At 72.7% G+C, this 115,343-nt stretch carries 81 protein-coding genes and 1 other RNA gene (1 of these 82 running past the window's edge); 31 read left to right on the forward strand and 51 right to left on the reverse strand.

What is annotated here, in order from left to right:
• Window positions 1-91: 91 nt before the first annotated feature.
• From H181DRAFT_RS05480 to H181DRAFT_RS05490, 3 genes are all read right to left on the reverse strand, one after another.
• On the reverse strand, window positions 92-613 hold the full coding sequence (locus tag H181DRAFT_RS05480) for a DinB family protein (protein ID WP_045863129.1): 522 nt from the start codon (window positions 611-613) through the stop codon (window positions 92-94).
• Window positions 614-657: 44 nt separating this feature from the next.
• The gene (locus H181DRAFT_RS05485) at window positions 658-1,104 is read right to left on the reverse strand and encodes a GNAT family N-acetyltransferase (protein ID WP_078895520.1); all 447 of its coding nucleotides are present in this window, start codon (window positions 1,102-1,104) and stop codon (window positions 658-660) included.
• A gap of 61 nt (window positions 1,105-1,165) precedes the next feature.
• Complete coding sequence (locus H181DRAFT_RS05490) at window positions 1,166-2,395, reverse strand: sensor histidine kinase (RefSeq protein ID WP_078895565.1); 1,230 nt, start codon at window positions 2,393-2,395, stop codon at window positions 1,166-1,168.
• 388 nt (window positions 2,396-2,783) lie between these two features.
• Between H181DRAFT_RS05490 and H181DRAFT_RS05495 the strand changes: the two genes are divergently transcribed.
• From H181DRAFT_RS05495 to H181DRAFT_RS05515, 5 genes are all read left to right on the forward strand, one after another.
• Complete coding sequence (locus H181DRAFT_RS05495; RefSeq protein WP_074467729.1) at window positions 2,784-5,162, forward strand: MMPL family transporter; 2,379 nt, start codon at window positions 2,784-2,786, stop codon at window positions 5,160-5,162.
• 231 nt (window positions 5,163-5,393) lie between these two features.
• Window positions 5,394-5,765 carry a 5-carboxymethyl-2-hydroxymuconate Delta-isomerase gene (locus tag H181DRAFT_RS05500; protein WP_045863130.1) on the forward strand — a complete coding sequence of 124 codons (372 nt, stop codon included), beginning with the start codon at window positions 5,394-5,396 and terminating at the stop codon, window positions 5,763-5,765.
• Window positions 5,762-6,646, forward strand: coding sequence for a Gfo/Idh/MocA family protein (locus H181DRAFT_RS05505; protein ID WP_045863131.1), 885 nt, complete (start codon window positions 5,762-5,764; stop codon window positions 6,644-6,646). The genes H181DRAFT_RS05500 and H181DRAFT_RS05505 overlap by 4 nt, the downstream gene beginning before the upstream one ends.
• A 148-nt stretch (window positions 6,647-6,794) precedes the next feature.
• Window positions 6,795-7,451, forward strand: a complete 657-nt coding sequence (locus H181DRAFT_RS05510; RefSeq protein ID WP_045863132.1) for a LuxR C-terminal-related transcriptional regulator — start codon at window positions 6,795-6,797, stop codon at window positions 7,449-7,451.
• A 107-nt stretch (window positions 7,452-7,558) separates the two neighbouring features.
• Complete coding sequence (locus H181DRAFT_RS05515; RefSeq protein WP_045863447.1) at window positions 7,559-10,666, forward strand: alpha-N-acetylglucosaminidase; 3,108 nt, start codon at window positions 7,559-7,561, stop codon at window positions 10,664-10,666.
• A gap of 79 nt (window positions 10,667-10,745) precedes the next feature.
• On the opposite strand, the gene H181DRAFT_RS05520 is transcribed toward H181DRAFT_RS05515, so the two are convergent.
• The gene (locus H181DRAFT_RS05520) at window positions 10,746-11,108 is read right to left on the reverse strand and encodes an ester cyclase (RefSeq protein WP_045863133.1); all 363 of its coding nucleotides are present in this window, start codon (window positions 11,106-11,108) and stop codon (window positions 10,746-10,748) included.
• A gap of 133 nt (window positions 11,109-11,241) precedes the next feature.
• Here H181DRAFT_RS05520 and H181DRAFT_RS05525 point away from each other — a divergent pair, with 133 nt between their 5' ends.
• Window positions 11,242-13,275, forward strand: a complete 2,034-nt coding sequence (locus tag H181DRAFT_RS05525; RefSeq protein ID WP_045863134.1) for a hypothetical protein — start codon at window positions 11,242-11,244, stop codon at window positions 13,273-13,275.
• 183 nt (window positions 13,276-13,458) lie between these two features.
• Here H181DRAFT_RS05525 and H181DRAFT_RS05530 read toward each other — a convergent pair whose 3' ends face one another.
• From H181DRAFT_RS05530 to H181DRAFT_RS05550, 5 genes are all read right to left on the reverse strand, one after another.
• Window positions 13,459-14,517 (reverse strand): LacI family DNA-binding transcriptional regulator, encoded by a 1,059-nt coding sequence (locus H181DRAFT_RS05530; protein WP_045863135.1) that lies wholly within the window; start codon window positions 14,515-14,517, stop codon window positions 13,459-13,461.
• Entirely contained in the window at window positions 14,514-16,199 is a 1,686-nt protein-coding gene (locus H181DRAFT_RS05535) for a glycoside hydrolase family 13 protein (RefSeq protein ID WP_045863136.1), read from the reverse strand. Before H181DRAFT_RS05535 ends, H181DRAFT_RS05530 begins: the two co-directional genes overlap by 4 nt.
• 75 nt (window positions 16,200-16,274) lie before the next feature.
• Window positions 16,275-17,120 (reverse strand): sugar ABC transporter permease, encoded by an 846-nt coding sequence (locus tag H181DRAFT_RS05540; RefSeq protein ID WP_045863137.1) that lies wholly within the window; start codon window positions 17,118-17,120, stop codon window positions 16,275-16,277.
• Between the two features lie 2 nt (window positions 17,121-17,122).
• Entirely contained in the window at window positions 17,123-18,157 is a 1,035-nt protein-coding gene (locus tag H181DRAFT_RS05545) for a carbohydrate ABC transporter permease (RefSeq protein WP_045863138.1), read from the reverse strand.
• 20 nt (window positions 18,158-18,177) lie between these two features.
• The gene (locus tag H181DRAFT_RS05550; protein ID WP_045863448.1) at window positions 18,178-19,452 is read right to left on the reverse strand and encodes an extracellular solute-binding protein; all 1,275 of its coding nucleotides are present in this window, start codon (window positions 19,450-19,452) and stop codon (window positions 18,178-18,180) included.
• A 200-nt stretch (window positions 19,453-19,652) separates the two neighbouring features.
• On the opposite strand from H181DRAFT_RS05550, the gene H181DRAFT_RS05555 reads away from it, so the two are divergent.
• Window positions 19,653-20,684, forward strand: coding sequence for a LacI family DNA-binding transcriptional regulator (locus H181DRAFT_RS05555; RefSeq protein WP_045863449.1), 1,032 nt, complete (start codon window positions 19,653-19,655; stop codon window positions 20,682-20,684).
• A 237-nt stretch (window positions 20,685-20,921) separates the two neighbouring features.
• Window positions 20,922-21,722 (forward strand): phosphatase PAP2 family protein, encoded by an 801-nt coding sequence (locus tag H181DRAFT_RS05560; protein WP_254666743.1) that lies wholly within the window; start codon window positions 20,922-20,924, stop codon window positions 21,720-21,722.
• On the opposite strand, the gene H181DRAFT_RS05565 is transcribed toward H181DRAFT_RS05560, so the two are convergent.
• The 3 genes from H181DRAFT_RS05565 to H181DRAFT_RS05575 form a co-directional block, all read right to left on the reverse strand.
• A complete protein-coding gene (locus H181DRAFT_RS05565) occupies window positions 21,704-24,688 on the reverse strand; it encodes a bifunctional [glutamine synthetase] adenylyltransferase/[glutamine synthetase]-adenylyl-L-tyrosine phosphorylase (protein WP_045863140.1) in 2,985 nt (994 codons plus the stop codon). The genes H181DRAFT_RS05560 and H181DRAFT_RS05565 overlap by 19 nt on opposite strands.
• A gap of 79 nt (window positions 24,689-24,767) precedes the next feature.
• Complete coding sequence (locus tag H181DRAFT_RS05570) at window positions 24,768-26,129, reverse strand: glutamine synthetase family protein (protein ID WP_045863141.1); 1,362 nt, start codon at window positions 26,127-26,129, stop codon at window positions 24,768-24,770.
• 671 nt (window positions 26,130-26,800) lie between these two features.
• On the reverse strand, window positions 26,801-27,958 hold the full coding sequence (locus H181DRAFT_RS05575; RefSeq protein ID WP_107068688.1) for a helix-turn-helix transcriptional regulator: 1,158 nt from the start codon (window positions 27,956-27,958) through the stop codon (window positions 26,801-26,803).
• A 328-nt stretch (window positions 27,959-28,286) separates the two neighbouring features.
• On the opposite strand from H181DRAFT_RS05575, the gene H181DRAFT_RS05580 reads away from it, so the two are divergent.
• Window positions 28,287-30,062: an NAD+ synthase gene (locus H181DRAFT_RS05580; RefSeq protein WP_045863451.1), complete on the forward strand. Its 1,776-nt coding sequence runs from the start codon at window positions 28,287-28,289 to the stop codon at window positions 30,060-30,062.
• A gap of 78 nt (window positions 30,063-30,140) precedes the next feature.
• On the opposite strand, the gene H181DRAFT_RS05585 is transcribed toward H181DRAFT_RS05580, so the two are convergent.
• From H181DRAFT_RS05585 to H181DRAFT_RS05600, 4 genes are all read right to left on the reverse strand, one after another.
• The gene (locus H181DRAFT_RS05585; RefSeq protein WP_045863142.1) at window positions 30,141-31,052 is read right to left on the reverse strand and encodes an LLM class F420-dependent oxidoreductase; all 912 of its coding nucleotides are present in this window, start codon (window positions 31,050-31,052) and stop codon (window positions 30,141-30,143) included.
• A gap of 577 nt (window positions 31,053-31,629) precedes the next feature.
• On the reverse strand, window positions 31,630-32,112 hold the full coding sequence (locus H181DRAFT_RS05590) for a PaaI family thioesterase (RefSeq protein ID WP_078895521.1): 483 nt from the start codon (window positions 32,110-32,112) through the stop codon (window positions 31,630-31,632).
• 178 nt (window positions 32,113-32,290) lie between these two features.
• Window positions 32,291-33,514, reverse strand: coding sequence for an MFS transporter (locus H181DRAFT_RS05595; RefSeq protein WP_045863143.1), 1,224 nt, complete (start codon window positions 33,512-33,514; stop codon window positions 32,291-32,293).
• 451 nt (window positions 33,515-33,965) lie between these two features.
• Window positions 33,966-35,024 carry an endonuclease/exonuclease/phosphatase family protein gene (locus tag H181DRAFT_RS05600; RefSeq protein ID WP_045863144.1) on the reverse strand — a complete coding sequence of 353 codons (1,059 nt, stop codon included), beginning with the start codon at window positions 35,022-35,024 and terminating at the stop codon, window positions 33,966-33,968.
• A gap of 465 nt (window positions 35,025-35,489) precedes the next feature.
• Here H181DRAFT_RS05600 and panB point away from each other — a divergent pair, with 465 nt between their 5' ends.
• Entirely contained in the window at window positions 35,490-36,356 is an 867-nt protein-coding gene (gene panB / locus H181DRAFT_RS05605; RefSeq protein ID WP_045863145.1) for a 3-methyl-2-oxobutanoate hydroxymethyltransferase, read from the forward strand.
• A gap of 169 nt (window positions 36,357-36,525) precedes the next feature.
• Window positions 36,526-37,329, forward strand: coding sequence for a site-2 protease family protein (locus H181DRAFT_RS05610; RefSeq protein WP_045863146.1), 804 nt, complete (start codon window positions 36,526-36,528; stop codon window positions 37,327-37,329).
• On the opposite strand, the gene H181DRAFT_RS05615 is transcribed toward H181DRAFT_RS05610, so the two are convergent.
• Window positions 37,313-37,600, reverse strand: coding sequence for a hypothetical protein (locus H181DRAFT_RS05615; protein ID WP_045863147.1), 288 nt, complete (start codon window positions 37,598-37,600; stop codon window positions 37,313-37,315). The genes H181DRAFT_RS05610 and H181DRAFT_RS05615 overlap by 17 nt on opposite strands.
• Before the next feature lie 160 nt (window positions 37,601-37,760).
• Entirely contained in the window at window positions 37,761-38,483 is a 723-nt protein-coding gene (npdG, locus tag H181DRAFT_RS05620) for an NADPH-dependent F420 reductase (RefSeq protein ID WP_045863148.1), read from the reverse strand.
• Between the two features lie 422 nt (window positions 38,484-38,905).
• On the opposite strand from npdG, the gene H181DRAFT_RS05625 reads away from it, so the two are divergent.
• The 3 genes from H181DRAFT_RS05625 (at window position 38,906) to H181DRAFT_RS05635 (ending at window position 42,768) form a co-directional block, all read left to right on the forward strand.
• Window positions 38,906-39,541, forward strand: a complete 636-nt coding sequence (locus tag H181DRAFT_RS05625) for a hypothetical protein (protein WP_045863149.1) — start codon at window positions 38,906-38,908, stop codon at window positions 39,539-39,541.
• A 252-nt stretch (window positions 39,542-39,793) separates the two neighbouring features.
• Window positions 39,794-40,774 (forward strand): hydroxyacid dehydrogenase, encoded by a 981-nt coding sequence (locus tag H181DRAFT_RS05630; RefSeq protein ID WP_045863453.1) that lies wholly within the window; start codon window positions 39,794-39,796, stop codon window positions 40,772-40,774.
• Window positions 40,771-42,768 carry a DUF2264 domain-containing protein gene (locus H181DRAFT_RS05635; RefSeq protein WP_045863150.1) on the forward strand — a complete coding sequence of 666 codons (1,998 nt, stop codon included), beginning with the start codon at window positions 40,771-40,773 and terminating at the stop codon, window positions 42,766-42,768. Before H181DRAFT_RS05630 ends, H181DRAFT_RS05635 begins: the two co-directional genes overlap by 4 nt.
• A gap of 42 nt (window positions 42,769-42,810) precedes the next feature.
• Here H181DRAFT_RS05635 and H181DRAFT_RS05640 read toward each other — a convergent pair whose 3' ends face one another.
• Window positions 42,811-43,044: a hypothetical protein gene (locus tag H181DRAFT_RS05640; RefSeq protein ID WP_045863151.1), complete on the reverse strand. Its 234-nt coding sequence runs from the start codon at window positions 43,042-43,044 to the stop codon at window positions 42,811-42,813.
• Window positions 43,045-43,096: 52 nt separating this feature from the next.
• On the opposite strand from H181DRAFT_RS05640, the gene map reads away from it, so the two are divergent.
• Together map and H181DRAFT_RS05650 are read left to right on the forward strand one after the other, a co-directional pair.
• Window positions 43,097-43,954: a type I methionyl aminopeptidase gene (map, locus tag H181DRAFT_RS05645; protein WP_045863152.1), complete on the forward strand. Its 858-nt coding sequence runs from the start codon at window positions 43,097-43,099 to the stop codon at window positions 43,952-43,954.
• Window positions 43,955-44,064: 110 nt separating this feature from the next.
• Complete coding sequence (locus H181DRAFT_RS05650) at window positions 44,065-44,736, forward strand: biliverdin-producing heme oxygenase (RefSeq protein WP_045863153.1); 672 nt, start codon at window positions 44,065-44,067, stop codon at window positions 44,734-44,736.
• Window positions 44,737-44,782: 46 nt separating this feature from the next.
• On the opposite strand, the gene H181DRAFT_RS05655 is transcribed toward H181DRAFT_RS05650, so the two are convergent.
• Entirely contained in the window at window positions 44,783-45,184 is a 402-nt protein-coding gene (locus H181DRAFT_RS05655; protein WP_045863154.1) for an SH3 domain-containing protein, read from the reverse strand.
• Between the two features lie 545 nt (window positions 45,185-45,729).
• Between H181DRAFT_RS05655 and H181DRAFT_RS05660 the strand changes: the two genes are divergently transcribed.
• A complete protein-coding gene (locus H181DRAFT_RS05660) occupies window positions 45,730-46,731 on the forward strand; it encodes an SCO2278 family lipoprotein (RefSeq protein ID WP_254666719.1) in 1,002 nt (333 codons plus the stop codon).
• Window positions 46,732-46,880: 149 nt separating this feature from the next.
• Here the strand turns inward: H181DRAFT_RS05660 and H181DRAFT_RS05665 are convergent, their stop codons facing one another.
• A complete protein-coding gene (locus H181DRAFT_RS05665; protein WP_045863155.1) occupies window positions 46,881-47,630 on the reverse strand; it encodes a bifunctional DNA primase/polymerase in 750 nt (249 codons plus the stop codon).
• A gap of 342 nt (window positions 47,631-47,972) precedes the next feature.
• Here H181DRAFT_RS05665 and H181DRAFT_RS05670 point away from each other — a divergent pair, with 342 nt between their 5' ends.
• Both H181DRAFT_RS05670 and H181DRAFT_RS05675 read left to right on the forward strand, forming a co-directional pair.
• On the forward strand, window positions 47,973-48,872 hold the full coding sequence (locus H181DRAFT_RS05670) for a glycerophosphodiester phosphodiesterase (RefSeq protein ID WP_052708463.1): 900 nt from the start codon (window positions 47,973-47,975) through the stop codon (window positions 48,870-48,872).
• A gap of 137 nt (window positions 48,873-49,009) precedes the next feature.
• On the forward strand, window positions 49,010-49,402 hold the full coding sequence (locus H181DRAFT_RS05675; RefSeq protein ID WP_045863156.1) for a VOC family protein: 393 nt from the start codon (window positions 49,010-49,012) through the stop codon (window positions 49,400-49,402).
• A gap of 112 nt (window positions 49,403-49,514) precedes the next feature.
• Here H181DRAFT_RS05675 and H181DRAFT_RS05680 read toward each other — a convergent pair whose 3' ends face one another.
• Complete coding sequence (locus tag H181DRAFT_RS05680; protein ID WP_045863157.1) at window positions 49,515-50,153, reverse strand: TetR/AcrR family transcriptional regulator; 639 nt, start codon at window positions 50,151-50,153, stop codon at window positions 49,515-49,517.
• A 332-nt stretch (window positions 50,154-50,485) separates the two neighbouring features.
• On the opposite strand from H181DRAFT_RS05680, the gene ddaH reads away from it, so the two are divergent.
• Entirely contained in the window at window positions 50,486-51,304 is an 819-nt protein-coding gene (gene ddaH, locus H181DRAFT_RS05685) for a dimethylargininase (protein WP_368073253.1), read from the forward strand.
• Between the two features lie 159 nt (window positions 51,305-51,463).
• On the opposite strand, the gene H181DRAFT_RS05690 is transcribed toward ddaH, so the two are convergent.
• From H181DRAFT_RS05690 to H181DRAFT_RS05700, 3 genes are all read right to left on the reverse strand, one after another.
• Window positions 51,464-52,516, reverse strand: coding sequence for a small ribosomal subunit Rsm22 family protein (locus tag H181DRAFT_RS05690; RefSeq protein ID WP_045863457.1), 1,053 nt, complete (start codon window positions 52,514-52,516; stop codon window positions 51,464-51,466).
• A 121-nt stretch (window positions 52,517-52,637) separates the two neighbouring features.
• Window positions 52,638-54,080 (reverse strand): multidrug effflux MFS transporter, encoded by a 1,443-nt coding sequence (locus tag H181DRAFT_RS05695; RefSeq protein ID WP_074467730.1) that lies wholly within the window; start codon window positions 54,078-54,080, stop codon window positions 52,638-52,640.
• Between the two features lie 110 nt (window positions 54,081-54,190).
• On the reverse strand, window positions 54,191-55,819 hold the full coding sequence (locus H181DRAFT_RS05700) for an alkaline phosphatase D family protein (protein WP_045863160.1): 1,629 nt from the start codon (window positions 55,817-55,819) through the stop codon (window positions 54,191-54,193).
• A gap of 120 nt (window positions 55,820-55,939) precedes the next feature.
• Between H181DRAFT_RS05700 and H181DRAFT_RS05705 the strand changes: the two genes are divergently transcribed.
• On the forward strand, window positions 55,940-56,797 hold the full coding sequence (locus H181DRAFT_RS05705) for an SDR family oxidoreductase (RefSeq protein WP_074467759.1): 858 nt from the start codon (window positions 55,940-55,942) through the stop codon (window positions 56,795-56,797).
• Window positions 56,798-56,954: 157 nt separating this feature from the next.
• Window positions 56,955-58,247, forward strand: coding sequence for a lactate 2-monooxygenase (locus tag H181DRAFT_RS05710; protein WP_078895523.1), 1,293 nt, complete (start codon window positions 56,955-56,957; stop codon window positions 58,245-58,247).
• 163 nt (window positions 58,248-58,410) lie between these two features.
• Here the strand turns inward: H181DRAFT_RS05710 and H181DRAFT_RS05715 are convergent, their stop codons facing one another.
• Window positions 58,411-58,875, reverse strand: a complete 465-nt coding sequence (locus H181DRAFT_RS05715) for an SRPBCC family protein (RefSeq protein ID WP_045863161.1) — start codon at window positions 58,873-58,875, stop codon at window positions 58,411-58,413.
• Between the two features lie 114 nt (window positions 58,876-58,989).
• Window positions 58,990-60,105, reverse strand: coding sequence for an L-talarate/galactarate dehydratase (locus H181DRAFT_RS05720; protein WP_254666744.1), 1,116 nt, complete (start codon window positions 60,103-60,105; stop codon window positions 58,990-58,992).
• Window positions 60,106-60,680: 575 nt separating this feature from the next.
• Here H181DRAFT_RS05720 and H181DRAFT_RS05725 point away from each other — a divergent pair.
• The 4 genes from H181DRAFT_RS05725 to H181DRAFT_RS05740 all read left to right on the forward strand — a co-directional run bounded on the left by H181DRAFT_RS05725 (window position 60,681) and on the right by H181DRAFT_RS05740 (window position 64,448).
• On the forward strand, window positions 60,681-62,018 hold the full coding sequence (locus tag H181DRAFT_RS05725; RefSeq protein WP_045863163.1) for a gluconate:H+ symporter: 1,338 nt from the start codon (window positions 60,681-60,683) through the stop codon (window positions 62,016-62,018).
• Between the two features lie 97 nt (window positions 62,019-62,115).
• Window positions 62,116-63,444: an enolase C-terminal domain-like protein gene (locus tag H181DRAFT_RS05730; protein WP_045863164.1), complete on the forward strand. Its 1,329-nt coding sequence runs from the start codon at window positions 62,116-62,118 to the stop codon at window positions 63,442-63,444.
• 79 nt (window positions 63,445-63,523) lie between these two features.
• Window positions 63,524-63,922, forward strand: an RNA gene (gene rnpB / locus H181DRAFT_RS05735) — RNase P RNA component class A.
• A gap of 232 nt (window positions 63,923-64,154) precedes the next feature.
• Window positions 64,155-64,448: a hypothetical protein gene (locus H181DRAFT_RS05740; protein WP_045863165.1), complete on the forward strand. Its 294-nt coding sequence runs from the start codon at window positions 64,155-64,157 to the stop codon at window positions 64,446-64,448.
• A gap of 79 nt (window positions 64,449-64,527) precedes the next feature.
• Here the strand turns inward: H181DRAFT_RS05740 and H181DRAFT_RS05745 are convergent, their stop codons facing one another.
• Both H181DRAFT_RS05745 and H181DRAFT_RS05750 read right to left on the reverse strand, forming a co-directional pair.
• Window positions 64,528-65,199 (reverse strand): SUKH-4 family immunity protein, encoded by a 672-nt coding sequence (locus tag H181DRAFT_RS05745; RefSeq protein WP_254666720.1) that lies wholly within the window; start codon window positions 65,197-65,199, stop codon window positions 64,528-64,530.
• Window positions 65,200-65,511: 312 nt separating this feature from the next.
• A complete protein-coding gene (locus H181DRAFT_RS05750) occupies window positions 65,512-66,600 on the reverse strand; it encodes a LacI family DNA-binding transcriptional regulator (RefSeq protein ID WP_074467731.1) in 1,089 nt (362 codons plus the stop codon).
• 286 nt (window positions 66,601-66,886) lie between these two features.
• On the opposite strand from H181DRAFT_RS05750, the gene H181DRAFT_RS05755 reads away from it, so the two are divergent.
• Window positions 66,887-68,170: an ABC transporter substrate-binding protein gene (locus H181DRAFT_RS05755; protein WP_254666721.1), complete on the forward strand. Its 1,284-nt coding sequence runs from the start codon at window positions 66,887-66,889 to the stop codon at window positions 68,168-68,170.
• 312 nt (window positions 68,171-68,482) lie between these two features.
• Here the strand turns inward: H181DRAFT_RS05755 and H181DRAFT_RS05760 are convergent, their stop codons facing one another.
• From H181DRAFT_RS05760 to H181DRAFT_RS05810, 11 genes are all read right to left on the reverse strand, one after another.
• Window positions 68,483-69,454 (reverse strand): lysylphosphatidylglycerol synthase domain-containing protein, encoded by a 972-nt coding sequence (locus H181DRAFT_RS05760; RefSeq protein WP_139131671.1) that lies wholly within the window; start codon window positions 69,452-69,454, stop codon window positions 68,483-68,485.
• A complete protein-coding gene (locus tag H181DRAFT_RS05765; RefSeq protein WP_158715413.1) occupies window positions 69,447-70,730 on the reverse strand; it encodes a glycosyltransferase family 4 protein in 1,284 nt (427 codons plus the stop codon). The genes H181DRAFT_RS05760 and H181DRAFT_RS05765 overlap by 8 nt, the downstream gene beginning before the upstream one ends.
• Before the next feature lie 131 nt (window positions 70,731-70,861).
• Entirely contained in the window at window positions 70,862-71,911 is a 1,050-nt protein-coding gene (locus tag H181DRAFT_RS05770) for a UbiA prenyltransferase family protein (RefSeq protein WP_078895525.1), read from the reverse strand.
• Complete coding sequence (locus H181DRAFT_RS05775; RefSeq protein WP_254666722.1) at window positions 71,908-73,044, reverse strand: glycosyltransferase; 1,137 nt, start codon at window positions 73,042-73,044, stop codon at window positions 71,908-71,910. The genes H181DRAFT_RS05770 and H181DRAFT_RS05775 overlap by 4 nt, the downstream gene beginning before the upstream one ends.
• Before the next feature lie 64 nt (window positions 73,045-73,108).
• Window positions 73,109-74,446, reverse strand: a complete 1,338-nt coding sequence (locus tag H181DRAFT_RS05780) for an endonuclease/exonuclease/phosphatase family protein (RefSeq protein WP_045863167.1) — start codon at window positions 74,444-74,446, stop codon at window positions 73,109-73,111.
• The gene (locus H181DRAFT_RS05785) at window positions 74,446-75,534 is read right to left on the reverse strand and encodes an NAD-dependent epimerase/dehydratase family protein (RefSeq protein WP_045863466.1); all 1,089 of its coding nucleotides are present in this window, start codon (window positions 75,532-75,534) and stop codon (window positions 74,446-74,448) included. The genes H181DRAFT_RS05780 and H181DRAFT_RS05785 overlap by 1 nt, the downstream gene beginning before the upstream one ends.
• A 26-nt stretch (window positions 75,535-75,560) precedes the next feature.
• Window positions 75,561-76,988 carry an aspartate aminotransferase family protein gene (locus H181DRAFT_RS05790; RefSeq protein WP_045863168.1) on the reverse strand — a complete coding sequence of 476 codons (1,428 nt, stop codon included), beginning with the start codon at window positions 76,986-76,988 and terminating at the stop codon, window positions 75,561-75,563.
• Window positions 76,989-77,973: 985 nt separating this feature from the next.
• Window positions 77,974-80,292, reverse strand: a complete 2,319-nt coding sequence (locus H181DRAFT_RS05795) for an AfsR/SARP family transcriptional regulator (RefSeq protein ID WP_078895526.1) — start codon at window positions 80,290-80,292, stop codon at window positions 77,974-77,976.
• A 135-nt stretch (window positions 80,293-80,427) separates the two neighbouring features.
• Window positions 80,428-81,261: a PIG-L family deacetylase gene (locus H181DRAFT_RS05800; RefSeq protein ID WP_045863169.1), complete on the reverse strand. Its 834-nt coding sequence runs from the start codon at window positions 81,259-81,261 to the stop codon at window positions 80,428-80,430.
• Window positions 81,262-81,460: 199 nt separating this feature from the next.
• Entirely contained in the window at window positions 81,461-82,288 is an 828-nt protein-coding gene (locus H181DRAFT_RS05805; protein ID WP_045863170.1) for a phosphoenolpyruvate hydrolase family protein, read from the reverse strand.
• 77 nt (window positions 82,289-82,365) lie between these two features.
• The gene (locus H181DRAFT_RS05810) at window positions 82,366-83,604 is read right to left on the reverse strand and encodes a Tm-1-like ATP-binding domain-containing protein (protein WP_045863171.1); all 1,239 of its coding nucleotides are present in this window, start codon (window positions 83,602-83,604) and stop codon (window positions 82,366-82,368) included.
• 334 nt (window positions 83,605-83,938) lie between these two features.
• On the opposite strand from H181DRAFT_RS05810, the gene H181DRAFT_RS05815 reads away from it, so the two are divergent.
• Together H181DRAFT_RS05815 and H181DRAFT_RS05820 are read left to right on the forward strand one after the other, a co-directional pair.
• Entirely contained in the window at window positions 83,939-86,272 is a 2,334-nt protein-coding gene (locus H181DRAFT_RS05815) for a molybdopterin oxidoreductase family protein (protein ID WP_045863172.1), read from the forward strand.
• Window positions 86,273-86,481: 209 nt separating this feature from the next.
• The gene (locus tag H181DRAFT_RS05820) at window positions 86,482-86,670 is read left to right on the forward strand and encodes a hypothetical protein (protein ID WP_045863173.1); all 189 of its coding nucleotides are present in this window, start codon (window positions 86,482-86,484) and stop codon (window positions 86,668-86,670) included.
• A 194-nt stretch (window positions 86,671-86,864) separates the two neighbouring features.
• Here H181DRAFT_RS05820 and H181DRAFT_RS29315 read toward each other — a convergent pair whose 3' ends face one another.
• From H181DRAFT_RS29315 to H181DRAFT_RS05855, 7 genes are all read right to left on the reverse strand, one after another.
• Window positions 86,865-87,467 (reverse strand): hypothetical protein, encoded by a 603-nt coding sequence (locus H181DRAFT_RS29315; RefSeq protein ID WP_045863174.1) that lies wholly within the window; start codon window positions 87,465-87,467, stop codon window positions 86,865-86,867.
• Between the two features lie 20 nt (window positions 87,468-87,487).
• A complete protein-coding gene (locus tag H181DRAFT_RS05830) occupies window positions 87,488-90,025 on the reverse strand; it encodes a type 1 periplasmic-binding domain-containing protein (RefSeq protein ID WP_045863175.1) in 2,538 nt (845 codons plus the stop codon).
• Between the two features lie 207 nt (window positions 90,026-90,232).
• Window positions 90,233-91,972, reverse strand: coding sequence for an ATP-binding protein (locus tag H181DRAFT_RS05835; RefSeq protein WP_052708466.1), 1,740 nt, complete (start codon window positions 91,970-91,972; stop codon window positions 90,233-90,235).
• A 305-nt stretch (window positions 91,973-92,277) separates the two neighbouring features.
• On the reverse strand, window positions 92,278-92,661 hold the full coding sequence (locus tag H181DRAFT_RS05840) for a hypothetical protein (RefSeq protein ID WP_045863176.1): 384 nt from the start codon (window positions 92,659-92,661) through the stop codon (window positions 92,278-92,280).
• Between the two features lie 453 nt (window positions 92,662-93,114).
• On the reverse strand, window positions 93,115-93,813 hold the full coding sequence (locus tag H181DRAFT_RS05845) for a zinc metalloprotease (RefSeq protein ID WP_052708467.1): 699 nt from the start codon (window positions 93,811-93,813) through the stop codon (window positions 93,115-93,117).
• 185 nt (window positions 93,814-93,998) lie between these two features.
• Entirely contained in the window at window positions 93,999-94,262 is a 264-nt protein-coding gene (locus H181DRAFT_RS05850; protein ID WP_045863177.1) for a hypothetical protein, read from the reverse strand.
• Complete coding sequence (locus tag H181DRAFT_RS05855) at window positions 94,252-94,485, reverse strand: hypothetical protein (protein ID WP_045863178.1); 234 nt, start codon at window positions 94,483-94,485, stop codon at window positions 94,252-94,254. Before H181DRAFT_RS05855 ends, H181DRAFT_RS05850 begins: the two co-directional genes overlap by 11 nt.
• A gap of 115 nt (window positions 94,486-94,600) precedes the next feature.
• Here H181DRAFT_RS05855 and H181DRAFT_RS05860 point away from each other — a divergent pair, with 115 nt between their 5' ends.
• Window positions 94,601-95,455 carry a helix-turn-helix domain-containing protein gene (locus tag H181DRAFT_RS05860; RefSeq protein WP_045863179.1) on the forward strand — a complete coding sequence of 285 codons (855 nt, stop codon included), beginning with the start codon at window positions 94,601-94,603 and terminating at the stop codon, window positions 95,453-95,455.
• Window positions 95,431-95,664, forward strand: coding sequence for a DUF397 domain-containing protein (locus tag H181DRAFT_RS05865; RefSeq protein ID WP_045863180.1), 234 nt, complete (start codon window positions 95,431-95,433; stop codon window positions 95,662-95,664). The genes H181DRAFT_RS05860 and H181DRAFT_RS05865 overlap by 25 nt, the downstream gene beginning before the upstream one ends.
• Here H181DRAFT_RS05865 and H181DRAFT_RS05870 read toward each other — a convergent pair.
• From H181DRAFT_RS05870 to H181DRAFT_RS05885, 4 genes are all read right to left on the reverse strand, one after another.
• Window positions 95,655-105,416, reverse strand: coding sequence for a non-ribosomal peptide synthetase (locus H181DRAFT_RS05870; RefSeq protein WP_052708468.1), 9,762 nt, complete (start codon window positions 105,414-105,416; stop codon window positions 95,655-95,657). The two genes, H181DRAFT_RS05865 and H181DRAFT_RS05870, sit on opposite strands and share 10 nt — an antisense overlap.
• 143 nt (window positions 105,417-105,559) lie before the next feature.
• Complete coding sequence (locus H181DRAFT_RS05875; protein WP_052708469.1) at window positions 105,560-112,915, reverse strand: non-ribosomal peptide synthetase; 7,356 nt, start codon at window positions 112,913-112,915, stop codon at window positions 105,560-105,562.
• The gene (locus tag H181DRAFT_RS05880; RefSeq protein ID WP_254666723.1) at window positions 112,908-113,828 is read right to left on the reverse strand and encodes a 3-hydroxyacyl-CoA dehydrogenase family protein; all 921 of its coding nucleotides are present in this window, start codon (window positions 113,826-113,828) and stop codon (window positions 112,908-112,910) included. Before H181DRAFT_RS05880 ends, H181DRAFT_RS05875 begins: the two co-directional genes overlap by 8 nt.
• Window positions 113,829-113,857: 29 nt before the next feature.
• Window positions 113,858-115,343, reverse strand: partial view of a condensation domain-containing protein gene (locus H181DRAFT_RS05885; RefSeq protein ID WP_052708470.1) — the 3' end only. The gene runs 4,454 nt beyond the window's last position; 1,486 of the gene's 5,940 nt are visible here — the last part of the coding sequence; the start codon falls outside the window, past its right edge; its stop codon occupies window positions 113,858-113,860.

Raw genomic sequence — 115,343 nt, forward strand, 5'->3', positions numbered from 1 at the left:
GAGGAGAGCGCAGCGGGCTGCGCCGACGACCGACAACGCAGCCAGCGTGCGTGCCAGGCACCGCGGCCCAGACGGGACTTTGAGACACGCCCTAGTCGCCGGTGCGGCCGTCGACGTGCTCCCGTACGAGGTCGGCGTGGCCGTTGTGACGGGCGTACTCCTCGATCATGTAGAGGAACAGCCAGCGCAGGTCGGCGAGTTCACCGCCGGGCCGGTGGAAGGTGTCGTCCGGGGAGCGTCCTTCGGTGACGGCGCGGGCCGCCTCCATCTCGCGGTGGAGGACGGCGAAATCGCCCTCGGCGCTCTCCGGGGTGCCATCGTCGAAGTCGCCCTCCAGGTTGTCCTCGGTGAAGAAGACCCACGGGACGTCCTTCTCGCCGCCGAAGTGGTTGCGGAACCACCAGCGTTCGACGTCCGCGAGGTGCCGGGCCAGGCCCAGCAGGGAGAGCGTGGAGCGGCCCACGGGCCGCGTCGCGAGCTGTTCCCCGGTCAGGCCGCCGCACTTGTAGAGGAAGGTGGCCCGCTGGAAGTCGAGCGAGGCGGCCAGCGCCGCGCTCTCTCCGGCCACGGACACCCGCTCGGGGCGCTGCACTTCGGGAGTCGTCCACGTCATGGGCACACGCTATGCGCCGCCACCGACAGGCGCGCCCCGCCCCGTCAACCGGGCCCCGGCCCGGGCCCGGTCAGCCGCATCAGCCCGGCCGGTGCGGGCCGGAAGCCGCAGCGGGCGTAGAAGCGCGACAGGTGCGGCTCGAAGTCGACGTGCAGCCACTCGGCGCCTCGCCGCCGCGCCTCGTCCGCGGCGCGCCGCACCAGCTTCGCCCCCAGCCCCCGCCCGCGCTCGTCGGGACGGACGGTGGGATCGAGCAGGAAGGCGTGCACGCCGCCGTCCCCGACGACCTTGACGTAGCCGTCCAGCCGGCCGTCGCGCACCGCCGCGACCCACAGCATGCTGTGCCTCAACTGCCGCTGGAAAGCGGTGCTTCGGTGGTCCGGCCAGGAGGCGCTGAACAGGGCGTTCAGCTCTTCGTCGCCCAGCGGCGGGCAGACCAGCAGCGTGTGGCGCGGTGCGGCGCCGCCGTCCGTCTCGTGTGGATGTGTCATGCGGCCAGTCTCGCCGCGCGCCGGGGCGCGATACGCCCGCAGCCGCGCGACGGCGCCCTCGCTACGGCCGCGGCCCCGGCCTCCCGGGCCCGGACACGGGGGCGCAGGGGATCTCCATCGTCACCATGGTCGGTCCGCCCGGGGGGCTGCTCACGGCGAGGATGCCGTCGAACTGGCGGAGACGGCGTTCGATGCCCTCCATCCCCGTGCCCTTGGTGATGTCGGCGCCGCCCCGCCCGTCGTCGGTGACGGCGATGCGCAGCATTCCGCCCGCGTCCTCGCTGTAGTGGATGTCGAGCCAGACGCGCTTCGCCCGCGCGTGCTTGGCGGCGTTGGTGAGGATCTCGCTGACGGCGAAGTACGCGGCCGACTCGACGGGTTCGGCGAACCGGCCGTCCAGTTCGACGTCTGTCTCGACGGGCACGGGCATGCGCAGCGCCAGTGCCCGCGCCGCGTCGCCGAGTCCGCGTTCGGCGAGCACGGGCGGGTGGATCCCCCGTACGAGGTCCCGCAGTTCCGTCAGGGCGTCCGCCGAGTTCTGGCGTGCCTGCGCGATGAGCTTCTTCGCCTGCGCCGGGTCCTTCTCGACGAGCGCCTCGATGGTGCCCAGGCTCATCCCCATGGAGACGAGGCGGGCCTGCGCGCCGTCGTGCAGGTCCCGTTCGATGCGGCGCAGTTCGGCTGCCGAGGAGTCGACGGCGTCGTGCCGCGTCTCGTACAGGTGCTCCACCCGCTGCTTCAGCTGCGCGCCGCGGCTGGGCGAGATCATCGCCTTGACGATGACGAAGTGCCCCTGCACGAACGAGGGGTTCACGTAGAGCGAGATCGTGATCAGGACGGCGCCGAGGCAGGCGCACAGCGTGGCCGTGCCGAACCCCTCGACGGGGATGAAGGCGTACCAGTACCCGTGCTGGACGGCCTTCCACAGCCCGGCCATGATCACGAAGCCCTCGACGCCGTAGGCGATGAGGGCGGGCGGGAAGAGCGCCCAGACGAACCCCAGCACGGAGTCCGTCAGCAGCCAGGCCAGATCCCGCCAGGTGGCGGGGTCCCGCATCAGGCGGCTCCAGCGGTCGACGACGCTGCCCATGCCGGCGACGGGCGGCAGCGGGCGGTAGGGCCGCGGAACGTCGAAGCCCGCCCACGCCCGCGCGAGGCGGCGCCGCTGGTCGGCGTGGACGCGTACGAGATGCGTCACCGCGGGGGTGGTGAAAAGGCCGACCCCCACCACGCTCAGGGCGATCGACACGACGCTGAGGATGAACAGGGCGAGCGAGAAGCCCAGGGACATCACGCACAGCACGAGCCCGCGCACCGCGGCCAGCAGCGCGCCGCCGGCCCGTCCGCGCAGCTTCGCACCGTCTCCGGGCCTTGCGCCTGTCCCGCGCTGGTCCACGGCTCGCTCCCTCTCCCCGTACGTCCCCGCACGTCCCCGCACTCCGGGCCGCCCTCCGGCGGCCCGTCTCCGCCACCAGTCTGCGCCGTCCCCGTCCCGGCGACACGGGGACCCGCACCCCGGCGGGGGTGTACCTGGCCACACCCCTGCCTTCCCGCTGGCCCCTGCTGCTCAAGGGGGCTCGGCGGTGCCGGAAGAGGGGGTCCGGGCGGCTGGGGCGGCGCGCGCCGCGTTCCTAGCGTCGTGACCTCGACCATTCGGCTCCGACGAGGGGAAATCAGCGATGCGACGCGACAGTTCGAGCCCGCCCGGGCCCGCGGGGAGCCCGGCGAGCGGCCCGCCGCCGCGGCAGGCCGCTCGCCGGCGGGGCCTGGCCGCCCGGCTCGGAAGCTGGAGTACGAGGCACCGTGGGACGGCCATCGCCGGCTGGCTGCTCTTCGTGGTGCTGGCCGCGGCCGTCGGCGGCATGGCCGGCGTGGCGGAGGTCAGCCAGTCGGAGAGCGAGACGGGCGACTCGGCCCGCGCGACCCGCATCCTGGAGGACGCCGGGATCGAGGAGCCCGCCGGCGAGATGGTGATGGTCGCCGGCGGGACGCGGGACGGCTGGCGGCCGGTCGCCCGGGAGGTCGCCGAGGCCGTGGAGGCCACGGGCGAGGTGCGGGGGATGCGTCCCGCGGTGCCCTCGGAGGACGGCACCGCGGGTCTGCTGAACTTCCGGATGAAGGGCGACCCGGAGACCGCCGGGGACCGGGTGCAGCCGGTCGTGGACGCGGTGGAGAAGGTGCGTGCCGCGCACCGCGGCGAGGGCGTCGAGCTCCACCAGTACGGGCAGGCCAGCGCCGACAGGTGGCTCGGGGAGATGCTGAGCGACGACTTCGCCAAGGCCGAGTGGACAGCGGTTCCGCTCGCCCTGGGCATCCTGCTGGTGGCCTTCGGGGCGCTGGTCGCCGCGCTGCTGCCGGTCGCGCTGGCCGTCACGGCGTTCGTCGCCGCCAACGGCCTTCTGGCGCTGGCCAGTCACCAGCTGCACATCTTCGACACCACCAGCTCCGTGATGCTGCTGATGGGTCTCGCGGTGGGCATCGACTACTGCCTGTTCTACCTGCGCCGGGAACGCGACGAACGCGCCGCGGGCCGGGACGCGGAGACCGCCCTGCGCGTCGCCGCCGCCACCAGCGGGCGTGCCGTCCTGGTGTCCGGGCTGACGGTGATGGTGGCCATGGCCGGGCTCTTCCTGTCCGGGCTCCTGATGTTCGAGGGCTTCGCCGTCGCCGTCATCCTCGTCGTCCTCATCGCCATGCTCGGCTCCGTGACGATCCTCCCGGCCCTTCTCTCCTGGCTCGGGGACCGGGTGGAGCGGGGTCGGCTGCCGTGGCGGCGCCGCACGGGCGAGGCCGCGCGGCACAGCCGCAAGGGGGCGTCCGTACGGGAGAGCGGACGGGTCTCGGCCGCGGTACTGCGTCCCGTGCTGGCCGCGCCGGGTGTCTTCGCCGTCCTGGCGACGGTGGCCATGCTGGCGCTGGCGGCGCCCGCGCTCGGCATCAGGACCGAACAGCTCGCCCTCGACAAGCAGATGCCCTCCGAGTCGCCGCTGCGGATCAGTTCGGAAGCCATCAGCGAGACCTTTCCCGGCGGCCCCGCACCGGCGCGCGTGGTGGTCAAGACCCGCGACGCGGAGGCGCCGGCGGTGCGGCAGGCGCTGGCGGACTTCACCCGGCAGGCCCGCGCGGACAAGTCCTTCGGCCAGGACGTGAAGACGGCCGTGCACCGCGGCCCGGACGTCGTCCAGGTGCTGGTCCCCCTGTCCGGCGACGGCAGCGACGCCGCTTCGAAGGCGGCCGTGGACAAGCTGCGCGACAGCCTCGTGCCCCGCACGCTGGAGCCGGTGGCCGAGGACTCGAAGGCCTACGTGGGCGGCGAGACGGCGAGTTCGATGGACTTCAACGACCAGCTGGGCCGCGGGATCGTGCCCGTGCTGCTCTTCATCACCGCGGTGACCTTCCTGCTGATGCTCGTCTGCTTCCGCTCGCTGCCCGTGGCCGCGGCGTCCGTCGTGCTGAACCTGCTGTCGGTGGGGGCGGCGTACGGCGTGATGACGGCCGTCTTCCAGCACGGCTGGGGTGCGGAGCTGCTGGGCACGGAGGCGGTGGGCGCGATCGAGTCGTGGATGCCGCTGTTCGTGCTGGTGGTCCTGTTCGGGCTGTCGATGGACTACCACGTCTTCGTGGTCTCCCGTATCCGCGAGGCCCACGACCGGGGCGCGGAGACGAAGGACGCGATCCGCGAGGGCGTACGCGCCACGGCGGGGGCCGTGACCGGCGCCGCAGTGATCATGGTCGCGGTCTTCGCGGTCTTCGGGACGCTGTCGATGCAGGACATGCAGCAGATGGGCGTCGGCCTCGCGGTGGCGGTGCTGCTGGACGCGACAGTCGTACGGATGGTGCTCCTGCCCGCCGTGATGACGCTCCTCGGAGAGCGCAACTGGTACCTGCCGCGCTGGCTCCGCCGGCTCCCCGACCTCGAGGGCGGCGGGCCGCTCCCGTCCGCCGGGAGCGAGGCCGGCGGCCTGGCCGCGCACGGCGCCGCCGGTCCGGTCCCGCACGCCGGCGGGCGCCCCGGCGAGGGGTCCGGACGTCCCCCGGTCCCCGCCGGACGCCGCTGAGCCCGGCACGGCGCGGGACGCGCCTCTGCCGCCGTGGTCCGCACCGCGGCGGCAGAGGCGCTTCGCGCCCACGGCGGGGAACACGGCCGACCAGCCCCCAACCCGCGTGCAGACCACGGTTCTTGCAGTTCAGGCGTCTCCCGCCGCCCGTGCCGCCCCGTCGCCCGACGCGCGTTCCGGGCCCGGCGAGCTTCTCTCCTGGCGCCCCGCGGCACCCCGTACCCTGCCCCCATGCCGCACATCACCGTCGACTATTCCGATGTCCTCGCCGAGACCTTCGACCGCCGCGGCTTCGGCCTCGCCCTGCACCCGCTGCTGGCCCGCACCGTCGAGGGCTCCGTCGCAGGCTGCAAGACCCGCTTCCGGCAGATCGAGGAGTACGTGATCGCGGACGGCGGGCACGAGGCGGCCATGCTCCACGTCGAGGTGGCGCTGCTGTCCGGGCGTACCCCCGAGGCGAAGGCGGAGCTCTCCCGCGCGGTGCTCGGGCTCGCCCGCGACCACGTCAAGCCCATGCCCGGCATCACCCTGCACACCTCCGTCGACGTGTGCGACCTGGCCCGCGGCAGCTACGCCAGCCACACCGGAGAGGGACTCGCATGAAGTTCGGCCTGCTCGGCACCGGCCCCTGGGCCGCACGCACCCACGGCCCGGCCCTCGCGACCCACAAGGACGCGCGGCTCACCGGCGTGTGGGGCCGCCGCCCCGAGGCGGCCCGCGCGCTCGCCGACGAGCTGGGGACCCGCCCGTACGACGACGTGGACGCGCTGTTCAGCGACTGCGACGCGGTAGCCGTGGCGCTCCCCCCGGACGTGCAGGCCCCGCTGGCGGTCCGGGCGGCGGAAGCGGGCTGCCACCTGCTGCTGGACAAGCCCGTCGCCACGGCGCCCGAGGCAGCCCGGCAGGTGACCGGCGCCGTGCGGGCGTCGGGCGTCGCGTCCGTCGTGTTCTTCACGCTCCGCTTCGACGAGCCCACGGCCGCGTGGATCGAGGAACAGGCGCGTGCCGGAGGCTGGTTGACGGGCCGGGCCGACTGGCTCTCCCCCGTCTTCGGCGGCGGCGACTCCCCGTACACCGCGTCGCCCTGGCGGCGCGAGAGGGGCGCGCTGTGGGACGTCGGTCCGCATGCGCTGTCCGTGCTGCTTCCCGTGCTGGGAGATGTCGACGACCTGGACGCGGTGCGCGCCGTACGCGGCGCCGGCGACACCGTCCACGCCGTTCTGCGCCACGAACGGGGCGCGTCGAGCACGTGCACCGTCAGCCACTCCATGCCGCCGGCCGCCTCCGGCGTCTCGGCCGAGCTGAGGGGGCCGGCGGGGACGGCACGGCTGCCCGAACGGAACGGGGCGCCGGCGGACGCCTTCGCCCGCGCCGTCGACGCCCTGGAGGAGTCCGCCCGCACGGGCCGGGCGCACCCCTGCGACGTGCGGTTCGCGCAGCGCGTGACGGAGATCCTCGCGCAGGTGGAGTCGGTCCTGGACTGACGGGACGTCAGCCGACTCGTCCGGAACACACACGTCCGGGCGGCCGCTGCCCGGACGTCCTGCCGGCTCGTCGTGAACGCGAACCGGTCGCCGAGCCAGGCCGGTAGATTCGGGGCACATCACAGCTTCCCGGCCTCGTGGAGACCCAGTGCGCGTTGTCATCGCCGAAGACCTGTTCCTGCTGCGCGACGGCCTCGTCCGGATGCTGGAGGCGTTCGGCTTCGAGATCGCCGCGGCGGTGGACAACGGGCCCGGGCTGAGCAGGGCGCTGGACGAACTCGAACCGGACGTGGCCGTCGTCGACGTCCGCCTGCCGCCGTCCTTCAGCGACGAGGGCCTGCAGTGCGCCCTCGAAGCACGCCGCAAGCGCCCCGGCCTGCCCGTGCTCGTCCTCTCCCAGCACGTGGAGCAGCTGTACGCCCGCGAGCTGCTGGCCGACGGCGCCGGCGGCGTCGGCTACCTGCTCAAGGACAGGGTCTTCGACGCGGAGCAGTTCGTCGACGGGGTGCGGCGGGTCGCCGCGGGCGGCACGGCGATGGACCCGCAGGTCATCCAGCAGCTGCTCTCCCGCCGCTCGCAGGACGTCCCTATGGCGAAACTCACAGCCCGCGAGAAGGAAGTCATGGAGCTGATGGCCCAGGGACGCTCCAACGCGGCCATCGCCGGCCAACTCTTCGTCACGGAGAGGGCCGTGGCCAAGCACACGTCCAACATCTTCGGAAAGCTGGATCTTCCGCCCTCGGACGACGACAACCGCCGCGTGCTCGCAGTCCTCGCATATCTGGACGGAGCCGACAGGGGGTGACGTGCCGAGGCGTGCCGCGCCTCTCGTGCCGAAAGACGGCGCTCCATTAGCGTGCCCACCACATGTGACAGCTGTGAGCAGCAACGACGTGAGAAGTGGAGCTCGACGTGGAGGACATCAACAGACGCACACTTCTGGGCACGGCCGGGGCACTCGGAGCCGGCGCGGCGCTCGGAGGCAGCGCCAATCCGGCCGCCGCCGAGGTCGCCCGCCGCGCGGAGACCGACATGGGGCCGGCCCTGGCAGCGGTGCGGCGGTTGCTGCCCGACCACGCCGGCCAGGTCACCTTCAAGGCGCTGACGAGCGGCGAGGAACGCTTCCGGGTGTCCGGGAGCGAGGGCGCCGTCGAGATCGCGGGCAGCTCCCCCGCGGTGGCCCTGACCGGCCTGCACTGGTACCTCAAATACACCTGCCATGCGCACATCTCCTGGGCGGGCAGCCAGCTCGACCTCCCCGCGAAGCTGCCCGCGCCCGCCGGCCCCCTGGAGCGCAGCGCCACCGTCGCCCACCGCTTCATGCTGAACGACACCCACGACGGCTACACCGCCCCGTACGCCGACTGGGACCACTGGGAGCGCTTCATCGACGTGATGGCGCTGCACGGCTGCAACGAGGTGCTCGTCACGACGGGTTCGGAGGCCGTCTACCACCGGCTGCTGAAGGACTTCGGCTACTCCGACACCGAGGCGCGCAGCTGGATCCCCGCCCCGTCCCACCAGCCGTGGTGGCTGCTGCAGAACCTCTCCGAGTACGGCGGCCCCGTCTCCTCCGGGCTGCTGGAGCGCCGCACGGACCTGGGCCGCCGCATCGTCGCGAGGCTGCGCGAACTGGGCATGCACGCCGTGCTGCCCGGCTACTTCGGCACCGTGCCCGACGACTTCTCGGACCGCAATCCGGGCGGCAGGACCGTCCCCCAGGGCGACTGGAACGGGCTGACGCGGCCCGCCTGGCTCGACCCGCGCACCGCCGTCTTCCGCAAGGTCGCCGCCGCGTACTACGCACACCAGAAGGACGTCTTCGGAGAGATCCGCCACGTCAAGATGGATCTGCTGCACGAGGGCGGCAAGGCCGGCGACGTGCCCGTTCCCGACGCGGCACGCGCCGTGGAGACGGCGCTGCAGACCGCGCTGCCCGGGGCGACCTGGGTGATCCTCGGCTGGCAGCACAACCCGCGGCGCGAACTCCTCGACGCGCTGCGGCACAAGAACCGGGCGCTGGTCGTCGACGGGTTGTCGGACCTGGAGCGCATCACCGACCGGGAGAAGGACTTCGGGGGCGTCCCTTACGCGTTCGGCACCATCCACAACTTCGGCGGGCGCACCACCGTCGGCGCGAAGACGCACATGTGGGCCGACCGTTTCGCCGCGTGGCGCGACAGGGCCGGCAGCAAGTGCGTGGGCACCGCGTACATGCCGGAGTCCACCCACCGCGACCCGGTCGCCTTCGAGCTGTTCAGCGAGCTGGCGTGGCGTCAGGACCCCGTCGACCGGGAGCAGTGGTTCGCGGACTACGCGAAGCTGCGCTACGGCGGCGACGACGCCCGTGCGCGGAGCGCCTTCGCCACGCTGTCCGTCACGGCGTACGAGATCAGCAGCAAGGACGGACGCCCCCACGACAGCATCTTCTCCGCCCGGCCCAGCCTCTCCGCCCGGTCCGGGGCGCACTACGCGACGAAGAGCCCGGCCTTCGACCTCGCGGAGTTCGACCCGGCGCTCACCGCGCTGCTGGACGTCGCGGAACCGCTGCGCGGCAGCGACGCCTACCGCTACGACGTCGCGGACACGGCCCGCCAGGCCCTCGCCAACCGTTCGTGGCTGCTGATCGGCCAGCTCAAGTCGGCGTACGAGCGCGAGGACCTCGCGGCCTTCCGGAAGCTCAGCACGCAGTGGCTGTCGCTGATGGGGCTGAGCGAGGAGGTCGCGGGCACGCACCGCTCGTTCCTGCTCGGCACGTGGCTCGCCGACGCGCGGCGCATGGCGGGCAGCGCGAAGGACGAGCAGGACCAGCTGGAGCGCACCGCCCGCACCCTGCTCGGGCCGTGGGCGGACCGTCCCGCCGCCGACAAGGGAAGACTCGCCAACTACGCCAACCGCGACTGGCAGGGCCTCATCGGCGACTACCACCTCCCCCAGTGGCGCGCCTACCTGGAGGCGCTGGAGGACGCGCTGGCCCAGGGCAAGTCGCCCAAGACCTTCGACTGGTACGAACTCGAAGCGGCCTGGACCCGCGAGCACAAGGACTACCCTCAGCGCCCCTCCGGCGACGCCTACCGCACCGCCCAGCGCGTGCACAGCGCTCTCGCCAAGGCGCCGTTCCAGGGCAGCGTCGAGGTGAAGTCCGACCCGGCGACCCTGGAGCCGGGCGGCAGCGGCGACTTCGACGCCGTCTTCCGCAACGAGAACGGCCTGCGCCCCACGGGGACCGTCGACTTCTCACTCACCGGCCTCAAGGAGGCCGAGCCGCAGGGCTCCACCTCGGTCCTCCAGGTCCGGCAGGGTGAGCGGGCCACCGTGAAGTGGCGGGTCCACGCCCCCAGGGAGGAGCTGAAGGACCCGCTGAAGCCCATGGACTACGAGCTGGCCGTGGAGTTCGGACCCGAGGGCGAGCGCCGGGTGCGCATGCCGCACCAGGGCAAGCTGTACGTCGCCGGGCCCCTGGACGAGGGCCTCTCCACGGTCAGCACCAACGACGCCGTCTTCGGTCAGCTCGGCCGCCGCTTCGCGATCAACGGCGCCGGCGACGACATGTGGAAGGGCACCTCGCACTTCGGTGCCGCCTACCGGCAGGACGCCCTGCGGGACGGGACCACCGCCACCGTCCGGGTCACCGCGCAGGAGGTCACGGGGCCGTGGGCCCGCGCGGGCCTCATCGCCCGCAACGACCTGCCGGGCGAGGGCTCCCCGGGGTTCGTGAACCTCGCCGTCACGCCCTCCAACGGCGTCGTGCTCTCCTACGACTCCGACGGCGACGGCGAGCTCGACACCTTCAAGCAGGTCACCGGCGTGAAGGCGCCGGTACTGCTGCGGCTGACGCGTGACGGGAGCACCTTCGAGGGCGCCCTGTCCACGGACGACGGCGACACGTGGCGCACCGTGGGGTCGGTGACGGTCTCCTCGGCCGGGTCCCGCCAGGACGTGGGCCTGTTCATGTCGGCGACGAACGGCGGCAACGGGGCGCGCGGCACGGTCGAGTTCGAGGACTTCGACGTCCGCTGAGGCGCCGCCGGGCCCGGGCACGCCGCCCGGGCCCGGATCCCGCGGCGTGCCTCACGCCGCCGCCCGTCCCACCCGGGGGTCACGGCAGTACCACTGTCGCCACCCAGTACTCGGTGAACAGACCGTCGCGGGCGCGGAGGATGTCGTTCCCGATGAAGCGTGCCGTGCCCTGCCGCGACTTTCCGCTCCCGATCCAGCGTCCCGCGACCATGTCACCGTCGACGAGCGGGCCCACCGCCAGGGTGAAGGAGACCCCGTCGAACATCGCGTGGGTCTCGCGGACGGCGGCGGCCAGTCCGTCGGGGCCGTGCACCTCGTGGTCCGGCCAGTGCCCCACGAAGTCCGGGCTGACGATCTCCGCGGCCACCGACGGGTCGCCGTTCCACAGGTCCTCCAGCCACCGGCCGTAGAGGGTGTGCAACGGCGTGGGGTGCTCGGTCATCTTCGCGCTCCTTCGCGTGGGCCGGTTCGCGTACTGCGGAACGGTTCTGCCCGGGCGGGACGGTCCCTCCTCGCCCCGCTCCGCGGAGCGGCCCGGCAGGTGACCAAGCTCCCCTTCGTTCGTTCTCGCTCACGTGGCCCTTTCGGAAGCGACCTCCCAGCAGACCCCCCGTACGCAGCTCCCTCCCCTCGACGTGCAGCAGGCCGAAGCCGCGCTCGTGGAGCACTACCCGCGCCTCGTGCGGCTCGCCTATCTGGTGCTGCCGCCGTCGCTCGCCCGGCAGCGACGGGTACTGGCGGCGCACTCGCTCGTGCAGCGGGCGCTGCCCCGCAGCCGGGAAGCGGCCGCCTCGGGGCCGCTTCCCCCGCAGCGCGGCAGCGCCAGGCGTGAGAGCGCGGGCGACGGAGCGGGCGGGCGGGCCGGCGAGGTCTACCTGTGGCTCGCCGCACGGATGCTGAGGGGTGCGCTCGCCGGCGAACGCCGACGCCTCGGGCCGCTGTCACGCCTCCCCCGGCGCCCCGGGCTGCTCCCCCAGGTCTTCGGCCTGAAGCTCGTACCGCGTTCCGGCGGCGCCGGTGAACTCGCCCTGGACGAGGCGCTGTCGGACGTCTCCGGCGCGGCGCGAGCGGCCTACGCCCTGCGCGGTCTGGAGGGCCTGGCGGACGGCGAGATCCGCACGGTCCTGGAGGAGGCCGGCGTGCCGGACCCCGCGGCCGCGCTGCGGGAGGCGGGCACCGTCCAGGCCCCGGCGGGCGGCGAGGACCGGCCGCTGCTCTCCTCCCCCGAGTTCGACCCGTGCCTGTTGCAGGCACGCCCCACGGACCTGGCGCGCCGCCGCCAGCACGGTCGCGCGGCGCTCGTGGCCGCGGTGGCTCTCGCCGTGTGCGGCGCCCTGCTGGGGCTCCCCGGCGGCGCCTGGGGGCCCGACGGCGCCGCCGCGCCGCCCTACGCGCGCAACCCCGCCGCCGAGAAGGCCCTCGACCCCGGGGCGCTGGTGCGCGTTCCGGCCGGCGCCTGGAAGAAGGCGTCACGTACCGACTTCTCCGTCTGGCCCACACGCGGCGAACTCACCTCGAACCAGGCGCTGTTGCGCCGCGCGCTGGCCGTCTGGGCCCGGCCCGGGCCGCAGGTGAAGGTCTCCGTGACCCGCGGCACCTCCTCCGGCCCGCCGTCCGGCCCGCCCCATCTGCTGTACGCGGGACGGCTCGACGGCGCCCAGGTCGTCCTGCTCCACGACGGTCTGCGGATCGCCCGCTACGCCGAGCCGGAGGGCGCAGAGGAGGGCGGCGCCGTCCTCGACCTGGCACGCACCGACGGCGCGGACATGGCCTCGGCCGCGGCCCTCGTCGTCTCCCGAAGCGACAGCAACGTCCGCTATCTGACGGCTCCTTGGGTGACCGAAGCCGCCGAGGCGGACCTGCTGCGGCCGGACGACTCCGGGCGAACGCTCCGCAGGGAGCACGACGGAGTGCTGGCCTCGTTGACCGCGCCCCGTGCCTCGGGGGACTGCTCGCGCTGGCCCGGGCTGGTGCTCACCTCCGAGACGGCGTCGGGCGGCACGAAGAAGCGCCTCTACACCGACCTGGGCGAGCTGGCCGCCGTCCGGCTCACCTACGGATCGCCGCGCCGCAAGGCACGCGAGGCGATGGGAGAGCGCGCCCGTACCCGTCTGGCGCACACCTCCTGTGCGATGCGCGCGCTGGTGGGCAGCGGCACGCGGTCCGTCAACACCTGGCGCTTCAAACAGCAGTTGCTGCCGGAGGGCGAGGGCATCGCGTCCTGGACGTGCACGCGGGCCGAGACCTGGCGCGGCCAGGGGGCGCAGGCCCTCGGCGGGTTCCAGCCCCCCGCGGAGGAGCCCGACGAGCCCGCCGTGCTGACCGCGCGGGCGATGGACACCACCTCGTGCGGCAAGCGCGAACCGAACGTGGTCAGCGCGACGCGCTGGCGGTCGCAGGCCGGCAACTGGTACGTGCTGGCGGCCGGCTCGTCGAAGGTCACGGGCATCACGGTGAAGGGCAGGGGCGAGGGGAGCCCCAGCGGCTTCTCGACGGACCGTACGCTCACGCTGCCCGGGACGAAGCGGGCCAGGGTGAAGCTGACGGCACGGCTCGCCGACGGCGGGAAGCTGCCCGCGCTGCGCTCCACACGGCCCGCGCGCCGCTGAACCGCCACGGCGGCCGTCCCGACTCCCGTCGCGACGGCCGCGGTCGACGCCCCCCGTGCTCCGCGTAGCTCCGCCGAGCGGAGCCGCGTGGCGCGGCGGGGTGGGACCGGCCCGACCGGCCGGGCGCGTGCGGCTCGCGGGTACGGGCCGCCGGCCGGCCGGGCCGGAGTCGGGGAGCCGGCGTCAGGTGCCTCCGGCCCGGGTGCGTCCCGTCCCGTGGGGCGCCTGACCCGTGGAGCCGCGGACGACGAGCTCCGGCTGGAAGACGAACTCCGTCTGCGGTACGGGGTTCTGGCGCACCTCTTCCAGCAGCGTGTGCACCGCGGCGTTCGCCATGGCGCGCACCGGCTGACGCACCGTCGTCAGCGGCGGGTCGGTGAAGGCGATCAGTTCCGAGTCGTCGTAGCCGACCACCGAGACGTCTCCCGGCACGTCGAGCCCCCGTGCCCGTGCCGCCCTCACCGCGCCCAGCGCCATCAGGTCGCTTCCGCACACGAGGCCGGTGCAGCCCTCGTCGAGGAGGTCGTCGGCCGCGGCGTGCCCGCCCTCCACGGTGAAGAGGGTGTGGCGCACCAGGCCCTGGGCCGGGTCTCCGGCGGTCCCGTCCTCCTCGACGGAGGCGAGGAAGCCCTCGGTCTTGCGCCGCACGGGGACGAAGCGGTCCGGCCCCACGGCGAGTCCCAGCCGCCGGTGCCCCAGATCCCTCAGGTGGCGGACGGCGATACGGGAGGACGCGGCGTCGTCCGGGGAGACGAAGGGCGCCGCGATGCGGTCGTTGAAGCCGTTGACGAGGACGAACGGCACCCCGCGATCGGCGAGACGGGCGTACCGCCCGGGGTCGGCCGACAGGTCGGCGTGCAGCCCGGACAGGAAGATGATGCCGGTGACGGCGCGCTCCACGAACTGGTCGACCAGTTCGTCCTCGGTGGCGCCGCCGGGCATCTGGGTGCCGAGGATCGGCGTGTAGCCGTAGCCCGTCAGCGCCTGCTCGATGATCTGGGCGAACGCCGGGAAGATCGGGTTGGTCAGTTCGGGGATGACGAGCCCGACGAGGCCGGCGCTGCGCTGCCGCAGCCGGACGGGCCGGTCGTAGCCCAGCACGTCGAGCGCGGCGAGCACCCGCTGGCGGGTCGAATCGGCCACGCCCGCCTTGCCGTTGAGGACGCGGCTGACGGTGGCCTCGCTGACCTTCGCCTGTCCCGCGATGTCGGCGAGGCGGGTGGCGGGCAGCACCGCCGTCATGCCAGGGGTCCGGTGGTCCACCAGGCGGTGGTGTCCGCCGGCAGCGCCTCACCGCCCTCGTACGGGCCGCTCGCGAGCAGCAACTCTCCTGGCCGTGCGGGGAGTTCGACGGGGGTGCCGCCCGTGTTCGCGGTGCAGACGAAGCTTCCCCGGCGGAAGGCGAGCACGCCGTCCGGAGCCGGCAGCCACTCCACCGACTCGCCCGCGCCCAGGCCGGGCTGCTCGCGGCGGATGCGCAGCGCGGCGCGGTACATCTCCAGGGTGGAGCCCTTCTCGCCGCTCTGCGCGGCCACCGAGAGCTCGCCCCACTCCTCCGGCTGCGGCAGCCAGCTGCCGCCGGAGCCGAACCCGTAGGAGCTTCCCCGCCTCTCCCACGGCAGCGGCACCCGGCAGCCGTCGCGGAGTCCGTCCTGGCCGCTGTCGCGGAAGAAGGACGGGTCCTGCCGGACCTCGTCGGGCAGGTCCGCGACCTCCGGCAGCCCCAGCTCCTCGCCTTGGTAGACGTACGCGGATCCGGGCAGGGCCAGCATCAGCAGCGTGGCGGCGCGGGCACGGGCGAGGCCGCCGCCGAGCCGGGTGCGGTGGCGTACGACGTCGTGGTTGGAGAGCACCCAGGTCGCCGGTGCCCCGGAGGGCCGCATGGCCTCCAGCGATTCGTCGATGACGTCGCGCAGTGCCGCGGCGTCCCAATCCGTCTGGAGGTAGTGGAAGTTGAACGCCTGGTGCAGCTCGTCGGGGCGTACGTAGAGGGCGGTCCGCTCGGAGCTGGGCGCCCATGCCTCGGCGACGCCGATGCGGTCGCCGGGGTACTCCTCGAAGACCCGGCGCCAGTCGCGGTAGATCTCGTGCACGCCGTCCTGGTCGAAGAACGGCAGCTGCTCGCCGCCCAGCAGCCGCAGCTGCCCGGGCCTGCCCCGGTCGGGCAGGCCGGCTGCCTTGACCAGCCCATGGGCGACGTCCACGCGGAAACCGTCGACGCCCAGATCCAGCCAGAAGCGCAGGACGGTGCGGAACTCGTCCCGTACGGCGGCGTGTTCCCAGTTGAAGTCCGGCTGCTCGGGCGCGAAGAGGTGCAGGTACCACTCGCCGGGGCTGCCGTCGGCCTCGCGTACGCGCGTCCAGGCCGGGCCGCCGAAGACGGACTCCCAGTCGTTGGGCGGCAGTTCGCCGTCCTCCCCGCGTCCGGGCCGGAAGTGGTAGCGGGCGCGGGCGGGCGAGCCGGGGCCCTCGCGGAGCGCGCGCCGGAACCATTCGTGCCGGTCCGAGGAGTGGTTGGGCACGATGTCGACGATGACGCGCAGCCCCAGCCCGTGCGCGTCCTCTATCAGGGCGGCGGCGTCGGAGAGTTCACCGAAGAGGGGGTCGACCGAGCGGTAGTCCGTCACGTCGTATCCGCCGTCGGCCTGCGGCGAGGCGTAGAACGGGCTGAGCCACACGGCGTCCACGCCGAGTCCGGCGAGATAGGGCAACCGGGCGCGCACGCCGGAGAGATCGCCCATGCCGTCGCCGTCGCCGTCGGCGAAGGAGCGCGGATAGACCTGGTAGATCACGGCGTCCCGCCACCAGTCCGTGCCGCCGCTCCCCGCGGCCCGGCGCGCGCCGTGCGCGGGGGCTCGCCCGGCGGACGGATCGGAGGCGGGTGCGGGTGCGGCCGTGGGGGCGGGGTCGAGATGCTGGGTCATGTCATCCCTGGGAGTCGGGGGCGGTCGCGGGCGTCGGCGTCGGGGCGGTCGGTGGCCGGTGCACTGCGGCGGGCGTCACGACTTCGTGGCTCCCGCGGTGAGGCCGGCCACCAGGTGCCGCTGCGCGAAGCCGAAGACGACGGCCGCGGGCACGGCGATGATGACCGCGGCGGCCGTCATGGAGCCCCAGTCGGAGCCGTAGCGGTTGACGAAGGTCTGCAGACCACCCGCGAGGGTGAGGTTCTCCTCGCCGGTCATGAAGGCGGTGGCGTAGGCGACTTCGGCCCAGGCGGTCACGAAGGTGTAGAAGCCGGTCACGGCGAGGCCCGGCCTGGCCAGCGGGAGGACGAGCCGCCAGAACGTGCCGAACGGGTTGAGCCCGTCGACGCGTCCGGACTCGTCGATGTCGACGGGGATGGTGTCGAAGAAGCCCTTCATCATCCAGGCGCAGAACGGCACCGCGACCGTCAGGTACGTGATGATCAGGCCGACGGGCTGGTTGAGCAGGCCCAGGCGCGCCATCGTGTTGTAGAGCGGCACGATCAGCACGGCCATCGGGAACATCTGCGTGATCAGCAGCACCCACATCAGGGGGCGCATCCCGGGGAAACGGAACCGGCTGATGGCGTAGCCGGTGGTGGCGGCGATGAAGACCCCGACGGCGGTCGTACCGACCACCACGAGCAGCGAGTTGCCGAACCACGTCAGGAAGTAGGTGTCGGCGACGACGTGTTCGTAGTTGCCGAGCGTGAAGTTCTTGACCAGGGCGGTGGAGAAGGACTCGTTCCTGGGCTTGAACGACGTCACGAGCAGCCACAGCGGCGGGAAGAGCGCGACGAGGGACGCGGTGAGCAGCCCTGCGTGCAGCCCGAACGAGGCCAGCGGGCCCCGCTCGCCCCGGGTGCGAGGCGCGGAACGCATCGTCACCACACCTCCCCCTGGCGGCGCAGTGCCCGCCTGTAGACGACCGTGAAGAGCGAGAGCAGCACCAGGATGAGGACGCCCCATGCGGCCGAAGTGGCGAAGTCCCGCGGGCTGTTGATGAAGGAGAGCCGGAAGGCGTAGGTCACCAGGATCTCCGTGGAGTCCTCCGGGCCGCCCCTGGTGAGCAGGTAGATGACGGGGAACATGTTGAACGTCCAGATGGTGCTGAGCAGGACGACCGTGCTGCTGACGGTGCGCACGCCGGGCAGGGTGATGTTGCGGAACCGCTGCCAGGGGCCGGCGCCGTCCATCTCGGCGGCTTCGTACAGCTCGCCGGGGATGCCCTGCAGGGCACCGAGCATCGCCACGATCATGAAGGGGACGCCCAGCCAGACGTTGACGGCGATGACGGCGACCTTCGCCCAGGTGGGATCGCCCAGCCAGGGCACGGCGTCGATGCCGCCGCCGTCCAGCACCTGGTTGAGCAGCCCGCTCTTCTCGTTGAACAGCATCTTCCAGGCGAAGACGGAGACGAAGGCCGGGATGCCCCAGGGCACGATCATGGCGATCCGGTAGAACGACCTGCCGCGCACCTGCCTGTTGAGCATCACCGCCAGCACCAGGCCGAGTCCGAAGGTGAAGCCGACGCAGCCGGCCGTCCACACCGCCGTCCAGCCCAGCCGGTCCCAGAAGACGCTGTCCCCGAGGATCTCCGTGTAGTTCTCGAGGCCGGTGAACTCGTAGGTGGCGGGAATGTGGTTGACGCCGATGGTGCGCTCGACGTTGGCCTCGTCGGCGTTCGTGAGCGACAGGTAGACGCCCCGCACCAGCGGGTATCCGATGATGACGCCGATGACGAGGACGACCGGCGCGACCATCGTCCAGGCGTACCAGTGCCGCGCCGCGGCCCTGCGCAGTGCGCCCGCGCCCCTGCCGCCGCTCTTCCCCCCGGGCCCCCGCCCGCGGCCGGCGGCGGCGCTGTCCGCGCCGTCCGCGGCCGCGGGCACCGACCGGCTGGTGGTCTCCACAGCCATGCCTTCCGCCCCGTCCCCTTCTACTTGTAGTCCTTCAGCAGCTTGCGGAAGCCGTCGCCGACCTTGTCGGCGGCGGCTTCGGGGCTGCGGCTGCCGGTGAGGACCGCGTCCATCTGCCCGCGGATGGGCTCGAAGAGGGAGTTGCCCTCCGCGATCCACGGCCGCTGCACGGCCTCGTCGACGGCGGGCTTGAAGAACTCGACCATCTTGTTCTCGCGCACCGAGGGCTCGTCGTAGACGGACTCGCGGGTGGGGAGGAGGCTCAGTTCCTCCGTCGTGCGCTTCTGGACCTCGGCCGAGGACATGTACTTGGCGAACTCCTGCGCCGTCCGCAAGTTCTTGCTGCCCGCGTACACGGACAGGTTCCAGCCGCCCTGCGGTGAGCCGCGGCGCTTGCTGCCGGCGGGGACGGGCGCGACACCGAGGTTGTCCTTGTCCTCCTTGAACTGCTTGCCCTGCTGGGCGCCGGCGATGTCCCACGGACCGTCGATGATCATGGCGACGTCGCCGTCCTGGAATGCCTTCAGCCCGTTCTCCTGGCCGTCGCTGCTGTCGGTGACCGCGGCGCCGGAGTCGACGAGGTCCTTCATACGGGCGAAGGCCTTGCCGCCCGCCGGGTCGTCCACGGTGACCTTCTTGGAGGTGGGGTCGACGAGGTCGCCGCCCTCGCCGTAGAGGTACGGCAGGAACCAGTACGGGTCGTCGCCGCGCAGGTACAGGCCCGTCTTGCCGGTCTCGCTCTTGATCTTCTTGGCGGACTTCTTCAGCTCGTCGAAGGACTCGGGCACCCCGACCCCCGCCTTCTTGAGCATCTTCTTGTTGTAGAAGAGGCCCAGGGTGTCGGTGACCTGCGGCAACGCATAGGTCTTGCCCTTGAAGCGGGTGCTGCCGGCAGCCGTCTTGAGGTAGTCGGACGGCTTGTCGACGGCGGGCGTGCCGTCCAGCGGCGCGAGGTAGCCGAGGTTGGCGAAGTCGGCGACCCACGCGACCTCGGTGCGCATCACGTCGGGGGCGCCGGAGTTGCCGCCGGCCGCGTTCTTGAACTTCTGGTTCGCGTCACCGAAGTTGACGTGCACGTACTTCACGTCGACCTTCGGGTGCTTCTTCTCGAAGTCCTCCGCGATCTTCTTGTACGTGCCCTTCTCGGCGTCGTTCGAGGTGTCCCAGTAGGTGACGGAGCCGGCTATCTCGCCGCCCCCGCTCTGGTCGCCCTGGTCCTCTCCGCCGCAGGCCGTCGCCGTCGCCGTGAGCGCAAGCACCGCAGCCGCCGCGATGACCCCTCTGCCTCGCCGCATGTCCATCCCCTCCACGTGTGCGTCCCCGGCCGACGGCCTGGGGGACCCCCGGCGCCATGGGCGGCGCCCGGCTGCGGAGGAACGTAACAGCGCGACGCCGCTCGCGAAAGAGTTTGCGGCAACTTTCAGAAAACGCATTTGCAGATCTTGGCGTCCCGCCCGGTGGGCACCGTGTGATCCGGCCGGTACAGTCCAACCCTGTGACCGCACGGCTAGCTGACATCGCAGCGCAGGCGGGGGTCAGCGAAGCGACGGTCAGCCGGGTCCTCAACGGCAAGCAGGGCGTCGCCGCGGCCACCCGCGAATCCGTACTCGCCGCGCTCGACGTGCTCGGCTACGAACGGCCCGTCAAGCTGCGCCGGAGCAGCGCGGGCCTCGTGGGCCTGATCACACCGGAGCTGGAGAACCCGATCTTCCCCGCCTTCGCGCAGGTGATCGCCCAGGCCCTGACCCGGCAGGGGTACACACCGGTCCTGGCCACGCAGACACCCGGCGGGTCCACGGAGGACGAGCTGACGGAGATGCTCGTCGACCGCGGCGTCGCCGGCATCATCTTCGTCTCGGGCCTCCACGCCGACACCACCGCCGACATGCAGCGCTACGAGCGGCTGCGCGGCCAGGGCGTGCCGTTCGTCCTCGTCAACGGTTTCTCGCCGAAGGTGCAGGCGCCGTTCGTCTCACCGGACGACCGCGCCGCGATGCGGCTCGCGGTCACCCACCTCGCCGCGCTGGGCCACCGCCGCATCGGGCTGGCCCTCGGACCGGAGCGGTTCGTTCCCGTGCAGCGCAAGATCGAGGGGTTCGTGCGCGCCATGGACGAGCAGCTGGGCGTCGACTCCGAGGGGGCCGGCGAGTTCGTTCAGCACTCCCTCTACACCCTGGAGGGCGGACAGGCCGCCGCGGGCGCCCTGTTGGAGCGCGACTGCACCGCCGTGGTGTGCGCCAGCGACATGATGGCCCTGGGCGCGATCCGGGCGGCGCGCCAGCGCGGGCTCCAAGTGCCGCGCGAGGTCTCCGTGATCGGCTTCGACGACTCCCCTCTCATCGCCTTCACCGACCCGCCGCTCACGACGATCCGTCAACCCGTCACGGCCATGGGCCAGGCGGCAGTGCGGACACTGCTGGAGGAGATCGGCGGGACGCCCGCTCCGCACAGCGAGTTCGTCTTCCTTCCCGAGCTGGTCGTACGCGGCTCCACGGCCTCCGTCCCCTCGGCCGCAGGGAGGACGTAAACCGGCCCATACCCGACCGCAGGATGATCGGCACAACGGACAGGTCTGGCAGACTGTCCCCTCATGGGGGCATCGACGACAAGGACCGCTCACGTAGGCCGACAGACCACCGGGACACAGGGCACCGAGGACGAACAGACAGGTCACGGGAGCGGCAGACCCGGAACCGCCGCGGCGGGCACCACGGCCGCGGGGACCGCCGGTGCCGGGCAGGGCAGCGTCGTCGGCACCGCCCTCATGACGCGGCTGCGCGCCGCCCGCCGTCCCAGCATCTGGTTCGAGATCGTCCTCATCGCGGTGAGTTACGCGGTGTACTCCCTCATCCGCAACGCCGTCCCCGAGCAGCGCGCGCAGGCCCTCGACAACGCCGACTGGATCTGGAGGGCGGAGCAGTTCCTCGGCATCGCCGTCGAGGACTCGGTCAACCGGGCCGTCAACAGCGTCACCTGGCTCATCCTCACGATGAACTACTACTACGCGACGCTGCACTTCGTCGTGACCATCGCCGTGCTCGTCTGGCTCTACCGGCGCCACCCCGGCCGTTACGCCGCGACGCGCCTGGTCATCTTCGCCACCACCGGCATCGCCCTGCTCGGGTACTACCTCTTCCCGCTCGCGCCGCCGCGGCTGATGCGGGGCGAGTCCTTCATCGACACCGTGCAGGTGCACCAGACCGTGGGCTCCATGGCGTCGGGCAACCTGGCGGACATGTCGAACCAGTACGCCGCCATGCCGTCGATGCACATCGGCTGGTCGGTGTGGTGCGGCATCACGATCGCCGCGCTCGCCACTCCCCTGTGGGTCCGCCTGCTGGGCGTGCTGTACCCGGTGGGCACGCTGATAGTGATCGTCTGCACGGCCAACCACTTCTGGCTGGACGCGGTGGGCGGCGTCATCTGCCTCGGCTTCGGCTTCGCCCTCTCCTACGGCTGGTACGGAAAGCTCTCGTACCGGCTGCCGCGGCACATCAAGGCGCCCGGTCCCGCAGCCGGAACGCACCGCACGGACGCGGTGGCCGGTCAGTCCGCCGCGCCGTAGAAGAGCCGCTCCGCCACTGCCCGGGCCCGGCGCGTCACCCGGCGGTAGTCGTCGAGCATCTCCCCGCTGCCGCTGGCCTCGGGGTAGCCGAGGTAGCGGCCGACGGCTCCCAACTCCCGTGCGTCGGAGGGGAACGTGTCGCCGGCCCTGCCACGCACCAGCATCACGGCGTTGCGCACCCGGGTGGCCAGCAGCCACGCCTCGTCCAGCGTCTCCGCGTCCTCGGGGTCGATGAGCTCCGCCTCCCGTGCCGCGGCCAGCGCGGCACGCGTACGCGTGGTGCGCAGGTCCTCCGCTCCGGCGGCGTGCTGGAGCTGGAGGAGCTGCACCGTCCACTCGACGTCGGCGAGTCCGCCGCGGCCGAGTTTGGCGTGCGTCGTGGAGTCGGCGCCGCGCGGCATCCGTTCGGACTCCATGCGGGCCTTGAGCCGCCGGATCTCGCGCAGCGAGTCCTCGCTCAAACCGTCGGCGGGATAGCGGACCGGGGCGATCAACTCGGTGAAACGGCGCCCCAGATCCTCGTCCCCCGCGACGGGATCCGCCCGCAGCAGCGCCTGGCTCTCCCAGGCGGCCGCCCAGCGGCGGTAGTAGCCGGCGTAGGACTCCAGGGAACGCACGAGCGGCCCTGACCTGCCTTCCGGACGCAGGTCCGCGTCGACCACCAACGGCGGGTCGGACGAGGGCAGTTGGAGCAGGCGGCGGAGCTCCGTCGCGACGGCCAGCGCGGCCTTGCCCGCCTCCTCCTCGCTCACGCCCTCGCGGGGCTCGTGGACGAAGAGGACGTCGGCGTCGGAGCCGTAGCTCAGCTCGTGCCCGCCGAACCGGCCCATGCCGATCACCGCGAAGCGGGTGGGCAGTTCGTCCCCCCACCGGCTGCGCACCGCCGCACGGAGGGCACCGGCGAGCGTGGCCGCGTTGATGCCGGTGAGGGCCGCCCCGATCCGGTCGACGGCCGCCGCGGGGTCCTCCGTGGGCAGCTCCTCCGTGCCGTACGCGCCGATCAGGTCGCCCGCCGCCGTACGGAACATCTCGCGCCGGCGCACCCCGCGAGCCGCCGCCACCGCCGACTCGGCGTCCGCCGCCCGGCCCACGGCCGCCAGCACCTCCTGCGTGAGGGCCTCCCGCGCCCGCGGCCGCAGCCCGCCCTCGTCGCCGAGCAGCGCGACCGCCTCGGGCGCCCGCATCAGCAGGTCGGGGGCGAGGCGCCCGGCGGACAGGACGCGCGCGAGGTTCTCCGCCGCCGCTCCCTCGTCCCGGAGGAGCCGCAGATACCAGGGCGTCGTCCCGAGCGCGTCGGAGACCTTGCGGAAGTTGAGCAGCCCCGCGTCCGGGTCGGCGGAGTCGGCGAACCAGCCCAGCAGGACGGGAAGCAGGGTGCGCTGGATGGCCGCCTTGCGGCTGACGCCGCTCGCCAGCGCCTCCAGATGCCGCAGCGCTCCCGCGGGATCGGCGTAGCCGAGCGCCTCCAGCCGCTGCCGTGCGGCCCTGGGCGAGAGCCGCGCCTCCCCCACGTCGAGCTGGGCGACGGCGTCCAGCAGCGGACGGTAGAAGAGCTTCTCGTGCAGCCGCCGCACCGCGGCGGCGTGCTTGCGCCACGTCTTGTGCAGCTCGTTGACGGAGTCGCTGCGATACCCGAGGGAACGCCCGAGCCTGCGCTGGTCCGCCTCGTCCTCGGGCATGAGATGCGTCCGGCGCATCTTGTGGAGCTGGATGCGGTGTTCGAGCGTGCGGAGGAAGCGGTACGCGGAGTCGAGCGCGGCGGCGTCCTGCCGGCCCACGTAGCCGCCCGTGGCGAGCGCGTCCAGAGCGGCGAGCGTCGTGGGGCTGCGCAGCGCCGCGTCGGTGCGGCCGTGCACCAACTGCAGCAGCTGCACGGCGAATTCGACGTCGCGCAACCCGCCCGGCCCGAGCTTGAGTTCGCGGTCGACCTGCGCGGCGGGAATGTTCTCCACGACGCGGCGCCGCATCTGCTGCACGTCGGGGACGAAGTTCTCCCGCTCCGACGCCTGCCACACCAGCGGGGCGACGGCCTCCGCGTACGCCTCGCCCAGCGCCATGTCGCCCGCCACCGGACGGGCCTTCAGCAGGGCCTGGAACTCCCAGGTCTTCGCCCACCGGTTGAGGTAGGCGAGGTGGGAGTAGAGCGTCCTCACCAGCGGCCCGTTCCGGCCCTCCGGTCGGAGGTTGGCGTCGACGGGCCAGATGGTGCCCTCGGCCGTGGTGTCCGAGCAGATCCGCATCAGACGGGCCGCGATGCGGCCGGCGGCCTGCAAAGCCGCCGCCTCCTCCGTGCCGTCCGCGGGTTCCGCCACGAAGATGACGTCCACGTCGGAGACGTAGTTGAGTTCGCAGCCGCCGCACTTGCCCATCCCGATCACCGCGATCCGGCACGCCGCGGCGTCCTCGGGCGCCTCGGCGGAGGCGAGGGAGAGCGCGGCGCGCAGCGTCGCCGCGGCCAGGTCGGCGAGCTCGCCGGCGGTCTGCGCCAGGTCGCTGGTGCCGCACACGTCGCGCGCGGCGATCGACAGCAGGGCGCGGCGGTAGCGGTGGCGCAGATCGTCCGGGTCGGTGGCCGGGCGTACGGCCGCCTCGAACTCCTCGACGCCCGGGTGCAGGTCCCGCCGCTCGTACGTGGCGAGCGCCTGCCAGTCGTCGGGGTGGCGGGCGAGGTGGTCGCCCAGCGCTTCGGAGACGCCCAGCACACCGAGCAGCCTGTCCCGCAGGGGCTTGCTGGCGAGCAGCGTGTCCAGCAGGCGCTGCGGGTCCTCCTGCGCCTCGACGAGCCGGACGAGGCCGTGCAGTGCGAGGTCCGGGTCCGCGGTCGCCCCGAAGGCGTCGAGCAGCTGGGTGTCTGCCCGGACCTCGTCGAACTCCTGCGCCGACAGCAGGCGCTCCGCCGTGGCCGGCTCGGTGAAGCCGCGCCGCACCAGCTGTCCGTGACGGCTGTCCCGCCGACCGCCCTGCACCCTTGACCGTCCTCCGTACTCGCGCACTCCGCGTATCGGGCCGTACCGGCCGCCGCCCCGCAGCGACGGCGGCCCCGTCCTACAGAACCGGCAGGGACTTGCGCAGCTCGAAGGCGGTGACCTCGCTGCGGTACTCCTCCCACTCCTGCTTCTTGTTGCGGAGGAAGAAGTCGTAGACGTGCTCGCCCAGCGTCTCCGCGACCAGCTCGCTGCGCTCCATCAGGGTGATGGCCTCGCCCAGGTTCTGCGGCAGCGGTTCGATGCCCATCGCCCGCCGTTCCGCGTCGGAGAGGGCCCAGACGTCGTCGTCGGCGCCCGGCGGGAGTTCGTAGCCCTCCTCGATGCCCTTGAGCCCGGCCGCCAGCAGCGTGGCGTAGGCGAGGTAGGGGTTGGCGCCCGAGTCGAGCGAGCGCACCTCGATACGGGTGGAGCCCATCTTCCCCGGCTTGTACATGGGGACCCGGATCAGTGCGCTGCGGTTGTTGTGGCCCCAGCAGATGTACGAGGGCGATTCGCCGCCCTCCCCCGCCGTCCGGTTCGCGCCGCCCCAGATGCGCTTGTAGGAGTTGACCCACTGGTTGGTGACGGCGGAGATCTCTCCGGCGTGCGTGAGCAGACCCGCGATGAAGGAGCGGCCGACCTTGGAGAGCTGGTACTCCGAGCCCGACTCGTAGAAGGCGTTGCGGTCGCCCTCGAAGAGGGACAGGTGGGTGTGCATGCCGGAGCCGGGGTGTTCGGAGAAGGGCTTGGGCATGAAGGTGGCCTGCACGCCCTGCTCCAGCGCGACCTGCTTCATCACCAGCCGGAACGTCATGATGTTGTCGGCCGTGGACAGCGCGTCCGCGTAGCGCAGGTCGATCTCCTGCTGCCCCGGGGCGCCCTCGTGGTGGGAGAACTCCACGGAGATGCCCATCGACTCCAGCATCGTGATCGCCTGCCGGCGGAAGTCCATGCCGACGTGCTGGGGGGTGTGGTCGAAGTAGCCGGAGGTGTCCGCCGGCGAGGGGCGCGTGCCGTCCAGCGGCCGGTCCTTGAGCAGGAAGAACTCGATCTCCGGGTGGGTGTAGAAGGTGAAGCCCAGGTCCGAGGCCTTGGCGAGGCTGCGCTTGAGCACGTAGCGCGGGTCGGCGTAGGAGGGGGAGCCGTCCGGCATCAGGATGTCGCAGAACATCCGCGCCGTTCCCGGGGCCTCCGCGCGCCACGGCAGTATCTGGAAGGTGCCCGGGTCGGGCTTGGCGATCATGTCCGACTCGTAGACCCGGGCGAAGCCCTCGATCGCCGAACCGTCGAAGCCGATGCCCTCGTCGAAGGCCTGCTCCAGCTCCGCGGGCGCGACGGCGACGGACTTGAGGAAGCCGAGCACGTCGGTGAACCACAGCCTGACGAACCGGATGTCGCGCTCCTCGAGCGTGCGGAGCACGAATTCCTGCTGCTTATCCATAGTCACCCATCCTCGCTGCTCAGCGTGCCCGCCCGCACCCTGGGCGACACCCCGTCGGGCCTCGTGTCCCGGGTGGCCCGGGACGGGGACGAGCATCCCACCACACGGTTTCCGGAGCGTTGCCTGCGCCCTCCGTTCGCGCCGCTTCTCCAGTGAACCACGCGGCAAGGCGCCTGTTCGCGGGCCCGCGGGGCCGCTCGCGGACGGGCACCCCGCAGGGGGCACGGGGCCGCGGCCCCGAAGCGGAGCCGGGGGAACGAGGGGAGGCACGGGAGGGGAAGCGGAGCGGGGCGGCGCACCGGGGGTCGCTCGGGAGGCGCACTCCGCAGGGCGCACTCCCCGCGCCACAGGAGAGCGTCCGGCGGGGGCGGGCGGACGGCCGCCTGGTGCCCGTCGCCTGGTCCCGCCGCCCGCCGGCCGGGGCCCGGCACGGCGTCGGTGCGGCGTCGGCACGGGCGGGGCGGGACGAGACCGGGAGGACGGACGGGCCGGACCGGGGTCCCCAAAACGTAAGCCGCGGTCCGGCAGTGGGGGATACCGGACCGCGGCTGTTTGTTGCCTGGCCGGAGCGTTCAGAGGCGTCCGGCCGTGTGGTCTTGGCGTGGTCCGCCGTTCTGGCGGAACGACGTCACGCACTGAAGTTCGCACACCGGCCAGGCCGAGAACAAGAGTTACCGGTCAGTGTTCGAAGCCACATCTTGTGGGGTCTTCTTCGCGGATCGGACACCCGTCTTACCGCCGGTCACAGCCTGGAGTCCATGGCCGGATCCTGACGCGTTCCCGCCACCTCCGGCGGCCAGCCGCGCGTCGCTCTCCGAGGGCTGCGACACCCAGCCGAGGCTGGCGGCGCGCATGCCGAGCTGGAAGCGCGTGCCGGCTCCCAGCCGCTCCATGAGCCCGCTCAGGCGGCGCTGGAACGTGCGGTAGCTGACGCCGAGTTGGCGCGCCATGACCTGGTCCGTCATCCCGGTCGTCAGCAGGGCCAGCAGCCGGGCCTCGTCCGGGGACGGCGCGTCCCCGGCGCCGCCCGGCCGCCCCGCGAGATACGCGGAGAGCGGCAGCGCACGCGCCCACAGCACCTCGAAGAACTCGCACAGCGCGTCGAGCAGGCCCGAGGGGTGCACGACGACGCTGCTCGCCATCTCGTGCGGCGCGGACCGGAGCGGGATCAGCGCGACGCGGTCGTCCGCGACCAGCAGCTTCGTCGGCGTATCGGCCATGACCCGCGCCTCCTCGCCGAGTTCGGCGCAGGCCTCGATGTCGGTGTGGATGCGGTGGAAGGTCTCCAGGCCGTGGGTGTCGTAGATGACGCGGTAGCCGATGCCGCGCCGCATGGTCTTGGCCTGCACCGGCATCATGCCCGTCTTGGGGTCGAGCCGGTCGGGGTCGCTGTTGGCGTACGGGGGGCGGTCGATGCCGCGGATCTGGTGCCGTGCGCTGTACTGCAGCTGATCGACCTGCTGGATCACCGCCGCCCGCCCGGTGACGATCTCCACGAGGTCGACGGGGTCGCGCGCGGTCGCGTTGGCGCGGAACCGCGTGGCCAGGAGCTGGATGTGCCGCCGGGTGCGGTGGATGGCCTCCTCGCGCGCCAGCAGCAGCGACTCGAAGGCTACCTCGGGCGCCACGGGCAGGAAGCGCTCCTCTCCCCGCCGCTCCCCCGGGTACCTGCCGACCAGGCTCAACTTCTCCAGCGCCGTGAGGGTTTCGCGCACCTTCGCCGCGCTCAGGCCCAGCGTCTCGCGAAGCTCCCGCACGGTGACCGCTCCGTCGACGAGCGCCTCGTAGGCCTGCTGCTGGACGGGTTCGAGACCGAGGGCCTCCAACATGTGCTTCCCCCTGTGCTGTGGCGAGTTCACGTCACTGACCGATGCCCGCCAGGCGGGCGCCGAATCCAGTACACCAGGTATCGAAATGCTGCGGATACCCTCGCGTAAGTGACCTTGGGTACTGGATACGGTTGTGACGGTGACGTGAACACCGCGTGTCCGGTTCCCTCGTGAAATTCACGGATCCACTCGTTCCGTTTTGACAGCCTGCCTCGCCACGTACTCATACGTGTCCGGCTGGTGACTCTGGGTGCACCGCCGCCCCTCCTTCTCCTGCCTGTACCGGCGCCCTCTCTCACGCGTCAGTTGGACGATTACAGTGGGCGGCGTGCCTCAACTACGTCTCGCCCTGAACCAGATCGACTCCACCGTCGGTGACCTCGAAGGCAACGCGGCGTCCGTGCTGCGCTGGACGCGGCGCTCCGTGGAGCAGGGGGCGCATCTCGTCGCGTTCCCCGAGATGATGCTGACCGGCTACCCGGTGGAGGACCTGGCCCTGCGCGGCTCGTTCGTCGAGGCCAGCCGCGCGGCGCTGAGCGCGCTCGCGGGCAGGCTGGCGCGGGAGGGCCTGGGCGAGGTCCCCGTCGTCGTCGGCTACCTCGACCGCGCCGAGGACGTCCGCGCCTCCCTCGGCAGCCCCGCGGGCGCTCCGCTCAACGCCGCGGCCGTGCTCCACGGCGGGGAGGTCGTCCTGGCCTTCGCCAAGCACCACCTCCCCAACTACGGCGTCTTCGACGAGTTCCGCTACTTCGTGCCGGGCCAGACCCTGCCCGTCGTCCGCGTCCACGGTGTCGACGTCGCCCTCGCCATCTGCGAGGACCTGTGGCAGAACGGCGGCCGCGTCCCCGCCGCCCGCACCGCGGGGGCCGGGCTCCTGCTCTCCGTCAACGCCTCCCCGTACGAGCGCGAGAAGCACGACACGCGCCTCGACCTCGTCCGCAGGCGGGCCCGGGAGGCGGGCTGCACGACGGCGTACCTCGCCATGGCCGGCGGCCAGGACGAGCTCGTCTTCGACGGCGACTCGATCGTCGTCGACCGAGACGGCGAAACCGTCGCGCGCGCACCGCAGTTCGAGGAGACGTGTCTCGTCCTCGACCTCGACCTGCCCGCGGCCTCGGCGGAGCCCCCCTCGGGGGTCGTGGACGACGGCCTCACCGTGCAGCACGTGACCCTCGGCGCGGACCCGCTGGAGGCGTACGAGCCGGAGTTCACCGGCAGCGAGGCTCCCCGCATGGAGGACGACGAGGAGATCTACACCGCTCTCGTCACCGGTCTGCGGGCGTACGCGTCCAAGAACGGCTTCAGTTCGGTGGTGCTGGGCCTCTCCGGCGGCATCGACTCCGCGCTCACCGCCGCGATCGCCTGCGACGCGCTGGGCCCGTCCAACGTGCACGCCGTCTCGATGCCCTCGCGCTACTCGTCGGAGCACTCCAAGGACGACGCCGCGGAGATGGCACGCCGCACGGGGCTCAACTACCGCACCGTGGCGATCGGTTCGATGTTCGACACGTTCATGGACTCGATGGAGCTCACCGGCGTCGCCGAGGAGAACCTCCAGTCCCGCCTGCGCGGAGTGGTGCTGATGGGCATCTCCAACCAGGAGGGCCACATCGTGCTCGCGCCGGGCAACAAGTCCGAGCTGGCGTGCGGCTATTCGACGCTGTACGGCGACTCCGTCGGCGCGTACGGGCCCATCAAGGACGTCTACAAGACCAACGTCTTCCGGCTGGCGAAGTGGCGCAACCGCGCCGCCTCCGAGCGGGGCGGGACACCGCCCATCCCCGAGAACAGCATCTCCAAGCCGCCGAGCGCGGAGCTGCGCCCCGACCAGGTCGACACCGACTCCCTGCCCGACTACGACGTGCTGGACGGCATCCTGAAGCTGTACGTCGACGGGGACGTGGGCCGCCAGGGCATCGTCGAACGCGGCTACGACCCCGAAGTCGTCACGCGTGTGCTGCGGATGACGGACGCCGCCGAGTACAAGCGGCGGCAGTACCCCCCGGGGACGAAGATCTCCGGCAAGGGCTTCGGCAAGGACCGCCGGCTGCCCATCACCAACCACTGGCGGGAGAGCGGCCCCGGGGACGGCACGGCCGGCTGACGCTCCGCGCGCACACGCGGAGTCGGCGCACGGGCGGGCCCAACGCCCCTCCCGCCCGCGCCGCCTCGCCGTACCGCTTCAGGTCCGAGCGCGGAGCATCCCGGTCCGCTCCCCCGGGCTGCGTCCCTCCGGTGTCATCTCCCGTATCGCCTCGGCCAGTTCGGCCAGGTGCCCGAGCGTTGCCCCGTCCGACGCGTCGGGTGGCGCGACGATGACGTGGTCGATGCCCTGGGAGGCGAACTCGCCGCAGAGTTCTACGCTCTCGGCGACGGACCGGCCTTCCGGAAGGCGCATGTGCAGCGTCTTCTCGATCTCCCCGTAGGGCCTTCCGACGCGCTCGCAGTGCTCTCTCAGGACGGCCAGCTTGTGGCGGACGTCGGCGCCGTGGAAGAGGTTGCAGGCGTCGGCGTACCGGGCGACGAGCCGCAGGGTCCTCTTCTCGCCGCTGCCGCCGATGAGGACCGGCGGGCGCGGCCGGGTGAGGCGCGGCGAGGTCGACATGCGGTCGAGGCTGAAGTGCCTTCCGTGGTACGGCTCTTCGTCGTCGCTCCACATGCTGCGGACGATCTGCAGCGTCTCCTCCAGGCGCTCGAAGCGCTCCGCCGCCGGCGGGAACGGCACGCCGATCGCACGGTGCTCCTCCTCGTCCCAACCCGCGCCCAGCCCGAGGACGGCCCGGCCGCCGGACAGCGCGTCCAGAGTGGTGAGTTGCTTGACCAGCAGGCCCGGCGGACGGTGCCCGACTCCGGTGACCAGCGCGCCCAGCGTGACGCGGCCGGTGTGGGCGGCGGCGTAGCTCAGAGCGCCGTAGGCCTCCAGCATCGGCTCGCCGGGAGCTCCGAAGTTGGGGATCTGCCAGAAGTGGTCCATCACCCACAGGCTCGCGACCCCGGCCTGTTCGGCGCCGCGCGCGACCTGTGCGAACCGGCCCGCGACGGCGGCGTCGCCGCCGGGCCAGGTGAAACGCGGGCAGGTGAGTCCGAGTTGCATGGAGTGCTCCTTCCGGGCAGGCCGGAGCAGCCTCGCGTGGAGGCTGCCGCCGGACCGGCGCTGAGTGGTGTCCGGGGACTGTGCTGAGAGACCGGCAGCGGCCCCCAGGGGGCCGACGCGGGGATGCCGCACGCGGACGCGGCAGGCACGGGGGCGTGCCGACGTGGAACGTTGCGGCACAGTGACGTGCTGACGTCGAACCGTCCGGCATGGAACCGTCGGGCATGGAACCATCCCGGACGGGCGTCACGCGGCTCGCACTTCGGCGGGCAGCCGGACGGCATGCCAGCGGCCGGGAAGCGGCGCGGAGAGCGGGCGGACCATTGCGCGCGGCGGCGCACGCTGCGCGGAGACGATGCGGCGGCCGCCGGGTGCACACACCCGGTCCGGAGACGGGCGAGACGGACGGGGCACGAGCGGGGGAGGCTGCACCGGGTGGGACGGTGCAGCGCGCCGGGAACGTGCTGCGGCTGAATGAACTTACTGCGGCTCAATGCCCTGCGAAGGCAGGATATCGGGGCCCGTCAAGGCCGCCCCGTCCGGCCGGGAGCCCCGCGGTGCCGCTCGCCCCTCCTTGTCACTCCAGAGTCCGGAGGCGCACCGTCGCTGTCGCCACGGCCACCAACGTGCCGTCGGCCGCGGCGAGTTCACCCGAGAGGAAGCACACCCGCCTGCCGCGGCTGACGACGCGTCCCCGCCCCGTCAGCCGCCCGGGCCGCGCCGGACGCAGGTACTGGACGTGCAGGTCGAGCGTCGGTGCGAGCAGCCCGTCCGGGAGAGACGCCGCCAGGGCCGGCCCCATCGTGTCGTCGAGCATGGCGGCCAGGAAGCCCCCCTGGATCGCCCCCGCCGGGTTCGTGAACTGCTCGTCCGCCTGGAACGCCACCTCGATCGTGCCCTCGTCCGGCAGGACCTCGATCAGCTCCCAGCCGAGGAGCAGCGAGGCACGGGGCGCGGCGACGCGTCCGGCGAGCATCTCCCAGAACACACCGCGCCGCTGCCCGCCCGCGTCCGTGCCGCCCGTGCCCGTACCGCCCGCTTCCGGCTCGTCGGCTGCCATGTGTGCGATTGAACAGCCTCCGGCCGCCGCTCGCGCCGCGGCTCGGCCATCCGGGTCCGCGGCCGTTCCCGCCCGGGGGCGGGAACGGCGAGGGGCCCGCGCGGGTGCGCGGGCCCCTGTCGTCGGGGCGCCACAGGGCCGGGAGCCTGCCCGCTCCCGGCCCCGGCGTCCTCCCGGCTCAGCCGGTGACGCTCTCCGCGGCGCGGGCACGGCGCAGCCCCGGGACGCCGCGCGCCACGATGCGGGAGCGGGAGACGGTCGGGGCGCCGTCCAGCACCCCGGCCAGCACGGCGATGCCGAGCCCCGCCAGGGCCAGCACGACGCCCACCAGCATGGGCGAGGTCCAGCCCCAGCCGGCCGCGACGGCGGCACCGCCCAGCCACGCCCCGCCGGCGTTGGCGAGGTTGAACGCGGACTGGTTGCCGGCGGAGGCCAGCGTGGGCGCCTGCCGCGCCTTCTGCATGATCAGCATCTGCAGGGGCGTCGTCGTCATGAAGCCGAGCCCGCCCAGCACGACGACCATCACCATGGCCGCCCACTTGATGTCGACGACTGCGTGGAAGGTGACCATGGCCACGGCGAGCGCGCCGAGGCCCCCGTAGAGCGTCGGGCGCAAGGCACGGTCCGTCAGCGGTCCCGCGACGAGCGCACCCAGCGTCATGCCGATGCCGAAGAGGGCGAGCACCACGGTCACGGAGGACTCGGCGAGACCCGTGACCTCGGTCATGATCGAGGCGAGGTAGCTGTAGACGGCGAAGACGCCGCCGAATCCGAAGACCGCGGTGAGCAGCCCCAGGATCACCTGGCGGTCGCCGAGGGCGCGGACCTCGTGGCGCAGGCCGGTCCGCCGCTCGGCGCTCATCTCGGGCACCAGCGCGGCGAGCGTCACCATCGCCAGCACGCCGATGGCGCTGACGACGACGAAGGTCGCCCGCCATCCGAGGGCCTGCCCGATCGCCGTCCCCGCGGGCACACCGACGATGTTGGCGACCGTCAGCCCGAGGAACATCGTGGCGACGGCGCGGGCACGCCGGTCCTCCGTCACCAGCCGTGCGGCGACGACGGCGCCGACGCCGAAGAAGGCGCCGTGCGGGAGGCCCGCCAGCACGCGCCCGGCGAGCAGGGCCGCGTAGTTGGGCGCCAGGGCGGAGGCGAGGTTGCCGACCGTGAACAGCCCCATGAGCAGCACCAGCATCCGCTTGCGGGGCGTGCGCGTGCCGAGCGCGGTGAGCAGCGGGGCGCCGATGACGACGCCGATGGCATAGGCGGAGACCAGGTATCCGGCTGTGGGCACGGAGGTGTCCATGTCTCGCGCGACGTTGGGCAGCAGGCCCATCATCACGAACTCGGTGGTGCCTATTCCGAAGGCGCTGATCGCAAGGGCGAGCAAGGCCAGAGGCATGAGGCGGAACCTTTCAAGGCAGGGTTGATCAAGGTCTTCGGTAAGTTTTTCTAAGGGGATACGCGCTAGAGACCTGCGCAACAACGGCGTCGGGCACAGGCGCAGCTTCTTATGTTCTCACACGGAACAAAGTCTGTCAGATGCGTTTCCCTCGCGGCGCCGCTGCGTGTCTCAGGACGGCAACAGCTGGGCGCGGAGCGCGTGATTCATGCCACGGCAGCCCGTCCCGCAGGTGCCCGCCGGGGCGGACACGCACCCGGCCCGGACACCCTCACCACGGGCGGCCGGGCACCTCACCGGCACGCTCTCCGCCCCCTCACGACGGCTGACGGCGGCCACCGGGGCGTACAAGCCCGGTGACCGCCGTCGGCGAAGACCGCTTTCGCGAGTGAGAGGAGTAGGGGGTTGGGGGGGGAGGATCGGGCGGAGGGGAGCGGAGGAGAGGGGAGCCTCAGAAGTTCACCGACGCCGCGACGGGCAGGTGATCGCTCCCGGTGGCGGGCAGGGACCAGGAGGAGACCGGTTCGAGGCCCTTCACCATGATCTGGTCGATCCTCGTCGTCGGGAACGAGGCCGGCCAGCTGAAGCCGGGCCCGTCCCCCGCCGCTCCCTGCGTGGAGCGCATCTGGGACGTGACGGGCGCGAGCGCGCGGTCGTTCATCGTCCCGTTGAGGTCGCCGAGCAGGACGGCCTTGTCGACGGGGTCGTCCGCTATGGCGCTGCCCAGCGCCGCGGCGCTGTCGTCACGCTGCCCGGCCGTGAAGCCGGAGGCGAACTGCAGGCGCACGGACGGCAGATGGGCGGCGTAGACGGCGACGCCTCCGTGCGGGGTGTCGACGGTGGTGCGCATCGCCCGCGGCCAGCCCATCTTGATGTCGACCGTCTCCGTGTCGCGCATGGGGTACTTGCTCCACACACCGACCGTGCCCACGCGCTTGTGGTAGCGGTACGCGCCGGCGAGCCCCTTGTCGTAGAGCTTCGCCTGTCCGCCCGCGACCTCCTCCAGCGCGACGATGTCGGCACCGGAGCCCGCGAGTTCGCGCGCGGTGCGGCGCGGGTCGGGGTTGCCCGCGTTGACGTTGTGCGTGACGACCGTGAGGTCGCCGCCCGTACCCGACTTGCTGGTGAACTGGCCGGCGAAGAGATGCAGCCACACCATCGCCGGGAGCAGCAGCGCGACCAGGGCGAGCGCGGAGCGGCGCAGCACGGCCATGAGCGCCAGCACCGGTACGAGCACGCCGCCCCACGGCAGGAAGGTCTCCCACAGCGAGCCCAGGTTGCCGATCGCGTTGGGGATCTCGGAGTGCCAGAAGAGGGCCGCCCCCAGCAGCACGGCGAGCAGGGCCAGCACCCAGCCGCGGCGCCACGCGCCTCCGCCGCCCCACCGGCCCCAGCGGGCCCAGTCGACCAGGCCGCGGGACCCGGAGCCGCCGTCCTGACGGGACCGGGAGAGGAAGCCGCGCGACTCGCCCGACGTCTTCGCCGACTCGGTCATGTACGCACGTGCCATCCGCTGTTCCTCGCTTGCCTTGCCGGTGCCTGGTCGAACGATAGGTGATCGCGGCGCCGTGCCCCGCACTGCGGCCGTCCCGCACAACACCCGGTCGAGCGCGATCCGTTTGCGCTCCTCTCCCCTCTCCTGCCAGGACGAATATCCGGGCAGGCCGGGTTCCGGTGTCCAGAGTTCCCGCGCATGCTGTGACGGAACCGGCACATGGCCCGCGCAGGACCACGACGTGCGTGGACGCGCCGCACGGGCCGCGGGCCCCGGCCCCCGGCACAGCCGCGGCAGGGCCTGCACGCGACGTCCGCCACGCGCCCCGGGACGCACCCCCGCCCGCACGGAGCGGGCCGGGCCCTGGCGGCGGAAGGGCCTTCTCCCTTCCGCCGGCAGGCGGCGCATGCCAGCATGGACGTGTATCCGGGGACGCCGTCAGGGCGCCTCGAGACCACACGAAAACAGGAGCGTTCAGCCATGTCTGATGCGCAGAAGCAGGCCGCGCCCTCGCAGAAGCAGCCGGCCACCCTCTACGGCGGCGCACGCAACCGCCGCGTCACCGTCAGGGACCTCGGCGCCGCCAAGGAGCGCGGCGAGCGCTGGCCCATGCTGACGGCCTACGACGCCATGACGGCCTCGGTCTTCGACGAGTCGGGCATCCCCGTGATGCTCGTCGGCGACTCCATGGGCAACTGCCACCTCGGCTACGAGAACACCGTCCCGGTCACCCTGGACGAGATGGCGATGCTGACGGCCGCCGTCGTACGGGGCACCAAGCGCGCCCTCATCGTCGCGGACCTCCCCTTCGGCACGTACCAGGAGGGCCCCGTACAGGCGCTGCGCAGCGCCACTCGCCTCGTCAAGGAGGCGGGAGCGGGCGCGGTGAAGCTGGAGGGCGGCGAACGCTCCGCCCACCAGATCGAGTTGATGGTCCAGTCGGGCATCCCGGTCATGGCGCACGTCGGTCTCACCCCGCAGTCCGTGCACGCGATGGGCTACCGCGTGCAGGGCAGGGGCGAGGAGGCGGCACAGCAGCTGCTGCGGGACGCCAAGTCCGTCCAGGACGCCGGAGCGTTCGCGGTGGTGCTGGAGGCCGTGCCCGCGGAGCTGGCCGCGGAGGTGACCCGCTCCCTGCACGTCCCCACCGTCGGCATCGGCGCCGGAGCGGAGACCGACGCGCAGGTGCTCGTCTGGACGGACATGGCGGGCATGACGGCGGGCCGGGTGCCCAGCTTCGTCAAGCAGTACGCGCGGCTGCGGGAGACCCTGGGCGAGGCGGCCAGGTCCTTCGCCCAGGACGTGATCTCGGGCGACTTCCCCGAGGCGCGGCACAGCTTCTCCTAGAGAGCCTCCCGCTTCTCCTGGCGAGAGCCCGGCCGCGGGCGGCGGCGCGCCCCTCGCGCACCGGGGGCGGGCCGCCGTCAGGCCGCGGATTGCCGCCTCCGCGGCGGAAGCCCCCGGTCCGCAGGGCCAGTTCGCCCGCGTCTTCCGCACCCCGGTACGGTCTTGATCCATGACCGGCGCCGGCACCCACCCCGACCACCACCGCATCAGCCCCGTCTTCCTGGGGATCGCGGCGATCATGGCCGTCTCAGGGTGGGGGGTCTGGGCCGGACTGGCCGAGGTCACCGGTGTGGCGGTGTTCTTCTTCGTCGTCTCCGGCTGGGTCGTCTCGCTCTGCCTGCACGAGTACGCCCACGCGCACACGGCCCTGCGCAGCGGGGACGACTCGGTCGCCGAGAAGGGCTATCTCACCCTCAACCCGCTGAAGTACACGCACGCCGTGCTGAGTGTCGTGCTGCCCGTGGTCTTCGTCGTCCTCGGCGGGATCGGGCTGCCGGGCGGCGCCGTCTACATCGAACGGGGACGCATCCGGGGCCGCTGGAGGCACAGCCTGATCTCGGCCGCCGGACCGCTGACGAACGCGCTGTTCGCCGCCCTGCTCACCGCGCCCTTCTGGCTCGACGCGATGGGCGACGTCCCGTTCGCCTTCCGCTACGCCCTGGCCTTCCTCGCGATGCTGCAGGTGACCGCGGCCATCCTGAACCTGCTGCCCGTGCCCGGACTGGACGGTTACGGGGTGCTGGAGCCGTGGCTCTCACCGGCCGCGCGGCGGCAGGCGGAGCCGTTCGCGCCGTTCGGGCTGCTGGTGGTCTTCGGCTTCCTGTGGGTCCCCCAGGTGAACGGGGTCTTCTGGGACGCGATAGGCAGCGTCATGCAGGTCCTGGACGTCTCTGAGCTCGACGTCGCCTACGGCTACGACTACTTCCGCTTCTGGCAGGGCGAACCGGCGGTCGCCGTCACTCCGCAACCGTAGGGCGCGCTGCGCGGGAGGCGTCCCCGCACCCGCCCGTACCGGCTGCGGCGTCGGCGTCCGGACTCGCGGCGGTGCGGGCCCCGCGTGCCCGGCGCCCGTAGTACCACGCCATGTTGGACGCGAGGCCCGCCAGCAGGACCCAGACCGCACCCATCCAGCCGCTGCCCTTGGCGAAGGAGAGCACCGCCGCTGCCGCCGCCAGTACGCACAGGGCGGCGGCGGACCGGGCGAGCAGCCGGGGCGGGAGGGGCGTGGCGGCGGGGGCGGGCACGGTGGCGGCTCCAGGACGGTGCGGGTTCGGTCGGGCGCGCCGGACGGTGCGGCGCCGCGGCCATTCTCCCCCATGCCGGACGGCGTCCCGGGGGCCGGCCTCACCCGTCGGCGGCGGTGAGCGCTGCCGCCTCCCGCCCACCGCCGGAGCGCCTGCTCCGTCACATGTCGGTGAGCCTGATGCCCGCGTGCACCTTGTAGCGCCGGTTGACCGAGACCAGGTTGGCCACGAGCGACTCCACCTGGTGCGCGTTGCGCAGCCGACCGGCGAAGATGCCCCGCATCCCGGGGATGCGCCCGGCGAGGGCCTGCACGACGGCGCAGTCCTCGCGGTCCTCCCCGAGCACCATGACGTCGGTGTCGATCTTCTCCGTCTGCGGGTCGGCGAGCAGCACGGCCGAGAGGTGGTGGAAGGCCGCCGTCACGCGCGAGTCGGGGAGCAGCGCCTCCGCCTGCTGTGCCGCGCTGCCCTCGTCGGGACGGATCGCGTAGGCGCCCTTCTTGTCGAACCCGAGCGGGTTGACGCAGTCCACGACGAGCTTGCCGCGCAGCTCCTCGCGGAGCGCCTCGAGCGTCCGCGCATGGCCGTCCCACGGCACGGCGACGATGACGATGTCGGAGCGCCGGGCGCACTCGGCGTTGTCGGCGCCCTCCACCCCCATTCCCAGCTCGCCGGCGGCCTGCCGGGCGCGGTCCGCCGCCCGGGAGCCGATGATCACCTGCTGGCCGGCCTTGGCCAGCCGGTAGGCCAGCCCGCGTCCCTGGTCACCGGTGCCGCCGAGCACGCCGACCGTGAGGCCGGAGACGTCGGGCAGGTCCCAGGGGTCCTTCTTCGGAGCGGGCGAGGAGGAGGATGCGGAGGATGTGGAGGATGCGGAAGTCATACGGGCGATCCTGCCACCCGGCACCGCCCCTCGGCCGCTCTCCGTTCCGTGAAGGTGATCACGTAGCGGGGGCCCCGGCGACCGGCTCGCGCGGTGGGACGCGGCGGAATCCGGCACGCGGACCGATCGCCTGTCGCGGGCCCGGCTCCCCTGCCTCGCCGCGGGTCCCCGCGCGTGACCACCGGCGCGCATCGCGCTCGGGACGCGTGCCCGACGGAGCCCGGGGCACAGGGAGTTGACGGGCGCGGAAGCCTCCGCGCGCCCGGGAGGCACCGTCAGCCGCCCCCGCCCTTCCGCACGCACTCCCTCCCCCGCGCCCCGCTTCCCCCGCACCCCCCACGTCCCCGCACCGCCACATCCGTACGGGTGACCACAGCCGAATCCCCCGTTCCGCAGGGCCTGTTGCGGCATCATGCCGAGCCATGGATGCCGTACGCGTCGCACATCTGAGGGAAGTGCTCGCCGGGACGGAGTGGGTGCAGTCGACCCGCCGGTTCGCCGGTTCGCTCCGCGCGTCGGTCGGCACCCGCCAGGGCGGGCTGCTGCTGGTGGGGACGGAGTCCTACGAACCCTGGCACATGGCCGCCCACTTGGACGACGAAGCCGCCTGGTCCGGCCTGCCGGAGCTCTCACCGACCCTCGTACGGCACCGGGTCCCGCCGTCCGCCCCTGCTCATCTCTCGGCGGGCCTCGGCCGTATCGAGGCGGCCGGACGCAGGGAGACCGTTCTCGTGGTCGCCTCCGAACCGCCGGGCGGCGGACTGCTGGAGCGGGTCCACGACGCCAGGCGGGCGGGCGCGACGGTCCTCGCCCTGGACGACCGGGCCGCCGGAGACCTCGGCGACCTGCACGGCGTCGCGCACGACACGCTCACCGCGGACGCCACCGAGGTGGACCTCGACACCGTGCAGCATCTGGTCAGCGCGGCAGCCGGGGAGAGCTTCTCCGGGCCCGCCGCCTCCGCAGGCATGCCCGGAGCCCGTCTCCGGCGGCCCCTGCGCGACCGCCTCTCCCGCCTCGTCGACCACCTCTCCGCGCCGCCGCCCTCCCGCTGGTAGCGGGACGTCCCGGCGGCCCCCGCACCATGCCGCCGGGGCCGCGTCCTCGCCGTCCGGCCCCGGTCGGCCCGCCCTGCCCTCTGGCGCTCGGGCCCGGCAGGGGGCAGCCTCGATGGAGTCCTGTCGCCGGCCGTTCCGCCGAGGAGAGACATGCCGAGACCCGCCGACGGAACAACCACCGGCTCCCCCGGCTCCCGTCCGGGCGGAGCGCGGCCGGGCACGGCGGCACGCCGTCCGCGCGTCGCGTTCGCCATGGAACCCGCCGCCGCCGAGAGCCTCCTGTCAGGCGAAGTCCTCGACGCGCTGGCCGAGTTCACCGACCCCGAGCCCCTGCCGGCGCTCCACGACCTCCGAACGGACCGGTCACGCCGCGTCCTCGCCGACGTGGAGCTGCTGGTCACCGGCTGGGGCTGCCCGCCCCTCGACGAGGACGTCCTCGCCGCCGCCCCCGCGCTGCGGGCGGTCGCCCACACAGCCGGCAGCGTGCGCGGACACGTCACCGAGGCGTGCTGGGAACGGGGCATCGAGGTCTCCTCCGCCGCCGCCGCCAACGCCCGCCCGGTCGCGGAATACACCGTCGCGATGATCCTGCTCAGCGGCAAGCGGGTGCTGGAGACCGCCCGCGCGTACGCCGCCCGCCGCGACCGCGGCGACTGGCTCTCCTCACCTCCCGGCATGGGCAACTACCGGCGCACCGTGGGCATTTGCAGTGCCTCACTCATCGGCCGCCGGGTGATCGAGCTGCTGCGCCCGTACGACTTCGAGGTGCTGCTGTACGACCCGTACGTCTCCGGCGAGGAGGCCGCCGCCCTCGGGGCGCGGTCGGTGGGGCTGCCCGAACTCTTCGCGTCCAGCGACGTGGTGAGCGTCCACACGCCGCTGCTCCCGGCGACGCGCGGAATGGTCACCCGCGAACTCCTCGCGGCGATGCGGCCCGACGCCGTGCTCCTCAACACCGCGCGCGGCGCCGTCCTCGACCAGGACGCGCTCACCGAGGCGGTCCTCGCCGGGCGGATCAGCGCGGTGCTGGACGTGACGGAGCCGGAGGTGCTGCCCCCGGGGCACCCCCTGTGGGAGTGCGAGAACGCACTGATCACGCCGCACATCGCCGGCTCCCTCGGCAACGAGCTGCGGCGGCTGGCCGACCTGGCGGTCTCCGAAGTCGCCCGCTGGGCGGCGGGAGAGGGCTTCGCCCATCCCGTACGACGCGAAAGGCTGGCCTACCTGGCATGACCCCACCTGCTGCGGCCCCGTACCCCGACCGTTTCCAACTCCCGCCCGAGGACAGGGAGTCGAGCCCGTACACCGGATGGACGCGCGCCCACTGGGAGGCCGTCGCCGACGGACTGCTGCACGCCGCCTGGCGCTACGCGACACCACGCGGAGCCATGCTCGACCTCCCGGGACGCCCCTCCCGCACGGGAGTCCGCTCCGACGGACTCGAAGGCTACGCCCGCACCTTCCTCGCGGCGGCCTTCCGCGTCGCGGGCGCGGGAGGCGAGGACCCCCACGGCTGGCTGGAGAGGTACGCCGGCGGGCTGGCCGCCGGCACCCGCACCCCCGGGCGCGAGGACGCCGAGTCGTGGCCGCCGGTGCGGGACCACACGGTCATGGGGCAGCCGATGGTGGAGTCCGCGTCCGTCGCCCTCGGGCTGCGGCTGAGCCGCCCCTGGCTGTGGGACCGCCTCGACCCCGGCGTCCAGGACCGCGCCGCCGACTGGCTGCGCGGGGCGCTGCGGCACGTGCCGGCGCCCAACAACTGGTACCTCTTCCCCCTGACCGTGGCCGGGTTCCTGGAATCCGTCGGACGCGGCGACAGGGAGACCTGGCTGGCCCTCGAACGCGGCACGGAGCTCCTGAACGGCTGGTACGCCGGCGACGGCTGGTACAGCGACGGCGACGGCCGCGCCTTCGACCACTACAACGGCTGGGCCCTCCACCTGTACCCGCTGCTGCACGCCCATCTCGCCCAGGACACCGGCCAGTCGGCACACCACGGCGCGCGGCTGCGCGCCTTCCTGGAGAGCTACGCGCTGCTCTTCGACGGCAACGGCGCGCCGCTCCACTTCGGCCGCTCGCTGCCGTACCGGTTCGCCGCCAACGCGGCCGTCGCTCTCGGTGCGCTGACCGGGCACACCCCGCTCGCCCCGGGCGTCTCCCGCCGCCTGCTGAGCGGGTCCCTCCGCTACTTCCTCGACCGGGGCGCCCTCACCGAGGACGGACTGCTCTCGCTGGGCTGGCACGGCGCCCACGAAGCGACGCTGCAGGACTACTCGGGTCCCGCCTCGCCCTACTGGGCCTCGAAGGGGCTGCTCCCGCTGCTGCTGCCCGCGAGCGATCCGGTGTGGACGGCACGGGAGGAGTCCGCACCCAGCGAGGGCCCCGACCGGGCGCTGGCCGTCCCCGCCGCCGGGCTCCTGATCCAGTCGACCGGCCGCGACGGACTCGTCCGCCTCCACAACCACGGCAGCGACCACGTCCCGGCCCACGAGGGCGAGAGCGCCCTCGCCGAGGACCCGCACTACGCCCGCCTCGCCTACTCCACCCGCACCGGCCCCACGGCCCGCGGCAACGTCCCCGACAACCATTTCGCCGTCGAACTGCCCGACCCCCGCGACCCGCTGGGCGGCTCCACCCGCAGCGCCCGCCTCCGTATCCGCCCTCTCGGCGCCGAAGCCGCCGCCGACGGCACCTGGGGCTGGGCCGCCTCCTTGCACTCCCCGGTCTTCGCCTCGGGCGGCCCCATGGTGCCCGGCCTGTCCGTGCAGAGCGTCACCTACGTACGGGGCCCCTTCGAACTGCGCGTACACCGCGTGACCGGGGCCCCGCCGGGAGCACGCGTACGGCTGACGGGCTGGGCGACGCCCCCGCAGCAGGACGGCCCGTCCGGCGAGGAACCCGTCACGGGGCGGCTGCACGGCCTGCACGGCTGGAGCGGGACCGGACGGCCCGCGACGCTGCGGGCGCCGCAGGGCACGGCGTTCACCCGCTGGGCGCTCGTACCGTCCCTGACCGGCGACGTGCGGGGCACGGCGCTCTTCGCCGCGCTGGCCTCCCTGGCCCCCGGCGGCGATTCCGCGCCGGAGGACCCCGCCCCGGAGGCCGCGGCGGAACTCGTCTCGGCCGGACGCGACTCCCTCGAGGTCCGGTGGGCCTCGGACGGTGCCCGCACCCGCATCTCCTTCACCCCGCGCGCACCGCGGATCACCACGGTCCCGGGCGGCTGAGCGCACGCTCCATTCCCGGGACCGGCGCGGCGCCGGGGGCCCTCAGCCCTCCGCGCCGCCCCTGCCGCGCGACGGGTCCTGCCAGCGGGGGTCGTTCTCCCACTCGGCGTTGCGCTCCTGCGAGGTCTCCAGGGCGCGTGCCGCCTCGGCGGGCGTCCCGAACGGGCCGAGGCGGTTCTTCGCCGGGCACTCCGGGCCCTCCTCGACCTTTCCGTGCTGGAGGCAGTAGAACCACTCGCCGGGCTTGCCGGCGGTCTTGCGCTTGAAGAGAGCCATGGAGTCATGCTCCCCCCTGAGCCCGGTCCGTACCACAGTTAGACTCGCGCACATGTCTGGCCAGTCGTTGCTCTCCCCCGGCGAGCTCTCCCCGCACCGCTCCGTCCCCGCGTCGATCCCGCGTCCCGAGTACGTCGGCAAGGACGCCCCCACGCCGTACACCGGACCCGAGGTGCAGGACGAGGAGACCGTCGAGAAGATGCGCGCCGCCGGCCGTATCGCCGCGCAGGCGATGGCGGAGGCGGCGAAGCACATCGCGCCCGGCGCCACCACGGACAAGCTGGACGAGATCGCGCACGCCTACATGTGCGACCACGGCGCCTACCCCTCCACGCTCGGCTACCGCCGCTTCCCCAAGTCGCTGTGCACCTCCGTCAACGAGGTCATCTGCCACGGCATCCCCGACTCCACCGTGCTGCGCGACGGCGACATCGTGAACCTCGACGTCACGGCCTTCATCGGCGGCGTGCACGGCGACACCAACGCCACCTACCTGTGCGGCGACGTCGACGAGGAGTCCACACTGCTCGTCGAGCGCACGCGGGAGGCGCTGGCGCGGGCCGTCAAGGCGGTACGCCCGGGGCGCCAGATCAACATCATCGGACGGGTCATCGAGTCCTACGCCAAGCGCTTCGGCTACGGCGTCGTCCGCGACTTCACGGGCCACGGCATCAACTCGTCGTTCCACTCCGGCCTGATCATCCCGCACTACGACGACGAGCGGGCCACGACGGTGATGAAGCCCGGCATGACGTTCACGATCGAGCCCATGCTGACGCTCGGCACCCACGAGTGGGACATGTGGGAGGACGGCTGGACGGTCGTCACCAAGGACCGCAAGCGCACCGCCCAGTTCGAGCACACGCTCGTCGTCACCGGGACCGGCGCCGACATCCTCACCCTGCCCTGAGTTCGGGGCCTCCGGGCCGCGGGCGCGGAACGGGGGGATGCGGGGCCGGTGGCCGGCCGCTCCGCGCCTTCCGAGGTTTTCCCGACACCCTGTCGGTAAATGATGTCGTCATGACCCCACAGCTGCCGGCAGGACACCCCTTCTCCGCCCACATCCGTGACGCCTCACGCGCACAGCACACGGAGGCGGAGAACAGCTCGTTCATGAGCGACATGCTCGGCGGGAAGCTCGGGCCGGCCGCGTACGTGCGCTACACCGAGCAGCTGTGGTTCGTCTACCGGGCTCTGGAGGAGGGGGCGGGCGGCCTCTCCGGCGACCCCGTCGCCGGGCCGTTCCTGCGACGGGAGCTGTTCCGGCTGCCGTCGCTGGAGCGGGATCTGGACCACCTCCACGGCGGCACGGACTGGCGCCGCACGATCACGCCGCTGCCCGCGGCCTCGGACTACGCGGACCGCATCGCCGAGGTCGCCCGCGACTGGCCCGGCGGCTACGTCGCGCACCACTACACCCGCTACCTCGGCGACCTCTCCGGCGGCCAGGTCATCCGCTCGACGGCCGAGAAGACCTGGGGCTTCACACGCAAAGGCGACGGGGTCCGGTTCTATGTCTTCGAGGACATCCCGAACCCCGCCGCCTTCAAGCGGGGGTACCGCGAACTGCTCGACGCGGTACCGGCCGACGATGCGGAGAAGCGGAACATCGTCGGCGAATGCAGGCGCGCCTTCGCGCTGAACACGGCCCTCTTCGAGGAACTGTCGGCTCTTCAGGCCCCCGTCCCCTGACCCTCGGTCAGCGGCCGGCGGCCGTCGCGCCAACGCGCCCGCAGGATCAGCCCATGGCCTTCTGCGCCTTGGAGGTGTCGGTCATGGGCGAGGGGTAGCGGTCCTTGCACAGCTTCACGTGGCCCACGTTGTGGACGTAGCGCGCGCTGATCCAGTACTGGCTGTTGCGCAGCTTGTACCAGTAGGCGTTGCCGTGGATGACCTGCGCGCGGACCTTGCAGTCCAGGCCCCGCTCGGCGCGGTAGGGCAGAACGTACTTCACCGAGGAGTCGGTGCTCGGGTACTGGCGCACGTTCAGGCCGGACTTGGCGGTGACGACGCCGTAGGGCTTGTGCGGGTGGGCGGCGACGGCCGCCTCGGCCGCGCTCGCCCCCAGGAGCGATCCGCCCAGGAGGACGGCGGAAGCCGTGGCGGCGATCCGTACACGACGAGCAGTAGTGGCAGCCATTCAGCTGCCTCCTTTCCGTAAGCCGCGAGCGGGCGGGGCCCGGAGACGGCGTCGGGGGGACGCGTTCTCCGATGGACAGCCCCACGCCGGATCACGGAGCAACTGGGACGTTCTGCCCGATTTTATGCAGCTATGTTCCTGTTGAGGCGTCAGCACACGCGGAGTTCGGGGTTCGGCACCGTGTTCGGCGGCACCCTCTGACGGGGCCGCGGACAGCGTCCGGGAGGACCGCGGAACCGGCCCGCCCCGCCGGACTCCGGAAGCCTTCGGACGGGTGCGCCGCGGCAGCCGGGACGACCCTCCGCCCCTCCACGGCTGATCCACGGATGACGGCGCGTCACCCGCCGCCTTTCCTCGCCGCCGTCCCGGCCCACCGGACCCCGTTGTGCCGCCCGCACGCAGAACCTCCCGAAGGGCTCCATCACTCCCCCTCAGGTGCGGCCGCAGCGCCGCGCATGATGTCATTCGCCCCGGCCTCGGGCGCGGACGCCGCAGGCCGGGCAGTAAAGTGCGTTACCGCGAGGCGGGCGGGGAGGTCGACCACGATGAAGGCGCGACAGACGCGACGGGCGCTACAGGTACGGCTGCTGGGGGCGGCGGCGACCACGACGGTGCTGACGGTGGCACTGTCCGGATGCGTGACGGTGCACGGCGAGACGGCCGTGGTTCCCGCGGTCTCCAAGTCCGAGGCGAAGAAGGTGCTCGCCAAGTTCAGCAAGACGAGCAACAAGGCCAACCGGACGTTCGACGTCAAGCTGAACACGACCGTGGAGACGGGCGCGCTCGGCGCCATCGACCAGGCCGGCCTGAAGTCCCGCAAGAAGGTGCAGCCCGAGGGCAACCCCGGCTACAAGCCCCTGCGCCTGTCCGACGAGCGGTTCCTGATCCCCAAGCAGGCGGGGTGGCCCAAGTTCTTCGTCGCCGACACCCAGACCAACCGGATGCGGAACGGCCGGTGGCTGTTCGTCTTCCAGCGGGACGGCGCCGACGCCCCCTGGAAGGCGTCCTACCTGGCGGTGCTCGAGAACAGCGAGATGCCCGAGTTCGCCGTCGGCAAGGGCGGCTACGCGAAGGCCGTGCCCGGCACCAGCGGACACGGGCTCGTGCTCGCACCGGACGAGCTGAGCGACGCGTACGTCAGCTACCTGCGCGACGGCAAGGGCGAGGAGGACTTCGCACCGGGCGCGCACACCAGCAAGCGCCGCGCACAGCGTGAGGGCTCGGCCAACAGGCCGGGCAGGCGGACGGAGTTCGCCGACCAGGCGGCCAAGGCCCCGCAGTACGCGCCGTTCGGTCTGCGCACCGAGGACGGCGGGGCGCTGGTCTTCTTCGCCTCCCACCACCACAGCAAGGAGACCTTCGCCGAGGGCTACAAGCCGCCGGTGAAGGACCCGCTGCTGAAGGCGCTGATGACGGGCGAGCCGAAGCAGTCGGTGACGTACGTGCGGGTGTCGGAGCAGGCGGTGGTCGTGCCGTCGAAGAAGGCCGGCGGGCAGGTCGGCTTCCTCAACCGCATCGACGGGCTGACCTCCGCCAAGGGCGAGTGAGCCGGGCCGCGAGTGAGCCGGGCCGCAGGAGTGACGACGGCAGCCGGCGTCCGCCCCCGGGACCGGTACCCGGTCGGGTGGCCGCGGCCGGTGCCTGACGGGACGTCGGCGCAGGGGCCGTCAGGCGAGGGCCGGCGGCCCGTCCGCGGTCATCGCACAGGCCAGGGAGCGGTCTCCTCACCCGTGTACGCCGCGCAGGCGTCGGTGAGCGCCTCCAGGAGCGTCAGCGGCTCCGGGAGGACTTCCGGACCGCCAGCGCCGGAGACCGGCGGCCGCACCCAGCGCACCTGCGCCTCCTCCCCGCGGCCGGGGAGCGTGGCGGGAGGTACGAGCACGTAGCTGCCGCGGCAGTGCCAGCGCAGGCCGGGGTGCTCGTCCATCGTCTCCGGGTGGCAGTCCAGTTCGCAGGGCCACCACTCCTCCTCGTCGTCCGGAGTGCCGCGCGTGGCCGTGAAGAAGAGCATGCGGTCGCCGCCCGAGACGGCGACGGGACCCAGCGGCACCCCCTCCGACTCCAGCCGCTCCAGTGCCGCCCGGCCCGCCTCGGCCGGCACGTCGAGCACGTCGTGGTCCTTGCCGGTGGCGGCGACGAAGTTCGCGTCGGGCTGGCTCTCGGCCCAGCGCCGGATCTGCTCGGGGTCCGTGGTGGCCTGCGTCTGCCAGCCGAAGGAGACGGGGTGACGTCCGGGAGTCGGGCAGCCGATGCGTACGCAGGAGCAGCCGTACCCCGAGGGGTGGGCGGCGGGTGCGAGCGGGAAGCCCGCCTCAGCGGCGGTCAGCAGGAGTTCCGTACGGGCACGGGCGGCGTCGGCCTGCGCGCCGGCGTTCCTGGCCTTCGCCCGGGGACCGGACCGCGTGAACTGGCGCAGCCACCGGTCGAACCTGCTCTCGCTTTCCATCTACCGCCTCACTCCGCACCTAGCGACCACACAACCGTGGATCTCCGAGACTACGCAGCACAGCGCGTGCTCTGCGGCGAATCCACGGATCGGGGCTGACCGACCGTCACGCACAAGCGCCGTGACCGGTCGCGATGCTCTCCTCTTCGCACGGATCGTCCTGTCCTGACGGGGCGGGTACCCGTGCGCGGCCGATCCTTGTACGGCAGCCCCGCCCGCCTGCCCCGCCGGGCCGGTGCCGCCGCGGGGCGGACGTGCCGCATATGCCGTGTGTGCCGCGTACTTCCCCGTATGGACCGCTCCGGACGGCGCGTGCCGTGACGCCCGCCTAGCTTGTGCACCATGGTCGCGGTCACGCTCACGAGCGCCAGGGCCCTGCTGCTCCGGCTGCTCTTCCCGCTCGCGGTCCTGGCCCCGGCCGCACTCGCGCCGGGGTGCGCGCCCGCACGCATCCGAGCGGACGACGGGCCCCTCGTCGACGGCCTCCCCGGGACGGTGTACGCGGCGCACCGGGGCGGCGCCCGCGAAGTGCCGGAGAACAGCATGAGCGGCCTGCTGGCCACGTACCGCGAGCACACCACCGACGTACTCGACGTGGACGTGCGCTCGCTCCGCGGCGGAACGCTGGTGGCGATGCACGACCGGACGCTCGACCGGACGACCGACCACAGCGGGCCCGTCGGCGACCTCTCCCTGCGCGACTGGCGCCGGGTGCGCATCCGGCCCTCCCCTCACCTGCCGGGCGACTGGCGCCGGGAGCGCCCGCCGACGGCGGCGGAGGTGCTCGACCGGTTCGGCGGGAGGACGGTGCTCAACATCGAGATCAAGGACGCGGAGGGGCTGCGGCCGCTGGCGCGTCTGGTGCGCGAGAGGGGTCTGACGGGGTCCGTCTACGTGCAGTCGAACAGTGTGCGGCTGGCCGCGCGGGCGCACCGGATGGGGCTGCTGACCTCGGTGTGGCGGTCGGTGGAGCAGGCCCGTACGGACCGGCCGTCCCGGTGGCGCCGCTACGTCGACATGCTCAGCGTGGACCACCGCGCCCGCGGTTCAGACATCCGCAGGGCGGCACGGTCCGGTATCGCACGGGTGTGGGCGCACACCGTCCTCACCCCCGCCGCACGGGACCGGGTGCTGCGGCTGGGATGCGACGGCGTGATGACGGACGCCCCGCGGCTGCTGGCACGCACGGACAGCGGGGAGGGGCCCCGGACGGCGAACATGCCGGCCCGGCCCGGGAGTTGAGACGGGCCCCACCGGGAAGCGCGAGCGGTCCGGAGGGACCGGCGGGCGGCCGGGCGGCTACTGCTCCGGCGGGAAACGATCACCGGGTTGGTGCGAGTGCCGCGTGCTGCTCTGTCTGTTGCGTAGGCTCGACCGACATGGAAGCAGCGATGCCGTTCGTCCATCACCTGGGCGTGTTCGCTTCGGACTTCGAGGCGAGTGAGCGCTTCTACACCTCCGCGCTGGAGCCGCTCGGCATCGGCGTCGGCCATCGGGCCGACGGCGTGGCTGAGTACTGGCATCCCGAGCGGGACACACCTTCGCTGTCCCTGGAGCGTGCGGAGCGGGCGACTGCCGCCACCAGGGGGGTGCACATCGCGTTCACGGCAGGCAGCCGGGACGCCGTGGACGCCTTTCACGCCGCTGCGGTGGCGGCCGGGGGCACGTCCCGGCACGCTCCTCGCTCATGGAGCGAGTACCGCGCCTACTGTTCGTTCGTCAGCGATCCCGACGGCAACAACGTCGAGGCCGTTCACAAGGAGATCCCGTAGCGGACCGGTTCCGGACAAGCGGCTGCGGTCATCGGGCGTCGCCGCAGCGGATGCCCTTCTCGCCGTGAACGCGAGCACGTCCCGTCCGCCGGGCGGCCGGCTCGTCGGGACCCTAGCGGGGTGCGAGCCCACGCAGCACGAGGTCGACGAGCGCGTCGGTGAACTCGTGCGTGAGGTTGCCGGTGCGCTGGAGCCAGCGCTGCTGGAACGGGCCGAGCAGCATCTCCACGGCCAGCCCGATGTCGACGTCCTCCGCGATCTGCCCGGCCTCCTGCGCGGAGCGGAGCCTGCGGGCGTAGACCTCCGTGCCGGGCTCCATGAGCCGCTCCAGGAACTCCTTGGAGAGCTCCGCGTCGGCCGCTCCGGCCACCGCGAGCGCACGGTAGGGGGCCTCGAAGGAGGCATCGGTGAACTCGTCGACCGTCGCGCGGAGCACCTGCTTGAGATCCGCCTCCAGGTCGCCCGTGTCCGGGATGCCCGCCTCGTACTCGCCGTCGGTGACGACCGTGGTGAAGGCCTCCAGCAGCACCGCGGCCTTGGAGGGCCACCAGCGGTAGATGGTCTGCTTGCCGACGCCGGCACGGGCGGCGACCGCCTCGATGGTCAGCTTGTTGTAGCCGACCTCGCCGACCAGCTCCATGCTCGCGTCGAGGATGGCGCGCCGGGAGCGCTCGCTGCGGCGGGAGGCGTCGGGAGTGCGGAAGCGGCGGCCCCCGGAGGCGGAGGACGAGCCGGGAGCGGCGGAGGGCATGGGCAGAATCTAGCAACCCCCGGAGACGGGACGGACGTCCCGCCGGGGCGCGAATTCCCCCGCGGGCTCCGGGAGTCGGAAGGGCCGGGCCGGGCGGAACGGAGGAGACGGCAGGCGGGCGGGGGCCGCCCGTACCGTCCGGGCGGCGAGCCGTCGGCGGGGGGCGCGGCCCCGGGGGACGAAACGGCGGAAATGCCTGGCAGGACGGGCCAGTCGGGCGCCCGGGACGCCCCGGCGGGACAAGATTACGAACACTTCCGCGCGCGAAGGGCTCCTGTGGGCGCACCATGGGCGGGCAAGGTGCTCGTCGACCACCCCGTGAGGAGCCTTCGTTGTACGGACCCGGGTACACCCCCCGCCGCTTCCTGATGTGCCCACCGGCACACTTCCGCGTCACGTACTCCATCAACCCGTGGATGGATCCGGACAAGCCCGTGGACCTCCCCCTCGCGCAGGCCCAGTGGGAGGAACTCCGGGACCGCTACCGTTCCTACGGCCACACGGTCGAGGAGCTGGAGCCGCTGCCCGGCCTCCCGGACATGGTGTACTCCGCCAACGGCGCCCTCGTCGTCGACGGCCGGGTCCTCGGCGCCCGCTTCGCGCACCGTGAACGCACGGACGAGGCGGCCGCCCACCGCGAGTGGTACCGGGCGAACGGCTTCACGGAAGTGCGGGAGCCGGAGCACATCAACGAGGGCGAGGGCGACTTCGCGGTCACGGACGACTGGCTCCTCGCCGGCCGGGGTTTCCGCAGCAGCCCCCTCTCGCACGGCGAGGTGCAGGAGTTCTTCGGGCGTCCGGTCATCGGCCTCGACCTGGTCGACCCGCGGTACTACCACCTGGACACGGCGCTGTGCGTGCTGGGCGGGAACGAGGTCATGTACTACCCGCCCGCCTTCTCGCCCGGCGGCCAGGCCGTGCTGAAGCGCATGTTCCCCGACGCCCTGATCGCGGCCGAGACGGACGCCGAGGCGTTCGGCATGAACTCGGTGAGCGACGGACACCACGTGTTCCTGCCGCAGGCCGCCGTCGGACTGCTCGACCCCCTGCGTGAGCGGGGCTACGAGCCGATCCCCATCGACCTGACGGAGTTGCTGAAGGGCGGCGGCAGCGTGAAGTGCGTCACCGCCGAACTGCGCCCGGCGGCCTGATCCGCGGAGCGCGCGGGCACCGCGCAGCGGCCCGCGCGCTCCCTTCTCGCATCTCTCACATCCGCGCGACGTCACGCCCGGGCGCCGCCTCGCGTCCGTATACCCCGGCGGCTGCGGGTCGTTCCCGTCAGCCGCCCCGGCGGCCGCGGGTCGTTCCCGTCAGCCGGCGGAACCCGTGCCGGGGCCGGGCACGGGCCAGGTGTCGCCCCACTTCACGTCGCGGGCCTCCCGGTAGGAGGCGCCGTGGCGCTTGGTGACCGTCGCCGCGCGGAGGCCGTCGTCGCGGGTGCACAGGTCGAGCAGGACCTGGCCCTTGCGCTTCTGGGGGCGGCGCACGACGCGTCCCGTGGCCGGCTCTCCCGTGATCTCCGGACGGACGGCGGCGACATAGCTGAACTTCTCGTCCTCGTACGGCAGTGAGCCGCCCTTGACCTGCCGGAGCAGCGAGGAGCGGTTGACCCGTGTCCCGAAGTGGCACCAGTCCTCGCCCGGCACCATCGGGCAGCGCGCGCTGTGCGGGCACGGCGCGAGGACGCGCATGCCGGAGCCGACGAGCTGGCCGCGCGCCGCCATGACGCGGGCGTAGCCGTCGGGCGTCCCGGGCTCGGTGACCACCACCGCGGGCGCGGCGCCGATGGCGGCCGCGACGGCCGCCTCGCGGTCGGGCCCGGACAGTTCGCCCAGGACGTAGGAGACGGTGACCAGGTCGGCGGACGGGAGCGGCGCCCCGTCCGGCTGCCCGCGCAGCGACCGCCGTCGCCACTCCGCTCCGCGCAGGGCCTTTCCGGTTCCGGCGTCTCCGGCCGTGCGGCCCGCGCCCGCTGCCAGTTCGCGTCCCAGGTCGAGGGCGGGTTCCGCCCAGTCGAGCACCGTGGTGCGGCGTGGTGCGCCGCCCGGGGCGTCGTCGCCCCAGACCGCTGCGGCCGCCCACACGGCGGCGCCCGTACCGCCGCCCAGGTCGAGGTGGGACGCCGGCCGCCAGCCATCGGTGCGTGCGGCGAAGTCGGCCAGCGCCGACGCTGCCGCGGCGAACGTGGCGGGCATCCGGTACGCCGCGTAGGCGACGACGTCGGCGCGGTCGCGCAGAAGCGGTGCGCCCGTCGGGGTCTCGCCCCGGTAGCCGGCCATGAGCCGTTCCACTGCGGCGGACGCCTTCCGGGGAGGCAGTCCGTCGACCAGTCGGGCCAGCGCGCCCCGCAGTTCTTCCTCGATCACCGCAGCAGTCTATGGAGCGCGCGGAGAGCGGAACGCGGGGCGGTGCGGCTCACCGGCCCGGGCCGACCGCTGCCCGGGCGGGCCCTTCGCGGTCACCGGCCCGGGCGGCCTCCCGTCGTCAGCCGCGGCTACGCCACGGCCGGCACAGTCCGGCGAACGCGCCCACCGCGATCGTCAGCGCGCAGAGCTGGACCACGGCCATCGGCACCGCCGTGTGCTCCCCGGCGATGCCGACGAGCGGGACGGCCACGGCACCGACCAGGAACTGGGCCGTGCCCAGGAGGGCGGAGGCCGACCCGGCCGCGTGGGGAGCGCGCATCAGGCCCTGGGAGTTGGCGTTGGGCATCACGAACCCCATGCCGGTCATCAGGACGCACAGCCATGCGGCGACGGGGAAGAGCCCCGCGTGCCCGAACGCCCCGCTCGTCAGCAGCAGCAGAGCGGTCGCGGCGGTGACGGTCATGCACAGCCCGAACCCGAGGACCCTGTCCAGCGGCACCCGGCCCACCAGGACCTTGCCGTTGATCTGTCCGGCGGCGACGAGGCCGATCGAGTTGACCATGAAGAGGAGGCTGAAGGTCTGCGGGCTGGCGCCGTAGATCTCCTGCATGACGAACGGCGAGGCCGAAACGTACGAGAAGAGCGCCGCGAAGGAGAAGCTGCCCGCCACTAGGTACCCCGTGAAGACGCGGTCGGCGAAGAGGCCGCGCATCGTGCGCAGGGCGTTGGGGACGCCGCCCTTCTGGCGGCCGTCGGGCGGAAGGGTCTCGGGGAGGCTGCGCGCCGTGACGACGGTGATCAGTACGCCCGCGCCGGCGAGGATGAGGAAGACGCCCCGCCAGTCGGTGAAGCGGAGGATCTGGCCGCCCAGCACGGGGGCGAGGATCGGGGCGAGCCCGCCTATCAGCATGAGGGTGGAGAAGAAGCGGGCCATGGCGAGGCCGTCGTACATGTCGCGTACGACGGCGCGGGCTATGACTATGCCCGCGGCCCCCGCGAGGCCCTGCACGACCCGGCAGACGATCAGCGTCTCGATGGTGGGCGCCAGCGCGCACGCAGCGCTGGCCAGCACGTAGGCGGACATGCCGATGAGGAGGGGGCGGCGGCGGCCGAACTGGTCGGACATCGGACCGACCACCAACTGCCCCGCGGCGAGCCCGAGCAGGCACGCGGTGAGCGTGAGCTGCGCGGTGGCGGCGGGGGTGCCGAGTGTGTCCGCGACCTCGGGGAGCGCCGGAAGGTACATGTCCATCGACAGCGCGGGCAGCGACGTGAGGCTGCCGAGGATGAGCGTCACCAGCAGACCCACGCGGGCGCGCGGGGTCAGCCCGGACCCGGCGGCCTTGGAGACCGGGTGCGGTGCGGTGCGCGGTCCGGCCGGCGCGGCCGCGTCTCCGGCGGTCGTGCCCACCGGGTCGCCGGCGGGTGCGGCGGCTCCCGCGGCGTGCTCGGACGGGGCCCCGCGGGAGCCGCCGTCCAGTTCGTCGCCCTGGACGGCGGGTTCGTGGTCGGCGGCGGATGCTGTCGCGGCGGCCGAACGGGCCGGGCCGGGGTCGGTCATGCACCTCTCCAAGAGATTGTTGTCAGCCCATACATTCTCCCAGAGCTTCTTCGGCCCGGCCCACTGGTTTCCCGTCCGCCCCACCGTGCACGAGGTCCGCGCGCGCTCCGTCAGAGCTGCGTGAGGCCCGGTTCGCCCTTGCGGGAGACGAAGGCGGCGGCGGTGGAGACGGGCGCCCCGGGCTTCGTCACCACGTCGACCGTGCGGTAGTCGGCACGCAGTTGCCGCTGGTCAAGGGTGATGAGGACGTAGCCGCGGCGGCCGTCGTAGAAGCGCATGTGGGGGTTTGCCTCCATCAGGGTCCGCCAGTTCCCCGGCCGGGCCACTCCGTCGCCTCCGCTGGCGAGCGAGGTGGTGACCAGTTCCACACCGACAGTGCGTGACGCGGCGTCATCGAAGTCCTCCTTGATGTCCATGGCGTAGTGCACGTGCACGTCCCCGGTGAGGACGACCAGGTTCTCCACGCCCGCCGCCCGCGCCGACTCGACGAAGCGCCCGCGCGCCGCCGGGTAGCCGTCCCAGGCGTCCATCGACAGCGGATAGGGGCCGGTGGTCCGTTCGCGGCGGCGGGAGAGGACGCACTGCTGCGGCACGAGGTTCCACACCGCGCGCGAGCTGCGCCAGCCGTCGGCGAGCCAGCGCTCCTGGGCGGCGCCGAGCAGGGTCCGCTCGGGCCGTTCGGTCTCCTCGGTCGGCACTTGCCAGCCGTCTCCCGCCGCCTGGTCGTCGCGGTACTGCCGGCCGTCCAGGATGTCCAGCTGCGCGAGCCGCCCGAAGTGCAGCCTCCGGTACAGCCGCAGGCCCGAGCCCGAGGGCTGCTGGGGCGGACGCAGCGGAAGGTTCTCGTAGTACGCGCGGTACGCGGCGGCCCGCCGGGCGAGGAAGACCTCGGGCGGAGAACCGTCCGGCACCTCGTCCGCGTAGTTGTTCTCCACCTCATGGTCGTCCCACGTGACGATCCAGGGGTGGGCGGCGTGCGCGGCCTGCAGGTCCGGGTCGCTGTGGTACAGGGCGTAGCGCAGCCGGTAGTCCTCCAGGGTGGTGGTCTCCTTGTTGAAGCGGTCGGGGAGCTGGAGGGCCGGGTCGGCGCGGTCGCCGCCGTGTGCGTCCACCGCGTACTCGTAGAGGTAGTCGCCGAGGTGCAGGACGGCGTCGAGGTCCTCCTCCTCGGCGAGATGCCGCAGCGCTGTGAAGTACCCGTCGTGGTACGCCTGGCAGGAGACGGAGGCGAAGCGCAGCGACGCGGGATCGTCGTCGGCCGCCGGAGCCGTGCGGGTGCGCCCGGTGGGGCTGGTCCAGTCGCCCACGGTGAAGCGGTAGTAGTAGCGGGTGCGGGGCTCGAGGCCCTCCGGCACGACGTGGACGGAGTGGTGGAACTCGGGGTGGGCGGTGACCTTCCCGCTGTCGACCGTGCGGGTGAAGCCCGCGTCCGAGGCCAGCTCCCAGCGGACATCGACGGCACCGGCGGCGAGTCCGCTGTCCGGTTCGAACGGCTCGGGTGCCAGACGGGTCCACAGCACGACGGAGTCCGGCAGCGGGTCGCCCGAGGCGACGCCCAGCGTGAAGGGGTCCTTGACGATGTCTGACGGGTCGAGTCCCGGAACGGCCTGGGCGCGCAGGGGGAGGTTCGTGCCCAGGGCGAGCGCCACGGTCGCCGCCGTCCCCGTCAGCAGTCTGCGCCGGCCCAGGTGCCGTGCCGCCGCACGATGAACGCTCTCCGTGCTCAATGGCTGCGTCATACATGCGATTGCACAGTCCGCGGAAGGCTGTGAGTCGGCAGACACGCGACGGGCACATGGCGATCCGGTGGCGTGCCGCTCGTGCGGCGGCGTGCGGGCGGCGGCACGTACGCTGCGCGCATGACGACGAGGAGCGGCGCCGCCGCCGGACGGGGCGCAGGCGCGGCGGGCCAGGCGGGCAGGACGGCCGTCGTGACGGGCGCGGGTTCGGGCATCGGCCGGGCCGTCGCCGTCGAACTGGGCGCCGCGGGCTGGTCGTTGACGCTCGCCGGACGGCGCCGCGAACCGCTGGAGGAGACCGCGCGCCTCGCCTCGCCGGCCGCCGGTGCCCGCCCGGACGCCGGTGCCCCGGCGGATACGGGACCGGCCGCGGGACCGGCCGCCCACACGGTCTGCCCGACGGACGTCACCGATCCCGACTCCGTGACCGCGCTCTTCGACGCGGTGCGGGACGGCGGCGGCAGGCTGGACCTGCTGTTCAACAACGCCGGCGTGTTCGGCCCGTCCACGCCGCTGGAGGAGATGACGCCGCAGGAGTGGCGCGGCGTCGTCGACGTCAACCTGACCGGGGCGTTCCTGTGCGCGCAGGGCGCGTTCCGCCTGATGAAGGCGCAGAGCCCCCAGGGCGGGCGGATCGTCAACAACGGCTCGATCTCGGCGCACGCGCCCCGTCCCGGCTCCGTCGCCTACACGGCGACCAAGCACGCGATGACGGGCCTCACCAAGTCCCTCTCCCTGGACGGCCGCCCGTACGGCATCGCGTGCGGGCAGATCGACGTCGGCAACGCGGCCACCAAGATGACGGCGCGGATGCGCGAGGGCGTACCGCAGGCGGACGGGACGACCGCTGCGGAGCCGCTGATGGACGCCGCCGATGTCGCCCGCACCGTGCTGCACATGGCGCAGCTGCCGCTGGAGGCGAACGTGCAGTTCGTGACGGTGATGGCCACGGCGATGCCGTTCGTCGGACGAGGCTGACGGCCGTCCGGCGGGATCCAGCCCGACGGGATCCAGCCGGACGGGATCTAGCCGGACGGGGCCTCTTCGGCGCAGACTCATCTCCCCCGCACCCATGGCCTCCCCTTGCCGGGGAGTGACGAGCGGGGCTCCGTCGACAGGGAAGGGCACGAGTGCGATGAGTGAGACGTCCGGGGCGAGCGGGGCCTCAGAGTCCTCCGCAGCCGCTGAGGCATCCGAGCCGTCACAGGCGGGGGGAGCGGCTGCCGGGCAGGTCGACGGCGGCGCGTCCGCCGGGCCGCCGGCACCGGGCTTCGGCAACTACCAGAACGACATCTACCTCAACGGTCTCGACGGCCAGTTGCCGCCCTTCACCACCGACCTCACGCTGCTGGGCGCGTCCGCCCGCGAGCACCTCGACCCGGGCGCGTTCGGCTACCTGGCCGGGGCCGCCGGTTCCGGGGCCACGCACCGGGCGAACCGTGCGGCCTTCGACCGGCACCGGCTCGTCCCGCGCATGCTGCGCGGCCCGGCCCCCCGCGATCTCAGCACGACGGTGCTGGGCACCCGCATGCCCGCGCCCGTGCTGCTCGCCCCCGTCGGCGTCCAGTCGATCATCCATCCCGACGGCGAGCTGGCCACAGCGCGGGCCGCCGCCTCCGTCGGCGTCCCGATGGTGCTCTCCACCGCCTCGTCCCACACCGTCGAGGAGGTGGCCGAGGCGAACGGGCCCGACGGCGCCCGCTGGTTCCAGCTGTACTGGCCCAACGACGACGACGTGTGCGTCAGCATCCTCGAGCGCGCCCGGGACGCCGGGTTCACCACGCTCGTCGTCACGCTGGACACCTGGACGCTGGCCTGGCGCCCGCAGGACCTCGACCAGTCCTACCTGCCCTTCATCCGCGGCGTCGGCACGGCCATCCCCTTCTCCGACCCCGCTTTCCGCGCGGGTCTCGAGAAGACGCCGGAGGACGACGTGATCTCGGCGGTGCTGCGCTGGGTGCCGATGTTCACCGGCACCGACCACTCCTGGGACCAGCTGCCGTTCCTGCGCGAGCACTGGGACGGGCCGATCGTGCTCAAGGGCGTCCTGCACCCGGACGACGCCCGCAAGGCAGCGGACGCGGGCATGGACGGCATCGTCGTCTCCAACCACGGAGGCCGCCAGGTCGACGGCGCGATCGCCGCCCTCGACGCCCTGCCCGGCATCGTCGAGGCGGTGGGAGACCGGCTGGAGATCCTCTTCGACTCCGGGGTCCGCACCGGATCGGACGTGCTGAAGGCGCTGGCGCTCGGAGCACGCGCGGTACTCGTCGGCCGCCCGTACGCCTACGGGCTCGCGCACGGCGGCGAGGACGGCGTGCGGCACGTGCTGCGCAGCCTCCTCGCCGATCTGGACCTCACGCTGGGCCTCTCCGGGCACCGGACGCCCGGCGAACTGTCCGCGGACTCCCTGCAGAGCGGGGTCTGACGGGCCGGGAACTGACGGGCTGGGAAGTGACGGGCTGGATCCGACGGGCTGCGCGCGGGGCGCGAGGGCGGACAGGACGTCCGTTCAGGACGGTGGTGCAGGACGGCAGTGCAGGGGCGCTGCCGTCCGGTCCCCTGTCCGGGCTGGACGGCGGTCCGGGCCGTCAGCGAGCCGGACGTCCGCCGTCCGCGGGCAGGAGCGCCGCCAGCCGTCGCAGTGCGCGCGCGTTGCCCCGCCTGAGCAGCGACCGCACGAGGGGCGCGGCCAGCCGCTCGGAGGGCGGTACCCGGCTCCACGCGTAGCTGAAGGTGATGCGGGTGCCGCCGTCCGGCAGCTCCGCCAGCTCGTACGTGCCGTAGGCCACGCGCCTGCCGCCGGCGCCGGTGTTGCGCTCCACGAGCCTGACCGGGCGGACGGCCTCCACGACCTCGATCCCTACCTCGTCGGTCCTGCGGCCCGCCCGGACGCTCACCGTCGCCTTCGCGCCCACGCCGGACGCGGGGCCCGCGTACGTCCAGTCGCGGAGCATGTGGTCGGTGAACGACTCGTGACGGGACATCACGTCGAGGAAGTCGTACACCGTCTCGCGGTCCTGCGGGACGTTCACGCTCACGGTCACCGGTCGCATGCCGCCAGCGTAGCCAGGCGGCACGCGGCCGGTGAGCGAACGTCGCCGCACCGGGACGGGAGGGGACAGGGGCTCGCGGCCGCGGGAGGGGACGGTGCGGCGTGCGGGGCGCCGTCAGGGGCGGTTTCCCGTCTCGTGCTCCTCCCGCGTCCAGGCGCGGGCCTGTTCGGAGAGGGTGATGCCCAGACCCGGCCGGTCGGGGACGTGCATGCGGCCGCCGCTGATCGACGGGCGCTCCTCGAACAGGGGCTGGAGCCAGTCGAAGTGCTCCACCCAGGGCTCGTGCGGGTAGGCCGCGGCCAGATGCAGATGGATCTCCATCGCGAAGTGCGGTGCGAGCTGCAGGTGTTCGAGCTCCGCGAGCCCGGCGAGCTTGAGGAACTGGGTGATCCCGCCGATGCGCGGGGCGTCGGGCTGGAGTACGTCGACGGCTGAAGCGCGTATCAACTCCCGGTGCTCCGCGACGGATACGAGCATCTCGCCCGTCGCCACAGGGGTGTCGAGCGTGGCGGCGAGTGCCGCGTGCCCCGACGCGTCGTAGGCGTCCAGCGGCTCCTCCAGCCAGACCAGGCCGAACTCCTCCAGGGCACGCCCCATGCGCAGCGCCGTGGGACGGTCCCACTGCTGGTTGGCGTCGGCCATCACCGGTACGTCGTCGCCCAAGTGCTCGCGTACGGCGGTCAGACGGCGGAGGTCCTCCTTGCGGTCGGGGTGGCCGACCTTGATCTTGATGCCGCCGACGCCCTCCTCCAGCGAGGCGGAGGCGTTCTCCAGCAACTCCCCGACCGGCGTGTGCAGGAAGCCGCCCGAGGTGTTGTAGCAGCGCACGGACTCGCGGTGCGCGCCCAGCAGTTTGGCGAGCGGCAGACCCGCACGCCGGGCCTTCAGGTCCCACAGGGCCGTGTCGAAGGCGGCGACGGCCTGCGTCGCCAGGCCGCTCCGTCCCACGGAAGCGCCGGACCACACCAGCTTCGTCCACAACCGGCCGATGTCGCTGGGGTCTTCGCCGATCAGGTCGGGGGCGAGTTCCCGCGCGTGCGCGAACTGTCCCGGCCCGCCGGCGCGCTTGGAGTAGCTGAAGCCGACGCCCTCATGGCCGTCCTCGGTGGCGATCTCGGCGAAGAGCAGGGCGACTTCGGTCATGGGCCGCTGCCGGCCGGTGAGCACCTTGGCGTCGCTGACGGGCGTCCGGAGGGGCAGGCCCACCGAGGAGAGCCTGATCCAGCGGATCCTGTCGGCGGCCGGCCCGTTCGTGCCACGGGTGCGCGACGCGGAGTGGGGTGTCGGACGAGTCGAGTTCACGGTGGTGTCCTGGGTCGTCGGGCTGAGGGGTCGTCGGGGCTGAGGCTGTAGCGGCCGGGCGGCGGCCGCGCGGGGCCCGGCGGTCGTGAAGTGCGCCCCCGCTGACGGCAGTTCCTGCATGTGGACACCGTCCTGCATGTGAGACGTGGGCGCCGATCCGGCCGCAGGCGGGAACCGCCGGGCCCAACACCCTTCCCTGACCGGGCAGTTGGCACTCCGGCCCGGAAGGTGACCGCACCTGCTCCGTCGAACCCGTGGCCGCACACTCATTGACCCCGGCGACTCACAACCTTAGCCTCCATTCTCATACATGGACAGCGTCTCTGTATTTGTACGCCGTAGTGGAGGAGGACGACGTGGGGCCGACTGAGCGAACGGAGCGCGGCGCGTACGAGCGCGGCGCCCCCTCCGCCGGAGGACGCCTCGCGCCCCTCCTCCCGGATCTCCGCGCCGGCCAGGCCCGCATGCGGCCCGACGGCCTTACCGAGAAGGGGAGTTGACCCATGCCTCTCGTCGCGGTCGGAGCCGGGGTCCTGCTCCTGCTCTTCCTCATGACCAGGCTCAGACTCAACGGCTTCGCGGCGCTGCTGCTGGTGGCGATCGGTGTCGGCCTGGTCCAGGGCATCCCGGTGGAGAAGATCCCGGACGTCCTCGCGGGAGGCATCGGCGATCAGATAGGCGACACGATGCTCACCATCGGGCTCGGCGCCATGGTGGGCCGCGTCATGGGCGATTCGGGCGCCGCACAGCGCGTGGCCACCCGGCTCGTCGACGCCTTCGGGCAGCAGCGCGTCCAGGTGGCGATGGTGGTCACGGCCATGCTCATCGGCGTCACGATGTTCTACGAGGTGGCGTTCGTGATCATCGTGCCGGTCGCGTTCACCATCGTCCGCGTCACCGGCAAGAGCCTGCTGTGGGTGGGCCTGCCCATGTCGATCGCCCTGTCCACCATGCACAGCTTCCTGCCGCCGCACCCGGGGCCCACCGCCGTGGCGGCGACGTTCCACGCCTCGGCCGGACTCACCCTCTTCTACGGCCTGTTCATCGCCGTGCCGCTCGGCGCGCTCGTCGCGCTGATCTGGCCCAGGCTGCCGTTCGTACGGCGGATGGACCCGTCCATCCCCAAGGGCCTCGTCAGCGAGCGGGTGTTCACGGACGAGGAGATGCCCGGCATGGGCTGGTCGCTCTCCGTCGCGCTCTTCCCGGTGGTGCTGATCGCCGGTGCGGCCGTGACCGAGATGGCCACCTCCGGCTCGAACACCCTGCTCCACACCGTCGCCTTCGTCGGATCGGCACCCGTCGCACTGCTCCTGACGCTGCTGCTGGCGATCTGGGCGTTCGGCCCCCGCATCGGGCGGAGCCTCTCCGACGTCAGCGCCTCATGCACCTCCGCGGCCCAGGCGATGGCGATGATCCTGCTGGTGATCGGTGCCGGAGGCGCCTTCAAGCAGGTGCTCGTGGAAGGCGGGATATCCGACTACATCAAGGAGGTCACGCACGGGTGGTCCATATCCCCGATCATCCTCGCGTGGCTCATCGCGGTGATCCTCCGCATCGCCCTGGGATCGGCGACCGTCGCGGTCGTCACCGCGTCGGGCGTGGTCCTGCCGCTGCTCGCGGGCAGCGGCGTGCACCCCGAGGTGATGGTGCTGGCCGTCTCCTGCGGTTCGATCGCGTTCTCCCATGTGAACGATCCGGGCTTCTGGATGTTCAAGGAGTACTTCAACCTGTCGGTGGTCGAGGCGCTCAAGGCGCGCACCACGTACACCACCGTGCTGGCGGTCCTCGGCCTCGGCGGCGTGCTGGCACTGGAGTGGAGCCTCGACGCCCTCACCCTGTGACGCACACAGGTCCCCCGCTCCGAGCCCGACCCGCGCCCGCCCCGCCACCGCCCCACCCGACCCGACTCGCGGCGGGGCCTCCCACGGAAGGAGCCCGATGAACCAGCCCGTCGTCACCAGGTACGCGGTCTACCCGGTCGCCGGCCGCGACTGCATGGCGCTGAACCTCTCCGGCGCACACGGCCCTTACTTCACCCGCAACGTGGTCGTCCTGGAGGACTCCGAAGGGCGGACCGGAGTGGGAGAGGTGCCGGGCGGCGAGAAGATCACGCGCACCCTCCGCGAGGCCGAACCCCTCGTGGCGGGCGGCAGGCCGGGCGACTACAAACGCATCCTCAACGCGGTCGGACGCCGCTTCGCCGGCCGGGACACAGGCGGAAGGGGGCAGCAGACCTTCGACCAGCGCACCGCCGTCCACGCCGTCACAGCCGTCGAGTCGGCGCTGCTGGACCTGCTGGGGCAGCATCTCGACGTCCCTGTCGCGGCGCTCCTGGGCGACGGGCAGCAGCGCGACTCCGTCCGGATGCTCGGCTACCTCTTCTACGTCGGAGACCCCGGCCGCACCGACCTCGAATACGTCCGCGAGCCGGACTCGGACACCGAGTGGTACCGGATCAGGCATGAGGAGGCCCTGACACCGGAGGCGATCGTCCGCCAGGCCGAAGCCACCCGGAACCTCTACGGCTTCGAGGACTTCAAGCTCAAGGGAGGTGTCCTGGCGGGCAGCGAGGAGGTGGAGGCGGTACGGGCACTCAAGGCGCGCTTCCCCGGCGCCCGCATCACCCTCGACCCGAACGGCGCCTGGTCCCTGGAGGAGGCCGTCGAACTGTGCCGGCCCCTGACCGGCACCCTCGCCTACGCGGAGGACCCGTGCGGGCCCGAAGACGGATACTCGGGCCGCGAGATCCTGGCCGAGTTCCGGCGCGCGACGGGCCTCCCGACGGCGACCAACATGATCGCCACCGACTGGCGGCAGCTCGCCCACGCGCTGGCGCTGCAGTCGGTCTCCATTCCGCTCGCCGACCCGCACTTCTGGACGATGCAGGGCTCCGTGCGGGTCGCCCAGCTGTGCAACTCGATGGGCCTGACGTGGGGTTGCCACTCCAACAACCACTTCGACGTCTCGCTGGCGATGATGGCTCACTGCGGCGCCGCCGCACCCGGCGAGTACAACGCCCTGGACACGCACTGGATCTGGCAGGAGGGGCTGGAACGGCTCACCGTCCGGCCCCCGGAGATCACCGGCGGGCAGGTCGCGCTGCCCGACCGGCCCGGCCTGGGCGTCAGCATCGACATGGACAGACTGCTCGCGGCCCACGAACTGTACGAGGAGAAGGCGCTGTCGGGGCGGGACGACTCCGTGGCGATGCGGTACCTCGTACCGGGCTGGACGTTCGACAGCAAGCGGCCCTGCCTGGTCCGCTGACCGCGCGACGGAGAGGTGCCCGGGGCGGCCTGCAAGCAGGGCGGCTCCGCCCCGCGGGTACCATGGGCCGTACGGCGGACGAGCCGGCCGGGCGGCCGCGTCGGGACTTCGGTCCCGCCGAGGAACGTCCGGGCTCCGAAGGGCAGGATGGTGGGTAACGCCCACCCGGGGTGACCCGCGGGACAGTGCCACAGAAAGCAGACCGCCGGAGCCGTACGCGGCTACCGGTAAGGGTGAAACGGTGGTGTAAGAGACCACCAGCGCCCAGGGCGACCTGGGCGGCTCGGTAAACCCCATCCGGAGCAAGGTCAAGAGGGGCCGGCGACGGCCCTGCGCGGACGTTCGAGGGTTGCCCGCCCGAGTCCGCGGGTGGACCGCACGAGGCCGGCGGCAACGCCGGTCCCAGATGGATGGCCGCCTCCCCCGGAGCCGCGAGGCGACGGGGAGACAGAACCCGGCGTACAGGCCGACTCGTCCGCCTCACCATCAAAACCCCTGGTCAGAAGGGGTGTCCCACCGGATCGGGCATTCGACCCACTGCGAAGCCGCAGGCCCCTCTCTGCGGGGGCTTGCCGCTCGGTACTGTGAGAAGTCCCCGCGAGCCCTGGGACAGAGCTGAGATTCCCGGAGAAGGCCCTTGCCGCTCGTCGCCGTAAAAATACGGCAAGTTGTCGCGAAGCGCAGGCGGAGAAGGCACAGGAGGGAGAGCCATGGGGCTTGGCGTGTATGTCGAAGACCAGATGCACAGGCGAGAACGGCCCGGCGACGGCGTCCATCACGCGCTGGAAAGACTGATCACCCTGTCGCGCGACGACGGCCTGCTTGCCCACATCTTCAAGTGGGGCGACACCATGTTCAACCATGTGCAGCTCCAGAAGCTGGACATTGAGGTCCAAGAGCTCGGGAGCAAGAATCCCGGCATTCAGGAGGACGCAGACCTGGTGAGAAGCGCCATCGAATCAGCGATGCGCAAGCGAGGATATATCTGGATCTCCGGCGACTGAGCCCCCCAAAAAGTCGTCGCCGGCGGCCTGTGCGGAGGCTCGGTGCACAGGCTTGAGTCGGACAGCTGACGGCTCCTGTTCAGCCTTCGTAGATCTGCCGGAGAAGGAAGTCCCAGGTGGGCATACGCGGGCCGTCGTCGTCCTGGTCGAAGGACTCCGACCAGCCCGGCTCATGGCCTTCGAAGGGGAGGGGGTCGGCCTGCTCGAGGGATTCCCGCAGGGCCGTCACCGCACTCCTGGGGTCAATGGGCTCCTCCGAGGCTTCCGGGTCCCACTCGGAGCGCCGGCCCTCCAGCAAGTACAGGAAGCTCGCGAACGACTCGACACTACTGTTCAGCGGATCGGCCCGGTATTCACCGTCCGGCAGGGAATACACAGTTCCGGAGCACGGGTCGAGGACCACTGGATCGACGCCGATTTCACCGAGAACCAACCATTTCGCCCACTCGGCCGGCATCCCCTGATACTGAGAGAAGCCGGCCAGGCTCGAGCAGCGGGAAAGTCCCTCGGAACTGTCCTCGTCCTTGAGGGGCGCGTCGTCGAGGAGGAAAAAGGACGCCGGATCGTCCGGCAGTCCGACCTCCATGAGGAATTCCCTCGATGCGCTCCGCAGATCCTCCGGGAGCTTTGGCTCCGGCCAGGTGTTCAGATTCTCCGCGCCGAAGACTGACTCCATCATCGAACGATCCACACGCACTGGCTCTTCATCCCCTACGGCGTCCGCCGATTCGCGGTAGTCGTCCTCGTCCACGCTCGGGAAGCTGAGCCCACTGAATTCCAGAGGGTTTCGTCCATCCACCCCGGGATCGTTCACCCCATCCCCCGAGGCCACGTTGCTTCCACCACCCCCGCGATGCGCAATTCGCAGTCCTCGGCAGGATATCGAGCGTCAACTTGCCCTGCACGAAAATCTATTCGCCGTCCAGTTGATCGGTCGTCCCGTCGGCTGAACGCCGACAGGTGGCCTCTGCCCCCGCCGAGCGGTCCGCGTCCGCTGCGCCAGCGTCTGCGGTGACCGTGACACCTCTGGTGGTTCGCCCTGGTCCGAGGGGCAGGGCTCCGATCAATGTGAAGGCGGATATGCCGAGGCCGCTGTGGCGGTAGGCATGGGTTCGAGCGGGTCCGGAGCGCAGGGTGTGATCGAGCCCCGCCGGCTGAGCGTCATGGGTATCCGGTGGATCTTCGGTGCCGGCTCGTCCGCCAACAGCAGGGAAACCGCTGTGCGGCCGAGCTCGTGGTGGGGCAGGACGACGGAGGTCACGGGCGGCCGCAGCCAGGAGGGCAGCCCGGAGTCCCCGAAGGAGACGAGCGAGATGTCATCGGGGACGCGCAACTCGCTCTCCCGCAGGGCCTGGTACGCGCCGACGGCGAGCCTGTCGTTGCAGCAGATGACGGCCGCCGGCACGGAAGCGGACTCCAGCAGCGAACGCGTCGCCAGGTAGCCGTGCTCCGGTGCCGACCAGTCGCATTCGACGGTTCCGGCGAGCCGGGTCCCCGCCGCCTCCATCGCCGTCTCGATCCCGCTCATGCGCAACTTCCCGGCGAATGAGCCTTCGGGCGTGCCCTCGGAGACGTGGTGGCCTCCGACGACGTGGACGCCGTCGCGGTGACCGGCGTCCAGCAGCAGCTGCGCCGCATGCCGACCCGCGGCCTCCTCGTCCGGGACGACGCAGACGGACTCGCCGGATTCGTCGAGGCAGTTGAGCAGCACGGCCGGAATGCGCCTCATCTGCTCGGAGAGACGCGCCGTGCGGGTCGACATCGCGGCGAGGATCACTCCGTCCACCTGCCGGTCGATCATTTCCTGGAGGAGTTTCTCCTCCAGCGCGGGGTCGCCGCCGGTCTCGGCGATGTAGAGCAGGTGATCGCGCTCCAGCGCGGCCTCCAGCGCACCTTGGATCATCTCGCCCGCGTAGTGGCCGGCGCCGACGGCGTCGAAGATCAGAGCGATGGTCTGCGTCTTGCGGGTGCGCAGGCTTTGAGCGGTGCGGTTGGGGCGGTAGCCCAACTCCTGCGCGGCGTCCATGATTCGCTGCCGCGTTCCGACCGGGATGCGTACGCCCTCTCGACCGGAGAGCACGAACGAGGCGGCTGTCCGGGATACGCCCGCATGGCGTGCGACATCAGCCTGTGTGACCCGTAACGACGACATGAAGCGGACCCCCCTGGAAATCGTGATCGGCGAGGATCTCCCGCACATGTCAGGCATGTCAAGATCAGTTTGAGCCGACACTGCGCCGCGCCCCGGTTCGCGCTCCGTACAGTCCGTCCGCGCTCGCACCGGCGGGCGAGGTGCGGTCGATGCGGTGGCTGACACATGCCTGTCACCGGCTGCGAGGTTTCTGACAGCGGCACCGTGCTCAACTGAGGCCCGTCCGCGAAGGGGAGCCGAGCCGCACACCTCCAGGGCACGGCAAGGCGAGGCAAGAGGAGATTATGTGCGTGCCATCGAACGACGGCTGCTGCCGTGCACTGCCGTCACTGCCGCACTCACGCTCGTCGGCGGCTGCGGACTGAGCGCGAAGAGCGACGAGGGCGGAGCCGACCCGAAGGAACGCGGGCCCATCACGTTCGTCTCGGGCAAGAACACCTCCGGAACGGTCGAGAAGCTGATCGACCACTGGAACGACAAGCACCCCGACGAGAAGGTCACCTTCGTCGGACTGCCCGAGGACGGCGACGAGCAGCGGGCGAAGATGGCCCGGAACGCGAAGCTGAAGGCGGACACCTACACGGTGCTCACGCTCGATGTCGTGTGGACCGCCGAGTTCGCCGCGAACCGCTGGATCGACGAGATACCCGAGAACTCCTTCCCGTTCGACAAGACGCTCGGCGCCGTCAACGGCACGGTCGAGTACCGCGGCAAGCTGTTCGGGATGCCGTACGCCTCGGACGGCGCGATGCTCTACTACCGCAAGGACCTGCTGAAGAAGGCGGACATCGAGCCGCCCAGGACCTGGGACGAGTTGCGCGGGACCTGCGGCAAGATCCTGCCGGAGCAGAAGGAAATGTCCTGCTACGGCGGCCAGTTCGACAAGTACGAGGGGCTGACCGTCAACTTCTCCGAGGCGGTGAACTCCGCGGGCGGCCAGGTCACCGACGCCCGGGGGAATCCGCACCTGGACACACCCGAGGCGAAGCGCGGCCTGGACAACCTGGTCGAGGGCTTCCGCGACGGCACGATGCCGAAGAAGGGCATCTCCTACATGGAGGAGAACGGCAGGCAGGACTTCGAGAAGGGGCGGTTGCTCTTCTACCGCAACTGGCCCTACCAGTACGGCGTGTCGAACACGAAGGCCAAGGGCAACAAGGTCGCCGGCAAGTTCGGCGTCGCTCCGATACCCGGCGAGAAGGGCACGGGAGCCTCCTCCCTCGGCGGCCACAATCTCGCCCTGTCCTCCTCGGCCCGCAACAAGGCCACCGCGCTGGACTTCATGCGCTACATGACCAGCGAGGAGGGGGCGCGGCTGCGGCTCGCCAAGGCGACGCAGGCGCCCGTCTTCGAGAAGGTGTACGACGACCCGAAGCTGGCCGAGGACTTTCCGTGGCTGCCGGTGCTGAAGAAGTCCATCGTCGGCGCCGAGCAGAGACCGCGCGTGGTGCGTTACGGAGATGCCAGCAAGGTCATCCAGCGGGAGGTGCACGCCGCGCTGACCGGAAAGAAGAGCTCCGCGGCGGCACTTGAGGCCCTCCAGAAGGAACTCAAGGCCCTCAAGCCCTGATCCCACCTCCACGAGCTCCGGCTGAACGTCCTCGCCCCCTGCTGCTGGTAAGCCGGGGGCGAGGACGTTCAGCCGTCGTGTCTCCCACCGTTCGGGCGGCGAACGCTCAAGCCTCTCCTGAGCCCGCACGTCCCGCACCCACGGAGCCGCGTTCCGGAGTCCGTACGTGCAGACGCGCGGTGGCTGCGGCCTCCTCCACGCGCCCGAGTCCCGATGACCAACTGCGTGCCGCGGCACGTCGGTTCGGCCCCCAGCCGCGGGGTCGCCGTTCTCACCGCACGCCCGCGGAACAAGGACACCTGCCGTCCGGCGTCACCCCGAGCGGGGGAGCTCGGCGGCACCTTCGGTGAGGGCTGCGGGGCGCCGGCGTTCGGACACCATGGTCAGCGCACACACGCCGCTGGCCAGGAGATCCGTCACCAGGCAGACGGCCCGGCTGGCCACGGCCACGGCTGTGGCCGCGGTGACGGGCAGCACCAGGGAGAGCGTCCCGATCAGGACCATCTCCCGGATCAGGGCGCCGTCGGGCAGTACCACGACGACCGAGCTGAGGCCCGTGGCCAGCGCGAACGCTCCGATGCTCACCACCAGGGACTCACCCACAGGCGCGCCCATGGCGAGCGTGAGCAGCCACAGATGGAGGCCGGAGACCAGACGGCAGGCGAGCTGCCAGCCGATGGCCGCGCGGATCTGCTGTCCCGAGCCGGATGTGGTCAGTTCGCGGCGCAGCAGGCGGGCGCCGGCCTGCGCGGTCCGGCCCACCAGCGCCGGCCGCACCATCACGAAGGCCAGCGCCGCGGCGGGGAGCAGCAGCAGCCAGCTCCAGTCGCCGAGCATCGGGGGCGCGGCCAGGCTCCCGACGACCATCCCCGTCAGCAGCACGATCGGGATGTTGAGGAGCCAGACGGCGACGGTGACCAGCCCTCCGACACCGACGCTCCGGGCAAGCCGCGCGTGGGTGAGGACCACCCAGAGCGCCCCGGGCGCGTACTTGGCGCTCATCCCGACGAAGTAGACCCCGGCGGCGGTGCGGCGGGGCAGGGGATGCCCGAGATCGGCGAGGACGCTGCGCCAGGACATCATGGCGCACAGCAGCGCTGCCACGTTGACCACGCAGGAGGTCAGCAGAAAGGGCAGCGCCTGGAGAGTCACCATGGGGCGCGTGGCCGACCAGTCCTGTCCGCGGAGGGCCAGTACGAGTCCGGCGACGATGACGCAGGCCAGTGCCCAGCCGGCCAGCATCCGCCGGCGTGGCCGCCACCCGCGGCGGCTGGTGTCATCCACGACTGGGCTCCCGGCGCGTCAGGCTCTCGTACAGGCCGAGAGTGCGGGTGATGGTGTCGGGCCAGCGGAAGTTCTGACGGGCGTGGGCCCGGCCGCGGGCGGCCAGCCGTGCGGCCGCGGCGGGGTCGTCCAGCAACTGGCAGACGAGGGCGGCCAGTTCGTCGGGGGTGTCGCCGCTCATCCGCAGCGCCGCTCGACCGCCCCCGTGCTCGTCCCCGGAGATCAGCGCGGAGAAGCCGGAGCCGAGCACCACCGGGGCCGCCAGGGCCATCGCCTCGACCGAGACGAGCCCGAACGGCTCGTAACGGGAGGGGAAGACGCAGACGTCGGCGGCGAGATAGTGGCGCCGCACCTCCTCCTGGGGCAGGTAGCGGTGGTAGACGTGCGTCCGGTCCCCGATGCCGAGCTCGGTGACCAGCCGGTCCACCGCGGCGTCCTGGTCCGTGCCGGCAAGGCCCACTCCGAGCATCACCAGCCGGACGCCGGGGTGGCGGCGGGCGATCGCGGGCAGGGCGTGCAGCAGCGTGGGCACGCCCTTGACCGAGCTGAGCCGGCCGGCGAAGACCAGCAACGGAGCGTCGGGGGGAAGTCCGAGCTCCGCCCGGAGCTCATTGCGCGCGCGCTTCCGCTCCTGGTCGAGCTCCGCGTCGTCGGTGTGCCCGTCGGCGGCTCCCGTCTCGCAGCCGTGCGGGACGACGTCGATGCGGTCCGCCCGCCAGCCGTGCGCGACGGCCAGCCGCCCCAGCTCCGGGGTGGGCACGACGACCCGGGCCGCGACTTTGGCGAGCAGCCGCTGAGCGGTCTCGATCAGCCGGAAGGGGTCGGTCACATCGGGCTGGTCGGCCATCGTCATCTCGGTGTTGTGGACGTGGTAGACGACGGGCAGCCGCAGCACGCCGGCCGCGAGGATCCCGGCGACGGCGCTCTGCCAGTCGTGCACGGCCACCACCGTCCCGGACCGGCGGGCCCGCACGAGCGTGGGCAGTGTCGCCAGGTTGAAGGCGAGCAGGGAGAGCGCGAACAGGGCCCGGCCGCTGGGCGCCAGATGGTTCTTCGGCGCCACGATGCGCCGCTTGAGCCGGCGCGGCAGCCAGGGCCGCCGGATCGTCACGGAGCCGTTCCGCTCCCGACCGGCGAGGTTCTCCGGGCAGTTGAGGGTGTACAGCGTCAACGGCACGTCGCCGCGCTCCCGTTGGGCGAACTGGACGAACCGCTGCGCGTACTCCGCCAGGCCGCCCAGGGTCCACGGCGGGTACTGGTGACAGACCACCACCACCCGCCGCAGCGGGGACGGTGGCGGGACGGTGCCGAGGCCCGGGCCTGGGCGACTCGACGGGCTTGGGCGACTCAAGTGGACCTTCCTCTCTTCGCGGCCCTCACGGGCGGGGTCGTACCGGGCCGGTGTGCTCACAGAACCCGGCCGGCGGTCAGGCAGGCCAGCCAGAGCACGGCGTTGACCAGGAGCGGCACGTCCGTGAGGACGTCCTGACCGGGTTCGCCGCCGCTGCGGTCCACCGCCAGCAGCTGCGCGTAACGGCACAGGGCGAAGACGGCGAACGGCACGGTGACGACGGCCAGTACGGAGCTGTGCGGATGCGGCGCGGAGAGGACGAACAGTTCGTAGCTGATCAGCGTGGCCGCCAGCAGCACGGCCATGAGCTGGTCGAGCAGCGGGACCGAGTAGCCGGAGAGGGCGGGCCGCTGCGCCGCCGCCTGCCCCCGGAGGGTCGCCGTCTCCAGTTCGTGCCGCCGCTTGCCCAGCGACATCAGCAGACAGGTGCAGTACACGCAGATGATCAGGGCGGGGTTGAACGGCGCCGCCACCACGAGGCAGCCCGCGACGGCCCGCAGCACGAACCCCGTGGCGACGATGCTGACGTCGACCAGCGGATAGTGCTTCAGCACCAGGCAGTACGCCAGGTTGAGCACCGCGTACCCGCCGACGGCGGCCTGCACGGGCAGAGGCAGCAGCGCTCCGGCGGCCGCCAGCGTCGCCAGGCAGCCCGCGCCCAGCAGCAGCGCGCCCAGCGGTCCGACCTTCCCGGAGGCCAGCGGACGGTGCCGCTTGACGGGGTGCAGCCGGTCCTGCTCCCGGTCGAGCCAGTCGTTGAGGACGTAGACCGCCGCAGACGCCGCCGTGAACGTGACGACCGTCGCCAGCGCCCAGGTCAGGTGCCGCAGGACCGCCGCCGGGTCCACCGCGAGCGGCGCGATGAGCACGAAGACGTTCTTCACCCACTGGCGGGGGCGCAGCAGCACCAGCGCCGGGGGTATTCGCGTCAGGGGTGCCGCGGTGAGGGACGGGCCGTCCTCCGGCGGAGCGTGCGTACCGCTCCCGGAGCGGACGGATTCCGGGACCAGCGGCATGGGCGGAACGACCTGCCGCTGACCGGGCACGGCGGCCGCGGCCGGGCCGCGCCGTTCCCCCACGGTGTCCCCGCCGCCGGGCCGCTTCACGACCGGCTGCCGCTCAGGAGTTGCCGGAACGCCTCTTCGTGCGCGTCGAGGAAGGCGTCGCCGCCGAAGAGCTTCGTCGCCGCCTCCCGTCCGGCCTCCCGGTCCTCGGCCGGCATCCGGGCCAGCTCGACGATCGCCTCGCGCAGGGCGTCCGGGTCGCGCGGCGGCACGAGGCGGCCGAATCCGGTGGCCGCCACCGGGTAGCGGGAGCCGGGGAGTTCGGTGCTCACGGGCGGGATGCCCGCCATCATGGCCTCGACCTGGACGATGCCGAACGACTCCGAGATCGACGGCAGCGCGAACACGTCGATCGACGCGTAGAAGTCCCGTACGGCCTCGCCACGCAGCAGCCCCGTGAAGCGGATGCGCGAGTCGTCGCCGGCCTCGGCCCGCAGCTGTTCGATGTTGCTGCCGCCCGCGACGGTCGCGTAGTCGCCCGCGATCAGCAGCCGCGCGTCGGGGTCGTCGTGGGAGCGGAAGGCGCGGATGAGGTATTCGATGCCCTTGTCCACGGTGATGCGGCCCATGAAGCCGACGTGCAGCCCGTCGCCGTCCCGCATGCTGGGCGTACCGCCGTTGCGGTCCACGCACGGGGAGGAGATGGGTGCGAGGCGGCGGCGCCGGATCGTCGGCCAGATGCGCGAACCGTGCGCCTGGTCCTCGCTGTTGGTGATGACCAGGTCCGCCTTGCGTACGGCCGACTTGCAGGTCTGGTCGACGGCCCACATCCCGAAGCGGTTCACCGGGTTGTCGGGCAGGAAGACGTCGATGTGGTACGTCACGACCAGCCGGGCCCGGCGCCTGAGCGCGGCGACGAACCCGGCCTCGGGATTGGGCAGATGCATGTGCAGGATGTCGGAGCGCGCGGCGAGTCGCCCTGCCAGCAACGGGAGTTGGGGGCTGATGAAGCCCCGGCTGATCTTCGCGAGCACCGGCGCACGGAATACGTGGACGCCGTTGACGACCTCGTACCGGGCGAGCTCGGGCTCGTGCTGGTAGCAGGCGACCGCCACCTTCCAGCCGCGCGCGGCGAGTCCTTCCGCGGTCAGCCGTGCCGCCTCCGTCAGCCCGCTGACGTACGGCGTGTAGTAGTCGAGCATCACCGTCACGTCGAACCTGTCAGGTTGCAGCACGGTGTTCCCTTCCTTCGTCGTGGATGTGGCCGGGAGTGGTGCGATGCGGTGCCGGTGCGGGACGTCAACGGGCGTGCGCGGACGACTCCTTGCGCGGGACGACCAGGCGGATCTTCTGAGCCGCATGGTCCGAGAGGGCCTCGCCGCCGCGGAGCCGGTAGTCGGAGACCGCGAGGTCGCCGCTGGTGAACAGCCAGTCGAAACGCCACAGTTGGGGCAACATGCGCCACGACTGCGGCAGTGAGCAGGAGCCCTCGCAGGCGGGCCAGGTGCGGGCGGGGAGCAGGGAGCCGCCCGGGTCGTGCGGCCGCGTACCGGATCCGAGCGGGTAGTGGTCCATCCAGGCGGCGTTGAAGTCGCCGGCCACCACGGCCGGGTGGGAGTTGCCGCGCAGATCCGCGCGCAGCCTGCGCAGCTCCCTGGTCCACCAGTCCTCCTGGAATTCGGAGGCCTGGCGGAACCGGTCCCACCCGTAGCGGATGTCGCAGGGCCGGAAGCGGATCGGCAGGTGCACGTTGTAGAAGGAGACCGTGCGCCCGCCCGCGCGGATGTCGGTGCGCTGGGACTTCGAACCCTTCCAGTACCAGTCCTCACCCTCGGACGGGACGCGCTGGTTCGGCGCCGCGACGACGGGCAGCCGGGTCAGGGTGAGCAACTCGCCCTGCACGAGCAGCCGGTAGCCCGGGAACTCCGCGCGCAGCCGGGCCTTGTCGTCGATGAGGACCGGGCTGGTGCATACCTGCTGCTCGTCGCGGTTCGTGTAGTTCCAGTTGAGGTATTCGTGCAGGAGGTACACGTCGGCGTCCTGGCGGCGCAGGTAGTCGTAGAAGGCGTCCTTGTCGTGGGCCGCCATCTGCCAGTAGTCCGCGGACCAGGCGAAGACCTTGACCTCCGTGCCCCGGGCGCTGTCCGAGGTGGTGCCCGTCCATCCGAAGCCGGCCAGATGCGCCCCTGCCAGCAGCAGGAGCACCAGGACCGCGGAGAGCCAGCGGCGCACCGGCCTCGCGAACGGTACGGCTGCGAGCAGCAGCAGAGGCACCACCACCGCGGTCAGCGGCGGGACGATCTCGACGACGAGCCACGGCTGCCAGCGGCCGACGAGCGTGACGTGCAGGACGAACAGGACCGTCCAGAGCGCCGTGCCCGCCACCAGCAGCCGCGTCCCCCAGCACCAGCGGCGGCCGGCCGGCTCCGGTAACTCACCGGCCCGCCCCCCCGCCGACGCCGGTTCCGGCTTCTGTACCGGCTCCGGTTCCTCCGTCGAGCCCGTCTCGGCCGGCTCCGGCTCCCGCGCCGTCTCCCGTGCGGGCTCCGGGGCGGGCTCCGGGGCGGTGTCCCGCTCCGCGGCCCCGTCGGCCGTGCGTGCGGACGGGTCGCCGGCCGGTGCGTCCGAAGCAGCCATCAGAAGAACACCTTCGCGAGTCCGAGGACGCCCTGCTTCCACGGGTCCGTACTGGTCCGTCCGGCGCTCTTGCCCGCCGGGGCGTCCGCGGCCGCCGCGCGCTGCGTGCGCCACCAGTCGAACGTACGGAGCACGGCGTCCTGGTTGGACATCCGCGGACGGAACCCGAGCCTGTCGCGGACCTTGTCGACGCTGACGTACGAGTCGGCGAGCAGCTTGGAGACCAGCCGGCCGTACACGGGGGACAGCTTCGTCCGCTCCAGCGTGCGCAGCACGGCGACCGCCGGGCCGGCGGGCATCGGCACCACACGGCGGCCGTGCCCGGCCGCGTCCAGCACGCACTGGAAGTCGTCGCGCAGCGTGCCGAATTCGGCGGCGGCGATGTTGTACGTGTCGCAGGCCACGTCGTCCGGGGCGCGCAGCACCTCCAGCAGCGCGTCCACGAGGTCGTCGAGTCCGAGCATCTGGATGCGGACGTCGCCCTTGCCGAGCACGGGGAAGTGCCGTCCCTCCTCGGCCCATTGGAAGAGCATGTCGAACAGGCCCATCCGGCCCGGCCCCACGAACGTCTTGGGCCGGATCACCGGCAGGCACATCCCGTCGGCCCGGAAGCGCTCGGCCACCTCCTCCGCCGCCGCCTTCGCGCGGCTGTACGGGTCGACGGGCTCGCGCGGGTGCTCCTCGGGTGTCGGCACCAGCTTCGGCAGCCCGTACACGGCGGTGGAGGAGACGTGCACCACCCGCGGCACCGCCGCGGCGCGGGCCGCCTCCAGCACCGTGGTGGTGCCGTCGACGACGATCGACCGGATGTCGGCCTCGGGGTAGCTGGGCAGCGCGGAGGCGCAGTGCACGACGGCGTCCGCGCCCTCGAACGCCTCGGCGAGCGCCCGCGGATCACGGATGTCGCCGGTGAACGCCTTCAGTCCGGGCCTCGGGGCCACCTCCCGCAGGTCGAACGCGCGGAGCTGGGCGCCCGACTCCAGCAGCCGGTCCACGAGACGGCCGCCGAGCACACCGGCCGCGCCGGTCACGGCGACGTGTACGGGGAGGCCGGGGCGGTCGGTGAGGCCCGAACTCTCCGGCGGCAGGCGGTCGTCGGGAGTGTCCGCGTCCTTCACCACGAGCTCACCCGCTCGCGTACGAAGCGGGCGAGGAGGCGGTTCATGCCCTCGCCGAGCGTCGCGTCCAGGGCCTCCAGGAACCGCTCGGCGTCCTGCGGCTCCGCCACCAGCGGCGGGCTCACCACCAGCGGGCTCCGGCCGTTGAGGGTGTTGTAGGTGTACACGTCGTGCTTGCGGTACAGGGTGTGGATCACCGCGGCGGTGACGATCTTCGTACGGATCAGCGGGTCCTTGGCCAGATCGCCCGCCGGCAGCTTGCCGATGAGATCCAGCACCTTGGGGCCGCCGGAGAGGAAGACCCCGAACAGCGCGCCTGCGCCGCGTACTTCGGAGATCAGCTGCGGGTACTTCTCGCGGAGCCGCTCCAGCCCCGGGCGGAGCACGGCCTCCAGCGCGCGGGCGCGTGCCGGGTAGTCGTCCTCGACCGCCACGGCGACGGCCTCGATGGCGGTCGCGGTCTCCTCGCCGAAGCCGTAGTACGTCGTGCTCGTGCTCTGCATCATGGCGTCGGCCATGTTGTCGTAGGCCTTGCGGAAGACCGGTTCGCGCGCCACGTACGCGGAGACGGAGGACTTGCCGCCGCCGAACGACTTGGAGGTCGTCACCACATCCGGCACCAGGCCCTCGTACCGGGTGAAGTAGAACATGCTGCCGGTCTTGCCCCAGCCGGTGTAGATCTCGTCGAAGATCAGGACGATGTCCTCGGCGGTGCACAACTCGCGCAGCTCACGCAGGAATTCCTCGGAGCACCAGCGGATCGTGGACGCGCTGAACGGCTCGATCAGGAGCGCGTACACGTCGCTGCGTCCGCGCTCGCCGCGGGACTCCTCGATCACCTTGCGGACGGACGCGATGTCGCCGTACTCGAAGGTGCGGATGCCGGGGATCGTGGGGAACGCGAAGTTGTTCTGCGCGCTGCCCGTGAGCCCGCCGGAGCCGAGCAGCTTGCCGTGGAAGCTGCAGTCCGCGCGCAGGATCGTCCGCCGCTTCCCGTCGTGGTACTTGTACGCGAGCTTGACGGCGCCCTCGACCGCCTCCGCCCCGGAGTTGGGCAGGAACGAACGGCTCAGGTCACCGGGGAGGACCGCCGCGAGGTTGTGCCCCAGCGCCGCCAGGTACGGCGAGAAGTAGGTCTTGTGCACCTCCATGCGCCGCTGCTCCTGGAAGCGCCGGCGGGCGGCGATGATGCGCGGGTGGTTGTGCCCGTGGTTGAGGACACCGACACCGCCGGTGAAGTCCAGGATGCTGCGGCCGTCACGTGTGTGGACGTAGGCGCCCTCGGCGTGGTCGACGAGCTCCCGGCCGAAGCCGAAGGAGGTCATCAGCCGGACCTGGCTCTTGTTGATGTACGTGCGGTACAGGTCGTGTACGTGCTCGACGTCCAGCTTCTCGGCCTCTTCGAGGCTGATGAGGTCTGCCATGCGTCCTTCCGATCGACGTTGTGGGGGCTCCGGGCAGCGCGGCAGGCGTCACGTCCCTGACCCGTCGCTGTCACCGCGGCCCCCGTCCGCGGGGTTCCGCACCCGGCGCCGCCCGTTCGGCGGGCCGGGATCCAAAGGGGGGCCGGTCGTCCCGGCTGCCGTCCGCCCCCGCCTGCGGCCGCCGCTCCCACCGCTCGTCTTCCGTACGGCTTCGCGGAGTTGCGGCCCCGGGCGTCGGAGAACCCCGTGTGCCTGGCTGGATGTGCCCCCGTTCCGGTGTCCCTCGGCCCGGGGGATGTGCGACCGGGCGCCCGCGGACGAAGGTTCTCTGCCGTACCTGGGAGGTATGCGGCTCGTTTCCCCTTCGCGAACGCCTCAGTTGAGCACAGGGCCGCTGTCAGAAACCTCGCAGCCGGTGACAGGCACGTGACAGCGGGACGACTGCGTCACCGGCCCCCGCCGGTCGCTGCCCGACCGGGCGGAACGCCTGCTCCGGCAGCTTCCGGACCCCGGCTCCTCGACGGCGGCTGCGGACCGCTCACGCACCTGCCGCGCCTGCTCCGGCCGGCCCGTCCCGCGCAGGGCGGAGGTCCGGCCGGTCGAGGACGCGGGCCACGGCGTGCCGGGCGCATGTCCGTTGGCGGCGGGCGAGGACGTGTCGGCACCGGGCGACGATCTCCGGGCGAGCGCGGCGTACGCCGGGCAGGGGGCCCGCAACGCGACGCCCTCCTCCAGCGGTATCCGACCCCGGGAGGGCGCCGAGGGCCCTCAGCCGGTGTTCGCGGGCGCGCTCGGACCCGTCAAGGTCCCGGCAGACGCGGCCGAGACCGGCCAGGGCAGGCTCCTGCCCTCAGCGGTCCCCTGCCCGCAGCGGTCCCCGGCCTCCACGAAGGGGCGAGCGGCCTCGCGCAGCTTCGGGCGCACGCCCGAGGACAGACGGGCGCCTCCTGGAACCCTCCGGGGCTCAGGTGAGGCGCCGCTGGTCCTACCGGGCGGGGGCGATGCCGGTCAGCACCGAGGCTTCGCCGTACCGGCCGCCCTGCGCCCGGGCGGAGACGAGGCCCACTCTGTGGCTTCCGATCCAGTCACCCCAGTGCTTGCGCAGGTTGAAGAAGCCCCACAGGACGGTCGGGAGCCGCCAGGCGATGGTGTACTCGCCGACCTCGAAGGCGAGCCGGACAGCGGCCATCAGGTTGGCGCGCTCCGTCTCGCACCACCGCAGCGCCTCCTCGTACGAGGAGAAGGCGACCGGTTCGCAGCCCTCCTCGGGCGGGTCGGGCGGACGGTGCTGGTGGCCGGGGTTGAGTATCCGCACGGCCGCGTAGGCGGTGTGCATGTACCAGGACAGGACCCGGTGCAGCGCTGCCAGCCGGGTCCGCTCGCTCTCCTCCGCCTCCGCGAGTTCCGCCGCGTACAGCCGCATCAGGTCGTGGAACCGGTACCGGTACCGGCTGGTCCGCTCCAGCAGGCCCCGTTCCGCCAGCCCCTCCAGCAGCCTCCGCGTCCGGTCCGTGCCGGCGCCGATGAGCACGGCCGCCGCCTCGGTGCCGATGTCGGGCCCGGGATGCAGGCCGAGGACGCGGAACGCGCCGGCGGCGGCCGTGTCGAGTGCGTCGTAGGACCAGGAGAAGACACCGCGAACCGCTGCCGTCTCGTCGTCGCCGACACTGAGCACGTCCAACCGGTTCCGCTCCACGGCGAGTTCAGCGACGAGGTCGTGCATCGGGACGGAATGCCCGGCCCCCGGGCCGGTCCGGTCGCCCGGGCCGGACAGGAGCTGGATGCGTTCGGCCGCCAGGGCCAGGGCCAGGGGCATGTGAGCGCACAGACCGGCGAGTTGCACGGCGGTGTCCGGCTCGGCGGCGATCCGCTCCTCGCCCAGGACACCGGCGAGCAGGGTGACCGACTCCTCGACGGACAGGCAGTCGAGGCTGATGCGGTAGGCGCCTTGCCGCACGGACAAGCCGTGCAACTGTCGACGGCTCGTGACCAGGGCCAGGCAGTGCGAGCCGGGCAGCAGCGGACGCACCTGCGCGGAGTCGCGCGCGTTGTCCAGCAGCACGAGCACCCGCCTGTCGGCCAGGGTGCTGCGCAACAGCGCGGAGCGGCCGTCCAGTTCGGGCGGGATCTGCTGCGCGGGGACGCCCAGCGCTTGCAGGAACATCTCCAGGACCGCGGTGGGCTCCGCGGGAGCGCCCACACCGTAGCCGCGGAGGTCGGCGTAGAGCTGCCCGTCGGGAAACCGGTCGCGCACACGGTGCGCCCAGTGCACCGCCAGGGTGGTCTTTCCTGCTCCCGCCGCCCCGTCGACCACGGCGATCGCCGACTTCCGTGCGGACTGTCCGCCTTCGACGGGCAGCAGGCCGTCCAGGGTGACCAGCTCTTTGGTGCGGCCGGTGAAACAGGGGATGCCCGGCGGAAGCTGCTGCGGGCGTATCGGAGGCGACTGCACAAGTGGATCGACGGCGGGATGGACGATCGTGGCGGCGACCGGCTCCTGCTCACCCGCGCCGCCGGAAGGGGAGGGAGCCGCACCGCCGTCGAGTATCGACCGGAGCAGTTCCCGCAGCTCGTCGCTGGGATCGAGCGCCAGCTCGTCCCGGAGGATCGCGAGGACCTGCTGGTACGCCTCCAGGGCCTCGGCGCGGCGGCCGCACCGGTGCAGGGCCAGGATCAGACGCTGCCAGCTCGCCTCGTGCAGCGGGTGGGCGGCCGTCAGCTCGCGCAGCTCGGGAATCAGCTCATGGTGCCGTCCCGCCGCCATCTCGAGGTCGATGCGGCACATCTGGGCGCTCAGCCATTCCTCGTTCAGCCGGGGCACCACCTCGCGGTCCAGCCACGGAGAGGCGACGTCGGCGAACGGGTCGCCCCGACGGAGCGCCAGCGCTTCGCGCAGCAGGACCAGCTTCTCCCCGGAGCCGTCCCCGGCGGCCTCCGAGCGCCGGACGAGATCCCGGAACCGCAGCAGGTCCACTCTGTCGATCGATACCGCGAGGGCATACCCGCCGGGTCTCGTCTGCACCAACTCGGGGCAGAGGAGGCGGCGCAGCCGTCTCACGCAGGTGTGCAGCGCGCCCCGCGCCCGTTCCACAGGGGTGTCCGCCCATAATCGGTCGATCAGCGTGTCGCTGGAGACGACCTCGTTGGGCGACATCACCAGGCACGACAGGAGCACCCGTAAGCGCCCGGCGGGTAACTGCACCAGGCGCTTCCCGTGGCCCACCTCGAGTGGCCCCAGAACCCGGAAGTCGAAGTCCTTGCACACCGCCGCCTCTGCAGGCGGGGCCGAAACCGATGAGCGCATAGAGCACAAACCCCTGTCCCCCGTGACCTGTGGCAGTGTATGGCTCGGCACTGACGTCTGCCCGTGAGTTTCCACAACTGGATCTACGAGCTGGATCCGGAACCGGATCCGGAACCGGATTCAGGGGCGGGCGCCTCAGCGGAGTCCGGCGAAGAGATCGTTCTCGGGCACGGCCGCGCCGGTGGCGTCCTTGACGCGTACGAAGGTCTCCATGCCCATCAGCTCGCCGAACGTCTCCTTGCCCATCCTGAGGAAGAAGATGTTCTCGCCCTGGCTGGCGTGCGCGGCCAGCGCGTCGAACTTCTGGCCGCTGAACGCGGTGGTGTCCACCCACGTGGTGATCTCGTCGTCGGGGAGGCCGATCTCGGCCATCGCGGCGGCCTCGGCGGGGTCCGGCTCCGGCACGTCCCCGCCGGAGTCGCGCATGACCTCCCCGAACCGCCGCATCATCGAGTGGGGCATCGTCGTCCAGTACGTCTTCGGTGTCAGCGAGGTCGTCTCCAGCGCCGCCATCGTGATGCGGTGGGCCTGGATGTGGTCGGGGTGGCCGTAGAAGCCGTTCTCGTCGTAGGTGACGACCACGTCGGGACGGTAGTGCTCCATGAGTTCCGCCAGCCGTGCGGCGCCCTCCTCGACGGGGGTCTTCCAGAAGGACCCGGGGGCGTCGTTGCTCGGCCACCCCGCCATCCCCGAGTCGGCGTAGTCCAGCGTCTCCAGGTCGCTGATCTTCAGGACCTCGCAGCTCGCCTCGAGTTCCTGACGCCGCATCAAGGCCACGGCCGCCGGATCGTGCTGGGGATCGCCCGGCTTGGCTCCTCCCGGTCCGTCACCGCAACCGCCGTCGGTGCACGTCACGAGGACCGTGCGGATGCCCTCCGCCGCGTACCGCGCGAGGACGCCCCCGGTTCCGGTGGCCTCGTCGTCGGGGTGGGCGTGCACTGCCATGAGCGTCAAGGGCCGGTCAGCCATGTCACAGTCCTCCTGCCGAATTCGTCCCTGCCCGAGTGGGCAGGGACGTACCGCGATCCTGGGGCCCGGGTCCCGGCGGGCGGACGACCGTGTGGCATCCGTCTGTCCCTGCCGAGCGGCGCGGCCCCTCGTCGATGCAACCGTGCCGACCCGACCTGCTGTTCCCGGCGCGGCGGCTTCCGCGGGCGGGCGCGCGCGCTCAGCGCCGGTACGTCATCGACTTGAAGGACTCGGTCTGCCGGCGGATGCCTTCCTCGGTGGGCAGTCGCTCGATCGAGCTGGCCCCGAAGAAGCCCACGACCCCCGTGGTGCGTGAGAGGACGTACTGCGCGTCCTCCGGCTCCGCGAGGGGGCCGCCGTGGCAGAGGACCAGGATGTCGGGGTCGACGGCGATCGCGGCGTCCCGCATCGCCTGGATCCGCCCGACGCATTCGTCGAGCGTGAGCGCGGTGCTCGCGCCGACGGTGCCCTTCGTCGTCAGGCCCATGTGGGGGACCAGGACGTCGGCACCGGCACGCGCCATGGCGGTCGCCTCCGCCTCGTCGAAGACGTACGGGGCGGTCAGGAGCCCGCGTTCGTGAGCGGCGGCGATCATGTCGACCTCCATGCCGAAACTCATCCCGGTCTCTTCGAGGTTCTGCCGGAAGACGCCGTCGATCAGTCCCACCGTGGGGAAGTTCTGCACCCCGGCGAAGCCCGCCGCCTTGATCTGGTCGAGGTAGCGGCCCATCACGCGGAACGGGTCGGTCCCGTTGACGCCGGCGAGGACGGGAGTGTCCTTGACCACCGGGAGCACTTCGTCCGCCATCTCCATGACGATGGCGTTCGCGTCGCCGTACGCGAGCAGGCCCGCGAGCGAGCCGCGTCCGGCCATGCGGTAGCGCCCGGAGTTGTAGATGATGAGCAGGTCGATCCCGCCTGCCTCCGCCGACTTGGCGGACAGGCCCGTGCCGGCGCCGGCGCCGATGATCGGGCGCCCTTCCGCCACGGTCGCCTTCAGCCGCCGCAGTGCCGTCTCGCGGTCCAACGTCGCTCTCCCCTCTTGCAGCCGGTTCCATGCGGTCCGCGTGTTCCGCATCCTCGTACACGTGTGGAGCTTTCCCCTCACACGGCTCCGGTGATCAGTCCGTCGAGGCGCCGGGCGGCGTCGCGCCCGAATCCCGGCGAGTTGATGTGCGCGTCCACTTCGACGACCTCGGCCCTCGACCCCGCGAGTGCCGCACGCAGCGCGGAGAAGAGAGCCTCGTCGGCGACGGCGTCCCGGAACGGACCACCGTCCTCGTCGATGCCGCTCAGCCCGCGCAGCGGCAGGAGGACGGAGACCGGACCGTGCGCGCCGGCGAGCTTCGCGCCGATGCGCCGGCCCAGTTCGGCGCTCTCCTCCGGCGTGGTCCGCATCAGGGTCACCGTCGGGTTGTGGACCAGGAACCTGCGGTCCCCGAACTCGGCGGGCACCGTCTCGCGCGGACCGAAGTTGACCATGTCGAGCGCGCCGAGCGAGACGACCTGCGGGACGCCCGTCTCCGCCGCCGCCTCCAGCCTGCGGGGGCCCGCGCTCAGCACGCCGCCGACCAGGTCGTCGGCGAGTTCCGTCGTCGTCAGGTCGAGCACCCCGGCGAGCCGCCCGTCGCGCACGAGCTTCTCCATCGCGCGCCCGCCGGCGCCGGTGGCGTGGAAGACCAGCGGCTCGTAGCCGAGGCGCACCAGCTCCTCCCGCGCCTCGTCGACAGCGGGCGTGGTCAGGCCGAACATCGACAGGCCGACGGCCGGCCGCCGCTCGCCCTCGCTCCTCGGTGTGGAGCCGCGGGCCTCGTGCTCCGCGGCCATGGCGGAGATCGCCGCGGCGGCGTTGCCGAAGATCTGCCCGGAGACCGAGTTGACTCCGGCCACGTCGACGACCGCGTGCATCATCGTCACGTCCACCTCGCCGACGTACGGGGAGACGTCGCCCGAGGCCATCGTCGAGACCAGGAGCTTCGGGACGCCGACCGGGAGTGCCCGCATGGCGCGGGAGACCACCGACGAGCCGCCGGAGCCGCCGAGGCCGAGCACCCCGTCCAGGCGGCCCTCCGCGTACAGCCTCAGGACGACCGCGGCCGCCCCGGAGGCCATCACCTCCATGGCCGCGCCGCGGTCACCGGCTTCGCGCAGAGCCGCGAGGTCGCCGCCCCCGGCACGCGCCACCTCGTCCGCTTCCACGTCCACTCCGGACGCGGGCACTTCCGAGAACGAGCCGACGTCGACGGTCACCGTGTCCGCGCCGTGCCCGCGCACGCGGTCGGAGACCCATGCGTACTCCTCACCCTTGGTGTCCATCGTGCCGATGAGAACGACCGTGGCCATCCGGCCCTCCTGTTCCTGTCTCCCACTCTCGGTCTGCCGCCCCGGAACGCCCCGGAACCTGACGCCGCGAGACCCCTGGGGGGCAGGCCCTGTCCGCGGACTGCCCGGTCGACCGAAACTACCGGCGGGGGCCCCGCTCGCCCAGGTGCACTTCTGCGCCACCCCTCGGAACCCCTCCTCGGACGGCGTGCCCTCCGGGCCGGTCGCCGGCGGCCCGGCGCCTCACCTCCCGGCCGCTCTCCCCGCCGGTTTGCCCTCGCCGCCGCGGGGGGACCGGCACAAGTCCGTGCCGCTCTGCGGGCCGGCGCCACGTCGATGGACGCGAGGGAGACCGATGACGGACCGGACATGTGAAGTGTGGGGCGAGGCGCTGCCGTTCGCGCCGGGCGAGCGCTGGCCGGCGCGTGCCGACAGTCACCTGACTGTGGACGAGGAACTCGTCGACCGGTGGGTGCGCTCAGCCTGCGTGCTGTGCTCGAACGGCTACGGAATGGACATCGCCGTGCACGACGGGCGCATGGTCGGCGTCCGCGGGCGGACGTCCGACAGGGTCAACCGCGGACGTCTCGGTCCGAAGGGCCTGTACGGCTGGCAGGCCAACAACTCCCCCGACCGGCTGACCCGGCCCATGATCCGCGATGCCGGAGGGGAGTTGAGGCCCTGCGACTGGGACACCGCCATGAGCGCGGTGGCCGGCCGGTCGAGGAAGGTCATGGCGGAACAGGGGCCGTCGGCGATGGCCTTCTACACCAGTGGCCAGCTCTTCGCCGAGGAGTACTACGCGCAGGCCGTCATCGCCAGAGGGGGCATCGGTACCAGCCACCTCGACGGCAACACCCGCCTGTGCACCGCCACTGCGGAATGGGCCCTCATCGAGAGTTTCGGAAGCGACGGCAACCCGGGCTCGTACACGGACATCGACCTGTGCGACAGCCTCTTCCTCGTGGGGCACAACGTGGCCGAGACGCAGACGGTGCTGTGGACCCGGATGCGCGACCGGCTCCGCGGCCCGGACAGGCCCCGTCTCGTCGTGGCCGATCCCAGGTCGACGGCGCCCGCTCTCGAAGCGGACGTCCACCTGCCGGTCCGCCCCGGCACGAACGTGGCCCTCCTCAACGCCCTGCTCCACGAGATCGTCGTGCACGGCTGGATCGACAGGCGCTGGATCGACACCCATACCGTCGGCTACGAGGAGCTGGCGGCGCTCGTCCCGGAGTACACGCCCGAACGCGCGGCCCGGATCTGCGGCGTGCCGGCGTCGGACATCCGCGAGGCCGCCCGCATCCTGGGGACGGCCGAACGCCTGGTCTCCACAGTGCTTCAGGGTGTCTACCAGTCCCACCAGGCGACAGCCGCCGCCGTCCAGGTCAACAACCTCCATCTCCTGCGCGGCATGATCGGAAGGCCCGGCTGCTCGGTCTTCCAGATGAACGGCCAGCCCACAGCGCAGAACACGCGTGAGACGGGCGCCGACGGCACCCTGCCCGCCTTCCGCAACTGGCAGAACGAGACGCACGTCGCCCAGCTCGCCGAGGCGTGGAACGTCGACGTGGAGCGGATCCCGCACGAGGGGCCCCCGACCCACGTCATGGAGATCCTGCGCCTCTGCGCGGAAGGCAGCGTCAAATTCCTCTGGGTGACCGGCACCAACCCGGCCGTGTCCCTGCCGGAACTGCACCGTGTGCGCTCCGTGCTGGGCCGGGACGACCTGTTCCTCGTCGTGTCCGACGCCTTTCCCACAGAGACCACGGCGCTCGCCGACGTCGTACTCCCCGCGGCGCTGTGGGGCGAGAAGACAGGCTGCTACACCAACGCCGACCGCACTCTCCACCTCTCCGAGAAGGCCGTGGAACCGCCCGGCGAGGCGCGTTCCGACTTCGAGATCCTGCTGGACTACGCGACCCGCATGGAGCTGAAGAACAACAGCGGCGCTCCCCTGCTGAGCTGGAGCCGTCCGCAGGACGCCTGGGATTCGTTCCGCGAACTGACCCGCGGCACTCTGTGCGACCAGAGCGCCGCGACGTACGGCAGGCTGCGCTCCTCCGACGGCATCCAGTGGCCCTGCACCGAGAGCGCTCCGGACGGCACCGAACGTCTCTACACGGACCATCGTTTCGCCACGGCGGCCCACGAATGCGAGGACTTCGGGCACGACGTGGTGACCGGTGCGCAGAACCAGCCCGGGGAGTACCGCGATCACGATCCGGACGGGCGCGCCGTGATCAAGCCCGCTCCCTACCTGGAGCCGCGGGAGCAGACCTCCGCCGGATATCCGCTGCGCCTCGCCACCGGGAGAAGGGTCCACCACTGGCATACGCGCACCAAGACGGCCAGAGTCCCGGAGCTGAACGCGGCCGCACCCGGCCCGTACGTGCAGATGTCGGTGGAGGACGCCGGACAGCTGGGCGTCCGTGACGGCGACATGGTCCGCGTACGCTCCCCGCACGGAAGCGTCGAGGCCGTCGCGGCGGTCGGCGGGGCCCGCCCCGGCACGGTTTTCGTTCCGTTCCACTACGGCGATTTCGACCAGCCGGAAGGGGACACCCGGATGCGGGCGGCCAACGCTCTCACCCACACCGAGTGGGACCCCGTGTCGAAGCAGCCGCTCTACAAGGTGACCCCCGTCCGCGTCGAGAGGATCCCGCCGTCCGCGGACAGCGGTTCGTGACCGCGAGCCGGTCCACGAACGGCAGCCGGGCGGGCCGACCGTGCGGGGGAAACGCCGGGGCTCCCCGGCGGTGAGCTGCTTGATCAGTACGGGCCGCCGCGTGGTGTGCGTGAGCCGCAGCAGGGGACTCGTCCCGTACGGAACAGCAGGCGGAGCATTCGAGCGGCGTCGAATGCGGAGCGTGAACCTTCTCAGGAGAGGTCTTGGACATGGGCAAGTCGAAGAAGAACGCGCCCTCGGCCGGAGAGGAACTCGAGCAGCAGGTCGAGGAAGCCGAAACCGACGTCACTGAGGAGAGGGCCCGACGGCGGGACAGCGAGGCGGGAGACAGCCTCACCCCGAGCCGCGAGGCCCAGCGCCAGGCACAGGAACCCGGCCCTTCGGCAGACTCGGGCTGAAGGCCCTCACTCCGCTCCCGGCACGGCGCTGATCTCGGCCGGTGCCGGTCGCGGGCCCGGCGTGGATGAAGCCGGCCCCGCCCTGGGGGCGGGGCCGTCCACGTCGCCTCAGCAGCCAGCATGGGTTGATGTGGACGGCTCCGACTCTGCCACCCGCCACTGACAACGGGCCCCAGCGTTCGCAGCAGCCGGCGCTACGAGCGGGACTCGGTGTCGCTTTCCGGCCGGTCGCCCGCCCGGCCCGGGCGCGTACTCGTCGAGATGGTGAAGTAGCGGGCCCAGGGCGGAGTCGGACGTCCCTGGCGTGCACGTCTCGCCACGTCCTTGGAGAGGTTCACGACGCGGTCGGCGGCGTAGGAGAACCACTCGGTGAGGCTCCCGCACGACTTCTGCACGTTCCCGGTGCCGTCCAGGATCCACACCGGCGGGTCCGCCATGGAGAGGTCGCAGCCGTCCACGACCTCGTACCGCGTGCCGTCGTGGCAGGTCAGCACCAGCATCCCGGCGGTGTCGTGGAGCTGCGCGCCGGTCTCCTGCGTGCCGCAGCCGAGCGCCGCCTCCTTGAGTCCGCCGGGGTCGGCGTCGGCGAGTACGAGGCGTTCGCCGAGGAACCAGGGGCCCTTCGCTCCGCCGACGAGCCGCAGCACCGAATCGGCCGCCGCGGGCAGGGAGTCGAGTCGCTGGCCGCCGACGAGCCGTTCCAACTCCGCGTCCCCGGCGCCGCGGACGGCCTCCCGGTCGAGGAACGCGGTACGCGCGGCCCGGGTGTAGATGTCGCGCACGTGCTCATGAACCATGTGTTCTTCCATCAGAGAGGTCAGTCTTCGGGGCAGGTGTAGGTCTCTTCGCCCTGCTTCCACTCCTTGCCCGCGTCGATGTTGTTCCCGGTCTTCCCGCACACGAGGGCCGCTCCGGAGCGGCCCTTCTTGTGGTGGAGGAGGACCAGCATCTTGTTGAGCGGCCGCAGGGCGCCGTTGGCGAACCGGATGTGTCCGCTGGCGCCCTCCATGCTGAAGCTGCCGTTGATGATGTACTGGTGCACGTTGCTGATGTCCAGACTCAGGTCCACCTCGAGTGCCTTCTCGGCGGCCTGGGCGAAGACCTTGACCGCGTCGTTGGCGAGTGACGCGTGCCCGTCGTTCGCCCAGAGGTCCTCCCGTCCGAACTGGTCGGTGTAGGCGCGGTTGAAGGCCCTGGCCCTGGCGCTGCGCTTGCTGTGGCCGACGGGCAGGGTGTGCGCCGTGTGGTAGAGCCGCAGCCATGACTCGTCCGCGTAGCCGCCGCTCAGAGCGGCGTTGGTGAGTTCGTTCCCGCCGACGATGGTCAGTTCCTCGTTGGCGCAGGCGGTGTTCTGGTAGTCCTCCAGGAACGCCTCGAACTCCCGCACCCTGGACGTCCAGTAGACGAGTGTCCTGGGTTCCTTCTCGACCCGCGTGCACACCGCGGCGGCCACGTCGCCCATGCTGTACTTCATCTCGAGGTCGGTCTGGCCGGAGGCGCCGTGGGCGCTGGAGTCTCCCGGGGTGTAGCCGATGCGGGCTCCGGTGGGTGGAGCCTCCGGGTGCTGGGCGAACTTCAGGCCGAGTTCGTTGCTGTAGACGTCCGCGGGGTCGGTGACGACGGCGACGTGCTGGGGCTGTTCGCACGAATCGGCGCCGGTGCGCACGGTGTTGGCCCGCTTCAGGAACGAGGCCACCACGTTCGCCTCACGCACGTTGTTGGGTGCGACGCCGTGGTAGTACCGCCCGACCTCCATGCGCTTGGCGGTGGCGGTCGAGCTGACGACGGGGATCCGCGCGTCGTTGAGGAGTTCGAGGGCGGCGAGGGTCCTCTTGCGGCTCTCCGTGAAGCCGGTGACGCCCAGGAACCTGGAGTCCTTCCCGGCATCGGCGATGATCTCCTTCGCCTTCTGCTCCGCCTTCTCGTACTGCACTCCGGCGTTGTAGCGCCTGACCTTCACCCAGACCCTGTCGTCGCCCTTCGGCGCGGACTCGTTGAGCGAACGCATGGCCATGGCGACGCCGCGGAGTTCGGGGATGGCCCCGCCGGAGCGGAGTTCGTTCATGTTCTCCGCCACCGTCGAGTGGATGAGCGCGAGGGTGACGGTCCGGTCGGGGTCGCCCTCCTTCTCGGCCTGCTTGCTCAACTCGTCGATCTCGTCGATGGCTTGCTGGTAGCCGGCCTTGGGAGAGTCGTGGCCGCGGCGGCCCTGGTCGACGTACGTGGACGCCTCCAGGCACTCGGTGTTCTCCTCCAGGAAGGGACCTTCGTACCCGAGGAACGCGAACATGCCGGCCAGCCAGGCCGCCACGGCGAGGGCCACGGCCTCCGTCAGGAGTTCCTTGCCGGGACGGACGCGCAGCCACGCCTTCCACACCGGCGGCACCGCCTCGCTGACCCCGGCCGGCTCCGGCAGGGCGACGTGGAGGGACGGCCGGGCTTCCCTCCGGGTGTCCGCGAGCCGCCTGGCGGCGTCGGCGAGACCCGCCCGCCCGGATTCGCCGGCCGCCTCCGGCGGCAGGGCGGCTACGACGACCATCGCCGGGTTGGGGCTCACCCGGAGCCTCTCGTCGTACAGCGAGACGAAGCCGCTGACGGTCTCCGCGCCCGCCCCGCTGCCGTTCAGCAGCAGGGTTACGCGTGCGCGGCGGCGCCGCCGCCCCGGCTGCAGCAGCAGGCCCTGCCGGGCCTGCCCGTACAGGTCGGTCATCAGGGCCGTGAGCAGCAGCTCGTCCCAGGCGTCCGTGCCTTCGCGGCGCACCTCGTCGAAGCGCTTGAGCGCCGCGTCGAGGGTGCGCGGTCCCCGGTAGCCGTCCGGCCAGAGGGCTCCGTAGCGGCGGCCGAAGGCGAACCGGAGCTGCCAGCGCTTCGACCACAGCCGCTTGCGGGTCGATTCCAGGGCCTCGCGCACAGCGGGCCAGGGGATGCTCAGGGTGAACGGTCCGAGGCCGACGGTCCCGGAGGCGGGGGCCGGGTGGGCCGAGACCGGATCGGGGCGGGGCTCCTCAGTGATGCTGTGCACCATGTCGTAGGTGGGGAACCGCCACTTGCCCGTCTCCGGCGGGCTGTCCCGGCGCAGCGTCCCGACGATCTGCTCGATCAGCTCCGTCCTGGTACGGCCCTCCCCGTCGAGGCGGACGTACGGGACGCACGGCACGAGCCGCCCCAGCGTCGAGGAGCGCTGCAGGCCCTCCTCCAGCGCCGACAGCGCCTGCTCGGACAGCTCGGGCCCCGTCCGCAGCACGACGGGCGGGAGCTTCGGCACCCGCTTCCTCAGCCGATGGCGCGTGCGTACAGCGGCCCGGAAGGCCGCCACGAACTCCTTGCGGCCGTCCCAGCCTGGAAACTCCGGCACTCTCCCCGCCTCCCCCGTGATCCTGTGCGCATGACCGGCGACGGGCTCCCCGGCCGGTCGCCCGTCCCGCCGCAGCGAACACTGACTGCGCGTCAATTCGCGTACGTGACAGGTGAGTTGTACATCACCCCGACCCAACCATGCACTCCGTCACCGTGAGGAGCCAGCGTGTGACCGGCCCGGCCCTGGGACGTCCGCCTGCGGCCGCTACCCCGCGCCCGTGCCCGCGCGGCCAGGACCGGTACCCGTGCCGGTGCCGGACCGGGTGAGGGCCCTGTACTCGTCGTACTCGTCGTACTCGTCGCTGAGTTCGGACGCCGTGGTCAGGGCGGTGAGGATGCGGGCCAGCGCGACGGCGTCGTCCTCGGTGGCGCTGAGACGGCGGCCCCACGCGGCGACGCCCTCGTCCCCCGTGTCGTGCCCGGCCTGGGCGATGGTCCTGGCGCACCGGTGCAGTACGACGCTGCCGGCGGTGCCCGCCTCGATGGCGGCCTCCAGCGCGTACGGAAGCGCCCCCGACGGGTCGGCGCACAGCCCGTGGTAGATCTCCTCCAGGCGTGCCTGGCGCCAGGCGGGGTCCTTCCACAGCCCCGCGGCCTCCAGCGCCGGTTCCAGCGCCTGCCGCTTCTCGCGGTGCGCCCGCGCGAGAAGGGTGTGCTGCGCCTCCCAGCGCATGGGGGACTGGGCCCGCTGAAGACGGAGCATCGCGGTACGCACCACGTCGTGGTACCGGCAGTGGCCGTTGTCGCCGCTGACGAACGTCAGACCGCGCATCCAGGCGTACTCCCCCGCCAGGGACTCCGGGGCGAGGAGCCGGTACAGGTCCTCGTTGAGCTGGCGGGGCAGCGCGCAGGCCAGCGCGGTCCGGCGGCGGCCGGGATCCGTCTCCCACTTGAGGAAGCGCTCGACTGCGCTGTCGGCCGGGTCGCCCACCGCGCCGGGGCCCTGCGGCCGCGCCTGCCCCAGGGCCGCCACCCAGGCGGGCAGCCGTCCCGACAGGTCGAGGATGACGTCGACGACCTGCTCGTCGGTGACGTCGTGGGCGGCGAGGAGCCGGCGGGCCTCGTCCTCGGTGAAGACCTCCAGCGGCACCTGCTGGACGAGGTCCAGGACTTCGCCCCAGCATTCCCGGTCCAGCCGCCCCTGACCGCACAGCACCGTCTGCACGTTGACGGGGAGCGTGCCGTGGCGGGAGTCCAGGGTGATGTCGCGCAGCCACCTCTCCAGCAGGGGTCCGGTGCGCTCGAAGGTGTCGAAGAACAGCACGACTCGGCTGCTGCGCTGGGCCGCCTCGCTCAACTCGGCGAGGAAGACGGGCGTGAGCACGTCCACCGGTGTGAGGACGAGACGCAGGTCCTCGTGGCTGCGGAACCGTCCGGCGAGCGCCGAGCGGAGCTTCTCCGTCCCGAGAGCGGCCTGGTGCGGGTCGAGCGCGCCGGCGACGCCGCCCACTCCGGGGATGAGGCCGAGCCCCGCGAGCCCGATCTGGGTCACGACCGCGCTGGAGAGGGAGGCTGCCGGCGGGCCGCCGGGGTCGCCGCCTTCCCGCTGCCCGGGCGGGGAGGGGAACCCGTCCTGCGAGGTCTCCAGTTCGTGGCGCCGCCTCCGGTAGGCCCCGGCCTGCTTCGTGAACTTCTTCAGCGGGCGGCCCTGCTTCTCCAGCTGCCCGGCGATCGCCTCCATCGCCTCGACGGCGCTGTGCACCTCGTCGCCCACCCGCGCGGTCACCGCCCCGCTCTCGCGGGCCAGATGCTCCCAGTGCCGCAGCAGCGTCGTCTTGCCCACCCCGCCGAGGCCGTGCACGTGGAAGAGGAACTGGAAGTCCGGGTCCTCCGGGTCGCGGGCCAGGTTGTCGCGGAAGACGGCGACTTCACCGGCGCGGCCGACGAATCCGTCACGAAGACGCTGCTGGACCAGGTCCTGACGTGAACGCCTGTGCTGCGCCACTCGCCCACCACCCTTACAGCCGCGGCCCGGTGACGCCCCGTCACCCCGGGCCCGAACAGGGAGACGAGTTCATTGTGGACTCGCGTCACACCGCGGACCGGGCGCGCCTCGCCGTGACGGAGCCCTCGGAGAACCCCCACGGAGCAGCCCGCGGGCCCTCGGGGATCCGAGGAACGGGCCTGGGGCGTGTCCCCAAAGTCAGGTGGTGAGCCGGAGTTCGAGGCAGGCGAGGGTGGCCATGGGCCTGGTGCTGGCGGGCGGGTTCGCCGTAGCGGGTGGCGAGGGCGTTGTGTCGCTCGAGGCGATCACCGATCCCGGTACGGGCCCTCCCTGTACGGGCTGTCCTGGTGCGGGTCGTGGACGGGGATCGCCCAGTTGCGGGTGGGGTCCAGCCGCTCGTCGCCAAGTCGAAGCAGCGCCCTCTGGGCCAGTCCGGACTTGAAGTAGTGGTTCTTGAACGCGAACAGCCAGTGGCCGCCCAGCCAGACCGCCATCCCGAAGAGGAACCCGACCGCCCAGACGAACACGCCGAACACGCCGAACCCCGCCCCGTAGCCGAGGGCTCCGGCTATGCCGAGCACGCTGGACGCCATCATCAACCAGCCGCCGATCCGGAGCGCGGCGGATCCGACCATCCACGTGAGGCCGGCCAGGAGGACGAGCGCGACGAACAGCATTCCGATCGACATGAGATTTTGAATTCCCCACCCGTATACGCCAGTTGACGCCCGCGATCCTTTCAGTTCGCGACGACGGCGCGCACCGGCATCCCGTGATCCGAGCAATCCGGCCGTCGTCTCCACCGCCCGTACAGCGGCGCAGCCGCGCGAAGAGCCTTCCGCGATCAGCATCCGCTGCGCGGGCGTATGCGTAGCTCGGTCATCAGCACGGCGGCGAACCACCCGCACCGCATCCCCGACCTCACAGGGCGATACTCCTAGGGCGTGTCTCAAAGTAGCGTCGTCCGGCCGTAGGCCGGGGGACGCGGTGTCTGGTGCGTGCGATCGCAAGGCGGAGGGTGGGGGCACCTCCCAGGCCGCGAGGCCGAGGGGGAGAGAGCGCAGCGGGCTGCGCCGACGACCGACAACGCAGCCAGCGTGCGTGCCAGACACCGCGGCCCAGACGGGACTTTGAGACACGCCCTAGCGGACGCCCAGCGCCCGCCCGTTGGCGAGCAGCGCCTCGACACCGTCGAGGTCGTAAGCGGTGAGGGTCCCCGCCTCCGACGCCCTGCGGCCGCCGTTGGGGGAGCACATCACCGGCTTGACACCGGAGGGCGTGGCGACGCACTCGTACGTCTCGACGACGCCGTTGCGGTTCAGGTCGAGATTGGGATGGTCGAGGCCGAGTACGTGCAGCATCTCGTGCACGAACGTGTTGCGCAGCTTGTAGGGCGAGATGTACCAGCTGCCGTCGAAGTACTCGCTGTCCATCGACACGACTCCACCCGCCGCGACGCCGTCCGCGGGGTGGGGGCACGGGGCTCCGCGGCTGTAGCCGCCCCGCCCCATGGGGCGGTGCTCCTCCGTGTAGTGGACGTGCCCCCTGGGCGGGCAGGCGGAACCGGCGGCGTCCTCGACGCCGCCGACGGCCATGTTCAGCCCCGCTGCCCTCAGTTGGGCGACGGCCTTCGTCAGATGAGGGGTGTAGCGCTTCTTCAGGTCGGCGGAGGCGAAGGTGACGGTGTACGGACGGTCCGGGCTGAGCGCGGACACCCCGAACTGCGTGGTGAGTTTGAATCCGCGGCCTTGCGTGACGAGCGTGTCGGCGCGTACTGGCGTGACGGCGAGTGCGCAGGTCACTGCCATCGCCGTGCCGAAGATGAGGCTGCTCCTCAGCATTTGGGGCTCCTATGAAGTTGTGTGGGGGGAGACGCCACCGTGACGCCCGGGGCCTCGACGGCGGCGTGAAGCCCGTACGGACAAGACGCACGAACAGGCAGTCCGGTTACCCGGCAATATCCGATTTCTTCACAACCGGCCCCTCCCGCAAACCAGGAGCGGACCGAGGACGGTCACGCCGCAGGTCACCGGGGCCACTTGAGGCTCTGCGCGTTCGCCTCCCGCACCTTCGCCAGGAGCGCTCTGCGACGCGCTTCCTCCTCGCACTCCCCAGGCCCGTCCCGTCCCGGGCCTGTCCGCTCCGGGGCCGGGCCCGGGCCGGCCCCCTCCCCGGTTCGCGCCGGACCGGCGGCGACGGCCCCGGGCCGGTCGGACTCGTCCTCCTCCCCGGTCTCCTCCTCGCCGGTCCCCTCTTCGCCGCCGAACGGGCCCCCTCGCTCATCTCCCACGACCGGCACCCCGCAACGCCGCGGCGAGCTCGCGGGCGACCCGCGGGCTGCAGCGGCCGAGATCGACGAGCGGTGGCAGATAGTCACAGCCGAACGTCACCGGATCGAGCCCCAGTGAGGGCAGCAGGATGCCCGCTTCGGAGAGTGCGGCGTGCAGTTCGTCGCGCGCCGCCTCCGCCTCTTCGACCACGTCAGAGGCGGTGCCGTGTCCGGGTGGTTCCATGTGCTCACGCTCCCCTTGCTGAATCCTTCTTCCCGGGCAACGAGCATGGACGCGTGACGCTACGATCACCAGGGGTAACGGTTTACGCAGCACCGGAACGAAAACGGGGGTCCCCGTGCCCGCACCCAAGGAACTCGACCCTTCGGCATCCCTTGCCGCGCTGTACGGGGCGAAGCTCCGGAAGCTGCGCACCCGCGCGGGATGGACGCAGCGGGAGCTGGGCGACAGGGTCCCCGTCGCCCACAGCCGCATCGCCCAGTTCGAGCTGGGCAACGAGACACCGCCCGAGGACGTGGCGGGAAAGCTGGACGAACTGCTCGGCGCGGACGGGGACTTGACCGACCTGTGGAAGCACGTCAGGCGGACGCCCATCCCCGACTGGGCGCGCAAGTTCGTCGCGTACGAGGCCAGGGCCACGGCCATGCACAAGTACATGGCCCACAGCCTTCCGGGCCTGTTGCAGACGGAGTCGTACGCTCGCGCCGTTCTCAGCGCGGGCCAGGTCTACGGAAACGGCTCGGCACGCGAACTGGAGGAGCGACTGGCCGCCCGCATGGCACGCCGGTCCGTCCTGGCCAAGGCGAATCCCCCATGGCTGTGGGTCGTCCTTGATGAGGCCGTACTTCACCGCGTCGTGGGCGGGGCGCGGGTGATGAGAGAGCAACTGATCGATCTGCTCGACGTGGCTGCGCTGCCGCGACTGACACTTCAGGTGCTCCCGTACGACTGCGGAGCGCACCCCGGGATGGGCGGATCGGTGACGCTGCTCACCCTCCGCGGGAGCGGCCAGGTGGTCTACTTGGAGGGAATCAACTCCGGGACCCTGGTGGAGGAACCGGGCGAGGTCCAGCAGTACGCCATCGCCTACGACCTTCTGCAGGCGAACGCCCTCCCCCCGGACGAGTCAGCGCAATTCATCCGCGAAGTGCTGGAGGACCGCTATCCATGTCCGCCGGGACCCCCGACCTGACCGATGCCGTCTGGCGTAAAGGCAGCCGCAGCAACCCTTCGGGCGGTGACTGCGTCGAACTGGCCCTGAACGTAGGGGGCTTCGTGCCCGTACGGGACAGCAAGGACCCCGGCGGCCCCCTGCTCGTCTTCCCGTCCTCCTCCTGGGCGGCGTTCGTCGAGGGTGTGAAGCGGGACGGGCAGGGGGCGGGCGGGGCCGCTCAGGCCTGACCGGCCGTGCCGACGGCTTCCGCGGTGCCGCCTCCCCCGTCTTCCGCGGCGGATTCCGCGTCCATGCGCAGAACGTCCGCCACCCGCGCGTCCGGTGAGCCCGTCAGCTCCCCCAGGATCTGCTGAAGGTCCGAGGCGATGCGCTCCGCGCTGCGGCGGTCGAGCACGTCGGGGCGGTAGTCGAAGCGCAGCGCGACGCCCGCCTCTCCCGCGAACGCCACGAGCGTCAGGGGGTAGTGGGCGGCGTCGCGGCCTTCGATGCCCTCGATGCGCAGGCCGGGCACGGGCTGTTCGAGCCCCGCCCGGTCCAGCGGGTAGTTCTCGAAGACGACGTGGGTGTCGAACAACTCCCGCCGTCCCGCGACGCGTTGGATCTCGCCCAGGCCGACGTGGTGGTGGGGGAGCATGCGGGCCTGCTCCTCCTGGAAGCGTGCCAGCATCTCCCGGACGGTCTCGGAGCCGTCGATCGCCACGCGTACGGGAACGGTGTTGATGAACAGCCCGATCATCGTCTCCATGCCCGGGACTTCGGGCCTGCGGCCGGAGACGGTCGTGCCGAAGACGACGTCGTCCGTTCCGCAGGAGCGCGCCAGGAGCAGCGACCAGGCCGCCAGCAGCACGTTGTTGAGCGTCAGCCCGTCACGGGACGCCGTGCGACGCAGACCGTCGGCCAGCTCGCCGGGGAGGACGATCTGCATCGGCTGCGGCTGCACCGCGCCGACGCTGATCTCGCCGTCCGTCAGCCTCGTCGGTCCGCTGATGCCGCCGAGGGTCTCCCGCCATGCCGTGCGGGAGGTTTCGGCGTCCAACTCCGCGAGCGCGGCGAGGTGTTCGCGGTACGGCGTGACGGCGGGCAGCTTCGCCGTGTCGCCCCGCGCGTCGTACAGGGCGAAGAACTCCCGCACCAGCAGGGGCATGGACCAGCCGTCGAGCAGCAGGTGGTGGTTGGTGAGGACGAGCCTGTGGTCGCCGGGGCCGCAGTCGAACAGGCTGTAGCGCAGCAGGGGCGGCCGGTCGAGCGTGAAACGGCCCCGCAGGTCGGCGTGGAGGAGGCGGCGGAAGACCCGCTCGCGGCGTTCGGCGGCGACGCCCGTGAGGTCGATCCGCCGCCAGGGCGGTTCGACCGCTCCGGGCAGGACCTGTACGGGGCGTTCCAGGTCCTCGTGCTCGAACGCGGCGGCGAGGTTCGGGTGGCGCTCCAGCAGGGCCCGCGCGGCTGCCCGCAGCGCGCCGGTGTCCGGCTTCTCCCCCAGGCGCATGACGACCTGCGCCTGGTACACGTCCGGGCTGTCCGGTGCGAACAGCGAGTGGAAGAGCAGGCCCTCCTGGAGGGACGTGAGGGGCAGTACGTCGGTCAGGCCCGGGTGCTTCTCCTCCAGGCGTTCGACGTCCTCCTGGCGGAGTCCGGCCAGCGGCAGGTCCGACGGGCTGCGGCCGCCGGCACCGGAGGACGAGGCGTGCGCCACCAGCGCGTAGAGCGCGCTGAACCACAGGTCGGCCAGTTCACGCACCTCGGAGGGGCGGAACAGGCCCGCCGCCCAGGACCATTCGGCGTTCAGCTCGGGACCGTGGGGGCCGTCCACGGTGAGCGAGTTGACGTCGATCAGGTGGCCGCCGGGGAGGGCGGCCTCCGCGTCTTCGTCGCCCGCGAGGGCGGCGGTGTCCGCGGTGACACCCCAGTCGGCTTCCTCGGCGGCGTTCATCCGGCCGAGGTAGTTGAAACCCATCCGGGGGGTGCCCGCGCTGGAGAGTTCGGGGCCCGTACGGGGGTCCAGGTAGCGCAGGACGCCGTATCCGACGCCTCGGTCGGGGACCGCGCGCAGGCGCTCCTTCACGCGTTTGAGCGCCCGGCCGAGGGCGGGTGCCGCCGTCCACACGTCGTTCCACTCGCAGCCGGTCGGTTCGAGGCGTACGGGGTAGACGCTGGTCAACCAGCCGACAGTGCGGGTGAGTTCGACCTCCGGCCGGTCGGGGAGGTCGGGGCGGCCGTGGGATTCGAGGTCCAGGAGTACGTCGCCCGGGGCCAGTCCGCGGCGGCGGCGCCACTCCTCCACGGCGAGGGTGAGTCCGGTGAGCAGGACCGGTTCGACCCCGCAGTGGAAGGCGGCTCCCACCTCCGTCAGCAGTTCGCGGGTGCGCTCCGGCGGCATGGCCGTGCGCAGATGCCCGATGCCCGGGGGCACTTCGGCCCGATCGCCGCCGCCGGTCCTCTCCGGGGCGACGAGTGCGGGGTCCGGGCCGGAGAGCGTCCCGGCCCACAGGGCGCTCTCGTCCTTCCGGGTCCCCTCCCTGCCCTGTTCCGCCAGAAGCCGAGCCCACTGGGGGAACGACGTCCGGACGGGCGGCAGTTGGGGCCGCTCCCCCGCCGCGACGGCTCCGTAGGCGGCCGCGAGGTCGGGCAGCAGGATGCGCCAGGACACCCCGTCCACCGCGAAGTGATGGACGACGAGCACCACGCGGCCGTGGTGGTCCGGGCCGCGGTCGACGAGTACGGCCTGCAGCATGCGGCCGGCGCGCGGATCGAGCCTGCGGCGGGCCTCCCGCATCGCTTCGCCCAGCGCCTCGGGGAGCACGTCGGGCCGCCCGCCGGTCCCGGAGCCGGTCCCGCCGTCCGGGGCGGGCACGCGGTGCAGGCGGACGCAGTCCTCCGCGCGCACCGCGCCGGGGGCGAGCGTCTCCAGCGTCCACTCCTCCGGGCCGTTCCCGGGCTCCGCCGCACCGGATCCGGTCGGCGGGGCGGCGGATCCGGGCGGCGGGGCGGCGGTCCCGAAGCGCATGCGCAGGGCCGGGTGGTGGTCGAGCAGCGTCTGCACGGCCTCGGTCAGCCGCTCCCTGGTCGCTCCGAGCGGGGCGCGCAGCGTCATGGACTGGCTGAACGCCGCGGTCTCGCCGCCGTGTTCGCGCCACCAGTGCATGACGGGGGTCAGCGGCAGCGGGCCGGTCTCCTCGTCCGCGTCCGGCTTCCCGGCCGTGTCGCCGTCCTTCTCCGCCGACCGCTTCGTCACGGTGGCGAGTTCGGCCACGGTGGGGTGGCGGAAGACGTCCCGCACGTTGAGGTGGTACCCGGCCGCACGGGCGCGGCTGACGAGCTGGATGGCCGTGATGCTGTCGCCGCCGAGGTCGAAGAAGGCGTCGGTGACTCCGGCGGCGGGCAGGCGCAGAAGGTCGGCGACGATGCCGCAGAGCACCTTCTCGCACTCCGTCTGCGGCTCCGCGGCCGCGGTGGCGGGCTCGGCCCGTACCGGCGCCGGCAGCGCCGCACGGTCGAGCTTGCCGTTGCGGGTCAACGGCAGCCGCTCCAGGACGACATGGGCCGTGGGCACCATGTAGTCGGGCAGCACGGCGGCGGCGTGCCCGCGGGCGGCCTCCCAGTCCACGCTCCCTTCCGGTTCTGCGGGCACCAGGTAGGCGACGAGGCGCCGTTCGCCCGGCTGGTCCTCCCGGGCGACGACGGCCACCTGGCCGGCACCGCCCCTGCCCGCGAGGGCGGCGGCGACCTCCCCGGTCTCGATGCGGAAGCCGCGGAGCTTGACCTGGCCGTCGGCGCGGCCAACGAACCCCAGCACCCCGGCGGGAAGCCAGCGGACGAGGTCGCCGGTGCGGTACATGCGCGCACCGGCCGGGCCGAACGGGTCGGCCACGAAGCGCTCGGCGGTGAGGGCGGGACGGTGGAGGTAGCCGCGTGCCACGCCCGGCCCGGCGACGTACAACTCGCCTGTCACGCCTGCCGGTACGGGCTGGAGCGCGTCATCGAGCACGTAGGCGCGCATGCCGTCCAGGGGACGCCCGATAGGCACGCCGCCGCCCTCCCCTGCCTGGCCGCCGCTCTCCCGCACGTCGCCGTCCGTGACGGCGTGCCTGGTGGCGAACGTCGTCGTCTCGGTGGGCCCGTAGCCGTTGACGACGCGGGTGCCCGGACAGTGCCGGTGCACTGCGCGGACGGCGCGGGGCGAGACGACGTCGCCGCCCGTCCAGACCTCTTCGAGAGGGCGCAGCGCGGCGGGCCTCTCCTCGGCGACGAGCTGGAAGAGGCCCGCCGTCAGCCAGAGGCTGGTGACGTCCTCTTCCGCGACGAGCTGCTCCAGCGTCTCCACGTCCAGCTCGCCCGGCGGTGCGACGACCACTTCGCCGCCGGTCAGCAGCGGGCCCCAGATCTCGAACGTGGAGGCGTCGAAGGAGTGCGGGGAGTGCAGCAGGGTCCGCCGCGGTGCCCGCCGGCGTCCGGCGCCGTCGAGGGCGAGGGCGACGATGTCGGCGTGGGTGACGGCGACTCCCTTGGGGACGCCCGTCGACCCGGAGGTGTACATGACGTAGGCGAGCGCGGCCGGATCCGCCGGACCTGCGGGAGCCTCCCGCGGAGCGGCGTCCGCGCCGTCCGTCGGGTGCTTCCCGGCGTCCGCGCCGTCCGTCGGGCGCCGGACGCCGACGACGCGGGGCGAACCCGGCCAGCCGCTCCCGTCCTCGCCGCCGCTACCGGTGACGATCACCGGGGCGCGCGACTCGGCGACGACCTGTTCCTGCCGCGCGCGCGGGGCCCTCGGGTCGAGCGGTACGTAGGCGCCGCCCGCCCTGAGGACCGCCAGCAGCGTCACCACGAGATCGGCCGACCGCTCCAGCAGCACGGCGACGGGCGTCTCCGCGGCCACGCCGCAGCCGGCGAGCCGTCCGGCCAGCTCCGCAGAACGGGCGTCCAACTCGGCGTAGCTGAGGGCGAGTCCGGGCGCGCGGAGGGCGACGGCGGCGGGCGTAGCGCGTACCTGTTCGGCGAAGCGCCGCGGAACGGTGCGGGCGGCGGACGGCGGGAGCGCGGCCCCGGTGCCCCAGCCGGCGAGCAGGCGGCGCCGTTCCGGCCGTCCGAGGATGTCCAGCGCGTGCAGAGGCTCGTCCGGGTGGGCCGAGGCGGCTGCCAGCAGCCGTTCGAAGCGTTCGCCGAAAGCCTCGGCCGTCGCGCGTTCGAAGAGGGCGCTGCGGTATTCGAGCCGGCCGTCCAGGCCGAGGCAGCCGCCGTCCGGCCCGCGGTGCTCGTAGACGCTCAGGCACAGGTCGAACTTGGCGGCGCTGGTGTGCACGGCGCTGACCGTCGTCGACAGTCCGGGCAGGTCCAGCTGCCGGGGCGGCGCCTGCGTGAGGGTCAGCATCACCTGGAACAGCGGCTGGCCCGGGGCGCTCCGGTCGGGGTTGAGGGCTTCGACGACGAGGTCGAACGGCACGTCCTGGTGCTCGAAGGCCGCCAGGTCCGCCTCCCGCACCCTCCCCAGCAGTTCGCGGTACGTGGGCGATCCCGAGGTGTCCGTGCGCAGCACCACGGTGTTCACGAAGAACCCCACGAGGCCGTCGAGGCGTTCGTCCGCCCGGCCTTCGACGGCGCTTCCCACGGGCACGTCCGTGCCCGCTCCCAGACGCGTCAGCAGCGCTGCCAGCGCGGCGTGCACCGCCATGAACGGGCTCGCCTGCTCGGAGGCCGCCAACTCGGCCAGGCGGGCGTGGACTTGGGCGGGCACTCGGAATCCGACGCTGTCTCCGGCGCTGCTCGACTCCTCCGGGTCCTCCTGGCTCGGCGCCCGGTCGGCGGGGAGCGGGATGCGCCGCGGGAGGTCTTCGAGGGCGCGGGTCCAGTGGCGGAGGCCCTCGCTCGTCCCGGGTGCCTGCCCGTCCGCTCCGTCCAGCAGTCCGCGCTGCCAGAGGGCGTAGTCGGCGTACTGGACGGGCAGCGGCTCCCAGTCCGGCCCGGCGCCCCGGCAGCGCGCGGTGTACGCGGCGGCCAGGTCGTGCAGCAGCGGGCCGAGGGAAGCGGCGTCGCAGGCGATGTGGTGCAGCAGGAGCAGCAGGGCGTGTTCGCGTGGCCCGCAGGTGAACAGCTGGGCGCGCAGGGGCGGTTCGGTCTCCAGCCGGAAGGCGTGGCGGGCAGCCGCGGCGAGGGCGTCCTCCAGCCCGTCCGGGCCCGTCCGCACGTCGGGGAGCCACGGGTCCACCGCCTCCGGGGTGAGCACCGACTGCTCGGCGTGGCCGCCGCGTTCGGCCACGACCGTACGCAGCGGCTCGTGCCGTGCGGTGACGTCGCCGAGGGCGGCGCGCAGCGCCTCGCGGTCGAGGTCGCCGGTCATCCGCAGCACGAGCGGCACGTTGTACGTGGCGTCGGGGCCGGTGAGCGACTGCTGGAACCACAGTCGGCGCTGGGCGTGGGAGAGCGGGACGCTCTCCGGCCTCACCGCCGGCGGCGTGAGCGCGGGGACGGGACGGCGGGCAGGGGTGCCGCCGGAGTCACGGAGGGCGCGGACGCGTGCCGCGAGCCCCTGGACGGTCGGGTACTCGAAGACGTCCCGCACGTCGACGGGGGCGTGCAGCTCGCCCCGCACGCGGCTGACCAGCCTGGCCGCACGCAGGCTGTCGCCGCCGAGGGCGAAGAAGCCGCCGCCGCCCGCACGCGGCACGCCGAGCAACTCCCGGTAGAGGGCGGCCAGTCGCCGCTCCTCGGGGGCGTGGAAGAGCTGGTCGTCGTCCGCGCCGGCGGTGCTCCGTGACGCCTCGCGGGCTGCGGACGCGGGGGACGGCAGGGCCCGGCGGTCCAGCTTCCCGTTCGCGGTCAGCGGCAGCCGCTCCAGGGGCACGAAGACCGAGGGCACCAGGTGCTCGGGCAGCTTCGCGAGCAGGTGCTCGCGCAACTCCGCCCCGGACGGGGCGACTTCGCCCTGCGGGGCGTCCGCGTCCGTCCCGGCGTCTTCCCTGAGCCCGTTCGGGGAGGCTTTCCGCGGGCCGTCCGGGACCACGTACGCCACCAGCCGGGCGTCGTCCGCACCTTCGCCGCACTCGCCGCCGTCGCCCGTGCCTTCGCCGCCCTCGCCGCCGTGGCCCGGGCCGCCGCCGTCCGCGACGGCGGTCACCACGGCCTGCGCGATCCCCGGGACCTGCGCCAGGACGGCCTCGATCTCGCCGGGTTCGATACGGAAACCGCGGACCTTGAGCTGGTCGTCGGCCCTGCCCGCGTACTCCAGTCCCCCGTCCGCGCGCAGCCTGGCCAGATCCCCCGAGCGGTAGAGGCGTGAGCCCGGCGGGCCGAACGGGTTCGCCACGAAGCGGGACGCGGTCAGGGCCGCGCGGCCGAGATAGCCCCGCGCGACGCCCGGGCCGGCGACGTACAACTCCCCTGTCGTGCCCGGCGGTACGGGACGCAGCCGGCTGTCGAGCACGTAGAACCGGCTGCCCGGTATCGCCTGGCCGATGGGGCTGCCGTGCTCGGCGAGATGGTTCCCGGCCAGGTCGACCCGGCTCGCGTGCACCGTAGTCTCGGTGATGCCGTACATGTTGACCAGCACCGGGGAGTCCGGGCCGTGCCGGTCCCGCCACGCCCGCAACCGGTGCGGGCGCAGCGCCTCCCCGCCGAAGACGACGTAGCGCAGGGCGGTCCGGCGCTCCCGGCCGGCGCCGCTGCCGTCCCCGTGGGACGCGGGGCCGGCCTCCGTTCCGGTCTCGGCCCGGGCCTCGGCGTCGGCCGCGTCCAGGGCGCGGAAAGCGGACGGCGTCTGGTTCAGCACGGTCACGCCCTCGCGGCGCAGCAGGGCGAGGAACTCCCTCGGTGAGCGGCTCACTTCGTGGCCGACGACCACGAGCCGTCCGCCGTGCGCGAGTGCGCCCCACATCTCCCACACGGAGAAGTCGAAGGCGCAGGAGTGGAACATCGTCCACACGTCGTCCGGGCCGAACCCGAAGGGCGCGGCGGCCTCCGTCAGCAGCGCCACGATGCTGCTGTGCTGCACCACCACGCCCTTGGGGCGGCCGGTGGAGCCGGAGGTGTAGATGGTGTAGGCGGCGTGCTCCGGCCGCAGCGGCGCGAGACGGTCGGAGTCCGTGACGGCGGAGGACGACGACTGCGCCGCCTCGTCCTGAAGTGCGCGCAGCACGCCGGGTGTCACCGTGAGCAGCGGGCTCGCGTCGTCCTGGATCATGGCGATGCGCTCGGCCGGCCAGCGCGGGTCCAGCGGCAGGTAGGCCGCCCCGGTCTTGCTCACGGCGAGGATCGCGGTGACCAGGTCCGCATCGCGCGGCAGCAGCAGCGCCACGGTGCGCTCAGGACCGGCGCCGCGCCCCACCAGCGCCCTGGCGAGCCGGTTGGCGCGGGCGTCGAGTTCGCCGTACGTGAGGCTTCCGTGCTCCTGCTCGCCGTCTGTTCCCGAAGTGACGGCTGTGGCACCGGGGTTGCGACGCGCCCAGCGCTCGGCCAGTTCGGGGAGGGTCTTCGCGGGTGCGGGTGCGGGAGCAGGGGCGGAGGCCGGGGCGGGCGCTGGTGACGCGGAAGGCGCGGGTGCCGGGGCGGCGCCCGGCCGGTGGGGTCCTGAGCCGGGCAGCAGCAGCCTGCGCTCGCCTGCCGTGAGCGTGTCCAGCTCCCCGGCCGGGCGGTCCGGCTCCGCCGCGAGCCGGCGCAGCAGCACCGCGAACCGGCGCGCCTCCGCGGCTGCCTGCCATCCCGCGAACTTCGCGGGGTCGGCGTCCACGTCGACGCGCAGCCCGCCGCGCTCCGCGTCCTGGTAGACGGTCAGGGAGAGGTCCTCGACAGGCCCGATCGCGACGTTGCGCATCACGGCCGGCCGCCCCGCGAAGAGCTGCCCGTAGTCGAAGGGGAGCACGTTCACCGCGAGGCCGTACAGCCGGTCCGCACCGCCCGTGAGACCGAGATCGCGGCGCAGGTCCTCGTACCGGTAGCGCTGGTGGCCGAGTACGGCGCCCAACTCGGCGCCGACGGCGCGCACCAGCTCCGACGCGGGCCGCTCCAGCGCGACGGGCACCCTCAGCGGCACGACGTTGGAGGCCATGCCCGGTACGGAACGCAGCGCCGGGCCCACGCGGGCCGTGACGGGCAGGCCCAGCATCACCTCACCGGACGCGTCGGGGCCCGAGCGGGCGTGCGCGTGCAGCGCGGCGGCCGTCAGGACCAGCGCGGGCCAGCGCACCTCGAGGCGGGCGGCCTCCTGCCGCACGGCCCGGCGCACCCCTGCGGGGAGCACCGCGCTGCGGCGCACCGCCATGCCGGGGGCCCCGGCGCCGCCGGCCGTCGCGGGCACGTCGGCCGTCCCACCGCCCCAGGAAAGGTCCGGGGCCCCGGGCCGGTCGGCGGTCCTGCGCAGCCAGAAGTCGCGGTCGGCGGCGAACCGCGGTGAGGCGCGGTAGGCGTCCTCGTCGTCGAGCAGCGCCCGCAGCGGCCCGAACTGCCCCTCGGGCGGGGGCTCTTCCGCTTCGAGGGCGGCGTACACCTCTCCCAGCCGCCGGGCGAACAGCGAGGAGCTGTACCCGTCCAGGACGAGGTGGTGCGCCCCCAGGTACCAGCATGTACGCCCCTCGCCCAGCCGGAGCAGGCCGCCGCGCAGCAGGGGGCCGTGCGCGAGGTCGAAGGGACGCGCCAGATCCGCGCGCGTCCAGGCCGTCGCCGCCCGCTGCGGATGCCGCTCACGGGTGAGGTCGACGAAGCGGACGTCCGGCGCGCCGCCGGGAAGCGGGCGGACGTGCTGGCGGGGTTCGCCGTCGCCGCCGACGGTGAACTCCGCACGCAGCGCCTCCGCTTCGGCGGCGACCTGCCGGAACGCGGCCCGGAAGGTCTCCGGGTCGAGCCGTCCCGACACCTCGACGCTGATGCCCACGTGGTAACGGGACGAACGCGGCGCGAGTGCCTGGCCCAGCCACATGCCGGACTGGGCCGTGGACAGGGCGAACGGCCCGTCCCGCCCCTCAGCCGCGCCGCCCGCCCGGGAGGGCTCCCTCATGCTCGCTCCGTTCCGTTCCACATCTCCGCCCGCCCGTACGGGAGTTGCCGCCCTCTGCGCATCCGCCGCCCGCCCGCTGCCGCCGTGCCCCGCGCTGTCGGGCGCAGGGGCGGCAGCGGGCGGCAGGCCTCATCCGCTCGTGCTCATGCGCCGGGCTCCGGCCTCGTGGGGTCCTCCTGGAGGCGCGGCAGCAGCACGCGTCCGATACCGCCCAGCGCGTCGGGACGTCCCATCTGCCCGTGCGAGTGCTCCACGGACCGCACCTCCGGCTTGCCGCCGTCCAGGTACGGCAGCCACAGCTCGGCCGCGAGCTGGGGGTCGGTCTCCCGGGCGGCGAACACCAGCACGTCGCCGGCGAACCGGCCCGGCTCGTGGGCACGGGAGAGCGTGCCGTTGTTGAGGAAGATCCGGCAGATCGCCGCGACCCTCGCCTCGTCGAAAGTGGCCAGCAGCCCCGTGCGGTCCCTGGCGATCTCCAGGAAGCGCGGATAGGTGAGCGTCTCGCCCTCCCAGAGGGACGGGTCGTAGCCGAAGAACTCCAGGACCAGCCCGAGGACGACGCCGACGCCGCCGTCGGCCGGGGCCTCGGCCGGCTCCGCCGGCTCGTCCCGCTCCTCCTGCCCGCTGGTCTGCTGCTCCGCCAGGCCGCCGTCCCCCGGCCCCGCGGGGAAGGCGTCGAGCACGGACAGCAGGCCGACCGTCTCACCGCCCGCCTGGAGCTGGACGGCCATCTCGTGCGCGACGAGACCGCCGAAGGACCACCCCAGCAGGTGGTACGGGCCCGAGGGCTGGACCTGGCGGACCTGCCGCAGGTAGTCCGCCGCCATCTCCTTGACCGTCGCGGGCAGCACCTCGCTGCCGTCCAGGCCGCGCGCCTGGAGGCCGTACACGGGCTGCTCCGGGCCGAGTTGGGTCGTCAGCCCGGCGTAGGACCAGCTGATGCCGGCCGCGGGGTGGACGCAGAACAGCGGCGGGCGGCTGCCCGTCTCGCGCAGCGGGAGCAGCACACCGATGCCTCCGGCGTCCTGCTCGCCGCCGGACGGACCGGCCGCGCCGGATCCGGCCGCCTCAGCGGAGCTCCTCCCGCTGTCCTCGCCGCTCTCGACCGCGCCGACGCTCCTGGCCGGGTCTTCGGCCGTGGTCGCCAGCAGCGCCTGGAAACGGGTGGAGAGCTTCTCCACGTACTCCCGGTCCAGCAGGTGGGGACGGTAGTCGAGCCTGAGGAAGAGGCGTTCGCCGCGCGCCGAGACGATCAGCCCGAGCGGGTAGTGGGGCGCGTCGTCGCCGCTGGCGCCCGTCAGGGCGAGTCCGGGTGCGGGCTCGTCCATGACGCCGTCGATCGGGTAGTTCTCGAAGGCCATCACGGTGTCGAACATGTCGCCCATGTCCGTGATCCGGCGTATCTCGCCGAGTCCGATGTGGTGGTACGGCATGAGCGACGTCTGCGCCTGCTGGAGCCGCACGAGCAGCGAACCCAGCGACTCCTCCGGGTCGAGACGCACCCTCGTCGGGACGGTGTTGATGAAGAGCCCGACCATCGACTCCACACCCGGCAGGTCGGCGGGACGGCCCGAGACGACCGACCCGAAGACCACGTCGTCCTGACCGGTGGAGAGGCCCAGCAGCACGCCCCAGCAGGCCTGCAGGACCGTGTTCAGCGTGACGCCGTGCCGGCGCGCCATCTCCACGAGGGCCGTGGTCGTCTCCTCGCTGAGCTCCACCGCGACGTGCTCCGGCGGCTTCGGTTCGCGGTCGCCCTCGTCGGGCGCGAGGCGCGTGGACGAGTCGAGACCTGCCAGCGCCTCCCGCCATGCGGCCTCCGCGGCTTCGGTGTCCACTCCCTCCAGCCACGAGAGGTAGTCGCGGAAGGGGGTGACGGCGGGCAGCCCGGAGACCGCCTTCCCGGTGATCCCACCCTCGCCGCCGCCTTCGCGGTACAGGGCGAACAGTTCGCGTACGAGGATGGGCAACGACCAGCCGTCCAGCAGGATGTGATGGGTCGTCATGACGAGCCGGTAGCGGTTCTCCCCCGTCGTCATGAGCATCATCCGCACCATCGGCGGCCGGGACGGGGCGAACGGCCTGCCCCGCTCGCTGCGCATGAGCCGGACCATCTCCCGCTCGCGCTGCTCCTCGGTCAGCCACCTCAGGTTCTCCTCGCGCCAGGGCAGCCGGGCGTCGCCGCACACGACCTGGACGGGCTGGCGCATGCCGTCGTGGACGAACGCCGCACGCAGGTTGCCGTGCCGGTCGAGGAGCGCCTGCCCCGCCCGCCTCATCCGCTCGGGGTCGAGCGAGCCCTCCAGGTTGAGCGCGAGCTGCACCGTGTAGAGGTTGTGGCGGGCCTCGTCGCCCGCCTCCCCGTCGTCGTCGGCGAGCGCGCCGAGCAGCACGTGGTAGAGCATGCCCTGCTGGAGCGGCGAGAGAGGGAGGATCTCCTCCAGGTGCGGGTGTGCCTCCTCCAGCGTCTCGATCTCGCCCTGGTCGAGCGAGACGAGCGGGAAGTCGGACGGTGTGCGGCCGCCCGCTCCCGGCTGCGTCGCGTACTCGGCGAGGGAGTCGAGGATCTCGAACCAGGCGTCCGCCACGTCCTTGACGGTCTGCTCGTCCACGACGCCCTCCGGCCACACGAAGGAGACCGCCAGCTCGGTGCCGTCCTCTGCGTCCTGCGTGAGGGCGTTGATGGACAGCGGGTGGGTGAGCGGCATGTCCGCGTCGGCTCCGGCGGTCATCGCCGTCTCCGGCGCCGGGGCCCAGTCGCGTTCCCCTGCGGCCGCGGGCAGCAGGAACCGGCCGAAGTAGTTGAAGCCGATGTGCCGCGGCGGCGCGGACGCCAGGGACAGCGACGTCTCCGGGTTGAGGTAGCGGAGCAGCCCGAAGCCGATGCCCTTGTCGGGGATCGTCCGCAGCTGCTCCTTCACGCGGCGCAGCGCACGGCCCAACTCCGGTCCCGCGCCGCCGCCTTGGGGGACTTCCTCGCCCGGTGCGAGGCGTACGGGGTACATGCTGGTGAACCAGCCGACGGTGCGGGAGAGGTCGGCGCCGGGGACGACCGGTTCGCGGCCGTGCCCCTCCACGTCGATCAGCACGTCGCCCTCGCCGTCCCCGGTCCCCACGCAGCGGCGTACGGCGAGGGCCAGCGCGGTGAGCAGGACGTCGTTGATCTCGCAGTGGAACGCCGCCGGGATGGTGGTGAAGAGGTGGCGGGCGCGCTCCGCGCCGTAGGTGAGCAGATGCGACCGCGCCCGTCCGGTGGTGTCGCGGGCCGGGTCGAGCGGGCGGCTCGCGAGCTGCGGTCCGGGAGTGTCGAGCATCTCCGACCACAGGGGCAGTTCGGCCAGCCGCTTCTCCTCCCGCGCCTGCGCGGACAGCGCCCTGCTCCAGTGCCTCAACGGCGTCTCGACCGGCTGGAGTTGCGGGGTCCGTCCGGCCTCCAGCGCCTCGTAGGCGGCGGCCAGGTCGGGCACGATGATGCGCCACGAGACGCCGTCCACGGACAGGTGGTGCCCCATGAACATCAGCCTGCCGGGCTCGTCCTGACCCGCGTCGAACCACAGGACGCGGACCATCCTGCCCGCCTGCACGTCCAGTTCGGACTTCGCCCTGGCGGCTTCACGGCCGATGACCTCCGCGAAGTCGCCGTTCAGCCCGGTGACGTCGATGCGCCTGATGGACGAGGACGCGGGCACCGAGCGCGGCGGACGCACCGTCAGTTTCCAGTCCCGCTCGGAAGTCTGGAGGCGCAGCCGCAGCGCGTCGTGGTGGTCGAAGAGGGTCTGCACGGCCTTCGTGAGCAGGTCCTGACGGAGCCCGCCGGGCACCTGCAGCAGCACGGCCTGGTGGAACCCGTCGACAGGGCCGTCGAGTTCGCGCAGCCAGTGCACGATCGGGGTGAGGGGCACCTCTCCCACCCCGGACTCGGTGTCCCCCTTGGCGGTGCGGGCCGTCTCCCGCGCCACGGAGGCCAGCGCCCGGACGGTCTTGTGCTCGAAGACGTCTTGCGGCGTGAGGACGAGCCCTGCCTTGCGGAGCTGGCTCACGAGCTGGATCGAGACGATGCTGTCGCCGCCCAGGTCGAAGAAGCTGTCCTCAGGGGCGACTTCGGGCAGCCGGAGCACCGAGGCGAACACCCCGGCGACGATCTCCTCGCGGGACCTCTCCGGCTTCCCGCCCTCACCCTCGTCCCCGGACGGGGCCTCTCCGGAGGGGGCTCCCTCGGACGGGACCTCCCCGGCCGGGTCCGGTGCCGCACCGGGAGGCTGCTCCGGCGGCACGGATTCGCCGGCCGCGGGAGCGGATCCGGGCGCGGCGGCAGGCGCGGTCCCGGGCTCGGCGGGCGGGACGGGCCCGGGTGCGGCGGGCTCCGCCGGAGCGGGCGCCTCCTCGGGCAGGGCCCCGCGAGGCTCCGTCTCCTGGGTTCCCGTCTCTTCCCGGGCCTCCGTCCCGGACGGCGCGGCGGGCGGCGGGGCCTGGTCAGGCGCCGGCGCCGTACGGGCGGACGGGCCGGGTTCCGGGAGGGCTTGGCGGTCCAGCTTGCCGCTCGGCGTACGCGGCAGCTCCTCCAGCAGCGTCACGGAGGCCGGGACGAGATACGCCGGCAGCCGCTCGGCCAGCCACTCCCGCAGCGCCTCGGGCTCCGCGCTCGCCGCCCCACCGGACTGCGCGGGGACCGCGTAGGCGGCGAGTCGCGCCTCGCCCCGGGCGTCCTCGCGCACCGCGCAGACGGCCCCGGCGACCCCTTCGTGCCGGGCGAGCACGGACTCGACCTCGCCCAACTCGATACGGAATCCCCGGAACTTGACCTGCCCGTCGATGCGGCCGAGGAAGTCGAGCTGACCGTCCCGCGTCCAGCGCACGAGGTCGCCGGTGCGGTACATGCGCTCGCCCGGCGCGCCGAACGGGTCGGCCACGAAGCGCTCCGCGCTGAGACCCGGGCGCCTCAGGTAGCCGCGGGCGATCCCCGAGCCGGCGAGGTAGAGCTCGCCGGGCCGTCCGGGCTCGACGGGCTGGAGCGCGCCGTCGAGGACGTAGGTGCGCACGTGCCCCAGCGGGCGTCCGATGGGCGGCGCGTCCGCGCGGCCCGCCTCCGCGGTGCCGGTTCCGGAGCCGGAGCCGGAGCCGGAGCCGGAGGCGTCAGCGGCGGCGTCCGTCCAGGCGGTCGCGTACACCGTGGCCTCGGTCGGCCCGTAGACGTTCATCAGCTTCGTGCCGGGCATCGTCGTACGCACCCGCTCGGCGAGCGACGCCGGCAGCGCCTCGCCCGCCATCGACAGGGTCGCGGCCGACAGTTCCAGGTCGCCGTACTCGGTGAGCTTCGCCAGCACCGACGGGATCGCGCACACCAGTCCGCCGGACCAGCGCGGCGGGTCGCCGTCCAGCAGCGACAGCAGGTCGCGTACGACCTCGACGCGGCCGCCGCAGGCGAGCGCGGGGAAGATCTCGGCGACGGAGACGTCGAAGCTGAAGGACGTCGCCGCGAGGGTGTGGGAGAGCGTCTCCGTCCCGAACTCCCCGTGCGCCCAGGCGATCAGGGCCACGACGTTGCGGTGCGGTACGACCACGCCCTTCGGGGTCCCGCTGGAGCCCGAGGTGTAGATCACGTACGCGGGATGGGAGGGGGACAGCGGCGCGGTGCGGTCCGCGTCGGTCAGCGGCGCGGCCGAGCGGCGCTCCAGCTCCTCCGCCGTCTCCAGGGCGTCGAGCACGACGGCGGACGCCGCCGCGGCGTGCCGGCGCTCGGCCGCGGCCGCGTACCTCTCCGCCCCCGCCCGGTCCGTCACCACGCAGCACGGACGGGCGTCGCGGATCATGAACGCCAGCCGCTCGGCCGGGTACGCCGGATCGAGCGGCAGGTAGGCGGCGCCCGCCTTGAGCACGGCGAGCATCGCGACGACCGTCTCCGCCGAGCGCCCGAGCATCAGGCCGACGACGCGTTCGGGCCCGGCGCCCTGCTCGATGAGGAGGCGCGCCAACCGGTTGGCGCGGTCGTCCAGTTCGCGGTACGTCAGGCTCAGCGAGGCGTCGGTGACGGCGACCGCGTCGCGGTGCCGCCCGGCTGAGGCGTCGAGCAGTTCCGGGAGGGTGCGGGCGGGAAGCGCCGGCTCACCGGATCCCCGCGCCCAGGACAGCACGGTCTCCCGCTCGTCGTCGCCGAGCAGGGCGAGGGAGCCGACGGGGCTGTCCGGGGCGGTGACGGCCGCGTCGAGGAGCCGCCTGAACCGTTCGCTGTGCGCGTCGAGCAGGGCTTCCGTGCAGCGGTCGGCGGGACCGGAGAAGGCGATGCGCAGCGTGCCGTCGCCCGGGTCCTCGTCGACGGCGATGCGCAGGTCGCGGGCCTCGTCGCCGCCGAGGCGGCGGACAGTGGCCTCCAGGTCCCCGAAGCGGACCGCGTGCACGGCCGTCCGTACGTCCACGACGGTCCCGTAGAGCCGCGCACCCGCGCCGGTGACGCCCAGCTCCGCGCACAACTCGGCGTGCCGGTACCGCTGGTGGCGGCGCACCCTGCGGCTCTCCAGCGCCACCTGCCGCGCGAGTCGGACGAATCCGGTGCCCGGGCGGACGGTGACGCGCAGCGCGGCGACGTCCCCCGCCGAGCCGGGCACGCGCCGGGCGGCGCGGCTGAGGCGGCCGTCGACCGGCATGCCCAGCACGACGTCGGTGCCGCCCGTCATGCGGTGCACGTAGGCGGCGGCAGCGGCCAGCACCACCGTGGCGGGGTCGGTTCCGGTGCGGCGCGTGGCGGCACGTACCCGGGTGCTCGCCTCGAAGCTCAGCACGGCCGTCCGGGAGCGCACCGCGGGCGCACCGGCCGTCTCACCGTCGGCGGAGGGCGCCCCGGGGAGGAGCGTCAGCGGCTCGGGCCGTCCGGCGGTGCGCCGCAGCCAGAACTCCCGGTCCTCCGCGGGCCGCAGGGACGAGCGGTACTCGGTCTCCTCCGCCTCCAGCTGGGAGAGCGGAACGAGCCCGCCCTCCTCCGGCGCCCAGCCCTCCGTGCGGGCCGTGTAGACCTCGGCGACGCGCCGGGTGACGAGGGCGCAGCCGAAACCGTCGACGACCGCGAGGTGGTGGCGGTGGAACCAGCGGAAGCGCCCCGCGGAGAGGCGGATCAGCGCCTGGGAGGACAGTTCGGCCGTCAGCGGCTTGGCCAGCTCGGCCCGCTCCCACTCCTCCGCGGCGGCCTCCGGGTCGCTCTCCCCGCTGAGGTCGATCTTCGCGAGGGTGAAGGTGCCGTAGGGCTCCAGCTGCGGTACGCCGTCCGCCGTCTGCCGGGCGGCGCCGCCGGCGAGCCGCAGGCGCAGCGCCTCGCTCTCGCCGGTGACCTGGCGGACGGCTTCCTCGAAGTGCGCGGTGTCCAACGCACCGTGGATCTCGACGACTTCGGTCACCTGCGGCTGCGGTGCGCCGGGCTCGCCGGCCGGCCGCGCGCCGGACCGTGTCCGGCGCCAGACCTCCCGGCCGGCGGCGGACATCGGGATGCGCGCAGTGTGGTGGTCAGCCATGACTGTTCTCTCCCCGGGTGGCGAGCGGGCTCTGCGGATAGGTGTGGAAGCCCCTGCCGGCCTTGCGGCCGACGCTGCCCTCGGCGACGAGCCCGGCCAGCAGGGCGCACGGCCGGAAGCGTTCGTCTCCGGTGTGCTCACGGAGTACGTCGAGGGTGTCGACGATGGTGTCCAGGCCGATGAGGTCCCCGGTGCGCAGCGGCCCCATCGGGTGGCCGAAGCACTCCTGGAAGACGCGGTCCACGGTCTCCGCGTCGGCTGTGCCCTGCTGCAGGACGGCCGCCGCCTCGTTGACGGTGAGCATCAGGACGCGGTTGGTCACGAAGCCTGGGCCGTCCCCGACGACGATGGGCTTCTTGCCGATGCGCGCCAGGAAGCCGAGGGTGAGCGCGAGGGTCTCCTCGCCGGTGTGGGGCGAACGCACCACCTCCACCGCGTCCTTGAGCGGCGCGGGGTTCATGAAGTGCGTTCCGATGACGCGGTCGGGGCGCCCCGTGAAGGAGCCGAGCCGCTCGACGGGGATGGCCGAGGTGCAGGAGGCGAAGACGGTCTCCGCGCCGCATGCCTCATCGAGGCCGCGGAGGACCTTCTCCTTCACCGGCACCTGCTCGCGTGCGCATTCGACCACGAACGCGGCGTCCGCGAGGCCGGTCAACTCGTCGGTGAAACGGACGAGTTCGAGTGGGTCGGCTGCCGCTCCGCCGCCGTCCGGCCGTCTGCCGCGCAGCAGGCTCCTCAGCCGCAGTCCGGCGCGCAGCCGCGCCGCCCCGTCCTCCCGTGCCGCTGCGTCCGGGTCGACGACGACCACGGGGTGGCCGGCCTGTGCGAAGCACTGGGCCACGCCGATCCCCATGGTGCCGGCGCCGACGACGCCCACCGGCGCGTCCGGCTCGATGTCCTTGCGTTCGCCCACGGTCGCGGGCCCCTTTCGGTGTGCGTGTCTCATACGTCGTGAGGTCGGCCGGCGTGCGGCGAAGTGTCCGGCAGCCACAGGTCGTTCAGCGGGGTACGGGGCTCTCTCGTGCCCGAACCCAGCAGCGTGACCAGGCCGTCGGCCATGGCGGACACCGTGGCGGCGTCGTACAGGTCCGTGCGGTAGTCCACGCAGACGCTCAACTCGCCTTCCTGCGGGCCCTCCACGACCGTCCAGGCGAGGCCGGCGGGCCCGTGCGGTCCCGGCTGCCGCCCCTCCGTGCCGGCCGCCGCGGGGAGGGCCAGCCTGGCTCCGCCCGCCCCGGGCCACCGCACCGCCCGTACGTCCAGACCCGCCCGCTCGCCCAGCGAGCGCGGCAGCCGGTGGTGTGCGTACGTCACGTCGAAGAGCGGTGCGCTGCCGGGTTCCCGTGGCACGCGGAGTTTCCGCAGCACGTCCTGGAAGGGCACGTCGCCGTTGGCCTCGGCCTCGGCGATCACTTCGCGGACCCGGCCGGTCAGCCGGTCGAGGCCGGGCTCGTCGCCGGTGCCGATCCGCAGCGCCAGCGGGTTCGCGAACGGCCCGACGATCTCGCCGAGCCTCGGCCGGGACGGCGCGTCGGCGGCCTGGTCGGGGTCCGGGGCCGCCTCCAGCAGGCCGACCAGCGCCTCGTCCGAGCCCGTACGCAGCGACAGCAGCGCGACGATGCCCGCCAGCAGCGTCTCCCGGGGCCCGGTGCGGCCCAGCTCGCCCGCCAGGGAAGCGGGCAGGCGGAACCCGTGGGACGCGACGGCGCCGGGGCCCGGCCGCACCGAGACGGGCCGGGGCCTGTCGGCGGGCGGCTCGAACGTCTGGAGTCCGGCCAGCCGCTCCTGCCAGTAGGCGAGTTGGCCGTCCAGCAGGCCGTCCTCCCGGAGGCGGCGCTGCCACTGGGCGTAGTCGTCGTAGGAGACGGGCAGCGTCGCCGGGCCCGGCTCCGTGCCTCCCCGGCGGGCCCCGTAGAAGGCGAACAGGTCGCCGAAGAAGACGGCCGGCTGCGCACCGTCGTAGACGTCGCGGTGCGTCGTCACCACGAGGACGTGGTCGTCGGGGCCGGTCGTCAGCAGCAGGGCGCGCAGCGCGTGGCCCGTCGACGGGTCCACGGCGTTGCGTCCGTGCGCGACGGCCAAGTCCCGGGCGGCCGCGGCGGGTTCGTCGCGCCCGGAGACGTCCGCTGTCCGCAGGAACCCGGAGCCGCCGGTCCCCCCGTCGCGGGCGAAGGGCGACAGCGTCTGCCGCGAGGGCACCGGGAAGCGGGTCCGCAGCACGTCGTGCCGGTCCGCGAGGTCGCCGAACGCGGACCGCAGCGCGTCCGGGTCGACGGCGCCGCGCAGCCGCAGGCAGGCGGTGACGGAGTCCCCGCCGGATTCGACGCCGCGCGCCGGTCCGGGCGCGGCCGGCGCACGCGGCCCGGAGCCCGGGCGGGCGGAGTCCGGCTCCGCCGGCCGGGGCCCGGCGGCCTCCGGGAGTGCCCGC

Origin of the sequence: Streptomyces sp. WMMB 714 (assembly GCF_900090125.1) — a bacterium.
Lineage (GTDB): Bacteria > Actinomycetota > Actinomycetes > Streptomycetales > Streptomycetaceae > Streptomyces > Streptomyces daqingensis.

Coding starts and splice junctions, on each gene's coding strand:
- H181DRAFT_RS05480 (WP_045863129.1), bottom strand. CDS start 613: ATGACGTGGACGACTCCCGAAGTGCAGCGCCCCGAGCGGGTGTCCGTG.
- H181DRAFT_RS05485 (WP_078895520.1), bottom strand. CDS start 1,104: ATGACACATCCACACGAGACGGACGGCGGCGCCGCACCGCGCCACACG.
- H181DRAFT_RS05490 (WP_078895565.1), bottom strand. CDS start 2,395: ATGTCCCTGGGCTTCTCGCTCGCCCTGTTCATCCTCAGCGTCGTGTCG.
- H181DRAFT_RS05495 (WP_074467729.1), top strand. CDS start 2,784: ATGCGACGCGACAGTTCGAGCCCGCCCGGGCCCGCGGGGAGCCCGGCG.
- H181DRAFT_RS05500 (WP_045863130.1), top strand. CDS start 5,394: ATGCCGCACATCACCGTCGACTATTCCGATGTCCTCGCCGAGACCTTC.
- H181DRAFT_RS05505 (WP_045863131.1), top strand. CDS start 5,762: ATGAAGTTCGGCCTGCTCGGCACCGGCCCCTGGGCCGCACGCACCCAC.
- H181DRAFT_RS05520 (WP_045863133.1), bottom strand. CDS start 11,108: ATGACCGAGCACCCCACGCCGTTGCACACCCTCTACGGCCGGTGGCTG.
- H181DRAFT_RS05530 (WP_045863135.1), bottom strand. CDS start 14,517: ATGACGGCGGTGCTGCCCGCCACCCGCCTCGCCGACATCGCGGGACAG.
- H181DRAFT_RS05535 (WP_045863136.1), bottom strand. CDS start 16,199: ATGACCCAGCATCTCGACCCCGCCCCCACGGCCGCACCCGCACCCGCC.
- H181DRAFT_RS05540 (WP_045863137.1), bottom strand. CDS start 17,120: ATGCGTTCCGCGCCTCGCACCCGGGGCGAGCGGGGCCCGCTGGCCTCG.
- H181DRAFT_RS05545 (WP_045863138.1), bottom strand. CDS start 18,157: ATGGCTGTGGAGACCACCAGCCGGTCGGTGCCCGCGGCCGCGGACGGC.
- H181DRAFT_RS05550 (WP_045863448.1), bottom strand. CDS start 19,452: ATGCGGCGAGGCAGAGGGGTCATCGCGGCGGCTGCGGTGCTTGCGCTC.
- H181DRAFT_RS05560 (WP_254666743.1), top strand. CDS start 20,922: ATGACGCGGCTGCGCGCCGCCCGCCGTCCCAGCATCTGGTTCGAGATC.
- H181DRAFT_RS05570 (WP_045863141.1), bottom strand. CDS start 26,129: ATGGATAAGCAGCAGGAATTCGTGCTCCGCACGCTCGAGGAGCGCGAC.
- H181DRAFT_RS05575 (WP_107068688.1), bottom strand. CDS start 27,958: ATGTTGGAGGCCCTCGGTCTCGAACCCGTCCAGCAGCAGGCCTACGAG.
- H181DRAFT_RS05585 (WP_045863142.1), bottom strand. CDS start 31,052: ATGCAACTCGGACTCACCTGCCCGCGTTTCACCTGGCCCGGCGGCGAC.
- H181DRAFT_RS05590 (WP_078895521.1), bottom strand. CDS start 32,112: ATGGCAGCCGACGAGCCGGAAGCGGGCGGTACGGGCACGGGCGGCACG.
- H181DRAFT_RS05595 (WP_045863143.1), bottom strand. CDS start 33,514: ATGCCTCTGGCCTTGCTCGCCCTTGCGATCAGCGCCTTCGGAATAGGC.
- H181DRAFT_RS05600 (WP_045863144.1), bottom strand. CDS start 35,024: ATGGCACGTGCGTACATGACCGAGTCGGCGAAGACGTCGGGCGAGTCG.
- panB (WP_045863145.1), top strand. CDS start 35,490: ATGTCTGATGCGCAGAAGCAGGCCGCGCCCTCGCAGAAGCAGCCGGCC.
- H181DRAFT_RS05610 (WP_045863146.1), top strand. CDS start 36,526: ATGACCGGCGCCGGCACCCACCCCGACCACCACCGCATCAGCCCCGTC.
- npdG (WP_045863148.1), bottom strand. CDS start 38,483: ATGACTTCCGCATCCTCCACATCCTCCGCATCCTCCTCCTCGCCCGCT.
- H181DRAFT_RS05625 (WP_045863149.1), top strand. CDS start 38,906: ATGGATGCCGTACGCGTCGCACATCTGAGGGAAGTGCTCGCCGGGACG.
- H181DRAFT_RS05630 (WP_045863453.1), top strand. CDS start 39,794: ATGGAACCCGCCGCCGCCGAGAGCCTCCTGTCAGGCGAAGTCCTCGAC.
- H181DRAFT_RS05635 (WP_045863150.1), top strand. CDS start 40,771: ATGACCCCACCTGCTGCGGCCCCGTACCCCGACCGTTTCCAACTCCCG.
- H181DRAFT_RS05640 (WP_045863151.1), bottom strand. CDS start 43,044: ATGGCTCTCTTCAAGCGCAAGACCGCCGGCAAGCCCGGCGAGTGGTTC.
- map (WP_045863152.1), top strand. CDS start 43,097: ATGTCTGGCCAGTCGTTGCTCTCCCCCGGCGAGCTCTCCCCGCACCGC.
- H181DRAFT_RS05650 (WP_045863153.1), top strand. CDS start 44,065: ATGACCCCACAGCTGCCGGCAGGACACCCCTTCTCCGCCCACATCCGT.
- H181DRAFT_RS05655 (WP_045863154.1), bottom strand. CDS start 45,184: ATGGCTGCCACTACTGCTCGTCGTGTACGGATCGCCGCCACGGCTTCC.
- H181DRAFT_RS05660 (WP_254666719.1), top strand. CDS start 45,730: ATGAAGGCGCGACAGACGCGACGGGCGCTACAGGTACGGCTGCTGGGG.
- H181DRAFT_RS05665 (WP_045863155.1), bottom strand. CDS start 47,630: ATGGAAAGCGAGAGCAGGTTCGACCGGTGGCTGCGCCAGTTCACGCGG.
- H181DRAFT_RS05670 (WP_052708463.1), top strand. CDS start 47,973: ATGGTCGCGGTCACGCTCACGAGCGCCAGGGCCCTGCTGCTCCGGCTG.
- H181DRAFT_RS05675 (WP_045863156.1), top strand. CDS start 49,010: ATGGAAGCAGCGATGCCGTTCGTCCATCACCTGGGCGTGTTCGCTTCG.
- H181DRAFT_RS05680 (WP_045863157.1), bottom strand. CDS start 50,153: ATGCCCTCCGCCGCTCCCGGCTCGTCCTCCGCCTCCGGGGGCCGCCGC.
- H181DRAFT_RS05695 (WP_074467730.1), bottom strand. CDS start 54,080: ATGACCGACCCCGGCCCGGCCCGTTCGGCCGCCGCGACAGCATCCGCC.
- H181DRAFT_RS05700 (WP_045863160.1), bottom strand. CDS start 55,819: ATGACGCAGCCATTGAGCACGGAGAGCGTTCATCGTGCGGCGGCACGG.
- H181DRAFT_RS05705 (WP_074467759.1), top strand. CDS start 55,940: ATGACGACGAGGAGCGGCGCCGCCGCCGGACGGGGCGCAGGCGCGGCG.
- H181DRAFT_RS05710 (WP_078895523.1), top strand. CDS start 56,955: ATGAGTGAGACGTCCGGGGCGAGCGGGGCCTCAGAGTCCTCCGCAGCC.
- H181DRAFT_RS05715 (WP_045863161.1), bottom strand. CDS start 58,875: ATGCGACCGGTGACCGTGAGCGTGAACGTCCCGCAGGACCGCGAGACG.
- H181DRAFT_RS05725 (WP_045863163.1), top strand. CDS start 60,681: ATGCCTCTCGTCGCGGTCGGAGCCGGGGTCCTGCTCCTGCTCTTCCTC.
- H181DRAFT_RS05730 (WP_045863164.1), top strand. CDS start 62,116: ATGAACCAGCCCGTCGTCACCAGGTACGCGGTCTACCCGGTCGCCGGC.
- H181DRAFT_RS05740 (WP_045863165.1), top strand. CDS start 64,155: ATGGGGCTTGGCGTGTATGTCGAAGACCAGATGCACAGGCGAGAACGG.
- H181DRAFT_RS05750 (WP_074467731.1), bottom strand. CDS start 66,600: ATGTCGTCGTTACGGGTCACACAGGCTGATGTCGCACGCCATGCGGGC.
- H181DRAFT_RS05780 (WP_045863167.1), bottom strand. CDS start 74,446: ATGGCTGCTTCGGACGCACCGGCCGGCGACCCGTCCGCACGCACGGCC.
- H181DRAFT_RS05790 (WP_045863168.1), bottom strand. CDS start 76,988: ATGGCAGACCTCATCAGCCTCGAAGAGGCCGAGAAGCTGGACGTCGAG.
- H181DRAFT_RS05795 (WP_078895526.1), bottom strand. CDS start 80,292: ATGCGCTCATCGGTTTCGGCCCCGCCTGCAGAGGCGGCGGTGTGCAAG.
- H181DRAFT_RS05800 (WP_045863169.1), bottom strand. CDS start 81,261: ATGGCTGACCGGCCCTTGACGCTCATGGCAGTGCACGCCCACCCCGAC.
- H181DRAFT_RS05810 (WP_045863171.1), bottom strand. CDS start 83,604: ATGGCCACGGTCGTTCTCATCGGCACGATGGACACCAAGGGTGAGGAG.
- H181DRAFT_RS05815 (WP_045863172.1), top strand. CDS start 83,939: ATGACGGACCGGACATGTGAAGTGTGGGGCGAGGCGCTGCCGTTCGCG.
- H181DRAFT_RS05820 (WP_045863173.1), top strand. CDS start 86,482: ATGGGCAAGTCGAAGAAGAACGCGCCCTCGGCCGGAGAGGAACTCGAG.
- H181DRAFT_RS29315 (WP_045863174.1), bottom strand. CDS start 87,467: ATGGTTCATGAGCACGTGCGCGACATCTACACCCGGGCCGCGCGTACC.
- H181DRAFT_RS05840 (WP_045863176.1), bottom strand. CDS start 92,661: ATGTCGATCGGAATGCTGTTCGTCGCGCTCGTCCTCCTGGCCGGCCTC.
- H181DRAFT_RS05845 (WP_052708467.1), bottom strand. CDS start 93,813: ATGCTGAGGAGCAGCCTCATCTTCGGCACGGCGATGGCAGTGACCTGC.
- H181DRAFT_RS05855 (WP_045863178.1), bottom strand. CDS start 94,485: ATGGAACCACCCGGACACGGCACCGCCTCTGACGTGGTCGAAGAGGCG.
- H181DRAFT_RS05865 (WP_045863180.1), top strand. CDS start 95,431: ATGTCCGCCGGGACCCCCGACCTGACCGATGCCGTCTGGCGTAAAGGC.
- H181DRAFT_RS05870 (WP_052708468.1), bottom strand. CDS start 105,416: ATGAGGGAGCCCTCCCGGGCGGGCGGCGCGGCTGAGGGGCGGGACGGG.
- H181DRAFT_RS05875 (WP_052708469.1), bottom strand. CDS start 112,915: ATGGCTGACCACCACACTGCGCGCATCCCGATGTCCGCCGCCGGCCGG.